This is a genomic window from Sinorhizobium sp. GQ132, assembly GCF_059758575.1.
On record NZ_JCAXDX010000002.1, the window covers coordinates 1 to 113,096 of the forward strand.

The 113,096-nt window shown below is 62.6% G+C and carries 104 protein-coding genes and 5 pseudogenes; 54 read left to right on the plus strand and 55 right to left on the minus strand.

Going from position 1 to position 113,096, the window contains the following annotated elements:
* A pseudogene (locus AC6CIG_RS04095) lies at window positions 1–304 on the minus strand (MBL fold metallo-hydrolase); the annotation flags it as partial.
* Between the two features lie 106 nt (window positions 305–410).
* Here AC6CIG_RS04095 and AC6CIG_RS04100 point away from each other — a divergent pair.
* The 3 genes and pseudogenes from AC6CIG_RS04100 (at window position 411) to AC6CIG_RS04110 (ending at window position 2,049) form a co-directional block, all read left to right on the plus strand.
* Window positions 411–1,391: a LysR family transcriptional regulator gene (locus AC6CIG_RS04100; RefSeq protein ID WP_164867094.1), complete on the plus strand. Its 981-nt coding sequence runs from the start codon at window positions 411–413 to the stop codon at window positions 1,389–1,391.
* Window positions 1,392–1,637: 246 nt separating this feature from the next.
* Window positions 1,638–1,727: pseudogene (locus tag AC6CIG_RS04105) on the plus strand (type II toxin-antitoxin system RelE/ParE family toxin); the annotation flags it as partial.
* A 13-nt stretch (window positions 1,728–1,740) separates the two neighbouring features.
* Window positions 1,741–2,049, plus strand: a complete 309-nt coding sequence (locus tag AC6CIG_RS04110) for a HigA family addiction module antitoxin (RefSeq protein WP_127712466.1) — start codon at window positions 1,741–1,743, stop codon at window positions 2,047–2,049.
* Window positions 2,050–2,221: 172 nt separating this feature from the next.
* On the opposite strand, the pseudogene AC6CIG_RS04115 reads toward AC6CIG_RS04110, so the two are convergent.
* From AC6CIG_RS04115 to AC6CIG_RS04125, 3 genes and pseudogenes are all read right to left on the minus strand, one after another.
* A pseudogene (locus AC6CIG_RS04115) lies at window positions 2,222–2,305 on the minus strand (GIY-YIG nuclease family protein); the annotation flags it as partial.
* A 262-nt stretch (window positions 2,306–2,567) separates the two neighbouring features.
* The gene (locus tag AC6CIG_RS04120; protein ID WP_127712482.1) at window positions 2,568–3,293 is read right to left on the minus strand and encodes an aspartate/glutamate racemase family protein; all 726 of its coding nucleotides are present in this window, start codon (window positions 3,291–3,293) and stop codon (window positions 2,568–2,570) included.
* A 30-nt stretch (window positions 3,294–3,323) separates the two neighbouring features.
* Complete coding sequence (locus tag AC6CIG_RS04125; RefSeq protein ID WP_127712467.1) at window positions 3,324–3,947, minus strand: flavin reductase family protein; 624 nt, start codon at window positions 3,945–3,947, stop codon at window positions 3,324–3,326.
* A gap of 134 nt (window positions 3,948–4,081) precedes the next feature.
* On the opposite strand from AC6CIG_RS04125, the gene AC6CIG_RS04130 reads away from it, so the two are divergent.
* Entirely contained in the window at window positions 4,082–4,759 is a 678-nt protein-coding gene (locus AC6CIG_RS04130; protein WP_018095870.1) for a GntR family transcriptional regulator, read from the plus strand.
* 80 nt (window positions 4,760–4,839) lie between these two features.
* On the opposite strand, the gene AC6CIG_RS04135 is transcribed toward AC6CIG_RS04130, so the two are convergent.
* From AC6CIG_RS04135 to AC6CIG_RS04175, 9 genes are all read right to left on the minus strand, one after another.
* Complete coding sequence (locus tag AC6CIG_RS04135; RefSeq protein ID WP_498322444.1) at window positions 4,840–5,844, minus strand: ABC transporter ATP-binding protein; 1,005 nt, start codon at window positions 5,842–5,844, stop codon at window positions 4,840–4,842.
* Window positions 5,841–6,824, minus strand: coding sequence for an ABC transporter ATP-binding protein (locus AC6CIG_RS04140; RefSeq protein ID WP_127712468.1), 984 nt, complete (start codon window positions 6,822–6,824; stop codon window positions 5,841–5,843). The genes AC6CIG_RS04135 and AC6CIG_RS04140 overlap by 4 nt, the downstream gene beginning before the upstream one ends.
* Entirely contained in the window at window positions 6,817–8,310 is a 1,494-nt protein-coding gene (locus AC6CIG_RS04145) for an amidohydrolase family protein (RefSeq protein WP_018095867.1), read from the minus strand. Before AC6CIG_RS04145 ends, AC6CIG_RS04140 begins: the two co-directional genes overlap by 8 nt.
* Window positions 8,310–9,503: an amidohydrolase family protein gene (locus tag AC6CIG_RS04150; protein ID WP_437411677.1), complete on the minus strand. Its 1,194-nt coding sequence runs from the start codon at window positions 9,501–9,503 to the stop codon at window positions 8,310–8,312. Before AC6CIG_RS04150 ends, AC6CIG_RS04145 begins: the two co-directional genes overlap by 1 nt.
* A 5-nt stretch (window positions 9,504–9,508) precedes the next feature.
* A complete protein-coding gene (locus AC6CIG_RS04155) occupies window positions 9,509–10,459 on the minus strand; it encodes an ABC transporter permease (protein WP_018095865.1) in 951 nt (316 codons plus the stop codon).
* 34 nt (window positions 10,460–10,493) lie between these two features.
* Window positions 10,494–11,462 (minus strand): ABC transporter permease, encoded by a 969-nt coding sequence (locus tag AC6CIG_RS04160; protein WP_018095864.1) that lies wholly within the window; start codon window positions 11,460–11,462, stop codon window positions 10,494–10,496.
* A 57-nt stretch (window positions 11,463–11,519) separates the two neighbouring features.
* Window positions 11,520–13,082: an ABC transporter substrate-binding protein gene (locus AC6CIG_RS04165; RefSeq protein ID WP_437409430.1), complete on the minus strand. Its 1,563-nt coding sequence runs from the start codon at window positions 13,080–13,082 to the stop codon at window positions 11,520–11,522.
* Window positions 13,083–13,360: 278 nt separating this feature from the next.
* The gene (locus AC6CIG_RS04170; protein WP_100671958.1) at window positions 13,361–14,851 is read right to left on the minus strand and encodes an amidohydrolase family protein; all 1,491 of its coding nucleotides are present in this window, start codon (window positions 14,849–14,851) and stop codon (window positions 13,361–13,363) included.
* A gap of 79 nt (window positions 14,852–14,930) precedes the next feature.
* Window positions 14,931–16,511, minus strand: a complete 1,581-nt coding sequence (locus AC6CIG_RS04175) for an ABC transporter substrate-binding protein (RefSeq protein ID WP_100671957.1) — start codon at window positions 16,509–16,511, stop codon at window positions 14,931–14,933.
* Window positions 16,512–16,700: 189 nt separating this feature from the next.
* Between AC6CIG_RS04175 and AC6CIG_RS04180 the strand changes: the two are divergent.
* Window positions 16,701–18,165: pseudogene (locus AC6CIG_RS04180) on the plus strand (amidohydrolase family protein).
* A 63-nt stretch (window positions 18,166–18,228) separates the two neighbouring features.
* Here the strand turns inward: AC6CIG_RS04180 and AC6CIG_RS04185 are convergent.
* The 9 genes from AC6CIG_RS04185 to AC6CIG_RS04225 all read right to left on the minus strand — a co-directional run bounded on the left by AC6CIG_RS04185 (window position 18,229) and on the right by AC6CIG_RS04225 (window position 26,392).
* Entirely contained in the window at window positions 18,229–19,542 is a 1,314-nt protein-coding gene (locus AC6CIG_RS04185) for an aspartate aminotransferase family protein (protein ID WP_498322447.1), read from the minus strand.
* A gap of 14 nt (window positions 19,543–19,556) precedes the next feature.
* A complete protein-coding gene (locus AC6CIG_RS04190; RefSeq protein ID WP_018095858.1) occupies window positions 19,557–20,225 on the minus strand; it encodes a cysteine hydrolase family protein in 669 nt (222 codons plus the stop codon).
* The gene (locus tag AC6CIG_RS04195) at window positions 20,222–21,250 is read right to left on the minus strand and encodes a branched-chain amino acid ABC transporter permease (protein WP_127712472.1); all 1,029 of its coding nucleotides are present in this window, start codon (window positions 21,248–21,250) and stop codon (window positions 20,222–20,224) included. Before AC6CIG_RS04195 ends, AC6CIG_RS04190 begins: the two co-directional genes overlap by 4 nt.
* 13 nt (window positions 21,251–21,263) lie before the next feature.
* On the minus strand, window positions 21,264–22,154 hold the full coding sequence (locus AC6CIG_RS04200) for a branched-chain amino acid ABC transporter permease (protein WP_127712473.1): 891 nt from the start codon (window positions 22,152–22,154) through the stop codon (window positions 21,264–21,266).
* Between the two features lie 3 nt (window positions 22,155–22,157).
* The gene (locus AC6CIG_RS04205; RefSeq protein ID WP_018095855.1) at window positions 22,158–22,865 is read right to left on the minus strand and encodes an ABC transporter ATP-binding protein; all 708 of its coding nucleotides are present in this window, start codon (window positions 22,863–22,865) and stop codon (window positions 22,158–22,160) included.
* Entirely contained in the window at window positions 22,858–23,592 is a 735-nt protein-coding gene (locus AC6CIG_RS04210) for an ABC transporter ATP-binding protein (protein ID WP_100671952.1), read from the minus strand. Before AC6CIG_RS04210 ends, AC6CIG_RS04205 begins: the two co-directional genes overlap by 8 nt.
* 51 nt (window positions 23,593–23,643) lie before the next feature.
* Window positions 23,644–24,816, minus strand: a complete 1,173-nt coding sequence (locus AC6CIG_RS04215; RefSeq protein WP_018095853.1) for an ABC transporter substrate-binding protein — start codon at window positions 24,814–24,816, stop codon at window positions 23,644–23,646.
* Between the two features lie 120 nt (window positions 24,817–24,936).
* Window positions 24,937–25,587, minus strand: coding sequence for a cysteine hydrolase family protein (locus AC6CIG_RS04220; RefSeq protein ID WP_026168684.1), 651 nt, complete (start codon window positions 25,585–25,587; stop codon window positions 24,937–24,939).
* Complete coding sequence (locus tag AC6CIG_RS04225) at window positions 25,577–26,392, minus strand: N-formylglutamate amidohydrolase (RefSeq protein WP_100671950.1); 816 nt, start codon at window positions 26,390–26,392, stop codon at window positions 25,577–25,579. Before AC6CIG_RS04225 ends, AC6CIG_RS04220 begins: the two co-directional genes overlap by 11 nt.
* 148 nt (window positions 26,393–26,540) lie before the next feature.
* Here AC6CIG_RS04225 and AC6CIG_RS04230 point away from each other — a divergent pair, with 148 nt between their 5' ends.
* The 11 genes and pseudogenes from AC6CIG_RS04230 (at window position 26,541) to AC6CIG_RS04280 (ending at window position 39,595) form a co-directional block, all read left to right on the plus strand.
* Window positions 26,541–27,443 (plus strand): MurR/RpiR family transcriptional regulator, encoded by a 903-nt coding sequence (locus AC6CIG_RS04230; protein WP_127712474.1) that lies wholly within the window; start codon window positions 26,541–26,543, stop codon window positions 27,441–27,443.
* Complete coding sequence (locus AC6CIG_RS04235; protein WP_127712475.1) at window positions 27,433–28,746, plus strand: glutamine synthetase family protein; 1,314 nt, start codon at window positions 27,433–27,435, stop codon at window positions 28,744–28,746. The genes AC6CIG_RS04230 and AC6CIG_RS04235 overlap by 11 nt, the downstream gene beginning before the upstream one ends.
* 134 nt (window positions 28,747–28,880) lie before the next feature.
* The gene (locus AC6CIG_RS04240; RefSeq protein ID WP_100671948.1) at window positions 28,881–29,348 is read left to right on the plus strand and encodes a group III truncated hemoglobin; all 468 of its coding nucleotides are present in this window, start codon (window positions 28,881–28,883) and stop codon (window positions 29,346–29,348) included.
* A 424-nt stretch (window positions 29,349–29,772) separates the two neighbouring features.
* Window positions 29,773–30,678, plus strand: a complete 906-nt coding sequence (locus AC6CIG_RS04245; RefSeq protein ID WP_018095809.1) for a LysR family transcriptional regulator — start codon at window positions 29,773–29,775, stop codon at window positions 30,676–30,678.
* A 179-nt stretch (window positions 30,679–30,857) separates the two neighbouring features.
* Window positions 30,858–31,802 (plus strand): ABC transporter permease, encoded by a 945-nt coding sequence (locus AC6CIG_RS04250; RefSeq protein WP_018095808.1) that lies wholly within the window; start codon window positions 30,858–30,860, stop codon window positions 31,800–31,802.
* A complete protein-coding gene (locus AC6CIG_RS04255) occupies window positions 31,799–32,617 on the plus strand; it encodes an ABC transporter permease (RefSeq protein WP_018095807.1) in 819 nt (272 codons plus the stop codon). Before AC6CIG_RS04250 ends, AC6CIG_RS04255 begins: the two co-directional genes overlap by 4 nt.
* Window positions 32,614–34,242, plus strand: a complete 1,629-nt coding sequence (locus AC6CIG_RS04260) for a dipeptide ABC transporter ATP-binding protein (RefSeq protein ID WP_127712476.1) — start codon at window positions 32,614–32,616, stop codon at window positions 34,240–34,242. The genes AC6CIG_RS04255 and AC6CIG_RS04260 overlap by 4 nt, the downstream gene beginning before the upstream one ends.
* A 1-nt stretch (window position 34,243) precedes the next feature.
* Complete coding sequence (locus tag AC6CIG_RS04265) at window positions 34,244–35,107, plus strand: serine hydrolase (protein WP_164867095.1); 864 nt, start codon at window positions 34,244–34,246, stop codon at window positions 35,105–35,107.
* Window positions 35,108–35,130: 23 nt separating this feature from the next.
* Window positions 35,131–36,675 carry an ABC transporter substrate-binding protein gene (locus AC6CIG_RS04270; RefSeq protein WP_127712477.1) on the plus strand — a complete coding sequence of 515 codons (1,545 nt, stop codon included), beginning with the start codon at window positions 35,131–35,133 and terminating at the stop codon, window positions 36,673–36,675.
* 160 nt (window positions 36,676–36,835) lie between these two features.
* Window positions 36,836–38,296 carry a M20 family metallopeptidase gene (locus AC6CIG_RS04275; protein WP_127712478.1) on the plus strand — a complete coding sequence of 487 codons (1,461 nt, stop codon included), beginning with the start codon at window positions 36,836–36,838 and terminating at the stop codon, window positions 38,294–38,296.
* A 259-nt stretch (window positions 38,297–38,555) separates the two neighbouring features.
* Window positions 38,556–39,595 (plus strand): annotated as a pseudogene (locus AC6CIG_RS04280) (NAD(P)-dependent alcohol dehydrogenase).
* Between the two features lie 732 nt (window positions 39,596–40,327).
* Here AC6CIG_RS04280 and AC6CIG_RS04285 read toward each other — a convergent pair.
* From AC6CIG_RS04285 to AC6CIG_RS04350, 14 genes are all read right to left on the minus strand, one after another.
* A complete protein-coding gene (locus tag AC6CIG_RS04285) occupies window positions 40,328–42,889 on the minus strand; it encodes a GcvT family protein (RefSeq protein WP_437411682.1) in 2,562 nt (853 codons plus the stop codon).
* A 261-nt stretch (window positions 42,890–43,150) separates the two neighbouring features.
* Window positions 43,151–43,510 (minus strand): cytochrome C oxidase subunit IV family protein, encoded by a 360-nt coding sequence (locus tag AC6CIG_RS04290; RefSeq protein ID WP_100671939.1) that lies wholly within the window; start codon window positions 43,508–43,510, stop codon window positions 43,151–43,153.
* 11 nt (window positions 43,511–43,521) lie between these two features.
* Window positions 43,522–44,244 carry a heme-copper oxidase subunit III family protein gene (locus AC6CIG_RS04295; protein WP_127709465.1) on the minus strand — a complete coding sequence of 241 codons (723 nt, stop codon included), beginning with the start codon at window positions 44,242–44,244 and terminating at the stop codon, window positions 43,522–43,524.
* 12 nt (window positions 44,245–44,256) lie between these two features.
* Entirely contained in the window at window positions 44,257–44,955 is a 699-nt protein-coding gene (locus tag AC6CIG_RS04300) for a cytochrome c oxidase subunit 3 (protein ID WP_018095798.1), read from the minus strand.
* A complete protein-coding gene (gene ctaD / locus AC6CIG_RS04305; RefSeq protein ID WP_018095797.1) occupies window positions 44,952–46,733 on the minus strand; it encodes a cytochrome c oxidase subunit I in 1,782 nt (593 codons plus the stop codon). Before ctaD ends, AC6CIG_RS04300 begins: the two co-directional genes overlap by 4 nt.
* A gap of 33 nt (window positions 46,734–46,766) precedes the next feature.
* Window positions 46,767–47,711 (minus strand): cytochrome c oxidase subunit II, encoded by a 945-nt coding sequence (locus tag AC6CIG_RS04310; protein ID WP_127712561.1) that lies wholly within the window; start codon window positions 47,709–47,711, stop codon window positions 46,767–46,769.
* A 136-nt stretch (window positions 47,712–47,847) separates the two neighbouring features.
* Window positions 47,848–48,234 (minus strand): c-type cytochrome, encoded by a 387-nt coding sequence (locus tag AC6CIG_RS04315; RefSeq protein WP_018095795.1) that lies wholly within the window; start codon window positions 48,232–48,234, stop codon window positions 47,848–47,850.
* Window positions 48,235–48,433: 199 nt separating this feature from the next.
* Window positions 48,434–49,501 (minus strand): ABC transporter ATP-binding protein, encoded by a 1,068-nt coding sequence (locus AC6CIG_RS04320; protein WP_018095794.1) that lies wholly within the window; start codon window positions 49,499–49,501, stop codon window positions 48,434–48,436.
* Between the two features lie 6 nt (window positions 49,502–49,507).
* Window positions 49,508–50,341, minus strand: a complete 834-nt coding sequence (locus AC6CIG_RS04325; RefSeq protein WP_018095793.1) for a carbohydrate ABC transporter permease — start codon at window positions 50,339–50,341, stop codon at window positions 49,508–49,510.
* Between the two features lie 4 nt (window positions 50,342–50,345).
* Window positions 50,346–51,281 carry a carbohydrate ABC transporter permease gene (locus AC6CIG_RS04330; RefSeq protein WP_018095792.1) on the minus strand — a complete coding sequence of 312 codons (936 nt, stop codon included), beginning with the start codon at window positions 51,279–51,281 and terminating at the stop codon, window positions 50,346–50,348.
* A 97-nt stretch (window positions 51,282–51,378) separates the two neighbouring features.
* Window positions 51,379–52,641, minus strand: a complete 1,263-nt coding sequence (locus AC6CIG_RS04335) for an ABC transporter substrate-binding protein (protein ID WP_127712559.1) — start codon at window positions 52,639–52,641, stop codon at window positions 51,379–51,381.
* 37 nt (window positions 52,642–52,678) lie between these two features.
* Window positions 52,679–53,851 (minus strand): PLP-dependent transferase, encoded by a 1,173-nt coding sequence (locus tag AC6CIG_RS04340; RefSeq protein WP_127712558.1) that lies wholly within the window; start codon window positions 53,849–53,851, stop codon window positions 52,679–52,681.
* Entirely contained in the window at window positions 53,848–54,564 is a 717-nt protein-coding gene (locus tag AC6CIG_RS04345) for a FadR/GntR family transcriptional regulator (RefSeq protein WP_018095789.1), read from the minus strand. Before AC6CIG_RS04345 ends, AC6CIG_RS04340 begins: the two co-directional genes overlap by 4 nt.
* 269 nt (window positions 54,565–54,833) lie before the next feature.
* Complete coding sequence (locus AC6CIG_RS04350) at window positions 54,834–55,526, minus strand: GntR family transcriptional regulator (protein WP_127712557.1); 693 nt, start codon at window positions 55,524–55,526, stop codon at window positions 54,834–54,836.
* A 123-nt stretch (window positions 55,527–55,649) separates the two neighbouring features.
* On the opposite strand from AC6CIG_RS04350, the gene AC6CIG_RS04355 reads away from it, so the two are divergent.
* From AC6CIG_RS04355 to AC6CIG_RS04375, 5 genes are all read left to right on the plus strand, one after another.
* Complete coding sequence (locus AC6CIG_RS04355) at window positions 55,650–57,017, plus strand: glutamine synthetase family protein (RefSeq protein WP_018095787.1); 1,368 nt, start codon at window positions 55,650–55,652, stop codon at window positions 57,015–57,017.
* The gene (locus tag AC6CIG_RS04360) at window positions 57,014–58,327 is read left to right on the plus strand and encodes an NAD(P)/FAD-dependent oxidoreductase (RefSeq protein ID WP_164867106.1); all 1,314 of its coding nucleotides are present in this window, start codon (window positions 57,014–57,016) and stop codon (window positions 58,325–58,327) included. Before AC6CIG_RS04355 ends, AC6CIG_RS04360 begins: the two co-directional genes overlap by 4 nt.
* Before the next feature lie 184 nt (window positions 58,328–58,511).
* Window positions 58,512–58,661 (plus strand): hypothetical protein, encoded by a 150-nt coding sequence (locus AC6CIG_RS04365; protein ID WP_018095785.1) that lies wholly within the window; start codon window positions 58,512–58,514, stop codon window positions 58,659–58,661.
* Between the two features lie 150 nt (window positions 58,662–58,811).
* Entirely contained in the window at window positions 58,812–60,245 is a 1,434-nt protein-coding gene (locus AC6CIG_RS04370) for an aldehyde dehydrogenase family protein (RefSeq protein WP_437408793.1), read from the plus strand.
* A 147-nt stretch (window positions 60,246–60,392) separates the two neighbouring features.
* Window positions 60,393–61,283, plus strand: coding sequence for a DMT family transporter (locus AC6CIG_RS04375; protein WP_033047352.1), 891 nt, complete (start codon window positions 60,393–60,395; stop codon window positions 61,281–61,283).
* A 5-nt stretch (window positions 61,284–61,288) separates the two neighbouring features.
* Here AC6CIG_RS04375 and AC6CIG_RS04380 read toward each other — a convergent pair whose 3' ends face one another.
* Both AC6CIG_RS04380 and AC6CIG_RS04385 read right to left on the minus strand, forming a co-directional pair.
* The gene (locus tag AC6CIG_RS04380) at window positions 61,289–62,467 is read right to left on the minus strand and encodes an aminotransferase (protein WP_018095782.1); all 1,179 of its coding nucleotides are present in this window, start codon (window positions 62,465–62,467) and stop codon (window positions 61,289–61,291) included.
* Window positions 62,468–62,512: 45 nt separating this feature from the next.
* Window positions 62,513–63,580, minus strand: a complete 1,068-nt coding sequence (locus AC6CIG_RS04385; protein ID WP_018095781.1) for a LysR substrate-binding domain-containing protein — start codon at window positions 63,578–63,580, stop codon at window positions 62,513–62,515.
* Window positions 63,581–63,772: 192 nt separating this feature from the next.
* On the opposite strand from AC6CIG_RS04385, the gene speB reads away from it, so the two are divergent.
* The 8 genes from speB (at window position 63,773) to AC6CIG_RS04425 (ending at window position 71,515) form a co-directional block, all read left to right on the plus strand.
* Window positions 63,773–64,831, plus strand: a complete 1,059-nt coding sequence (gene speB / locus AC6CIG_RS04390) for an agmatinase (RefSeq protein ID WP_127712554.1) — start codon at window positions 63,773–63,775, stop codon at window positions 64,829–64,831.
* Between the two features lie 169 nt (window positions 64,832–65,000).
* Window positions 65,001–66,080 carry an ABC transporter substrate-binding protein gene (locus tag AC6CIG_RS04395; protein WP_498322455.1) on the plus strand — a complete coding sequence of 360 codons (1,080 nt, stop codon included), beginning with the start codon at window positions 65,001–65,003 and terminating at the stop codon, window positions 66,078–66,080.
* Between the two features lie 168 nt (window positions 66,081–66,248).
* Window positions 66,249–67,286: an ABC transporter ATP-binding protein gene (locus AC6CIG_RS04400; RefSeq protein WP_100671922.1), complete on the plus strand. Its 1,038-nt coding sequence runs from the start codon at window positions 66,249–66,251 to the stop codon at window positions 67,284–67,286.
* A complete protein-coding gene (locus tag AC6CIG_RS04405; protein ID WP_018095777.1) occupies window positions 67,283–68,137 on the plus strand; it encodes an ABC transporter permease in 855 nt (284 codons plus the stop codon). The genes AC6CIG_RS04400 and AC6CIG_RS04405 overlap by 4 nt, the downstream gene beginning before the upstream one ends.
* Entirely contained in the window at window positions 68,134–68,934 is an 801-nt protein-coding gene (locus tag AC6CIG_RS04410) for an ABC transporter permease (RefSeq protein ID WP_018095776.1), read from the plus strand. Before AC6CIG_RS04405 ends, AC6CIG_RS04410 begins: the two co-directional genes overlap by 4 nt.
* A complete protein-coding gene (locus AC6CIG_RS04415) occupies window positions 68,931–69,710 on the plus strand; it encodes a carbon-nitrogen hydrolase family protein (protein WP_127710233.1) in 780 nt (259 codons plus the stop codon). Before AC6CIG_RS04410 ends, AC6CIG_RS04415 begins: the two co-directional genes overlap by 4 nt.
* 158 nt (window positions 69,711–69,868) lie before the next feature.
* Window positions 69,869–70,822 carry a ring-cleaving dioxygenase gene (locus tag AC6CIG_RS04420; RefSeq protein WP_437411683.1) on the plus strand — a complete coding sequence of 318 codons (954 nt, stop codon included), beginning with the start codon at window positions 69,869–69,871 and terminating at the stop codon, window positions 70,820–70,822.
* Between the two features lie 135 nt (window positions 70,823–70,957).
* Window positions 70,958–71,515 (plus strand): NADPH-dependent FMN reductase, encoded by a 558-nt coding sequence (locus AC6CIG_RS04425; RefSeq protein WP_100671918.1) that lies wholly within the window; start codon window positions 70,958–70,960, stop codon window positions 71,513–71,515.
* Between the two features lie 3 nt (window positions 71,516–71,518).
* Here AC6CIG_RS04425 and AC6CIG_RS04430 read toward each other — a convergent pair whose 3' ends face one another.
* Window positions 71,519–73,075, minus strand: a complete 1,557-nt coding sequence (locus tag AC6CIG_RS04430) for a VOC family protein (protein WP_127710229.1) — start codon at window positions 73,073–73,075, stop codon at window positions 71,519–71,521.
* A complete protein-coding gene (locus AC6CIG_RS04435; protein ID WP_498322458.1) occupies window positions 73,072–73,947 on the minus strand; it encodes an SDR family NAD(P)-dependent oxidoreductase in 876 nt (291 codons plus the stop codon). Before AC6CIG_RS04435 ends, AC6CIG_RS04430 begins: the two co-directional genes overlap by 4 nt.
* A gap of 207 nt (window positions 73,948–74,154) precedes the next feature.
* On the opposite strand from AC6CIG_RS04435, the gene AC6CIG_RS04440 reads away from it, so the two are divergent.
* Window positions 74,155–74,907: a Crp/Fnr family transcriptional regulator gene (locus AC6CIG_RS04440; protein WP_018095770.1), complete on the plus strand. Its 753-nt coding sequence runs from the start codon at window positions 74,155–74,157 to the stop codon at window positions 74,905–74,907.
* 124 nt (window positions 74,908–75,031) lie between these two features.
* Complete coding sequence (locus AC6CIG_RS04445) at window positions 75,032–75,418, plus strand: response regulator (protein ID WP_018095769.1); 387 nt, start codon at window positions 75,032–75,034, stop codon at window positions 75,416–75,418.
* Between the two features lie 13 nt (window positions 75,419–75,431).
* Here AC6CIG_RS04445 and cysQ read toward each other — a convergent pair whose 3' ends face one another.
* A complete protein-coding gene (gene cysQ / locus AC6CIG_RS04450; protein WP_127710225.1) occupies window positions 75,432–76,208 on the minus strand; it encodes a 3'(2'),5'-bisphosphate nucleotidase CysQ in 777 nt (258 codons plus the stop codon).
* A 393-nt stretch (window positions 76,209–76,601) separates the two neighbouring features.
* Between cysQ and AC6CIG_RS04455 the strand changes: the two genes are divergently transcribed.
* The 6 genes from AC6CIG_RS04455 (at window position 76,602) to AC6CIG_RS04480 (ending at window position 82,104) form a co-directional block, all read left to right on the plus strand.
* Window positions 76,602–77,504, plus strand: coding sequence for a branched-chain amino acid ABC transporter permease (locus AC6CIG_RS04455; RefSeq protein WP_003525638.1), 903 nt, complete (start codon window positions 76,602–76,604; stop codon window positions 77,502–77,504).
* 4 nt (window positions 77,505–77,508) lie between these two features.
* A complete protein-coding gene (gene livM / locus AC6CIG_RS04460) occupies window positions 77,509–78,894 on the plus strand; it encodes a high-affinity branched-chain amino acid ABC transporter permease LivM (RefSeq protein WP_018095767.1) in 1,386 nt (461 codons plus the stop codon).
* Window positions 78,894–79,781, plus strand: coding sequence for an ABC transporter ATP-binding protein (locus AC6CIG_RS04465; protein ID WP_018095766.1), 888 nt, complete (start codon window positions 78,894–78,896; stop codon window positions 79,779–79,781). Before livM ends, AC6CIG_RS04465 begins: the two co-directional genes overlap by 1 nt.
* Window positions 79,778–80,503, plus strand: coding sequence for an ABC transporter ATP-binding protein (locus tag AC6CIG_RS04470; protein ID WP_018095765.1), 726 nt, complete (start codon window positions 79,778–79,780; stop codon window positions 80,501–80,503). Before AC6CIG_RS04465 ends, AC6CIG_RS04470 begins: the two co-directional genes overlap by 4 nt.
* Window positions 80,504–80,528: 25 nt before the next feature.
* The gene (locus tag AC6CIG_RS04475; RefSeq protein ID WP_127710223.1) at window positions 80,529–80,873 is read left to right on the plus strand and encodes a DUF6867 family protein; all 345 of its coding nucleotides are present in this window, start codon (window positions 80,529–80,531) and stop codon (window positions 80,871–80,873) included.
* 112 nt (window positions 80,874–80,985) lie between these two features.
* Window positions 80,986–82,104, plus strand: coding sequence for a branched-chain amino acid ABC transporter substrate-binding protein (locus tag AC6CIG_RS04480; protein WP_018095763.1), 1,119 nt, complete (start codon window positions 80,986–80,988; stop codon window positions 82,102–82,104).
* A gap of 219 nt (window positions 82,105–82,323) precedes the next feature.
* On the opposite strand, the gene AC6CIG_RS04485 is transcribed toward AC6CIG_RS04480, so the two are convergent.
* Window positions 82,324–82,776, minus strand: coding sequence for a MarR family winged helix-turn-helix transcriptional regulator (locus tag AC6CIG_RS04485; protein ID WP_018095758.1), 453 nt, complete (start codon window positions 82,774–82,776; stop codon window positions 82,324–82,326).
* A 181-nt stretch (window positions 82,777–82,957) separates the two neighbouring features.
* On the opposite strand from AC6CIG_RS04485, the gene AC6CIG_RS04490 reads away from it, so the two are divergent.
* The 13 genes from AC6CIG_RS04490 to ureG all read left to right on the plus strand — a co-directional run bounded on the left by AC6CIG_RS04490 (window position 82,958) and on the right by ureG (window position 91,755).
* Window positions 82,958–83,953 carry an alpha/beta fold hydrolase gene (locus tag AC6CIG_RS04490; RefSeq protein ID WP_127710221.1) on the plus strand — a complete coding sequence of 332 codons (996 nt, stop codon included), beginning with the start codon at window positions 82,958–82,960 and terminating at the stop codon, window positions 83,951–83,953.
* Window positions 83,954–84,251: 298 nt separating this feature from the next.
* Window positions 84,252–85,085: an urease accessory protein UreD gene (locus AC6CIG_RS04495; RefSeq protein WP_127710219.1), complete on the plus strand. Its 834-nt coding sequence runs from the start codon at window positions 84,252–84,254 to the stop codon at window positions 85,083–85,085.
* A gap of 28 nt (window positions 85,086–85,113) precedes the next feature.
* Window positions 85,114–85,416, plus strand: coding sequence for an urease subunit gamma (locus AC6CIG_RS04500; RefSeq protein WP_003525618.1), 303 nt, complete (start codon window positions 85,114–85,116; stop codon window positions 85,414–85,416).
* Between the two features lie 12 nt (window positions 85,417–85,428).
* Entirely contained in the window at window positions 85,429–85,683 is a 255-nt protein-coding gene (locus tag AC6CIG_RS04505) for a DUF1272 domain-containing protein (protein WP_127710217.1), read from the plus strand.
* Between the two features lie 11 nt (window positions 85,684–85,694).
* Complete coding sequence (locus AC6CIG_RS04510) at window positions 85,695–86,000, plus strand: urease subunit beta (RefSeq protein ID WP_003525615.1); 306 nt, start codon at window positions 85,695–85,697, stop codon at window positions 85,998–86,000.
* Window positions 85,997–86,416: a lysozyme inhibitor LprI family protein gene (locus AC6CIG_RS04515; protein ID WP_437408796.1), complete on the plus strand. Its 420-nt coding sequence runs from the start codon at window positions 85,997–85,999 to the stop codon at window positions 86,414–86,416. Before AC6CIG_RS04510 ends, AC6CIG_RS04515 begins: the two co-directional genes overlap by 4 nt.
* 3 nt (window positions 86,417–86,419) lie before the next feature.
* Window positions 86,420–87,070: a Urease operon accessory protein gene (locus AC6CIG_RS04520; protein ID WP_127710213.1), complete on the plus strand. Its 651-nt coding sequence runs from the start codon at window positions 86,420–86,422 to the stop codon at window positions 87,068–87,070.
* Between the two features lie 3 nt (window positions 87,071–87,073).
* The gene (ureC, locus tag AC6CIG_RS04525; RefSeq protein ID WP_018095752.1) at window positions 87,074–88,786 is read left to right on the plus strand and encodes an urease subunit alpha; all 1,713 of its coding nucleotides are present in this window, start codon (window positions 87,074–87,076) and stop codon (window positions 88,784–88,786) included.
* Between the two features lie 166 nt (window positions 88,787–88,952).
* Window positions 88,953–89,492 carry a peroxiredoxin gene (locus tag AC6CIG_RS04530; RefSeq protein WP_018095751.1) on the plus strand — a complete coding sequence of 180 codons (540 nt, stop codon included), beginning with the start codon at window positions 88,953–88,955 and terminating at the stop codon, window positions 89,490–89,492.
* A gap of 129 nt (window positions 89,493–89,621) precedes the next feature.
* Window positions 89,622–89,978 (plus strand): putative quinol monooxygenase, encoded by a 357-nt coding sequence (locus tag AC6CIG_RS04535; RefSeq protein WP_419183652.1) that lies wholly within the window; start codon window positions 89,622–89,624, stop codon window positions 89,976–89,978.
* Between the two features lies 1 nt (window position 89,979).
* A complete protein-coding gene (gene ureE, locus AC6CIG_RS04540) occupies window positions 89,980–90,444 on the plus strand; it encodes an urease accessory protein UreE (protein WP_018095749.1) in 465 nt (154 codons plus the stop codon).
* Complete coding sequence (locus AC6CIG_RS04545) at window positions 90,437–91,108, plus strand: urease accessory protein UreF (RefSeq protein WP_127710209.1); 672 nt, start codon at window positions 90,437–90,439, stop codon at window positions 91,106–91,108. Before ureE ends, AC6CIG_RS04545 begins: the two co-directional genes overlap by 8 nt.
* 35 nt (window positions 91,109–91,143) lie before the next feature.
* Window positions 91,144–91,755, plus strand: coding sequence for an urease accessory protein UreG (gene ureG / locus AC6CIG_RS04550; protein ID WP_018095747.1), 612 nt, complete (start codon window positions 91,144–91,146; stop codon window positions 91,753–91,755).
* Between the two features lie 27 nt (window positions 91,756–91,782).
* Here the strand turns inward: ureG and AC6CIG_RS04555 are convergent, their stop codons facing one another.
* From AC6CIG_RS04555 to AC6CIG_RS04585, 7 genes are all read right to left on the minus strand, one after another.
* Complete coding sequence (locus AC6CIG_RS04555; RefSeq protein WP_127710207.1) at window positions 91,783–95,094, minus strand: efflux RND transporter permease subunit; 3,312 nt, start codon at window positions 95,092–95,094, stop codon at window positions 91,783–91,785.
* Between the two features lie 15 nt (window positions 95,095–95,109).
* Entirely contained in the window at window positions 95,110–96,297 is a 1,188-nt protein-coding gene (locus AC6CIG_RS04560) for an efflux RND transporter periplasmic adaptor subunit (RefSeq protein ID WP_018095745.1), read from the minus strand.
* A 592-nt stretch (window positions 96,298–96,889) separates the two neighbouring features.
* Complete coding sequence (locus tag AC6CIG_RS04565) at window positions 96,890–97,882, minus strand: ABC transporter substrate-binding protein (protein WP_127710205.1); 993 nt, start codon at window positions 97,880–97,882, stop codon at window positions 96,890–96,892.
* A gap of 195 nt (window positions 97,883–98,077) precedes the next feature.
* A complete protein-coding gene (locus tag AC6CIG_RS04570; protein WP_018095743.1) occupies window positions 98,078–98,947 on the minus strand; it encodes an ABC transporter permease in 870 nt (289 codons plus the stop codon).
* Window positions 98,944–99,828, minus strand: a complete 885-nt coding sequence (locus AC6CIG_RS04575; RefSeq protein WP_127710203.1) for an ABC transporter permease — start codon at window positions 99,826–99,828, stop codon at window positions 98,944–98,946. Before AC6CIG_RS04575 ends, AC6CIG_RS04570 begins: the two co-directional genes overlap by 4 nt.
* Window positions 99,829–99,830: 2 nt before the next feature.
* Complete coding sequence (locus AC6CIG_RS04580; protein ID WP_164866930.1) at window positions 99,831–99,989, minus strand: hypothetical protein; 159 nt, start codon at window positions 99,987–99,989, stop codon at window positions 99,831–99,833.
* 112 nt (window positions 99,990–100,101) lie between these two features.
* Window positions 100,102–100,893 carry an ABC transporter ATP-binding protein gene (locus tag AC6CIG_RS04585; RefSeq protein ID WP_026168675.1) on the minus strand — a complete coding sequence of 264 codons (792 nt, stop codon included), beginning with the start codon at window positions 100,891–100,893 and terminating at the stop codon, window positions 100,102–100,104.
* 121 nt (window positions 100,894–101,014) lie between these two features.
* Between AC6CIG_RS04585 and AC6CIG_RS04590 the strand changes: the two genes are divergently transcribed.
* Window positions 101,015–101,428, plus strand: coding sequence for a cupin domain-containing protein (locus AC6CIG_RS04590; RefSeq protein ID WP_018095740.1), 414 nt, complete (start codon window positions 101,015–101,017; stop codon window positions 101,426–101,428).
* Between the two features lie 66 nt (window positions 101,429–101,494).
* Here AC6CIG_RS04590 and hydA read toward each other — a convergent pair whose 3' ends face one another.
* Window positions 101,495–102,949 carry a dihydropyrimidinase gene (gene hydA, locus AC6CIG_RS04595; RefSeq protein WP_127710201.1) on the minus strand — a complete coding sequence of 485 codons (1,455 nt, stop codon included), beginning with the start codon at window positions 102,947–102,949 and terminating at the stop codon, window positions 101,495–101,497.
* 80 nt (window positions 102,950–103,029) lie between these two features.
* Window positions 103,030–104,280, minus strand: coding sequence for a Zn-dependent hydrolase (locus tag AC6CIG_RS04600; protein ID WP_018095738.1), 1,251 nt, complete (start codon window positions 104,278–104,280; stop codon window positions 103,030–103,032).
* A 276-nt stretch (window positions 104,281–104,556) separates the two neighbouring features.
* On the opposite strand from AC6CIG_RS04600, the gene rutR reads away from it, so the two are divergent.
* Window positions 104,557–105,198 (plus strand): HTH-type transcriptional regulator RutR, encoded by a 642-nt coding sequence (gene rutR, locus AC6CIG_RS04605; RefSeq protein ID WP_003525590.1) that lies wholly within the window; start codon window positions 104,557–104,559, stop codon window positions 105,196–105,198.
* A 1-nt stretch (window position 105,199) separates the two neighbouring features.
* Here the strand turns inward: rutR and cyaC are convergent, their stop codons facing one another.
* Together cyaC and AC6CIG_RS04615 are read right to left on the minus strand one after the other, a co-directional pair.
* Entirely contained in the window at window positions 105,200–106,873 is a 1,674-nt protein-coding gene (gene cyaC / locus AC6CIG_RS04610; RefSeq protein ID WP_127710197.1) for an adenylate cyclase CyaC, read from the minus strand.
* A gap of 149 nt (window positions 106,874–107,022) precedes the next feature.
* Window positions 107,023–107,922 (minus strand): LysR family transcriptional regulator, encoded by a 900-nt coding sequence (locus AC6CIG_RS04615; protein WP_127710195.1) that lies wholly within the window; start codon window positions 107,920–107,922, stop codon window positions 107,023–107,025.
* Between the two features lie 104 nt (window positions 107,923–108,026).
* On the opposite strand from AC6CIG_RS04615, the gene AC6CIG_RS04620 reads away from it, so the two are divergent.
* A complete protein-coding gene (locus AC6CIG_RS04620; protein ID WP_437408798.1) occupies window positions 108,027–109,049 on the plus strand; it encodes a zinc-dependent alcohol dehydrogenase family protein in 1,023 nt (340 codons plus the stop codon).
* 64 nt (window positions 109,050–109,113) lie between these two features.
* Here AC6CIG_RS04620 and preA read toward each other — a convergent pair whose 3' ends face one another.
* A complete protein-coding gene (gene preA, locus AC6CIG_RS04625; protein ID WP_127710191.1) occupies window positions 109,114–110,427 on the minus strand; it encodes an NAD-dependent dihydropyrimidine dehydrogenase subunit PreA in 1,314 nt (437 codons plus the stop codon).
* Between the two features lie 31 nt (window positions 110,428–110,458).
* Window positions 110,459–111,820: an NAD(P)-dependent oxidoreductase gene (locus AC6CIG_RS04630; RefSeq protein ID WP_018095732.1), complete on the minus strand. Its 1,362-nt coding sequence runs from the start codon at window positions 111,818–111,820 to the stop codon at window positions 110,459–110,461.
* Window positions 111,821–112,019: 199 nt separating this feature from the next.
* Between AC6CIG_RS04630 and AC6CIG_RS04635 the strand changes: the two genes are divergently transcribed.
* A complete protein-coding gene (locus tag AC6CIG_RS04635; protein ID WP_127710189.1) occupies window positions 112,020–112,973 on the plus strand; it encodes a sugar-binding transcriptional regulator in 954 nt (317 codons plus the stop codon).
* Window positions 112,974–113,096 lie beyond the last annotated feature (123 nt).

Genomic DNA, 113,096 nt, shown 5'->3' on the forward strand with positions numbered 1-113,096 from the left:
GGATCCGCTTGCCATTCGTTTCGAGAAGAAGGGTGTTGAGATTCAGCGTCAGCCGGTCGGTCGGCAGGAAAGCGCGGCTCAGAACGTCCTGCAGCTCTGCTTCTGGCGCATCGCTGGCGTAGATGCGGGGAGGGCCGCCGATCAGCCCGTCGCTCAGCACGGTCGCCGAGATGTCGCCGACGCGGAAGCGGTAATAGCCGGCATTTCCACCGTGAGCCGGAAGCGACGCGGCGGGAGCTGCCTGCGCAGAGCCCATCCCGGTCGGCAAGATCATTCCCGTGACCGCCGATGCGGCGGTCAGCATGATCTTCCTACGATTCAGAGTAATTTCACTCATGCTTTTGATCCCGTCCGAATAGCTGATCGCAGGTGCTGCATCTGGTGCCGCCGTCTGGCGACTTCTTCTAGGGATGACACAGGTTGGACGTGAGGATAAGCTAATCAAAACCGATCAGCTTATTAAGCAGGGCTTTGCAATGCGGCCATTACGGCTCGACAGCTTGGAAATCTTTGAGGACGTCGTGCGCTGTGGTGGCTTTAGAGCCGCCGCGCTTGGCAGGGGTGTTTCGTCGTCCGCCATCAGTCAATCGATCAGCGTGCTCGAAGAGGCGCTGGGAATCCGGCTTCTGAACCGAACGACACGCAGCGTCGCGCCTACTGAAGCGGGCGAGCGGCTTCTCGAGCGACTAAGGCCCGCTCTTTACGAAATCAGAACAGCGGTCGACGACCTCAATCAGCTTCGCGAGCGCCCATCTGGCACGGTGCGGATCAACGCACCGGGACCGGCCGCCGACCACGTTCTGTGCCCTCTGGCCTTTGAGTTCATGAAAATTTATCCCGACGTCAATGTCGAGATCGTCAGCGATGCTGCGATCATCGATATCGTGGAGCAAGGTTTCGACGCCGGGGTGCGCTTCGGGAATCAGCTCGCCCAGGACATGATCGCTATGCCCCTCGGTCCGGCCTTGCGATACGCGATCGTGGCCTCGCCTGACTATCTTCGCAAACGCGGTCGACCCGGCTCACCAGGCGATCTCTTACAGCACGACTGTATTCGCCGCCGCTTCCCCGGCGGAACCATGGTGACGTGGAAATTTGCGCGTGACGGCGACGAAGTGGAAATCACCCCGAAAGGTCGGTTGACATTGAGCTCAGCGCATCAGGAGCTCCAGGCCGCGCTTGCGGGATCGGGAATCGCTCACCTGTTCGAGGACTATGTCCGTGACGATGTCGAACAAGGCAGACTTATTGAGTTGCTCTGCGACTGGAAGCAGAAGCTGCCGAGTTGGTATCTGTATTATCCGAGCCGGCGACATACGAGCGCGGCCGTGCGGGCTTTCCTCGAATTCATCCGCAATCAGAGATGGTATCCTGATCGCAAGGAAAGATAAAAGCGGCCCCTTGGAACAAAAGACATAAGAGCCGCAAAAGCGGGCCCTTTCGCCGCGGAGTAGGGAGCGGCGAGCTCACCCCGAAAAAAAAATGTCAGCGATAGTCCGTTCTCTAAGGCCTGTTGAGATCGGGCCGCCCGCCGCCGCTTGTTTGATTTCCTCATTCCTGTGACGCGCACAAGTATCTGACAGGATTACCTTTGCGCTATGAGTCATGGTGCGGTACATTAACTCCGCGGTGGAGATGTGAACCAGCAATGGCGGCTGATCTTCCGCTGGGATGGCGAACGCGGCGAGGCGGACGGGATTTACCTGGATGATCACAGCTACCGATGAGAGCGAGGCAGATATGCTGACGACCAAGCGCAAGCCGGCGACTGTCGGCGAGATTTTGACCGAGGAATTCATGAAGCCGATGGGTCTGACGCAGGGCGCATTAGCCGAGGCGATGGGCGTGCAGCGCAAGCACGTCAACGAGTTGTGCGGGAACCGCAGGAACGTGACCGCCGCAACCGCACTCATCCTTGCCCGCGTTTTTGGCAACAGCCCGGACTTCTGGCTCAACGTGCAGCGTCGCAACGATCTTTGGGAGGTAATGAACACGCCCAAGGAACGCGAGCGTGTCGAGCGAGCGCGACCGTTGAAGCACGCGGCATGAGCTGCATTAGGGGAACCGCACTCGTCACGGGGATCCAGCCAGACCAAGTCTTTGGGCGGGAAAGGCTCTTCCGCGCCGCGGACGCGGCGCTGCTGGATCCCTGTGACGAGCACAGGGAGGAGGGTAGAGAGGGTGCGGTCCCTCGGCGCGCTTCATAAACCGTGAAGATAGCGAGGCGGCGCGGAAGGTCGCGGGTCACGCCCGTATACAGCGTCCCGCTTCGCTTCGATGCGAGAATGTAGACGTAACCTTTCATTGCGTCACAGGTTGACCATTCCCTTGCACATCCACAAGTCAAGCTTGTAGTGGCGGCACTTCCCCGGTCCCTCATTCCTGTGCTTGTCACAGGAATCCAGCCAGGCCAAGTCCTTGGGCTGGAAAGGCTCTTCCGCGCCGCAGACGCGGCGCTGCTGGATCCCTGTGACGGAGCACAGGGATGAGGAAAAGGAGAGGGTGCAGTCCTCCGAAAACTTTCCCACAGCGCCGCGCTTCCTATGATACGCGCACTTGGAAGTCCTTTAAGCGCAAACCTTTTGACTGGCCGCGGTTTTAACTCGGGGATAGGCGTAAGTGTTGAGCTTGGAAGTCGTGTATCCTGCGCCAAGCAGCGCTTCGGCCATCTTTACTGCAGCAGTCACTCCATCGATTACCGGCACTCCCGTCGCTCTCTGGAGGCGGGCACACAAGGATGACATTCCCGCACAGCCAAGGACGATCGCTTCGGCACCATCCTCGGCTTTGGCAATCTCGATTTCCTCGAGCAGCAGCCGCTCGGCTTTTTGCGGATCTTCCTCGAGGGCAAGGACCGGAAGATCGATAGCACGGACTTTCCGGCAATGACGCTCGGCGCCGTAATCGCTGACCAGATCCTCGATGATCGGCACCGAGCGCGGAAGCGTCGTTATGACGGAGAAGCGACGGCTGATCGTCATGGCCACCTGTACCGCAGCCTGGCAAATACCGATCACGGGGCCTTTGGCGACTTCGCGCGCGGCATGCAGTCCGGGGTCATCGAAACACGCTATGACATAGGCGTCGACGCCCTGCGCTTCGCCGTGGCGGATCTCCGCCAGCATTCCCGGAACCGACATGGCTTCATCTGCACCACCTTCAATACTGGCCGGGGCATCGGTCGGATTGGAGGCGGAGACGTGCGTGTGGGGATGTTTGACCAGCAAGGCGCTTTCGAGCGCTTGCGCGGTCATGGAAGCTGTAGAATTGGGATTGATGAGATGAATATGCATGATGAAATTCTCGTTGCCTCTCATTGACGCCTATTTCTTTTTGACGAAATCGGCGATCGGCGGGGCCTTCAAAACGAACTGGCGGTCTGACGTGATGTAATTGTCGGCATGAAGCCGGGCGATCGGCTGGTAACGTTCCGGGTCCACATAATGACCTTCGGCGTCGAGGCAGTCGCGGCGCACATGCATGTGCACCACCTCGCCCAGCACGAGGGTGCGGCGGGGATAGTCGATCAGGCGCTCGACGCGGCACTCGAAGATGCAAGGCGCCTCCTCGGCATAGGCAACATCGATCTTGCGGCACCGGGCGGCTTTCAATCCGGCCATTTCCAACTCGTCGACCTCGCTGTCGAAGCCAAGGCCGCAGATCAACATCTGTTGAGACAACGCCATATCGACCATGCTGATGGCAAATTCACCGGAGCGGCGAATATTGACCATCGTGTCCTTCGGCTCACCGGTCAAACGCGGCTGGATGCCCAGGACGACGATGGCCGGATCATGTGAAAACACGTTGAAGAAACTCATCGGCGCAGCGTTGCTATGCCCGCTCTCGGAGCGGGTCGTCACGAGCGCGATCGGACGCGGGCCGATGAAATTCGTCAGCAGCCGATAGCGGCTTTGCGGCTCAATTTCTTCGAAGTCGAATTCCATCGCGGTCCCAAAATGTCGGTCTTATAATCTACAATAAGCTTTCATATTGTAGACAATATTGCAAGCCATTTGAATCCGCGAGTTGACTTTTTCACGCGCTTGACGATTGTCTGTTTCAGCAAGGAGAACAGGGTATGCGCGAACAAGCCGCGATGTCGGTCGAGCAGATTGTCGAAAGGGTATGGCTTTCCATCGCTGAACGGCGATTGCGTCCTGGCGTGCAACTCAAAGAAGAACAGCTGGCCTCGATTTTTCACGTCAGTCGCGCACGTGTTCGTCAGGCGCTGACCGTTCTCGCGCGCGACGGCCTCGTAACGATCATTCCCAATCGCGGTGCTTTTGTTTGCAAGCCGTCGGTGGAAGAGGCGCGCGACGTGTTTTTCGTTCGCCAGGCGGTGGAGAGATGCGTCGTGGAGCGTCTCTGCAGTTCGATGTCGAAGGATAGCGTGAAGCGGCTGCGCGATCATGTCAAAAATGAGCGGATCGCCAATGCCGAAGACAGCACCACGGATATCATCAAGCTTTCCGGCGGCTTCCATCTTTTGCTGGCCGAACTGACCGGGTCGGATTTCCTGTTTACGACAATGCGCGACCTTATCGCCCGCAGTTCGCTGATTACGGCCGTTTACCGGAACACCACACGCTTCAATTGCGGTCCCGACGAACATGCCGACATCGTCAAGGCGATTGCGGCCAAAGAAGCCCAGAGAGCCGTCCATCTCATGTCGCATCATCTGGAACATGTGGAATCCGAGCTCGACTTGAGCGAGATACGCGACTTTTCGCACGATCTGCGCGCAGCACTGGCTTGAAACGGCGGAACGCCGGCATTGTGATCCATTCCAAGAAGTTGAGACGCGGGACGCGGGCGGAAAACCGCACAGACTTTTCCTCATCCCGCTTCAGGTAAACGTTCCGCGATCACGTCCTCTGCCAGATGACAGGCTACCCGGGTGCCGTTTTGCAAGACCCGCACCGTAGGCACTTCCTTGGAGCAGCGCGCCGTGGCGATCGGGCAACGCGGGTGGAAGGCGCAGCCGGAAGGCGATTTCAGCGGGCTCGGCACTTCGCCGCTGGCCGGCTCGCGGTTGCGGTTCGGTGCCTCGATGTTCGGAATCGTCTGCAGCAGGAGCCGCGTGTAAGGATGGCGCGGCTGAGCGAACAACTCTTCCGTATCGCCTTCCTCGACGATGCGGCCCAGATACATCACCGCGATGCGGTCCGACATTTGGCGAACGACGCTCAAGTCATGGCTGATGAAGAGATAGGTAAGCCCCAACTCGTCCTGCAAACGGCGCATCAGGTTCAACACCTGCGCCTGCACGGACACGTCGAGCGCCGAGGTCGGCTCGTCGCAGACCAGAAATTCGGGTTCGCTCGCCAGCGCGCGGGCGATCGAGATACGCTGGCGCTGCCCGCCTGAAAATTCGTGCGGGAACTTCTCGCCATCGGATGGCGAGAGCCCGACAATGCCCAGAAGCTCTTCGACGCGCTCCGTCACCTCGGCCGCGGTCTTGCGCAGCTTCAGTTCGCGCAGCGGTTCGGCAATGATGTTCTTCACCCGCCAGCGCGGATTGAGCGAGGCGTAAGGGTCCTGAAAGATCATCTGCGCCGAAAGCGGCGCGCCGCTCCTGCCGGGCGCAAAGCGCATTTCGCCGCTCGTCGGACGATGCAGGCCGGTGACGAGGCGCGCAACGGTGGATTTTCCGCAACCGCTCTCGCCGACAATGCTGAGACAGCCGCCGGCGGGAACGGTAAAGCTGATATCGTTCACGGCCTGCAGATACTGCCGGGGCTTGCGCTCCACTACCCTGTTGAGCCAGGGAGCGGACACGTCGAATGTCTTGACCAGCCGGTCGACGGTCAGAGCCGGGGTCTTTTGCAACGGTTTGGTCATGCGGTGCCTCCTGCGCTCAGCCAGCAGGCGCTTGCACTCTGGCCGGCAAAAATGAGTTCCGGACGTTCGCGCCGGCACCGCGGCCCCGCCATCTTGCAGCGCGGATTAAAGGCGCAGCCCTCTGGTATCGCGTCCAGCCGCGGCATGGAGCCGTCGATCTGGTTGAGCCTCTCGACACGCGCGCCGAGCGACGGAATCGAAGCCATCAGACCTTGCGTATAGGGATGGCGCGGCTGGTGCAGCACCTGTTCGACAGCCCCGATCTCGATCAGCCTTCCGGCATACATGACCGCGATGCGGTCGGCAGCTTCCGCGATCACGCCCATGTCGTGCGTGACGAGCATGACGGCGGCCTGCTTCTCCTTGCACAATTTGCGCAGGAGCGAGATGATCTGCGCCTGGATCGACACGTCGAGCGCCGTCGTCGGTTCGTCGGCGATGACGAGTTTCGGCGAGGCTGCAAGCGCCAGCGCAATCACGACACGCTGGCGCATGCCGCCCGAGAACTGATGCGGATACTGATTGACCCGCTCCTCCGGCGAGGGAATGCCGACATCGCGCAGCAATTGCACGGCGCGGGCGCGGGCTTCGGCCTTGCCGAGACCGAGGTGCCGGCGAATGGTTTCGACGAGCTGTGCGCCGACCGAGAACAGCGGATTGAGCGAGGTAAGCGGATCCTGGAAAATCGCACCGATCTCGCGGCCGCGGATCTTTTCCATGGCGCGATCGTCGAGCGTATCGATGCGACGCTTGCCGAGCCAGACCTCGCCGCCGGCGATATGGCCCGGCGCTTCGAGCAGGCCCTGAATGGCGAGCCCGGTCATGGACTTGCCTGCGCCGGACTCGCCGACGACGCCGAGAATCTCACCGGGCCGGATCGACAGGCTGACATCCGACAGCGCGGTCACCGTGCCGCGACGGCCCGGAAAATCCACACGCAGATTGCGAACTTCAATGACTGGTTCCTGGATGTCACCCATTTGCGTCCCCCTCTATCGGATAGCTGGGCGGGAAGATTGCGGCGACCGGAGGATTGTTCCAGCTCCGCTCGGGATATTTGGCGATCAGCCCGTCATATTGAGCCTGCGCCTGAATGCGCGCCTCCTGCATGTCGAAGCCGGCGAGCTGGCGATCCAGCATGGAGACGCGGCCATCGACGAAGACCGCATGCGTGATCTTGCCAGACCCGCCGGTGACGATCGTGGTGATCGGATCGATGGACGGAGCCATGACGGTGTCGTCGAGGCGGAAGACCGCGATATCTGCACGGGCCCCCGGTGACAGATGGCCGAGATCGGAACGGCCCAGTGCCTTCGCGCCGCCAATCGTCGCCGCATCGAACAGGTCGGCAGACCGCAGGCGGTCGGGTGCGCCGTCGGCGATGCGGCCCGTGATAAGGCCCGTAAGCAGGTTCATCAGCATGTCGGGCGGTGTCGTATCCGTCCCCATGGCAATATTGATCCCGCGCCTGACGCAGGCGGAGAAGGAGTTGAGGATCGAGCCGCCACGGCCCGAAACCAGCGGACAATGGACGATGGAAACGCCGTTCGCCGCGTAAAGACCGAGATCCTCGTCCGTGGCGTTGGTGGCATGCGGCGCGATGAGGCGGTCGCTCAACAGACCGTGCTTTGCAAGCCAGCTCGGTGCGGTCGAGCCGTGCAGCATCCGCACCGTGTCCACTTCCATCGCGCCCTGTGCCATGTGCAGCCGGAATTTGCAGCCGAGATCGCGGGCGGCGGCATCGGTGCGCTGCAAAAGCTTGATCGTCGAGGTTTCGACACGGTCCGGCGCCAGCATGCCGCGCACCAGATCCCCATGGCTGCCATTCTGGCGTTCAATATAGGAAATGGCGTCGTTCAGGCCCTGAAAGCCGCGCTCCTCATCGAAGACAGGCACCATCTTGCCCGGTGCTTCCAGCACCATGCCGCCCGAACGGTAGGCGGGGCTGAGATAGACACGCAGGCCCAGCTCGCCCGCGGCTTGCGCAGCGGCGTCGAACTCGGCGACCGTTTCACCCCATTCACGGTAAAACAGCGACGCAATGGGAGCGGCAGTGGTGATACCGTTCAACAGCAGCTGGCCGAAAGCGAACCGCTTCTGAAAGGCCAGCGCCTCCTGCGTGTACATTTCATAAGGACCAGCTTCGACATAGGAACGCGGCCAGACGCGGCCCTTTGCCCAACCGGGATGATTGTCGATGCCCAGGATGGTCGTATCGAGATCCGACAGTGCGTCGAGATCGATCAGTCCAGGGCTGATCAAGGCATCGCCGAAGTCGATTCGACGGGCCACTTCGCCGGGGAAACGGTGCCCGACGAATAGAATCTCGCCGTTCTCGAAAACGACCTCGCCATTGCGCAGAAGCCGGTGGCTGCCGTCTTTATGTCCGACCACCCAGCCGGCGGTGATCAGTGTGCGCCCATCCGGACGACGGCCGAGCGGAAGAGTATCGAAAGTCTCGCTCATTACGGCATCTCCACCACAGCGACGCCCTGACGGGCCGTGACGCAACCGCCCTTGACGACCAGCGGACGCGGAGCGACGTCCACCACCGCATGCGCCAGCGTTTCACCGGTCAGCAGGGTGAAATCGGCATTGCGGCCGACCTCGAGGCCGTAATTTTCCAGGCGCATGACATCCGCACCGCCCTGCGAGACGATGTGCAGCACATGTTCCAGATCGTGATCCGAGCGCACGCCGTTCTTCATGCCGATGACCTTGGCGCGATCAAGCATGTCCGGCTGACCCCACGGACCCCAGGTGTCACGGATGCCGTCACAGCCGCCGCCGATGCGCACGCCCGCTTCCTTCAGGCGCTTGATCGACGGCACTGTGGCCGAAGGCGCACCTGTCGTTAGGATGGCGACGTCCAGAATGGCGAGCTGTTCGATCAACTGGCCGACACGCAGATAATCGCTCATGCCGAGCGCAAAGGCGTGGCTGATCGCCACCTTGCCTTCCATGCCGTTGGCGCGGATGCGCTCGAAGATGAGTTCCATGGTGAAGGCGCCGAGATCGCCCGTCTCATGCAGGTGAATGTCGATCGGCACGCCATGCTTGGTGGCGAGCGAGAACAGAATGTCGAGCTGTCCCTTCGGATCGCGGTCGATGCCGCACGGATCGATGCCGCCCAGCACTTCGCAGCCCTGACGCAGCGCCTCGTCGAGCAACTCCTTCGTGCCGGGCATGACCATCAGGCCCGACTGCGGGAACGCCACGATTTCGATATCGATGACGCCCCTGAGTTTTTCGCGCGTTTGCCAGACGCCCTCGACCAGCGACAGGCCGTGGACCGGATCTATGTCGACATGGCTGCGGATATGGGTTGCGCCATGAGCCGCCAGACCGATCGCATGGCGCATCGACTGGCGATGCGGATCGATGCCGATGTCCAGACGGTGCTCGCGCTCGAAATCGATGCGCTCGCGCAGGATCGCGGCGCGGTTGTTGACATGCCACGGCATGCCCCAGGTGGTCTTGTCGAGATGGGTATGCGCATCGATCAGGCCGGGCGCGACGATGGCGTTGCCGCCGTCTTCCACGGCCATTCCCGGTTCAGCCTCAAAACGCCCGAAACCGGCAATCTTTCCGTCCCTGATCAGGACATCGCAGGATTCTCCTGCCATCGGCCGGACATTGCGGAGCAAAAGGTCGTTCATAAGGCTTACCTCAGTTTCGGATTGAGAGCATCGCGGAGCCAGTCGCCGAGCATGTTGACGGCCACGACCAGCAGGCAGAGCTGAATGACTGGGAAGAGCACGATCCACCAGGATCCGGAAAACAGGAACTGATTGCCGATGCGGATCAGCGTTCCCAGAGACGGCTGGCTCGGCGGCATGCCGATGCCGAGGAACGAAAGCGTGGCTTCGGTGAGGATCGCCATGCCGAAGTTGAGCGTGGCCGCCACCATGATCGGCGTCAGCGTGTTGGGCAGGATATGACTGGCCATGATGCGCCGGGCAGGGACGCCGATCAGCCGCGCCGCCGACACGTAGTCCTTTCCGGCTTCGACGATGGTCTGCGCGCGAACCGTGCGGGCATATTGCACCCAGGCGGATAACGCGATGGCGAGGATGAGCACCGCAGACGCCCCGACCTCTCGCAGGCTGACTGGCAGCATCTGACGCACGACCGTCGAGACGAGAATGGCGACGAGGATGGTCGGAATGGACAGCGTGATGTCGCCGAAGCGCATCAGCAGATTGTCGATGAACCCGCCGAAGTAACCGGCGATCAGCCCCGCGCTCATGCCGATCAGCAGGGAGAGCGCCACCGAGGCGATGCCAATGACGATGGAAATGCGCGTCCCGTAGAGAATGGCCGACAGCATGTCGCGGCCCTGCGTATCGGTGCCGAGAAGATAGGGCCATTCTCCGCCTTCCTCCCATACCGGCGGCAGTTCGGCCTTCCACATGTCGAGCGCTGCGCCGTCATAGGGGTTCTGCGGTGCGATCAGCGGTGCGAACAGTGCCGTCAGGATCAGGATCGCCAGCAACGCGGCGCTGAACATCGCCGTCTTGCTATGGGTGAACGACCACCACAAATCGCTTTGGCGGATACGCTGGAAAAGCGATGGACGGGTGACGGGCGGAGTTTGAGAAGTCTGGATACTCATCGGTCTTGGCCCCACAGTCGGTTCGACGGGCGTTTCAGCGGGCTGTACGCAAGCGGGGATCGATTACCGCATAGGCAATGTCCACCAGCGTGTTGAGCACGACGAAGATGAAGGAAATGATGCAGAGATAGGCCGCCATCACCGGAATATCGAGGAAGGTCACGGCCTGGATGAAGAGCATGCCCATGCCTGGCCACTGGAACACGGTTTCGGTGATGAGCGCGAAGGCAATCAGCGAACCGACATTCATCGCGGTCATGGTCACGACCGGCATCAGGCAGTTGCGCAGCGCATGGCGGAAATAGATGCGCCAGCGCGGAATGCCGCGCGCGCGGGCAAATTTCACGTAATCAGATCGCAGCACTTCCAGCATTTCAGCGCGGACCAGACGCATGACCAGCGTGACCTGATAAAGCGACAGAGCGACGGACGGCAGCAGGATCGCCGCGCGGCCCGAAGGCGTCAGGAGCCCCGTCGACCAGAAGCCAAGCTGCACGACATCGCCGCGACCGAAAGCCGGGAGCCAGCCGAACGTAACCGAGAAGACGAGGATCAGCAGGATGCCGACGACGAAGCTCGGCAGCGAGACCCCGACAATGGAGATAAACTGCAGGCCCTCGGTATACCATTTGCCGCGCTTGATCGCCGTCAGCACGCCGAGGGGAAGGCCAAGCAGCAGGGAAATCAGCGTGGCAACCAGCACCAACTCCAGGGTCGCCGGAAAGCGTTCGGCGATCAGGCTCAGCACGTCCTGGCCGTTGCGGTAGGAGATGCCGAAATTGCCCTGCGCGGCGTTGACCACGAACCGGGTATATTGTGTCATCAGGCCATCGTTGAGGCCCAGACGTTCGCGCAGATTGTCGCGGTCGGTCTGAGTCATCTGCTCGTTGGCCATCATCTCGACGGGATCGCCCGCCAGCCGGAAAATCAGAAAGGCCAGCAAAGCGACAGCCAACATCACCATGACGGCGTTTGCCAGGCGCTTTATGATAAAAACCAGCATAGGAATTCCTCGGTCACAGGACGCTCCGGGAGTCCATCCCGGAGCGTCGTGGATGAATTATTCGGCAAACTGCGTCAGCCAGTGGCGCGGCTTGTTGTCCGGCAGCTGCACGATCTTTTCGATCTTGTTCGACATGACCCAGGCCATCGGCTGCTGGTGCAAGGGCAGCATCACGATCTCGTCCTTCACCATTTGCAGCGCTTTGCTTTGCAGCGTCAGGCGCTTGGTGCGGTCCATTTCGGTCGACGCCTGCACGATCAGCTTATCGATCTCCGGATAGCTCCAGCCGCCCCAGTTGAAGACGCCGGCATTGGCCGTCTTCGTCTGAATCATCTGGAGAAGGATCGAATAGCTGTCGAGCATCGGTTCCGTGGCCCAGCCGATCAGATAGACATCGGCCTTGCCGCTCGTACGCTTCGGCGCCTGTGCGGCGGTGGGGGCAATGTCGAGCTGCGGTTTGAAGCCTGCGCGGCTCAGCAGGTTCACCAGCCCCTGGCAAAGCTCTTCCTCGTTCACATAGGCGTCGGTCGTGCAGACCAGCGTGAACGGATAGTCCGAAGCGCCAGCCTCGGCCAGAAGCTTCTTCGAGAGGGCAGGATCGAATGCCAGCGTCGTGTCCAGCTCGGGAGCGTAACCCGGAATTTCCGGCGCGACCACCGCGCCTGCCGTGCGCGACTTGCCGCGCATGACGCGCTGCTGGATCAGGTCCCGGTCGAGCGCATGGGCAAAAGCCTGACGCACGCGCAGGTCGTTGAACTTGTTCTCCGAACCGTTCGCGAGTTCCGGCTTGCGGTTGAAGCCGACCATGACGGTACGCAGATCGGTGCGCTCCATGACTTTCAGGTCGGGCTGCGCCTGCAGCCGCGGCAGATCCTGCGACGGTGCGTTTTCCGTGAAGTTGACTTCGCCGGAAAGGAGCGCGGCGACGCGCGTCGCCGCCGAGGTGATCGGCGTGAACTCGATGCGGTCGATGTTGGACTTGGAGGTCTTGTCCCACCAGTCCGGGTTCTTCACGAGGACCGTCTTGGAATCCGGGACCCGGCTTTCCAGCTTGAACGGACCGGTGCCGTTGGTGTGATAGGTGGCGTAGCCTTCGATCTTCGCGCCGACATCGGTCGGCTTTTCCGAATTGTTGGTCTTCAGCCAGCCGGCGTCGAAGACGTGGATGTTGGTGAGGTCGTTGAGAAGCAGCGGATAGGGCCCGCTCAGCTCGATATCGATCGTATGGTCGTCCACCTTCTTGGAGGACTTGTAGGCCGGCAGATTGCCGCGAAGCGGCGAAACCGGATCGCTGACGCGCTTCAGGGATGCGAGCACGTCGTCGGCAGTGAAATCCGCGCCCTCGTGGAATTTCACGCCTTTGCGCAAGTGAAAGCGCCAGACCGTATCGGAAACGGTTTCCCAGGATTCGGCAAGGGCCGGTTCGATCTTCAGATTGGCGTCGTAGCGCACCAATCCTTCATAGACGTGATTGAGAAAGGACAGCGTATAGCTGTCGCCATAGGAATAGGGATCAAGCGAGTAGATATCGCGCGCCGCTCCCCATTTCAGCGTTTCGGCATGGCCGGACAAGGTCAGGCCCATCAGCATCGTGGCCGCGAGGCCAAGTTTCTTCATCATATGTTTGCTCCGCTTCTGGAAATTTGCGCCTCCTTTTCGGAGGTCTGTTGTCATGCACTGCCGCATCCGTCGCCGGTTGCGGTATTCTCAAATGCTTGCGCCGGATGGGCGCACACCGGGGTTGGGTGTGATTTTCCTCCATACGATATGACCTGCCTCCCAGGTCATATGAGGACAGTATGGCGATCGGCAAAAAGTTGTCAACGTGATTGTAGACAATATTTGTCCTATCGGCCCTGTCGGATATGTCGACAAAATGCTCGGTTCCAGGTGAGTCCCTACTGGACCTTCCATACCGGATAGCTCGGCTGGAAGATTTTCCCGACGGGCGGATGCTGCCAACTGCGATCCGGATATTTGGCAATCAGGCCGTCATATTGTTGCTGCGCCCGCTCGCGCGCCGCAATCATGTCGATGCCGGCGACCTTGCCGTCCAGCATCGATAACCGCCCGTCGACAAACACGGCCTGCGTCACCTTGCCGGAACCCCCGACGACCAGTGTGGTGACCGGATCGACGCTCGGGGTCATATGGACATCGTCGAGACGGAAGACGGCGATATCCGCTTTGGCGCCGGCGGCGAGCCGCCCGAGGTCGCTGCGACCCAGCGCTTTCGCGCCGCCGCGCGTGGCGGCATCGAACAGATCTCTGGAGAATACCGCATCCGCAGCCTTCTCGCCGATACGGCAGGCGATCAGCCCGACCAGCAGGTTCATCAACATGTCGGGCGGCGCGGTGTCGGTAGCCATGCCGATATTGATGCCGAGCCTGCGGCAGGCGGCGAAAGAATTGAGAATGCTGCCCATGCGCGCCGAGACCAGCGGCGAATGCGCGATCGAAACGCCATGTTGCGCGTAAAGCTGCAGATCCTGTGGCGAGGCGTAGGTTCCATGCGGCGCGATCAGCCTTTCGCTCATGAGCCCATGATCCGCCAGCCATTGCGGCGCGGAAACGCCATGCAGTCTGCGCATGGTGTCGAGTTCCAGATTGCCCTGCGCCATATGAATTCTGACGCGGCAATCGAGATCGCGCGCCGCGGCCATGGTGCGCTGCAACAGCGGCAATGTGCAGGTTTCGATACGGTCCGGCGCCAGCATTCCGTTGACCAGGCCGTTATGGCGGCCATGGTTGCGCTCGATGAAATCGATCGCGTCCGCAAGGCCTTGCAGTCCCCGCGCCTCATCGAATACTGGCTCGATACGCCCCGGACCCTCCAGGATCATCCCACCGGAGCGATAGGCGGGGCTTAGAAAGACCCTGAGCCCGAGATCGCCCGCCGCGTCGGCCGCAGCTTCGAATTCCGCGACGGTCTCGGCCCATTGGCGATAGTAGAGCGACGCGATGGGCGCGGCGGTGGTGATGCCGTTCAACAGCAGGAGGCCGAAACCGAACCGCTTCTGGAACGCCAGCTCCTCCGCGGAATACATCTCATAGGGTCCGCTCTCCACATAGGAGCGCGGCCAGATGCGCCCTTTGGCCCAACCGGGCTGGTTGTCATGGACGAGCAGGTAGGTATCGAGATCGGACAGGGCGTCGAGGTCGATCAGGCCGGGGCTGACCAGCGCCGAACCGAAATCGATGCGGCGCGCCACGTCCCCCTCGAAACGCGGCCCGGCATAAAGCACCTCGTTTCGCTCGACGACGATTTCGCCGTCGGGGATCAGGGCGTGGCCGCCATCGCGCCAGGCGAGCACCCATTGTGCGGTTATCAGCGTTCGCCCCTCGGTCCGCTCACCCAGAACGAGTTGGCTGGAAAGATCAGGTTTCATGGGATTTTCGATCCTGCTGCATATCAAAAGAGCGCCTCACCGGGGTGAAACGCTCTGATTGCGGGCCGGAAGGTCAGGCCTATTCGGCCATTTGCGTATGCCAGTGGCGCGGCTTGTTGTCGGCACGGAAATCCACGCTCTTGACCTTGTCCAGCATGCCCCAGGCGATCGGCTGCTGGTGAAGCGGGATCAGGATCGCCCTGTCCTTGGCGATTTTCAGCGCCTGTTCTTCCAGCGCGAGACGCTTGGCGGTGTCAGGTTCCTGTGCCGCCTTCTTCACCAGATCGTCGAGTTCCGGATAGGACCAGCCGCCATAGTTGGACACGCCCGTCGAGCCGCTGCGCGTGGAGAGAACCTGAGAGAGCAGCGAATAGGCATCGAGCGTCGGTTCGTTTGCCCAGCTCAGATTGAACATGTCGGCCTTGCCATTGGTGCGCTTCGGCTGCTGCACGGCGCGCGGGCCCATGTCGATGGTGGGCTGGAAGCCGGCACGCTTGAGCATGTTTGCAATGCCCGAGCAGATGTCTTCCTCGTTGATGCTCTCGTCGTTCATGCACAGATAGGTAAAGGCGAGATCCTTCTGGCCGGCCTCTTCGAGCAGCTTCTGGGCAAGCTTGGAATCGGCAGGCTGATAAGTGTCGAGCGACTTCGCATAGCCGGCGATTTCCGGTGCTATGAGCGAGCCGGAAGGGCGCGCCAGCCCGCGCATGATCTTCTTGTTGATGAGATCGCGGTCGATGCTTGCTTCCACTGCCTGGCGCACGCGAAGGTCCAGGAACGGGTTCGGACGCCCGTCTTCGAGCTTCTCCTTGCCGTTGAAGCCGATGAAAACCGTGCGCAATTCCGTGCGCTTGCTTACGGTGATACCCGGCGAGGATTCCAGACGGGGAAGATCCTGAATGGGGGCGGAATCGAGCAGATCGATTTCGTTGGAAAGAAGCGCTGCTACACGCGTTGCCGCCGACGAGATCGGAATATACTCGATCCGGTCCAGATTGTGCTTCTTCTGATCCCACCACTGATCGTTGACGAGGAGAACGGTCTTGCTGTCCGGGACGCGGCTTTCCAGCTTGAACGGGCCTGTGCCGTTCGTGTTGTGCGTGGCGTAATTCTCGGTGTTGGACGCAATATCGGTCGGCTTTTCTGCGTTGTTGTCCTTCAGCCATTTGGCGCTGAACATGAAGATATTGGTCATGTCGTTCAGGAACAGCGCGGTCGGTGCCGAAACCTCGATATCGACCGTGAAATCATCGACCTTCTTGACGCCGACATAGAGCGGAATGTTGCCGCGCAGGGGCGAAGTCGGGTCCGAAACGCGGTTCATCGAGGCGACCACGTCGTCGGCCGTGAAATCCGCTCCGTCGTGGAATTTCACGCCTTTGCGCAGGGTGAAACGCCAGTGTTTGCTGTCGATCAGCTTCCACTCGGTGGCGAGCGCCGGCTCGATCTCGAAGTTCGGGCCATAACGGATCAGACCTTCATAGATGTGGTTCAGGAACGCCAGATTGGATGTCGAGGGAACGGAATCCGGGTCGAGCGAATAGATATCTGCCCGGCTGCCCCAGCGCAGCGTGGCGGCGCTTGCCGAAGTGGCCAGCACCGGCGCGGCAATAGCCGCTGCGGCCAGCGCCGATATCAGAAACCTGTTTAAACGCGACATGAACTTCCCCTTATGACGGTCGATAGAGTGGTTGGCCCGAATTTTTCGGCAGTATCATAATCGATTGTTTTATTGTCAACGATATTGTTGGCAATTATGAATCAGAACATCGACAGTTCGGAATGACATTACGGGGCGCGGAAACCACGCATCGAATAACGCCAACGGCATTTTCAAGGGGAATAGGAAATGGATGGGCTCCTGCTGCTTCACGGGACGATCGTCACCGTTGACGAGACACGGCGGATCATCGAGGACGGTGCGCTGGCAATCGAGAAGGACAGGATTGTCGACATCGGCGCTGGCTCCTCGTCATGCCGGAAAGAAAGTGATCGACTGCCGGGGCAAGATGATCATCCCCGGGCTGATCGATGCTCATGGGCATGCGGGTCATGCGCTTATCCGCAGCATCGGCGCCGACACCAATTCGCTGTGGATGCGCATCGTGACGCCGACCTACTATCACTATGTCACCCGCGATTACTGGTATGCGGATGGCCTCGTCTCGGGCCTGGAAAGACTTCGTGCGGGCGTGACCACCTCGGCCAGCATCATCACATCGATGCCGCGCAGCGACGATCCGGTATTCGCCATCAATCATGCTCGCGCCTATTCGGAACTCGGGCTTCGCGAGATCATCTGCGTTGGCCCAGCGGGTCTGCCCTGGCCGCAATCGGTCACGCGGTGGGAAAGCGGCAAGCCGGAGCGCCGCAGCGTCTCCTTCGAGGAGATGATCGAGGGCGCCGAAGCCGTCATCGAAAGCCTGAACGGAACCGCCGACGGGCGCATCAAAGTCTTCCTGACGCCATTCACGATCGTGCCTTCGGTCGAACCGTCGAACGCCTCGACGCCGGACTTTGCCGTCAATCTGACCGAAAACGACCGGATGCAGGCGCGGCGCATCCGTGAAACCGCGCGCAAATGGGGCGTGCGCATCCATTCCGATGCCTTCGCCGGACAGATACGCATGGCCTGGCAGGACAAGGAAAATGCGCTGCTGGGCCCCGATGTGCACCTCCAGCATTGCTGGGGAATATCCCACGAAGAGATCGACATCCTGGCCGAAACCGGCACCCATGTCACCCACGCGCCACCCGGACGCTCCACGCCGATCATGGAGATGATGGCCCGGGGCGTGCCGGTCGCGATCACTTCGGACGGCGCGGCTCCGAGCCGTCATTTCGATATGCTCCAGATCGCGCGCAGCGCCCAAGCCACCCAGCACATCCTACACAATCACGACCGCTATATCCTGCCGCCGGGCAAGGTCTTCGAGATGATCACCATCGATGCGGCCGGCGCCATCGGCATGGGTCACGAGATCGGTTCGCTCGAGGCGGGCAAGAAGGCGGATATCGTCATCATCGACATGCGCAAGCCGCATCTGACGCCCAACTGGATGCCGGTTCACCGGCTGATCCACCAGGTTCTCGGCAGCGATGTCGATACGGTGATCGTCGACGGCAGGATCATCATGGAGGAGGGCAGGGTACTGACCGCCGACATGTATGAGGCGCTGGCTTTCGGTGAAGCCGAAGCAAAGGCGCTCGTGGAGCGGGCCGGTCTGCACGCTCACATGCACGATCCCGGCTGGAAGCAATTACATCGCACGTTTCAAAGGCCTGTTCCGCTACCGCCCGTGCCGGAGCATTGAACTCACGCAGCTGATTGGAGACCTGGAAGCCCGCAATGCGTCCATGAAAGGCCAGCGACGCCGTTACCAGCCCGCGAAATCTCCAAGCAAGGCCTCATCGATGCGTCCGGCGGCCACATCGGCGAGCGCCTGGTCGAGCAGAGCGACACCCGCCTCGGCCTCCGCCTGCGTCAATGTCAGCGGAGGCGTGAGTTCGAGCACGTTGGACCGCACGCCGACATAGTAAAGTACGAGGCCGAGTTGGAAGGCGCGGTAGACGGTCAGCGCCGCCTGACGCGAAGCCGGTTCGCGGCTGGCGGGATCGGTCACAAGCTCGACGCCGAGGGCTAGGCCGCGGCCACGCACATCGCCGATCAGCGCATGGCCGGCGGCAAGGCGGTCAAGCGCGGCGCGCAGCGCCTTGCCGCTTCTTTCCGCATTCAGGACGAGGTGGTCGCGCTCGATCGTCTGCAGCACGGCCAGCGCGGCGGCCGCGCAGACGGGATTGCCGTGCACGGTCTGCAGCGCGAAGGCAACGCTGTGATTCATGATGGCTTCCGGACCGACCACCGCAGAAATCGGCAGGCCGCCGCCAAGGCCCTTGCCGAAGACGACGATGTCCGGTTCGATACCGGAATGCTCGAAGGCGTTGAAGCGGCCGCTCCGGCCGAGGCCGACCTTCACTTCGTCCGATACGATCAGAATGCCGTGCCTGCGGCAGAGCGCTTCCACCGCCTTGAAGAATCCGTCCGGCGGCACCAGCATGCCGCCGTCCGACTGGATCGGTTCGATGAAGAACGCTGCGACCTCTTCCGGCGGCACTTCGGTCGCGAAGAGCCGCTCGAGGCGGGCGAGCGCGGCGTCGCTTGCAACCTCGGGGCTGCCGGCGGCATAGCTGTTCGGATAGGGCACGAGCGTCAGGCCCTGTGCCCGACTGCCCTGTTGTGCCGGATGGCCGGAAACGCCCATGGAGCCGATGGTGCCGCCGTGATAGGCCCCGTGGAACGCTAGAAGGCGCGGCCGGCCGGTGGCGGCGACGACCATGCGGGCGACCGTCTCATTGGCGTCGGAGCCGGAATGGCCGAACCAGACGCGGCCGCGGGCGCGCTCAGGCACGAGCGAAAGCAGCTTTTCGGCGAGCAGCACGCAAGCCTCGTTGGCCGATGAAAGATAGCTCGCGCCCGCCTGATCGGAGAGCGCGCGGCCCACCGCTTCACGGATCGCCGGATGAGAGTGGCCGAGGCTCGCCGCGCCCCAGGAGGCGGAGAAATCGAGAAGCTGCCGCCCGTCGTCGGCGGTCAGATAAGCGCCGCTGCCCCCGACGACCGCCTGCGGAAAAAACCGCAGATGCGCCATTTTCGAAACCGAGCGGCTTTCGCGGGCGTAGAGATCGGGCACGCAGGCAATCTCCTCTATTTGAAAAAGGTGAGAACCTCTTCGAGCGAGACGACATGGCAGTAGATCATGTTGATGATCTCCAGTTCCCGCCGGTGCAGATCGTCCGTCGCCGCGGCGCCGCAGTCGTCGACGACGACCACGCCGAAACTTTCATCCGCCAGGCTGCGCACGGTCGAGGAGACGCACTGGTCGGTGAAGATGCCGCAGCAGATGACGTCCTTGATGCCCATATTGTGCAGGACGAGGCGAAGGTTCGTACCGGTCAGCGCGCTGTCTGTCGTCTTCGTGACGACGATCTCGTCGCTGCGCGGCTCCAGTTCCGGAACGATCTGGCCCTCGGGCAGCTCCTTCGGCAGGAGCAGGTAATTGAAGCCGGGCTTCTTCTGGCTCAGCGAGCGGTCGCGCCCGTCCGGCTTCAGGCAGGCGATGCGGGCGAAGATGACCTCCACCTTGCGCTTGCGGCATTCGTCGATCAGCCGCGCCGTGTTCGGTATCACCGTCTTGCGCATACGCTCGTAGAAAGGCTGCCAGCGGGCGGTTTCTTCAGGCGTATCCTTCGGGTCGAGATAGGTGTTCTGGATGTCGATGACCAGCAGCGCCGTCGTCGCCGGATCGAGCACGATGTCGTCCGGCTCCTCGGCACCGGCATAGTAGAAAGATCGGTAGGCGGTCTTCCAGCTCATGCAACTGTCTCCTTCTTGCGGCGGGCGCGGGTGAGGATGTGGCCTATCTCGCGGTTCGGGAAGAGACCGCCCGGCTTGACGATCATTACCGCGATCATGGCGAGCGCGAGGACGATTTCCGTGAGGCCGACGATCTGGCCGGCGCCCAAGGCGGTGGCGTTGAGCGCGCCTTCCGTGCCGCGCAGCCCCTCATAGGCGAAGGTGACGAGAATCGTGCCTGCCACCGCGCCTGTCACCGTGTTGGCGCCGCCGATCACCAGCATTGTGATGATGAGGAACGTCTCCTTCAGATAGAAGGCCTTCGGCGCGAACGAGGTGATGAAATGTCCCCACAGCGCCCCGCCGATGCCGGCGATGAACGCGGCGAGGATGAAGGCGCGCCAGCGCAGATGCGGAATGTCGGCGCCGAGGGCCGCAGCGGCGACCTCGTCCTCCCGCGAGGCGCGCAGCAGCTTGCCTGTCCGCGATTCCTTGAAGGCAAGCGCCACGACCACCACGATCGCCGCGACGATGGCGGCGATCGGCATGTCCGTCGTCTTCGGCAGGCCGAAGAGCGTGCGCGGGCCGTTGGTGAAGGCGCTCCAGTTGTTCATGACCGTGTAGAGCACGACGAGCAGCGCGAAGGAGGTGATCACCGATGCCGCATCCGAAAGCCGCATCAGCGGATAGGCGACGACGGCCGCGACGACGGCGGCCAGCACGCCCGCCGCGAGCATGGCGAGGAGCGGCGAAACTTCCACGACCTTCATGAAATCGTAGAGATCCGGCAGCGCCATGCCCTTCATCTGAGCCGGGATGGTGAGCACGGCGGACGTGTAGGCGCCGAGGCCCATGAAGCCGATATGGGCGAAGGAGAGCAGGCCCGAATTGCCCATGAAGGTCTGCAGGCCGATGACCAGCACGAGCGAGATCAGCAGGTTGGTGGCGATACGGTCATAGAGGCGGATGCCGAGGAGCTGGCTTCCGACGGCGATGATGGCGATGACGCCGATGAGGATGAGGGCGGTGAAATAGGAGTGTTTCATGGTCGCGCCCCCCTCAGGTCCGCTGTCCGCTCGCCGGACCCCTGATGAGGCCGTCGGGGCGCCAGAGCAGGATCAGGATGACGAGGCTGAAGGTGAAGGCGTCGCGGAATTTCAGCAGGTCCTGCGACAGGGTGTAGTTGAGCGTGGTGTCGATGAGCGCGAGCAGGAAACCCCCGACAACGGCGCCGGGCAGGCTCCGCATGCCGCCGATGACCGTGGCGATGAAGGCGACGAGCAGCGGCTCCAGGCCGATGCCCGGAACGACGGTGCCGATGCGGCCGATCCAGAGAATGCCGACGACGCCGGCGAGGAAGCCGGAAAGGGCGAAGGCGGACGAGATGATGAGGTTCGCCGGCACTCCCAGCATGCGCGCCATGGTGAAGTTCGTCGCCGCTGCGCGCATCGCGATGCCGAGCGTCGTCCTGCGCATCAGGAAGGCGACGCAGGCGAGCAGTGCGATGGAGGCGGCGATGGTGATGAGGTTGCGGACCGGGGTGATCGCACCGCCGATCGAGACGGTCTGCGAGAAGATGTCCGGCAGCGGCACGTTGCGTGGGCGCGGCGAGATGAACAGCAGCGCCGCATTCTGCAGCAGGTTGGAGAAGGCGAAGGAGGTAATCAGCACCGCCGTCACCGATTTGGCCCGCACCGGACGGAAGGCGGCGTAGTCGGTGATGATGCCGAAGAGGATCGCCATACCGACGGCGAGCACCGCCATGACGAGCCAGGGCAGGCCCGAGCCGCTGGCGAGAAACATCGTATAGCCGGCCACCATGATGAGTTCGCCATAGGCGAAGTTCACGAGGCGAAGGATGCCGTAGATGATGACGAGGCCGAGTGCCATGAGCGCATAGGCGCCGCCGAGGCTGAGGACGTCGATGACGAACTGGATCGCGAAAGCCATGGATCAGCCTCCCAGATAATGCGCGCTGAGGTCGCTGGTCGAGCGGATTTCCTCGGCCGTGCCGGATGCGACGATGGCGCCGAGGCGCATGACGAAGGCGCGGTCGGCGACGGCGAGCGCCTGGTTCACGTTCTGCTCGACGAGCAGGATGGTGAGGCCGGACTTCTTCAGTGCCTCGATCATCTCGAAGATGCGTTCGACGATGGCCGGCGCAAGGCCGAGCGAGGGTTCGTCCAGAAGAAGCACCCGTGGCCTCGCCATAAGCGCGCGGGCGATGACGAGCATCTGTTGCTCGCCGCCGGAGAGCGTGCCGGCCGCCTGTTTCGAGCGCTCGGCAAGGCGCGGGAAGAGCGTATTCAGCTTCTCGAGGTTGTCGCGGTTGCCAGCTTGGTCGCGGCGATGGATATAGGCGCCGAGCATCAGGTTTTCAGCGACCGTCAGGTCCGGGAAGACGTCGCGGGTTTCCGGCACGGTGGCAAGGCCCGCGCGCACGACCTGTTCGGGGCTCGCCGCGGTGATGTCCTTGCCTTCGAGCGTGATCGTGCCGCCGGAGGCTTTCAGCGCGCCGGCGATGCACTTGATGGTCGAGGATTTGCCGGCACCATTGGCGCCGAGCAGGCTCACCAGCTCACCCTTTCGAAGGGTGAAGCTGATGCTGCGTACAGCGCGGATCGCACCGTAGCTGACGGAAAGGTCGGCGACGTCAAGCATGGGCCGCCCCCTTGCCGAGATAGGCTTCGATAACGGCCGGGTGGCTGCGGACGTGGGCGGCGTCGCCCTCTGCAATCGTGCGGCCGGAGGCGAGCACATGCAGCCTGTGGCAGAGGCGCATGATGAGACCCATGTCGTGGTCGATGATGAGAAGGCCGAGCCCGCGCTTCTCGGGCAATTCGGCGAGCGTGTGCAGTAGGGTTTCCGTCTCGGCATCGTTCATGCCGGCGGCGGGCTCGTCGAGCAGCAGAAAGCGCGGTTCGGCGGCGAGCGCCCGGGCGATTTCGACGCGGCGCTTGTCGCCATAGCTGAGGCTTTCGCCAAGCTCGTCCGCCTTAGCCGTCAGGCCGAGTTCGGCCAGCAGGTCCTTCGCGCGTTCAGCCGACACAGCGCGGGAGGCGCCCTTTGCCAGCGCCGCCGCCTCGACATTCTCCAGGACGGTCATCGAGTTGAAAATGCGCACGATCTGAAAGGAACGGCTTACGCCCGCAAGCGCGATCTCGCGCGGCGAGAGACCCGACAGGGTGATGTCGCCGGCGGCGATCGTGCCGGTCGCCAGCTTCACCTGGCCGGTGATGGCATTGATGAGCGTCGTCTTGCCGGAGCCGTTCGGCCCGATGAGGCCGACGACCTCGCCGGCGGAGACCGAGAGCGAGACATGGTCGAGTGCGCGCAGGCCGGTGAATTCCACCGACACGTCGTTTACCGCGAGACGCGTTTCAGACATGGCTTTTCCGAGGTGATGGGGCCGGCCTTGCGGCCGGCCCGAATTGACCGATCAGGGCTTAGGCAGGGATTCCGGCTTACGCCATCCAACGAAGCTCGGCTTGCCGCCCTTGAGTTCGATCACGGCCGCAGCCTTGTTCGGCACATGGCCTTCCTCGTTCGTGCCGTAGTCGAGATCGCCCGTCAGCAGCTTGAACTGGCCATCTTCAAGTGCCTTGGCGAGCGCTGCGCCTTCGGTCGTTCCGGCCGCCTTTACCGCCTCGGCGAGCAGCATGATCGTATCCCAGCCCGTCGAGACGAAGGACGTGTCGGGCGCCTTGCCGAACATCTCCTTGTAGAGCTCGATGAACTTCGGCATGTCCGGATGCGCCTCCGGGCCCATCCAGGTATGCGTGACGAAATAGACGTCATTGCCGAATTTTTCGCCGAGCGCCTCGTGCATGGCCGGGTCGTCATAGGCGTCGCCACCGAGAACCGGCGCATCGTAGCCGACTTCGCGCAACGCGCGGATGATCACACCGATGTCCGTGCCGTAGGAGGAGACGAAGATCACGTCCGGCTTCTTGCCGAGCGCCTGGAGACGGGCGAGTTGGGCGGAAAAATTATTGTCGCCGTTCGTGTAGGTGTCTTCGAGCAGAATCTCGCCGCCATCGGCCTTGAATTGCTCCACGAAATATTTCGAGAGCGACTTTGTATAGGCGATGAACTGGTCGGTGACGACGTAGGCCGTCTTCCAGCCCTTTTCCTTGACGGCGAAATCGGCGGCCGTCGCACCCATCGTGGTATTCCACATGGAGAGCGTGAACTGCTTGTCGCCGAGCGACCACGAGGAATAGAGCGGGTCGGAGGCGCAGGTCGAGATGCCGACGAGGCCCGCCGACTGCGCTTCACGGCTCGCGGGCGAACCGAAGTCGAAATCGCACGGTGCGACGATGATCTCGGCGCCCTTGTCGATCAGTTCGACCGCGACATTGCCGACCGTCACCGGATCCGACTTGCCGTCGATATTTACGAATTCGACCTGCTTCCCCAGCAAGCCGCCATTGTCGTTGAGATACTTCACGGCGACCTTCGCGCCGTTGTAGCCGGGCGTGTCGAGGGGAGCCTGAATGCCCGTCATCGAGAGTGCGCCGCCGATCAGGATCTTGTCGTCGTCGGCAATGGCTGTGGAAGAGGCAAGCGCGAAGCTTGCCGCTGCCAGAAACAGTCTGGAAGTCTTGATCATGGTCGTTCCCCTTATTGATGCCATTCGGCGGTGGTCGTTGTGCGGCCTGGTCTTTTGACCTTCTTGTGCGGACCGCCCTCGTATGCTCCCTATTTGCCTCCCGTCGGCCGTTCGGGCAGGTTACTGCCCGATTTCCTTCAAAAGATCGTCGGTCGATATCTGGCGGCAATAGCCCTTGATTGCGCTCAGCGAGGTATAGTGGCGTTCCTCCGAATAGGTGCCGCAGGCATCGGGTACGAGCGTCACCAGATAGTTGAGGTCGCAGGCGTCGCGCACTGCCGATTCCACGCATTGGTCGGTCAGGAGGCCGCACAGCACGATCTGCTTCACCCCGAGATTACGCAGCACATAGTCGATATGGGTGGAGACGAAGACACTGGAGGAACTCTTCGGGAAGACGATCTCGTCCTCCAGCGGTTCGAGCTCGTCGATTACCTTACCATCCCAGGAGCCTTTCGGCACGTTGAAGCCGGTGATCTTGTAGTCGAGGCTGCGGTCGCGGCCGTCCTTCGTCAGGCTCTCGATCGTCGTGTGCAGCACCTCGATGCCGGCCTTGCGGAAACCGGCGAGCAGGCGCTGCATGTTCGGTATCGCCACCTCGCGGATACGGTTGAAGTAGTAGCCGTACTTGCCGGCAATATCCGCATCCGAGACATCCTTGAACTCGCCCCCCTCGCGGCTGACGGAAAAGTTCTGCACGTCGATGAACAGGATGGCGGAAGCGGCCGGGTCGAGCGGCACGTCGCGGGTGGTCGGATGGTCAGCGGCCATCATTGGTTCCTTCGATGCTTTCTGCCGCAAGTCGGAGGGGGCCGGCCAGCCGGTCCGCCCATTCCTGTTGTCCGCGGGCGTCGTTGATGAGGTCGTTGCGCACTTCGAGAAGCACATGCGGAATGCCGCGCCGCTCGCCGTGCACGGGGATCGTGTAGTCGGAGAGATCGTCGACGTGGTACGGCTCGTTGAGCCTGACGGTAACGTCCGTATTGGCGGCGCGGAAGACTTCGGCCAGCCGTTCGGCGAAACGGGCGTCGCGATTGTAGAGAAGGCCGAGTTCGAAATCCCGGACGGCGCCGGTCGCGCGCATGACGGGCGTGAAGCTATGTACCGAGACGAGGAAGAGCGGCTTGCCGGCCGCCTGTCGCCGGTCGAGCGCGACGGCGATCGCCTCGTGCAGCGGCTGATGGATTTCCACGTAGCGGCCGCGACGTTCGCGATCGGACAGGTCGGCATTGACCGGAACGACGGTTCCGTCGCTCTGCGCCACGAAGCAGTCCGTCGCTTCCAAGGGGCGATTGCAGTCGATGACGAGCCGGCTGTAGCGCTGCAGGACGAGTGCTGCATCGAGGCGTTCGGAAATGCCGCGTGCAACACCCTCGGCGCCGACGTCGTAGGCGATGTGACGGTCCATTTCCTCGGGTGCAATGCCGAGATCGCCAAGCGCTGCAGGCAGCGCGCGGCCCGCATGTTCGCAGGTCAAGAAGATCGCCGATCGGCCGGTAGGATTGATCCATTCTACGGGATCCGGGTCACCCGCCTGCAGCAATCTGGTCGTGTCGCGATCTGCGAGCCTGAGCATGAGTTGAGATCCGTCGTGCGGTCCGGCGGCGTGGCCTTCGATGGCGAACAGTCAAAGAAATTTTTCAATCATAGTCAATCTGATTTTTCCGTTTGACTAATTTTTTTCAGGACGCGAATATTCGTTCCAACCAAGGGAAGACACACCGATGAGCGATGGGAAATCGTCGACGACGATCCGCACGAGGATCCGCGAGGCCGCCGGGCAGCTGACGGCCAGCGAGCGAAAGATCGCCAATGCCATTCTCGCCGATTACCCCTTCACCGGCCTGGAAAGCATTCAGGAACTGGCGGCCAAGACTGGCGTCAGCGCGCCCTCCATCACCCGTTTCGTCAGTAAGATCGGCTGCGGCGGTTTCCAGGACCTGCAACGGCAATTGATCGCCGAGCTGAAGGAGGGCCGGCGCTCGCCCCTGGACCTCAAATCCAGCCAGAGGCCGGTCGGCCATTCGGAGTTCCTGTCGGAATATGTCGCGCGTGTTTCGGCCGTCATGGGGGAAATGACCGGAATGGTTTCGCAGACACAGTTCGACATTCTGGCCGAGCTTCTCGCCGACCCGTCGCGCAACATCTTCCTGCTCGGGGGGCGCGTCAGCAACAGCATCGCTTCCTTCCTGTCGATCCATCTCAGGCAGATCCGCAGCGGCATCTACCACATGGCCGACAACCCGGAGTTCTGGCCGGAGCATGTGCTGCGCATGCGCCGGAAGGATGTCGTGCTGCTGATCGATTTCCGGCGTTACCAGCTCAGCCTCGCACGCCTTGCCGAGAACATCGCCCAGAAGCGTGGCGCGACCATCGTCGTCGTCACCGACAAGTGGATGTCGCCGGCTGCCCGCAACGCCGATCACATCGTCGCGCTGCCGATCGACGCCGGCACGGCCTGGGACACGGTTTCCGCTGCCATGGCGCTCGTCGAGGCACTCATCGTGCGCGTCTCGGAGACCGATTGGGAGGCGACGCAGAAGCGCATCAAGGATTGGGACGGCATCCGCTTTGCGATGCCGGGCTACGACCAAGACAGGATCAACGGGGACGCAGATGAAACGTGAGGAAATGATGGTCGCCTGCTGCGGCGATCTCTCGGGCAAGGTGCGCGGCAAGGCCTTTCCGCTGGCGCAGATGGAAAAGCGCTTGCAGCGGGGCGTCGGCTGGACGCCGACCAATGTACAGATCACCTGCTTCGACGCGATCGCCGAAAGCCCCTTCGGCTCGCTCGGCGACCTCGTGCTCATTCCCGATCCGTCGACCTGCGTCAGCTTCGAAAGCGAGGAGGGGGCGCCGAAGGAGAACTTTGTTCTCGGTAACATTCGCTATACCGACGGCCGCCCCTGGGAATTCTGCACGCGCTCTATTCTCGAGGCCGCCCTGGAGCGATTGCAGAGCGTGGCGGGTGTCACGCTGTACGGTGCCTTCGAGCATGAATTCCAGCTCAAGCACCGCGTTGGCGAAGTCGGCAAGGCCTTCACGCTCGGAGGGTTCCAGGAGGAACGGCATTTCTGCGAGGCGATCATCGCGGCAATGCGCGAGGCTGGCGTGACGCCCGATACGATCCTGAAGGAGTTCGGCGCCGGTCAGTTCGAGGTGACGATGGGTCCCCAGAGGGGCGTCACCATCGCCGACCATTCGCTGATTACCCGCGAACTTGTCGGCCTCGTCGCGCGCGAGCTTTCTTATGAGCCGACCTTCACGCCGATCCGCGATCCGGCCGGAGTCGGGAACGGCGTGCATGTCCACTTGAGCATGCTGGATTCGGCGGGTGCCCCGGTCACTTACGATCCGAACGGCAAACATGAGCTTTCCGAAGTTGCGGGAAAATTCGTCGCCGGCATTCTGAAATATCTCGACTCCATCATTGCGATCACGGCGCCGAGCGTGGTCTCCTACCTGCGTCTCACACCGCATCGCTGGAGCGCAGCCTTCAACAATCTCGGTTTTCGGGATCGCGAGGCATCGGTGCGCATCTGCCCGGTTTCCGATATCAGCGACATCGCCCGCGCCGCCCAGTTCAACTTCGAGTTTCGTGCGGCCGATGCGACCGCCAATCCACATCTTGCCCTCGCGGCAATCGTCCATGCCGGGGTACAGGGCATCGAGGAGGGTCTTGCGGTGCCGGAGGCGACACAGGAAGATCTTTCGCTCCTGAGCGGGGAGGCCCTTGCCGCCCGCGGCTACGTCCGCCTGCCGCAGACACTCGAAGCGGCCCTCCAGCGCTTCAAGGAAGATGCGACAGTGTGCAGCTGGTTCCCCGAAGGCTTTGCCGACGTCTACGTCAAGCATAAGGAGGGCGAGATCGCCTATCTGGCGGACAAGACGCAGACGGAGATTTGTGCGGCCTACGACAGCGTCTATTGACTGCAACTGCCGCCGCTGCCGTTTACGGCCTGATCCGTGTCGGGCAGATTGCCGCATTCTGCAGTTCGGCTTTGGGCGCGACGTCCGCAATCCCTATATAGTGGCAGCAGATGCGACCGAACCGGGCGGATGGTATGAGCGACGAATTGCAGGGCCACGCTGTGCAAAGCCCCGCTATGCGCGAACGCGCAAGAGCGGAGATGAAAGCACTCGGGATCGATGAAGCGTTCATCGGTAGGCTGGTCGAGACGTTTTATGCGCGTGTGCTCGCGCATCCGGAGCTTGGGCCGGTATTCGACGCAAGGCTTTCGGGACGCTGGCCGGAGCACATGGAGAAGATGAAAAGCTTCTGGTCCGCCGTTGCCTTCCGCAGCGGCGCTTACGGCGGAAAGCCGGTGCAGGCGCATCTCGGCGTCGCCAACATGTCTCCGGAACTCTTCCCGAAATGGCTGGGGCTCTTTGCTGGAACGCTCGACGACATTGCGCCGAATGAGGAAGCGAAGGCTTGGTTCATGGCCACAGCAGAGCGCATCGCGCGTAGCCTGACGCTCTCGCTCTTCTACAATCCGGCGCTCGACGACCCGGCACTCAAGCGCTCCTGAAGTTGGCCTTGGCGAGAGGTGTGCCGCTAGGCGAAATTTGATCAACCGACTTCGATGCGCGCGGCCGATGCTCAAGACCCGTGCCGACCGGCAGGGCGTCGTCATCGTGGTCGTGGTGATCTTCGACCAATGGCGCCGTCGCAGCATGACCCGCGTTTGAGGTCCATGAAGAGCAAGCCTCGGGCCCGGCGCTGCAATAGAGCGGAGGCGGAAAAGTGTGCGCGGTTTTCCGTCAGGAAGTGCGTAGATTCAAAGTGACAGAGCGTTTCAGTCTTTAAATGACACCGTGAAGCGCTCTATCTGGCGCTCACCTATTGCTTTGTCGGCGGCGAAGAGCTTCCTCTGTCGAAGATACCGCCGGCCTTCCAGCAGGGCATTTCCGGCTGGCCGGGACGAACTTGCCGCCATCGAAGGTGTTGACCCCATGAACATCAAGCAACTGGAAGTCCTGCGGACACTCCTTGCAACCGGCTCGACCATCGCGACCGCGAAGGCCATGGGTCTCAGCCAGTCGGGAGTGAGCCGCATGCTGCAGCAGCTTGAAAGCGATCTGGCTATCACGCTTTTCGCCCGCGACAAGGGCCGGTTGATTCCGACTCCGGAGGCGACGGTTCTTGGGCGTGATGCGCAAAACGTCCTGCTGGCCATCGAGCGCATGTCCGGCCATGCGGAGGATCTTCGCAACGGCTCCTCCGGGCCGGAGATCGTCCGCATCGGGCTGCCGAGCAGCATGTGGGAAAATTTCGCACCCGCCATGTTGATCGACTATGTCAGGGATTTTCCAGGCGTTCGCATCGAAACGTTCTTCGAGACGACCACGGCGATCACCAAACTGGTCGAGGAACGCGTGATCGACCTCGGTTTTTTACGTATCGAAGGTGAAACGGGGCCGGGCATTGCGATCGACAAGGTTGCGAGCGGTGAAAGCGTCTGCGTCGTTCCGAAGGATCACTCGCTTGCCGAATTGCCCGAGATCACCATCAAGCATCTGCGAAACGTGCCGCTCATCCTGATTGGTCGGCAGCGGCCGAACCGCATGGCGCTCGACCAGGCCTTTCAGCGGGCGGGGGTAAAGCAGATGGTCAAGATCGAAACCCACACCAACAGTTCGGCGTGCTCCTATGTCGCGCATGGACTGGGCGTGTCGATCATCAGCAGCTTCTATGCGAATCTCTACCGTCACCTGCCCGTCGTATACCGGCCGTTCGTGCCTCGCGCGACACAGGAATTCGGATTGGTGCGTGCCGCCGGAGTTCCGCTCTCCATCGCCGCCCAGGCACTCAGCGACGCCCTGAAGAAGCAGATCCGACTTTCGCAAGAAGATCAATAAAAGCAAAATATTGGCTCTTTTTGAGCCCTCAGTTCCATTGCTCCGCAATCTTCCAAAGCCCGCATAAGGCTATGACGAATATGCATAATATTGCGCGTCATTCCTCATTCCCGCATAGTCTGGGCCGAAGAAACCGATGATGGCTCGATTTCAACTCGACCATCAATCGTGGGGAACCGATGCTACGCTTTATCCTGAGCCGTCTGATGATGGCGATTCCGACGATCGTGCTTGTCGCCGTGGCGGTCTTTGCACTGATCCGCTTCATTCCCGGTGACCCCGCCGCGCTGATGCTGGGGGACATGGCTCAGCCCGATCAGATCGCAGCAATGCGCGTGGAGCTCGGTCTCGACAAGTCCATGCCCCAACAATTCCTGATCTGGGCCGGCGATGTGCTGCGAGGCGATTTCGGCCGCTCGATCGTCAATGACGAGGCCGTGCTGCCGCTGGTCGTTTCGCGCTTTCTGGTGAGTGCGGAGATCGTGGTCGTCGCCGTGCTTCTGGCAAGCCTGATTGCCGTACCGGCCGGCGTAATTGCCGCGTGGCGTCAGAATAGCCTGACGGACCTGGCTCTGGTTGGAACGGCAACGGTTCTTCTGTCCATCCCGACCTTCTGGCTCGGCTTGCTGCTGCTGTTGCTTTTCGGGCTTGAACTCGGCTGGCTGCCTGTTCTGGGCTATGTCTCGATCGGCGACAATCTGACCGCCGGTCTGCTCTATCTCGTCCTGCCCGTCGTGACGCTGGTCATCCATGAAGCGGGAGTGCTGATCCGCATGGCGCGTGCCTCCACGTTGGAAGTGCTGCGTCTCGACTACATTACCCACGCCCGTGCGAAAGGGCTGTCGGAAAGCGCCGTGCTCTGGCGCCATGCGTTCAAGAACGCCTTCGGTCCGACCTGGACGATGATCGGCCTCATCCTGGGCAATCTGCTGGGCGGCATTGCCGTCATCGAGACGGTCTTCACCATTCCGGGGCTCGGCCGACTGATGGTGGACAGCATTTTCGCGCGCGACTACCCGGTCATCCAGGGATGCCTTCTGTTCGTTTCGCTCTCCTATGTGCTGGTCAACCTCGTCGTCGACCTTCTCTACCCTCTCTTCGATCCGCGTGTTGTCGCCGAATGAAAAACTTCACCCTCAACGGACTGATCGGCGGCATCCTGATCGCCACCCTGATCGTCACCGCTGCCGTCGGTCTCTTCTGGACACCCTTCGACCCGATGAAGCTCTCCTTCACCGCGCGGCTTGCAGCTCCCGGCAGCGCGCATCTGCTCGGCACCGACGAATTCGGCCGGGACGTCTTGAGCCGCCTGATGGTCGGCGCCCGAGCCAGCGTCTGGATCGGCGCGCTCACCGTCGGCTTCGCCACTGTCTGGGGGACGCTCATAGGCCTCATCAGCGGTTATGCGCGCGGCTGGGTGGACGGCATCATCATGGCTGTCAACAACGCGCTTCTCGCTTTTCCCGGCATATTGCTGGCGCTCGGGCTGCTCGCCGTTTTCGGCGCCAACCAGTACGGCATCATTTTCGCGCTCGGCATCGCCTATACGCCTTCCATGGCGCGCGTCGTGCGCGGCGCCGTGCTTTCGCTGAGGGAGCGGGAGTTCATCGAGGCTTCGCGGGTGATGGGAAATGGCGAACTTTATACGATGTTGCGCCATATCCTGCCGAATTGCGTGGCGCCGATCACGGTTCTCGCCACCTCCATGTTCGGCTGGGCCATCCTGTCGGAAAGCGCGCTCTCGTTTCTGGGCCTCGGCGTGCCGCCTCCGGCGCCGACCTGGGGCAACATGCTGGCGGCCGGGCGGCCATTCCTCCAGCAGGCCGCATGGCTCGGATTGTTCCCCGGCCTGTGCATCGCGCTGACGCTGCTTGGCATCAATCTTCTGGGCGACGCGCTCCGCGACCGGCTCGACCCGCGCATGAGGGGCCTGAAATGACGATGGACAAGCTTCTCACCGTCTGCGGCCTTGCGCTTGAAGTCGCAAGAACCGGCCATCAAGTCGTCAAGTCGGTCTCCTTCGACCTCGCGCCGGGCGAGATCTTCGGCATCGTCGGCGAAAGCGGCTCCGGCAAGACGCTGGCGACCCGAGCGCTGATCTCGCTGCTGCCGCCGACCGTCAAGGTCGCCGGCGGGTCGGTGTCCTACAGGGGCCGCGACGTGCTGAAGATGAAGGAAAATGAGCTTCGCCATCTGCGCGGTGCAGAGATCGGCGTCGTCTTCCAGGAGCCGATGACCTCGCTCAACCCGTCGATGACGATCGGCCGGCAGCTGGAGGAAGGCCTCATCCTGCACACCAAGGCCTCGGCGCAGGAGCGACGCTCCCTCATCCTCGACATGTTGAAGCGGGTCGGAATCCGCGATCCGGACGGGGCGCTTGCCTCCTATCCGCACGAGTTTTCGGGCGGCATGCGCCAGCGCATCATGCTCGCCTCCGTCATGCTCTTGAAGCCGTCGCTGCTGATTGCCGATGAGCCGACCACTGCACTCGATGCCGTCATCCAGCGCGACGTGATGGAACTGATGGTGGAACTGACGCGGGCGGAAGGTACGGCCGTTTTGCTGATCAGCCACGATCTTCCGATGGTGGCGCGCTACACGAGCCGTATCGTCGTGATGGAAAAAGGCTCGATCGTGGAACAGGGCCGGACCGAGGACCTGCTCAAGGCACCGCAGCACCCCTACACAAAGAAGCTCCTCTCCTCGCTGCCCTTCCGCGGCCGGGCGCGCCAGATCGACATGACGAGGGTGCCCATGATCTCGGCCCGCGATATCATCGTGGACTATGCGGGCCGAAAGTCGCTGTTCAGGAAGAACAGGCCGAAGCGCGCGCTGCATGGCGTCAGCATCGACATTCACGAAGGCGAGGTCGTGGCACTCGTCGGCGGTTCCGGTTCCGGCAAGACGACGCTCGGCCGAACCATTGCCGGTCTCGTCACGGAAAGCGAGGGCCGCATCCAGTTCCAGGGACGGCCGCGCACCGAAAACTGGACCGATTATCGGCTCAACTGCCAGATGGTGTTCCAGGATCCCTATTCATCGCTCGATCCGCGCATGACCATCGACGCGCTAGTCGAGGAGGCCCTGAGGCTGGTCCCGGGCCTCGATGGCAAGGCCAAGCGCAAGCGTACCCTGGAAACGCTGGAGGAAGTCGGCCTCGGGGTCGACTATGCCGGCCGCTATGCGCACGAACTCTCCGGAGGTCAGCGCCAACGCGTCGCCATTGCGCGTGCGATCGCGCGGCGCCCGCGCTTCCTGATCGCGGACGAACCGGTATCCGCGCTCGACGTGACGGTCAGGGCGCAGGTCCTCGATCTCTTCTCGGATCTGCAGAAACGCTACGGCTTTTCCTGCCTGTTCATCAGTCACGACCTCGGCGTCGTCGAACAGGTGGCCGACCGCGTCGTCGTCATGCAGGACGGCCGGATCATCGAGGAGGGAGATCGCGACACGATTTTCGACAGTCCGAAGGAAGCCTATACGCGCCGGCTTCTCTCGGCCATTCCCGCCCTCGACCAGAACGAAAAGGGCGGCGTGACACTCAAATGGCGTCTGGAGAATTGATGTGGATAGGCTAACCGATTCTGGCCGGGTGAAGGAAAGGCTTGCGGAGATCTGCGACGCGCAGCCTTTCGTGACACGCTTCGTTGTGCGCAACCTCAGGACCGGAGAGACGATCGAACGCGGGGCCGACGAGGAAACGCCTTCTGCCAGCACGCGCAAGACCTCGATCATGATGGCGGCGCTGAAGGCGGTGCACGAGGGGCGGCTGGATCTCGACGAGCCCATCACTTACGAAGCCCGCTTTGCCGAGGAAGTCGCCAGCGGCATGTTCCGGTATTTGACGCCCGGGATCGTGATTTCGTTGCGCGACGCGATAACCGGTATGATGGTGCTGAGCGACAATGTCTGCACCAAGATGGTGTTCGAGCGTCTGACGCTGGAGGAAGTGGACAGCTACTGCAAATCGATCGGCATGCACGGTACGCATCATCGCTTCCTCATTCCGCCGCTGGCCCTGCCGCCGGACCATTCGCTGACCTCGGTCACGACCACGACAGCCCGCGACCAGGCCTTCCTGCTGCAGACGATCCTGGACGCGCAGACCTCTCCCGAGGCGATCGCGAAGCTCGGCACATCGCCGCAGTTGTGCGCCTATGCCTTGCAGACTCTGAAGAACCAGATCCTGCGCTATGCCATTCCGTCGCGCCTGCCGTTCGGCACGGTGGTTGCGCACAAGGGCGGCACGGGTAAGCGCGGCCGCATGAATGCCGGCATCGTCTATCGCGACGGCGCCCCCTTCTACATCATCTCCGCCTATACCGACGAAGTGCCGCAGGTCATGCCGGACGGCACACCGGGTTACACGATGGCGCTCGAGACGATCGGCAGGCTTTCGCGTGCCTGCTGGGACGGATTCCACTCATAACGATCAATAAAGAGGGTAGAACAATGAGAAAGCTTCTTCTTGCGGGCGCCGCACTGCTCGCCACGGCCAATATGGCAGCAGCACGCGACATCACGATCGCGCAGAGCTCAGATCTGCGCAGCAACAATCCGGGCGTCAACCGCGACGGCAATACCGACAGCATCATCCTTCACATCGTCGAAGGCCTCGTCGGCTACAACAATGTCGGCGAAGTGAAGCCGCTCCTAGCCAAGAGCTTCGAGATGTCGGCCGATGGGCTGACCTATACGTTCAAGCTGCGCACCGACGTGAAATTCCACAACGGCAAACCGATGACGGCCGACGACGTGGTGTGGAACTGGACGCGCTACCTCAAGCCCGAGACGAAGTGGACCTGCCTGAAAGATTTCGCAGAAGGCGGGGCCGCGCCTGTAGCCGGCGTCAAGGCCACAGATGCGGCAACCGTCGAGATCACGCTCGCAAAGCCGTCGGCCGTTTTCCTTGGCCTGATGTCGCGTCCCGAATGCGGCTTTACCGGCATGATTTCGCCTGAATCCGTCGCTGCCGACGGCAGCTTCGTCCAGCCGATCGGGACCGGCCCCTTCATGTGGGGGGAATGGAAGAAAGGCGAGTACATCCATCTCGAGAAATTCGCGGATTATGTATCGCCGGCAAACGATGGAAAGCCGGATGGCATGGTCGGTTCAAAGCGGCCCCTTGCAGACGGTGTCAAATTCATGGTCATTCCGGATGCCTCGACCGTGAAGGCAGGCCTGGAATCCGGTGTGCTCGACACGGCGGAAATCTCGCCGGATCTCATTCCCGAATTCCAGTCGAGCGAAACGATGCAATTGATCGTCGCGCGCAACAACGGCAAGAACCTCTTCTACATTCAGACCCGCGACAAGGTCCTGAGCAATCCGGGCGTGCGCCGCGCCATGGCGATGGCGCTCGATCTGGATCAGCTCGTTGCTGCCGCCTCCAACGGCACGGGCGAGGCGAACGGCTCGATGGTGTCGCAGGACTCGGTCTATTTCAGCGAAACGCAGAAGAAGCGTCTTCCCTATGACATCGAGGCCGCCAAGAAGGAGCTGGCGGATGCGGGCTACAACGGCGAGCCGATCTCGATCATCGCCAACAAGCGCGGCAACGTGCCGAGCTTCCCGGCCGCCGTCATGGCGCAGGCGATGATGCAGCAGGCCGGCCTCAACGTACAGATCGAGGTTCTGGACTACGCAACCCAGGTCGACCGCCGCCGTTCCGGCAATTACCAGGTCATTTCGCAGTCGGTCGCGCCGCGTCTCGACCCCGCCCTGATGTATTCCTTCTACGTTGGCGACAAGGACGAGAACGCTTCCCTGATGTGGGACGATCCGAAGGCTATCGAACTGATGAACGCAGCCTATGCCGAGGCTGATCAGGGCAAGCGCCAGAAGATCTTCGACGAGTTCCACGAGCTCATGCTGAAGGAAATGCCGGGCATCTTCCTTTACGACATGGTCGATGTCTGGGGCGCGACCAGGAAGCTGAAGGGCCAGCCGGTCTGGCAGTCGAACGCCCGCCTTTGGGAGGTGTCGGTCGCCGACTAGCCCCCTGATCGCCTGCGCCGGGCGGCAGAACACCGACCCGGCCAATCCATCACCCATCGGACCGACCCGGTGAAGCGACCTTTGCGCGTCTGAAAAGACGCGCTGCGCTGCAGGCGCCGGCGATCTCCTGCGCCCGCCCTTCGAAATACGAGGACATGTCATGAACCGAGAGGACGTGATCTCGATCGCCACGGCGATCGAATCGATGAAACCGGAGTTTACCCGCTTGAGCGACAGCATCTGGGATTTCGCCGAGCTGAAATTCGAGGAGCAGCGCTCGTCCGGGCTGCTTGCCAAGGCTCTCGAAGACAATGATTTTTCCGTTCGGCGCAGCGTGGCGGGCATGGACACGGCCTTCATCGGCGAGTCCGGCAGCGGCAAGCCGGTGATAGCCTTTCTGGGGGAATTCGATGCACTCGCCGGCATGAGCCAGACGGCCGGGATCGCCGAGGCGAAGCCGCTTGTCGAAGGTGCCAGTGGCCATGGCTGCGGCCATAACCTGCTCGGCGTCGGTTCGCTGATGGCGGCAATCGCACTCGCCCGGCATCTGAAGGCCCACAATCTGCCCGGGACCGTGCGCTATTACGGCTGCCCCGGCGAGGAGGGCGGCTCCGGGAAGACCTTCATGGTGCGTGCCGGCCTGTTCGACGACGTCGACGCAGCGCTTACCTGGCATCCGGCACCGTTCAACGGAGTGCGCTCCACCAACAATCTTGCCGTTCTCGAATATTTCTACCGCTTCAAGGGCGTGGCCGCGCACGCCGCGAACGCAGCCCATCTCGGCCGTTCGGCACTCGACGCTGTCGAACTCATGAATGTCGGCGTCAACTTTCTGCGCGAGCACATGCCGCAGGATTGCCGGGTGCACTATGCAATCACCGATACCGGGGGCAAGGCGGCGAATGTCGTGCAGGCGAACGCCGAAGTACTCTACCTGATCCGCGCGCCGGAAATGCCACAGGCGCTCGAGCTCGCCAGCCGTGTCGAGAAGGTGGCCCGTGGCGCAGCCATGATGACCGAGACGGAGGTGGAAATCGCCTTCGACACGGCCTCGACCAACCTCCTGCCCAACATCACGATCGAGACCGCCATGCATGAGAACATGGTGGCGCTCGGCCCGGTCGCCTTCGACGAGGCCGACGTCGCATTCGCCAGATCCATTCAGGAGACGTTCTCGCAAGAGGCAATCAAAAGCAGCATCCGCCTCTACCAGATGAAGCGCGACGTCTTCTCCAACGCCAATGTCGATGGATCGTCACCACTGCATCTCGGCCTGCGCGAATTCGAAGGCCATTCACACTTCCGCGCCGGCTCGACCGATGTCGGCGATGTCAGCTGGGTGACGCCGACGGCGCAGTGCTGGGCGCCGGCATGGGCGATCGGCACCAACCCGCATACCTGGCAGGTCGTTGCGCAGGGCAAAAGCCCGATCGCCCACAAGGCGACGGCGCATGCCGCCAAGACGCTCGCCACGACGGGTCTGTCGCTGATGACTTCGCCGGACCTGCTTGCCGCCGCCAGGGCGGAATGGCTGGAGAAGACGGACGGGAAATCCTATGTCTGCCCCATCCCGGCCGATGTCATGCCGGGGTCGCATTTTCATGATCCATCGGTCCGATGATGGTTTCGGTTTCGATCCTTCCGTCAGGGGTCGACCGTCCCCACCACCTCGTGAGATGTTCTGCATCGGCAAATAAGCTTCGCCGGGCGTTCTTCTCTTCATCGAATCGCAAAAACACACTAGCTCTTCTGACTTGATGGAATTGCTGACGGAAATCGCTGCGCGGGTCTTCCGGAATTGCTGCAGAGGCGGCACGGGCCCAAAAACCATCTCGATCCAGGGCAGTAAACGGCAACTTATTGTACGAGGAGAACGGGTAGTGGCAAAAGCGCTTGTACTTGAAAAGAAGGGACAATTGTCGCTGCGCGACATTCCGGTCAGGCGGGATCTGTCGCCCGCCGACGTGCTGATCGGAATCCGCACCGTCGGCGTTTGTGGCTCCGATGTCCACTATTATACCCATGGAAAGATCGGGCCCTTTGTCGTCAACGAACCGATGATACTGGGTCACGAGGCCGCGGGCGTCGTCCTGGAGGTCGGCTCGGAAGTCCGGCATCTGAAGAAGGGCGACCGTGTCTGCATGGAGCCCGGCATTCCGGACCTCTCCTCCCGGTCGTCCAAGCTCGGCATCTACAATGTCGATCCGTCCGTACGGTTCTGGGCCACGCCGCCGGTCCATGGGTGCCTGACGCCCGAGGTCGTTCATCCGGCGGCCTTCACCTATCGCCTCCCCGACCACGTGTCCTTCGCGGAAGGGGCGATGGTCGAGCCGTTCGCCATCGGCGTGCAGGCCGCCCTTCGCGCGGGCATCAAGCCGGGGGATGTCGGCGTCGTCATGGGGGCCGGCCCGATCGGCATGATGACGGCACTGGCCGCGCTCGCGGGGGGATGCTCCAAGGTTTATGTGGCTGACCTCGCGCAGCCGAAACTGGATGTCATCGGGGCCTATGAGGGTATCGAGACAATCAATGTCCGCCAGCAGGCGGCATCCGAGGCTCTCGCGCAGGCGACGGGCGGCTGGGGGGGGATGTGGTCTTCGAGTGCTCCGGGGCCGCACCCGCAATCCTTGCTCTTCCTGGTCTTGCGCGTCCTGGCGGAACCGTCGTGCTCGTCGGCATGCCCGTCGACCCCGTCCCCTTCGACATCGTCGGTATGCAGGCCAAGGAACTGCGGATCGAGACGGTGTTCCGCTATGCCAATGTCTACGACCGCGCCATCGAACTGATCGCCTCCGGCAAGGTCGATTTGAAACCGCTGATCTCTGCTACCATTCCGTTCGACGAGAGCATCGCCGCCTTCGACCGCGCCGTCGAGGCGCGCCCCACGGACGTGAAGATACAGATCGAGATGCCGGCGTAAGAGCCCGTGGCGCGGCTCTTCGAACGCGGGCAGGTGCCGGCCGTAAAGCTGATCGGCGTCACAGGTTGACTCTTCCCCCGCATATTCGCAAGCGAAAGTTGTAGTGGCCGCACATCTCGGTCCCTTATTCCTGTGCTCGTCACGGGAATTCAGCCAGACCAAGTCCTTGGGCTGAAAAGGCTCTTCCGCGCCACAGACGCGGCGCTGCTGGATCCCTGTGACGAGCACAGGGAGGGCGGAGAGGGTGCGGTCCCTCGGGGCGTTTCATAAACCGTGAAGATAGCGAGGCGGCGCGGAAAGTCGCGGGTCACGCCCGTATACAGCGCCCCGCTTCGCTTCGCTTCGATGCGAGGATGTAGACGTAACCTTTCATTGCGTGACAGGCTGATCATTCCTCGCATATTCGCAAGCGAAAGTTGTAGGAGCCGCACATCCCCGGTCCCTCATTCCTGTGCTTGTCACAGGAATCCAGCCAGACCAAGTCCTTGGGCTGAAAGAACGCTTTCCGCGCCGCAGACGCGGCGCTGCTTTCATCCCTGTGACGAGCACACGGATGAGGACGGAGAGATTGCAGTTCTCCGACAACTTTCCTACAGCGCCGCGCGTCTTATGCTGCATGTTTTCGTCCTTTGATCGACTACGAACAAGGAAACATGCCGAAAAGACCGGCCAGAGCTTCCACGTGGTTTCACGCCGGTTGGCCTGAAACCACGGACAGGTTATCCGGCCCGGTTACGTCCGCGGCTTCAGGTTCTCCGGGTCGTAAAGCGGCTTGTAGCCGACGCCGGCGACCTCGACCGGGTAGGTCTCGGCAAAATACTCGACATTGAGCTTGCGGCCGACCTGGCAGTAAGACCAGGGCAGATAGGCGAGCGCGATGTTCTTCCCGATCGTCGGGCCGTAGGCGATGGAAGTGGTGTAGGAGCGGCGGCCGAGTTCGTCGACCAGCACCTCGCCGGTCTCCGGGTCCATGACCGGCAGGTTGCCGACGGGGTAGCGCTTCACCCCGTTCCTGTCGGTGTTCTCCGTCATGAGGAGCGTGCAGAGCATGGCGGGCTGGTGCTCGCGCGCCTTGTACTCCATATGCTTCGCCTTGCCGCGGAAGTCCGCTTCCTTGACCTTCGGACGGGCAAGGTCCGCCTCGATAAGATTGTAGTGGGTGAGAAGATCCGCGTTCTGCAGGCGGAGGCTCTTTTCCATCCGGCGCGAGTTCGCGTAGGTCTCGACGCCGAAGGCCATGACGCCCGTGGCGCGCAGCGCATCCCAGACGGCCAGGCCGTCCTCGTATTTCATGTGCAGTTCCCAGCCCTGCTCGCCGACATAGGAGATGCGGAAGGCGGAGACCGGCCTGCCGGCGATCTCGATCTGCTTGATCGCGGCGAAGGGGAAATTCTCCGGATCGAGGCCGGCCGGTTCCGCCACGACCTTCTTCAGCGTTTCGCGGGCATTCGGGCCCCAGATGCCGATGGTGACGAACTTCTCCGAAACGTCGGTGATGGTGACGTCGAGCCCCCGGTCTTCCGCGACACGGCGCATATAGTGGAAGTCACGCGGGCCGGCATCGGCACCGTTCACGAGGCGGCAGCGTTCGCTCATGCGGAAGACGGTGAAGTCGGCGCGCACCATGCCCTCGTCATCGAGGAAGTGGGTGTAGATGCCCTTGCCGATATTGCCGTCTCCGCCGATCTTGGCGGCGCAAAGCCACTCGAGAAGCTCCACATGGTCCGGCCCTTCGATATCCACCATGTGGAAGTGCGAGAGGTTGACGATGCCGCAATCCTCGCTCATCGCCAGATGCTCGGCGTTGGAAACGCGCCAGAAGTGGCGGTTGTCCCACTCGTTCTCGCGAACCGGAATGCGGTTGCCGTATTTTTCGAGCAGGTGCTCGTTGGCGGCATAGCCGTGCGCGCGCTCCCAGCCGCCGAGTTCCATGAAGTAGCCGCCGAGCTCCTTCTCGCGCTCGTAGAAGGGCGAGCGCTTGACGTTGCGGCCGCTCGCATAGGGCTCGCGCGGATGCACGGCCGGGAAATAGATCTTCTGCGCCGCCTCGAAGCAGCGGCCTTCGATGAACTTCTCTTCGAGCTGGTGCGGGTAGAAGCGCGCGTAGTCGATCGAGGCGTGGTCGGTATGGGTACGCCCGTCCGTCATCCAGTCGGCGATCAGCTTGCCGTAGGCCGGGCCGTCCTTGACCCAGATGGCGACGCAGTACCAGAGGCCGCGTACCTTCTGGCTCTCGCCGCAGGAGGGGCCGCCGGCGGCCGATACCTGCAGCAGGCCGTTGAAGGAGTGGCCCTCGTTATAGCCGAGCTCGCCGAGGATCGGCGTAAGTTCCATGGCGCGCTCGAGCGGCTCGATGATCTGCTCCATATCGAGGTCGCGCTGCGAGGGCGACAGGCGTGCCTCGTGCTTTTCGAGGATGTCGCGCGGATGGCAGAGGCGCGGATTGTCTGTTTCGTAATAGCCCCATTCGATCTGGCCGCCCTCGGTGGTCCTCGGGTCGCCGGTGTCGCGCATATAGGCCGAGTTGCCCTGATCGCGCAGCAGGGGGAAGCCGATTTCCTTGCCGGTGCCTTCGAATTCGTTGTAGGGGCCGAAGAAGGTGAGCGGATGATCGACCGGCATGACGGGCAGGTCCTCGCCGACCATTTCAGCGATCAGGCGACCCCAGATGCCGGCGCAGACCACGACATGGTCGGCCATGATCGTGCCGCGATGTGTGACGACGCCCTTGATACGGCCGTTTTCGACGAGCAGCGCAGTTGCCGGCGTATTGCCGAATATCTGCAGCTTGCCGGACTTTTCCGCCGCATCGACCAGCTTGCCGGCAACCGTCTGCGAGCGCGGGATGACGAGGCCGGCATCCGGATCGAACATGCCGCCCATCACCTGATCTTCCTCGATCAGCGGGAACAGCTTCTTGATTTCGGCCGGCGAGACATAGTGTGCGCGGGTGCCGAAGGCCTTGGCGGAGGAATGCTTGCGCTTGATCTCCTCCATCCAGACGTGGTCGCCGGTGCGTGCGACTTCCAGACCGCCGATGCGGGCGTAGTGACCCATCTTCTCGAAGAAGTCGATCGAATACTGCGTCGTCCAGACCGAGAGATAGTCGTGGCTTGTGGTGTAGCAGAAGTCGGAGGCATGTGCCGTAGAGCCGATATCCGTCGGGATGCCCGACTTGTCGATGCCGACGATATCGTCCCAGCCACGCTCGATGAGGTGGTGGGCGATCGATGCGCCGACGATGCCACCCAGTCCTACGATTACGACCTTCGCCTTTTCCGGAAACTCTGCCATTGATGCGACCCTGGTTTGGTTTTGAAGCCGGATATTAGAGCCTGCCGCGCCGCGAGTTGAGCCTGTCTACGACATAATCGTCGTGCTGCACGACCAGAATGTTGCGGGCGGCGGGCGGGCACGGTCGCGGCCGCGAGGACGCTCATCTAGCTGATATAGCGAGAAAATACACCCTGCGGGGCGGCGAGGAACAGGTTTTTCCTCGAACAGGGAGGCGGCAGGCGGACGCGTCGCCGAAACGCGGCCTTTCGGCAGCCGCCTTTACTCGCCGCCACCGAAGAAGGTGAGGCGCGTGAAGAGGACATAGTTCGATTCCGACACCATCAGCGCCACGAAGACGAGCACCAGCAGCGGGGGCAGAATGATCGCGTAGATCAGCGCCAGGCGTTCCCACGCCATATGCATGAACACGGCCACGATGAGGCCCGCCTTCAGCATCATGAAGATGAGGATCAACGACCAGCGGAGATAGCCCTGCAGGCCGAAGTAATCGACGAGGTATGAAAGAGCGCTGAGGACGAAGAGCAGCCCCCAGACCAGGAGGTAGAGCTTGATCGGGTGCTGCTGGTGCTCCGTATGGGCGGCCGCAGGTTGTGCCGGATGTATTTCCGCGTGAGCCACGATGCCCTCCCTCACCAAAGATAAAAGAATGCGAAGATGAAGACCCAGACCAGGTCGACGAAGTGCCAGTAGAGGCCGGTTATCTCGACGATCTCGTAGCGCCCCTTGCGGCTGGTGAAGAAGCCGCGCCGCTCCGTTTCGAAATCGCCGCGCCAGACCTTGCGGGCGACGATCAGCAGGAAGATCACGCCGAAGGTGACGTGGGTCCCGTGAAAGCCGGTGATCATGAAGAAGGAAGAGCCGAATTGAGCGGCTCCCCAGGGGTTGGCCCAGGGCCGCACGCCCTCGGCGATCAGCTTCGACCATTCGAACGCCTGCATGCCGACGAAGGTGGCGCCGAAAAGCGCCGTCAGAAGCATGAGCGCCGCGGTCTTCCGCCGGTCGCGGCGGTAACCGTAGTTGACGGCCATGGCCATGGTGCCGCTGCTCGAAATGAGAACGAAGGTCATGATGGCAATGAGGATCAGCGGCATGTGCGTTCCGGCGATTTCGAGTGCGAAAACCTCGCTCGGATTGGGCCATGGAACGGCGGTGGACATTCGCGCCGACATGTAGGCAAGCAGGAAGCAGCCGAAGACGAAGGTGTCGCTGAGGAGAAAGATCCACATCATGGCCTTTCCCCAGGAAACATCCTTGAAGGTGCGCTGGTCGGAGGCCCAGTCCGACGCGAGACCCGCCAGACCGGCGGGGCGCGGGAGCGTTTCTGCTGCGGGCTTCTTCATCGGTGCAGACATGTTCAACGGTTCCTATGTCAGCAGTTGGCGGCAGAAATCGATCACGCCGCTGGCCCAGCCGGCAAAAAGAGCGAAGAGAACCAGCCAGACGATCAGCATGAAATGCCAGTAGATGGCGCAAAGCTCGATCGACAGGCGCGTTCTGTTGTCGAGCGGTGTTTGCGAGGCATGTGCGGTTACCCGGCCGAGAGCGAAGAGCCCCCCGATGATGTGCAGGCCGTGCATGCCCGTAAGCAGATAGAAGAAGCTGTTGGCCGGATTCCCGGCGACGAAATATCCGGCGTCCGACAGCGCACGCCAGGCGAAGAGTTGACCCACGAGGAAAGCAAGGCCAAGAGCGAGCGCCGCCAGGAGACCGATCCGAGCCGCCTCGTCGTTCCGCCGCCCTGCCTCGACCCTGGTCCAGTGCAGGGTGATGCTGCCGGCGGCGAGGATGCCCGTATTGAGCCAGAGAAGGCCGGGCAAAGGCAGCGCGCCCCAGTCGGATGACGCCATGCGCATGAAATAGGCGCTGATCGCAAGTGAAAACAGCGCGCCGACGACGGTGAGAAATACGCCGAGACCGATTTTTGCCGGTGGCAAACGTGTTGCGCCCCGCCGGTCGTGGAAGTGACCGACCTCGAGCCAGGGGCGCGATGTCAGGCGCTGCCCTGCGAGCCACCAGACGACGATGGCGGCGATCGCCGCCAGAAAGAAGGCGACGATGCTCATGAGACGGTCTCGTGACTGAGGCGGCCGGGCGTCGGCTGGTTCTGCGGGATGAAATCCTCCGGCGCGCCGGGGACGCTGTAGTCATAGGCCCAGCGGTAGACGACGGGCAGTTCATCGCCCCAGTTACCGTGAGGCGGCGGCGTCTCGGGCGTCTGCCATTCGAGCGTCGTCGCGCGCCAGGGATTGCCCCCGGCCTCCCGCCCGTGGCGCAGGCTCCAGCCCAGATTGAAGAGGAACAGGATCTGCGCAGCGCCGACGAGAAGCGCCATGACGCTGATGAAAGCGTTGAGCTCGGCGATCGAAGTCGTCACGAAAGATGCCTCGCCGAGCTCGTGATAGCGGCGCGGGACTCCGATGAGGCCGAGATAATGCATCGGAAAGAAGATGGCGTAGGCGCCGATGAAGGTGACCCAGAAATGGATCTGGCCCATCGCCTCGTTGAGCATGCGCCCGGTGATCTTCGGATACCAGTGATAGATGGCGCCGAAGATCACCATGATCGGCGCCACGCCCATGACCATGTGGAAATGCGCGACGACGAACATCGTATCGGAGAGCGGCACGTCGACGACGACATTGCCGAGAAAGAGACCCGTCAGCCCGCCATTGACGAAGGTGACGATGAAGGCGAGGGCGAAGAGCATCGGCAGCGTCAGATGGATATTGCCGCGCCAGAGGGTGAGGACCCAGTTATAGACCTTGATCGCCGTCGGCACCGCGATGATCAGCGTGGTCGTGGCGAAGAAGAAGCCGAAATACGGGTTCATGCCGCTGACATACATGTGGTGCGCCCAGACGATGAAGGAGAGGCCGCCGATGATGACGATCGCCCAGACCATCATGCGGTAGCCGAAGATGTTCTTGCGGGCATGGGTGCTGATGAGATCGGAGACGATGCCGAAGGCGGGCAGGGCGACGATGTAGACTTCGGGGTGGCCGAAGAACCAGAACAGGTGCTGGAAGAGAATCGGGCTGCCGCCGCCATATTGCAGCTGCTCGCCCATTTCGACGATGGCCGGCATGAAGAAGCTCGTGCCGAGCAGCCGGTCGAAGAGCATCATGACGCAGGCGACGAAAAGGGCAGGGAAGGCAAGCAGCGCCATCACCGTCGCGGTGAAGATGCCCCAGACGGTCAGCGGCAGCCGCATCAGCGTCATGCCGCGTGCGCGGCCCTGCAGCACGGTCACGACATAGTTGAGGCCACCCATGGTGAAGCCGATGACGAAGATGATCAGCGACGAGAGCATCATGATGATGCCCCAGTCCCTGCCGCCGGGCGTGCCGGAAAGGACGGCCTGCGGCGGATAGAGGGTCCAGCCGGCGCCGGTCGGTCCGCCGGGCGTGAAGAAGCTTGCGGCCAGGACGATCACGGCGAGTAGATAGATCCAGTAGCTGAGCATGTTGGCATAGGGAAACACCATGTCGCGCGCGCCGACCATCAGCGGGATCAGATAGTTGCCGAAGCCGCCGAGGAAGAGGGCGGTGAGCAGGTAGATCACCATGATCATTCCGTGCATGGTGATGAACTGATAGTAGCGCTCGGCATCGATCAGCTCGAATGTGCCGGGAAAACCGAGTTGCAGCCGGATCAGCCAGGACAGCACCAGCGCCACCATGCCGATGGCGATCGCGGTCGTGCCGTATTGAATGGCGATGATTTTCGCATCCTGGCTGAAGACATAACGCGTCCACCAGCTATGCGGATGGTAAAGCTCAACATCCTCGACTTCGGGAGGCGGAAGTGCCTCGCCAATACCGGACCGGACGTCGACCATCATATCTCCTCCCCAGGGGCTACTTCACGGCACCTCCTACTGTGCCGCTGAGGCGGCGACCGTTGTCGCCGCCGGGCCGAAGCATTCTCGCTCTTCTTCAAAAAGCGCGAATGCTCCGGTTCCTTGTTCGATCGCAACTCCGGACGGAGAACCGCTACACGCTTTTCCCGGAATTGCTTTTGTTTCCAATGATGCGGACAGTTGCGAAAAGGTCTGCTGCTCGGCGAGCCAGGCCTGGTAGTCTTCTTCGGTGTCGACCACGACGGTACCGCGCATCTGCGGGTGGCCGACGCCGCAGAGTTCCGCGCAGAGTATCTCGAAGGTTCCGGTCCGCGTCGGCGTCAACCAGAAATAGGTGACCATGCCTGGCACCATGTCCATCTTGGCGCGGAATTCGGGGACGTAGAAATCGTGCAGGACGTCGACCGACCTAAGCAGCATCTTGACCGGCTTGCCGACCGGCAGGTGAAGCTCGCCGCCTTCGATGATGATGTCGTCCTGCCCGGCGGCGTCGTCCCGATTGACCCCGAGCGCGTTTTCGGGGGCGATATCGCGCGTTTCGGTCGTGCCCAGCTTACCGTCCGCGCCGGGCAGCCGGAAGCTCCACAGCCATTGCTGGCCGATCACCTCAACTTCGGACGCATCCTGCGGGACGGTGACGAACTGGTTCCAGACGAAGAGGCCCGGCGCCAGCATCGCCGCGACACCGAAGGTCGTGCCCGTCGCGAGCCAGCCTTCGAGCCGCCTGTTTTCGGGCTCGTAAGCGGCGGTATTGCCGGGTCGGTGGCGGAAGCGCAGGACGCAATAGGCCATGAACAGGACCACGGCGGTGAAGGCGATGCCGGTGATCCAGAAGGTGATGGTGATGGTATTGTCGATGTAACTCCAATTGGAGGCGATCGGGGTCCACCACCAGGGACTAAGCAAATGGAACAACACCGAGCCGACGGCCAGCAGAACCAGAATCACTACCACGGCCATTCCCTGACCCTCCCCCGCCGTGATCGGCCGTGAGACGAATACGCAATCGCAGAGTTCCGATCACAATTATTGCACGAACGGAAAATACTGGCAAATCATCGGGACGAGATCGAATTCTCACTTCCCGCAAGTATTCCTATTTGGGATGCTGCTTCATGTAGGCGATCACATTGGCAATCTCCTCGTCCTTCTTGAGGCCGGGGAATACCATCTTCGTGCCTTTGACCTTGGCCCTGGGGTTACGCAGATATTCGGCGAGCGTCGCGTCGTCCCAGACGAGACCACCCTTGCCCGCATCGATCATGGCTTGCGAATATTTGAAGTCCGCATGGGTGCCGGCCGTCCGGCCGATGACGCCTTGCAGCGAAGGACCGACCTTGTTCTGGTCCTTGTCGATCACGTGACAGGTGGCGCATTTCTTGAAGACGGTGGCGCCGGCCTCGGCATCGCCCTCCTGGGCAAGCCCGGCGAGCGGACAGAGCGAGAGTGCCGAAAAAGACAGGGCAGCAAGTGCAATTCGCATGATACTTCCTCAATTTCGCCCGGCGCGGGGCAAGGAAGGCTATCGTCAAATCTGCTTTGGCGGTGCTTGCTTCTCTTAAGGAATGGTGCGCCGGGGCGGTTGATACGTGCGACAGGAAAGAAGCTAGTCCTTGTCGTAGAGAAGTCAATTGCTCCTTCCGGCTAAGCCTGAACCTGCGGGCCGCCATTCGGCGCGTGCGTCAGACGCGCTTGCCCTCCGCATCGAAGAAATGCAGGTGGTGGGCGGGGAAGTGGACGGGGATCGTGCCGGACGCCGTCAGGAACGACCGGTCGTTGGTGAAGACCTTGAAGGTCGCCCGCCCGAGCGAGAGATGCAGGATGATGCCGAAGCCCGTCGGCTCGACCAGATCGACGCCGGCAAGCAGCGTCTCCGGGCCGTGGCCGGCAAGCACGACATGTTCGGGACGGATGCCGAGCGTCACCTTTGCGTTATTCGAAAGGGGCGCGGCCGCGTCGAGCGGGATGCCGATCTCATCCGACATCTCGAAGCGCGGCGCGTCGCCCGCGTGGCAGGTACCTTCGAAGAAGTTCATGCCCGGCGAGCCGATGAAGCCGGCGACGAAAAGATTGGCCGGACGGTCGTAGAGATCGAGCGGGCTTCCGACCTGCTGGACCACGCCGCCGTTCATGGCGACGATGCGGTCTGCCAGCGTCATCGCCTCGATCTGATCGTGCGTCACATAGATGGAGGTGGCGCCCAGATCCTTGTGCAGTTTCTTGATCTCGGCGCGCATCTGCTCGCGCAGGCGCGCATCGAGATTGGAGAGCGGTTCGTCGAAGAGAAACGCCTTCGGCTCGCGCACGATGGCGCGGCCCATGGCGACGCGCTGGCGTTGGCCGCCGGAGAGCGCCTTGGGGCGGCGATCGAGCAACGGGTCGAGGCCGAGCTTGGCAGCGGCGCCAGCAACGACTGTCGTTATCCTTTCCTTGGCCGTCTTGCGCAGCCTCAGGCTGTAGCTCATGTTTTTCGCGACCGACATATGCGGGTAGAGCGCGTAGGACTGGAACACCATGGCAATGTCGCGGTCCTTCGGAGCGAGTTCGTTGACCCGCCTGCCGGCGATGCGGATCTCGCCGCCGGTCACGCTCTCGAGCCCGGCGATCATGCGCAGAAGGGTCGACTTGCCGCAGCCGGAGGGACCGACGAGCACGACGAACTCGCCGTCGCTGATCTTGAGGTCGACGTCGTGCAGCACCGGATGGGTACCGTAGGACTTCTTGATGTTGGCGATGTCGATGGAAGCCATTGCGTATCAGCCTTTCACCGCGCCGGCCGTGAGGCCCTGGACGAGATAGCGTTGAATGAGGAGGAAGAAGAGGCAGGCCGGTATCAGCGCCAGCACGCCGGCGGCCATCATCTGCCCGAAGTCGACCGAGAATTTCGAAACGAAGGACAGGAGCCCGACCGGGAAGGTCGCCTGTGCGTTGCCGGAGATCAGCATCAGCGAGAAGAGCAGTTCGCTCCAGGCGGCGGTGAAGACGAAGCCTAGGGTCGCGGCGATTCCGGGCAGCGTCAGCGGCAGGATGATTTGGCGGAAGGCGACGAACTGCGTCGCGCCGTCGATCATCGCCGCCTCTTCCAGGTCCTTCGGAATGCCGTCGAAGAAGGACTGCATCAGGAATGTCGCGAAGGGGACGTTGAAGGCGGTGTAGACGACGACGAGCCCGGTGAGGCTGTTGGTCAGCCCCAGCGGCGAGAGGATCTTGAAGATCGGCGCGACCAGCATCACCAGAGGAAACATCTGCGTCAGCAGCATCAGCGTGACCAGCCAGTATTTGCCGCGGAACCGGAAGCGCGAGAGCGCGTAGCCGGAGAGCGAGGCGAGGATGGTGACGATGACGGCGGTCGACCCCGAAACGATCAGGCTGTTGCGGAAGAACACCGGGAAGGCGCTGTGCCGCAGCACGAAGTCGAAGTGTTCGAGGCTCGCCCGCGACGGCCAGAGACGAATGCCCTCCGAATAGAGGAGGTCGTTCGGCGTGACGGCGACCTTGAGCAGCCAGAAGAGCGGGAAGAGCGCGAAGGCGATATAAGCGAGAATCGCCAGGCGATGCGCAATGGTCAGAAATGCTTGTTTGGCGCGCATGGTCTCAATCCTTGCTCAGGAGCCATTGCCGCAGGATCACGATCAGCAATGAATAGGCGAGGAGCAGCGCCAGCAGCACCAGCGCGATCGCCGAGGCATAACCGAAATCCAGCCGCTTGAACGCCTGGGTGAAGATGTAGCTTGCGACGATCTGGGTTCGGTCCGCCGGCCCGCCATTGGTCATGACGATGATGAGATCGGCGAAATTGGAGATCCAGACCGTACGCAGCAGAATGGTGATTGCGATCGTGGGCGCCAGGAAGGGAAGGGTGATCGAAAGGAAACGCTGCACCGGGCCGGCGCCGTCGATGCTCGCTGCCTCGTAAAGGTCGCGCGGGATCGCCTGGAGCGCTGCCAGCAGTGTGATCGCGAAGAAGGGGATGCCCCACCAGATATTGGCAATGATCGGTCCCCACATGGCAAGCTGGGGATCGGACAGAATGTTGGTCGGCTGGCTCATGATGCCGAGAGCGAAGAACCAGTGCGGCAGCGGACCGACGACGGGGTTGAAAAGCCAGGCCCAGTTGAGGCCGGCCAGAAAACTCGGCACCGCCCAGGGCAGGAAGACGAGCGCCTGTGCAACCGCACGCCCATAGAATGGCTTGTCGAGCAGGAGTGCCAGGATGAGCCCGAAGGCGAACTGCAGGAACACGGAGGCGCCGGTCCACCAGAGCGTGTTGCGCAGCGAACGGAAGAATGCCTGGTCCTGGGCGAGCGCGCGGAAATGATCGAGGCCGACGAAACCGCCGGAGAAGGGGTTGAGCAGCTGGATGTCGCGGAAAGCGTAGGAGATGCCGAGCACCAGAGGCACGAGCATGACCGTAACGATCAGGATGAGCGCCGGAGCGGTATAGAGATAGGGCGCAGAGGCGTCGGCGATCCGCTTCATCAGCGGCGGACGGGTTGCGGGCAGGCCGTCATGGCGTGCGGCATAGGCCATCGATCGAAATTTCCCCTTTTTTGACCGCCGTTATCGATCGGCGTGCCTTTTCTTGCGTCGGACGACCGGCGGCGGCTGACCGCCGCCGGTGCCTGCGTTACTTCTTGCTTGCGAGGTACTTCTGCTGCGCCTTGGTCAGGTAGTCGGCCCATTGATTGGCGAGCTCTTCCGGCGTGATGTCGCCGAGCAGGGCCTCCTGGGTCGTCTTGATGGCGAGCGAATCCTTGAAGAAGGCGAATTCTTCGAGATAGGTCGGCATGACCGTCAGCACGACGTCCTTGTCGGCGAGTTCGTCGAACCAGCCCTTGAACTGCGGGCTCGCATAGAAGGGGTCCTTCTCGGCCGACTTATGGACGGGCAGCGCGCCGGTGCGCTTGTTCCACTCGATATTGCCTTCCGGGCCTTCCAGCGTTTCGATCAGCTTCCAGGAGAGATCCTTGTTCTGGCTGGCGGCAAGAATCGACCAGCCGGCAAAGCCGATCGTGGTAAAGGCCTTGCCGCTCGGCCCCTTGGGCATGGTGGTGACGCCGAAATCCTCCGGCTTCATGCGCTGGGCGATCGCGATCAACGCGTCCGGATCCTGGTCGAGGAAGGCGCAGGTGCCGCTGTAGAAGCCGGCGACGATCTCGTTGAAGCCCCAGTTGACGCTGTCCTTGGGGGCGAGGCCGTTCTTGTAGAGGTCGATGACCCAGGTGAGACCCTTGATCCAGCCCTCGCTGTTCATCGTCGAGGTGCCGTCCTCGTTGAAGAACTTGTTGTCGCCGGCCATGGTCGCGCCGAACATCACCCAGCCGTTGAGACCGCCCGGACCCCCGCGCAGGCAATAGCCCGATTTGCCCGGCAGCTTGGAGACCGCCTCGGAAGCCTTGACGAAGTCGTCCATCGTCTTCGGCGGTTCGGCGACGCCCGCTTCGGAGAGCAGCTTCTTGTTGTAGAACATCGCCCGGAGATAGAAGCCATAGGGCAGCATATAGGCGGTGTCGTTGACGTCGCGGCCGAGTTCGAGCGCGCGCTCGGTGAGGCCGGGCGTGTGCTCCCACTTTTCGAGATAGGGCTCGAGGCTTTCGAGCATGCCGTTATTGGCGTAGAGCGACAGCCAGGTGTCCGGCATTTCCATGACGTCGGGGATTTCGCCGGCCGAGACCATGGTCGCGAATTTCTGGAAGGCTTCGCCCCAGGGCAGCGAAATGATCTCCACGGTCGTGCCGGGGTTCGCCTGTTCGAACTTGGCGACGATCGACTTCAGCGTTTCGGTGCGCTCGGGGCTGGTGATGACCTCGACGAGCTTCAGCTTGGTATCGGCAAGGGCGCTGCCGGCCATCAGCGTGGCAAGCAGGGTGGCGGTGATCAGTTTCCTCATTTTATCGTTCCCTTTGTTCTCGCTGGTTGCGTGTTCGTCAGCCTGATGAAGCGGCTGTCATCGCCGTTTCGAGATCGCTCCAGAGGGCCTCCGTTCCCTCCAGGCCGACATGGAGCCGTACCGACCGCGGTGAAATGCCGAAGGCTGCCGCGGAATTGGGCTCGGCTTTCTGCGCCAGGACGACTTCGCCCGGCACGATGAGGCTTTCGTGGCCGCCCCAGGAGACGCCGAGCTTGAAGAGTTTCAGGTGATCGGCGAAGCGGCGCATGTCGACGCCTTCGCGGAAGATGAAGGAGAAAAGTCCGGAGGTGCCGGAGAGACCGGGGGGCAGATGGTTGCCGAGGCCCGGGTGGCAGACGGTTTCGACCAGCGGATGCTCTGCCAGACGACGGGCGACCGCGAGCGCCGAGCGCTCATGTGCCTTCATCCGCACCGGCAGCGTGCGCATGCCCCGGATCAGCAGCCAGGCGTCGAAGGGCGAAAGCTTGCCGCCGAGATAGGGATAGGCTTCCGAACGGATGCGGCCGATCAGGTCGCTCGACCCGGCGACGACGCCGGCGACGACATCGCTATGGCCGCTCAGATATTTCGATGCGGAGTGAATGACGAGGTCGACGCCGAGCGAGACCGGCTGCTGAAACACCGGACTGGCCCAGCTGTTGTCGATGACCGTGACGATCCCCTGCCGGCGTGCGAGAGCCGCAAGCGCTGCGACATCGTGCGCGTCCATCACCCAGCTGGTCGGGCTTTCCATGTAGAAGAGCTTGGCGCCTGGAAGCGCCTTGGCAACCGCCTCTTCGTCGCGCCCGTCCACATAGGTGACCTCGATACGCATGCGCTTCAGATGCGTGCCGAAGAGGCGGAACGCATCGGGATAGACATGTTTCACGGCGACGATGCGGTCGCCCGGCTCGACGAAGGAGAGGACTGTGGAGGAGATCGCCGACATGCCGCTTGCGAAACCGATGGCGTCTTCGGCGGCTTCGAGCTTCGCCAGCATCTCCTCGAAATGCCTGACCGTCGGGTTGAGGCCGCGGGTGTAGATAGGCCGCACGCGCTCGCCCCGATAGGAAGCGACCATCTCGTCATAGTTCTTGAAGGTGAAGAGCGAGGTCTGCACGATCGGCGGTACGACTGCATCGAAAGCGTTGCTCTCGTCATGCGCGACGATAAGGGAGGCTCTCTCGAACGGATCGAGGCCGTTGTTCATTTGGACATTTCCTTGATGTCTTCCTCGACGACCGCGAGGATTTTCAGCGTTTCCGCGCGCGCGGCCTCGGCGTCCTGCGCCGCGATCGCATCGAAGAGCGTTCGGTGAAAGGGAAAGGAGCGCCTTGCGAAGTCCGAGCGGTCGAAAGGCTCGTCCCAGAAGCGTTCGAAGGCCTCGCGCATCTGTTCGAGCAGTTGCTTGAAGAGCGGATTGTGGGTCGCGTCGTAGATCGCAAGATGGAAGGCGAGGTCTTCCGGGCCGGAGGTTCCCTTGGCGAGATGGACCCGCTCCATCTCGTTGAGCTTCGTTTCGATGTTGACGAGGTCGGCCTCCGTGCGGCGCCGCGAAGCGACCATGCCGGCCTCGACCTCGATGCCGCGCCGCACTTCGAGCGTCTGCAGCAGCGCGTCGCGAAGGTGCTCCGTGTCGAGCGCCAGCGGCATGTGGATGGTTGCGGTGGAAATGGCGCGCAGGAGATAGGTGCCGCTGCCCTTGCGCGCCTCGACAACGCCGAGCGCCTGGAAATGGCTCAGCACCTCACGAATGGTGGAGCGGCCGACGGCGAGCGCCGCCATCATTTCCCGCTCGGCAGGCAAGCGATCCCCGGGGTTCAGCCCCGATCTTTGAATGAAATCGGCAAGGGCGGATATTACCTGCTGCGCCCGGTCTGCGGGCGGCAGGGGCAGGAGCATCGCTTTATCCTGCAGGGGCATCCGGTTCTCCCCAGAACCACAATTGGTCTGACATCTGAGCAATATGCAGGGGACAGGAGAGGTGGTCAAGGGCCAGATGAGCGTCGAAGCCTTGAGGTCTGCCCCTCACCCTAGCCTCTCCCCGCTTGCGGGGAGAGGAGACGAGTCCGTATCGACCCATCGAGGCTGAAGCGGAACACAGGGGTGTCCCCTCTCCCCGCGCGCGGGGAGAGGGCTAGGGTGAGGGGCAGATCAGGGTGGTTACCCTACTGGGCAGACCCAAGGCTCATTCACCGCGCAAGCGCGAGCAGCTTGCCGATCGCCTGCTGATCGAAGCCGCCGATGCCCTCGCGGATGTCGGCGGCGATGGCTTGCGCCACGGCGTCCTCGTCACGCCGTCTCAGGGCCTCGATGGCCTCACGGTGACGGTCGATGACGTAGAATTCCGTGACGTGCTCCATGGCAATGCCGAGGATCGGCCCGAGCTGGAGCCAGAGGCTCTCTACGAACGGCATGACGACCTGATCGGGATTGGCCGTATAGATCTGCCGGTGAAATTCCTGATTGGCGATCAGCGCCTGCGCCTTCTGCCCCGCCAGGATCGCGGCCTCGATCGCGTCATCCAATGCGATGATGCGGTCTATCTGCCGGTCGGAGAGATGGGCAACGGCCCTGCGCGCGGCGTGGCTTTCAAGCGCGATACGAAGCGAGATCAGCTCCTCGAAACGCGCCGGCGTGATCCGCGGCACGACGATGCGCCGGTTCTCCAGAAATTGCAGGGCGCCGATCGAGGTCAGCTGACGCAGTGCTTCGCGCACCGGCGTGGGGCTGCTCTCCAGCGCATCTGCGAGCCCGCGTATGGTGACGGAGGTTCCGGGCCGGAAGGCGCCCACCATGATCGCCTGCCTGAGACGCGCAAAGGCATAGTCGTGGGTCGTCATGCCTTCCGGCCGATGAAGGGCGGGCAGAGCAAGGGTCTTCAAGACGGCGATTCCTCCCGCACGCGGGCGTTGGAACGAGTCGATCCTGCCGACCCGGGGCAGCTTGACTTCAAAACTGCAACTATGTCAATTTCCCGATAATGTGATCACAAAAAGAAATACGATATGTCAATCGATGCGGACGACCCGGAAGTGTTCCAGTCCTGGCTTGAACAGAACGGCCCGATAGAAAGTATTCAGGCGGTGATTTGCGACCTGAACGGCATCATGCGCGGCAAGCGGGTGCCGGTGGAACAGGCCAGGAAGGTGCTCGGCGGCGGCATCCGCATGCCGCTCTCGATCGTCGGCGTCGACGTCTGGGGTGAGGACATCATCGGCAGCGCGCAGGTCTTTGCGACCGGCGACCGCGACGGCATCTGCGGCGTCACGGGGCGAGGGGCCCTGCCGGTCAACTGGACGTCGCGGCCGAGCGCGCTGGTTCCGCTCTGGCTGTTCGTCGAGAACGGCAGGCCCTTTCTTGCCGATCCGCGCCAGGCGCTCGCGGCGATCATGCGCGAATATCGCGAACTGGGGCTGCGCCCGGTGGTAGCGACGGAGCTGGAATTCTATCTCATCGATCCCGAGCCGGACAGCGCCGTCCCGCCGATCTCGCCCTATACCGGCAAGCGGCTCGATTCCGACGCGATCCTTTCGATCGACGAGCTCGACGATTTCGGCGAGTTCTTTTCCGACGTCTACAGGGAGTGCGCGCGGCAGAACGTGCCGGCCGATGCGGCGATCGCCGAAAACGGCATCGGCCAGTTCGAGATCAATCTGCTGCACAGCGACGATCCGCTGAAGGCGGCGGATGACGCGATCTTCTTCAAGCGCATCGTCAAGGGGGTCGCCCGCAAGCACGGGCTCGCGGCGACCTTCATGGCCAAACCCTACGGCACCCGTTCCGGCAACGGCATGCACATCCATTTCAGCCTGCTCGACGAGGAAGGCAACAACGTCTTCGACGACGGCAGCGACGAGGGATCGGCCGTGCTCAAGCATGCGGTGGCCGGCCTCCTGCGCGGCATGGCCGAGACGACGCTTATGTTCGCCCCGCACTTCAATTCCTACCGGCGGCTGCGGCCCGACACGCATGCGCCGACCTCGATTTCCTGGGGTTACGAGAACCGCACCTCGGCAATCCGCATCCCGGGCGGCAACCCGGCGGCGCGGCGGATCGAGCACCGCGTCGCGGGTGCCGACGCCAATCCCTATCTCGTCATCGCCGCGATCCTCGGCGCGGCGCTCGTAGGCATCCGCAACAAATGGAAGCCGCCGGCGCCCGTCGAGGGACGAGCCTATGCGACGGAGAAATTGCCCAAAATTCCTGCCGATTGGGGGCAGGCGGTCGACGCCTTCGAGGCCGGACCGATCGCCGCCGAGATCTTCGATCCCGTGCTTCGCTCCATGCTGATCGCCTGCAAGCGCCAGGAGATCGCCGGCTTCGCCGAGCAGGTCACGGATTACGAATTCAGCGCCTATCTGGAAATCGTCTGATGGCACCGAAGCAGAAATCCTATGCCGGGGACGGCAGCTACCCCACGAGCTATTACGCCGCCTCGCGCAACATCATTCGCAATCCGGTCAGGCTGGAAGGCCGGATCGAAACCGACATCTGCATCGTCGGCGCGGGGTATTCGGGCCTGTCCACGGCCATTCATCTTGCCGAAAAGGGCTACAAAATCACCGTGGTCGAGGGTGCGCAGGTGGGCTGGGGCGCCTCCGGACGCAACGGCGGCCAGATCGTCAACGGCCTCAATGCCGGCCTGTCGACGATCGAGCGCCGCTACGGCGAGGATGCCGCCCGCTTCATCGGCGGCCTTGTGCAGGAAGGCGGACGGATCATCCGCCGGCTCGTCAGCGAGTATCGGATCGAGTGCGATCTGAAGCCCGGCAATATCTATGCCGCCTATACCGGAGCCCACATGAAGGAGCTCGAGGCCAAGCAGGCGCTCTGGCGCAAACACGGGATGGACGATCATCAGCTTCTCGACCGCGAGGCGCTGCGCAAGCTCGTCGATTCCGAGGCCTATTGCGGCGGCATGCTCGACACCACCGGCGGCCATATGCATCCGCTCAATCTGGTGCTCGGCGAGGCCCGCGCCCTGGAGAGCCTCGGCGGCGTGATCTACGAGATGTCACCGGTGACCCGTGTCGACCACGAATCGGCCCGGCCGACCGTCCATACCGAGGGGGGCGAGGTTTCCGCCCGGATCGTCGTGCTTTGCGGCAACGCCTATCTTGGCGATGCCGTGCCGAAGCTCGCCACCCGCGTCATGCCCGTTTCGACCCAGATGATCACCACCGCGCCGCTCGGCGAGGAGCTTGCCCATTCGCTGATCCCGAGCGACATGTGCGTGGAGGACGTTCGCTACATTCTCGACTATTTCCGGCTGTCCGCCGACAAGCGGATGATTTTCGGCGGCGGCACCGTCTATGGCGGTACCGACCCGGCGGATGTCGTGGCAAAGCTCAGGCCAAATCTCGAAAAGGTCTTTCCGCGGCTCAAGGGCGTGAAGATCGACTATGCCTGGAGCGGCAACTTCGCACTCTCCTTCACGCGCGTGCCGCAAATGGGGCGGATCGGCAGCAATACCTATTTCGCCCATGGCTATAGCGGTCATGGCGTGACGGGCTCCCACCTTTTCGGCCGCACTCTTGCCGAAGCGATCGACGGGGACGCGGCGCGCTTCGATGTCTTCGCGAAGCTGCCCTGGTATCCATTCCCCGGCGGACGGATGTTCCGCGCGCAGTATTCGACTGTCGGATCGTGGTGGTACATGCTCAAGGACGCCGTCGGCTGGTAGCCGGGGCGATCGCTCCTGGGCATCGGAGACCTCGAAAGAACCGTGTATTCCGCGCTGCCCGGCAGGCCGGTTAAACGAATTTTTCATTTCTCGTTTGATCCGTGGCAAAAAATTATCTAGGAATTCGATCAAGAATATAGGAGAACAACGGCTACAGGCCACGCCCCAACAGCGGAGAGACATAATGAACGCGACCAAGGCGATGACCCAATCCCGCTATACCGTCTACCGGGCTCGACCAGCCCGTCGTCCGACTGCCAGACACTTTACCCAGGCCATCGCGGTGGCTGCAGCCTTCACTTTCATCTGCGCGCTCCTCATCGGCGCGTTCTGATTTCGCAACGGCTGCAGGTGCTCATGCATCTGCAGCCGTTCATCGGCCGGTGCCGTTTCCCGACACGCTCCCTTCCGCTTTTCCGCCCTTGTCCGCGTGCAGCCGCCGTCGTAGCCTTGCCGGCGGAAATCAGACGGGATGGAGGAGCGAATGCTCGACAAACGGAAATTCTACATCGACGGCAAATGGGTTGAGCCGGCCACGCAGAACGATCTTCTGGTGCTCAATCCGGCGACCGAGAAGCCGATAGCGGTTATCTCGCTCGGCACCGCTGCCGACGTCGACCGGGCGGTTGCAGCCGCCAAGAAGGCATTCGCAAGCTATAGCCGGACGAGCGTCGAGGAACGGCTGGCGCTGCTCGAAAAGCTGCTCGCGATCTACAAGCGGCGTTACGATGAAATGGCCGACACCATCACGGCCGAACTCGGTGCGCCGAGAACGATGAGCCGCGAGCAGCAGGCGGATGTGGGCGTCGGTCATCTTCAGGGCTTCATCGATGCCCTGAAGCGCCTGAAACTCAAGGAAAAGCTGCCGAACGGCGACACGCTCCTGCGTGAGCCGATCGGCGTCTGCGGTCTCATCACGCCGTGGAACTGGCCGGTCAACCAGATCGCGCTTAAGGTCGTCCCGGCGCTTGCGACCGGCTGCACCTGCGTCCTGAAACCCAGCGAATTCACGCCGCTGAACGCCATGCTCTACGCCGAGATGATCGAAGAGGCGGGCTTTCCGGCCGGCGTCTTCAACCTCGTCAATGGCGACGGCATCCATGCCGGGGCTGCGCTGTCGAAGCACAAGGACATCGACATGATGTCCTTCACCGGTTCGACGCGGGCGGGTATCGCCGTCAGCAAGGACGCCGCCGATACGGTCAAGCGCGTTACGCTCGAACTCGGCGGAAAGTCGCCGAACATCGTCTTTGCCGATGCCGATATCGAGGAGCGGGTGACCGCCAGCATTCTCGAATGCTTCAACAATTCCGGCCAGTCCTGTGATGCCCCGACACGTATGCTCGTCGAGCGCAGCGCCTATGACGAGGTCGTGGAAATCGCCAGGCGCGTCGGCATGGAGGCGAGGGTCGGCGATCCGACGAAGGATGGCTCCCATATCGGCCCGCTCGTCAGCCATATTCAGTTCGAGCGGGTGCAGGCGCTGATCGAAGCGGGCGTTGCCGAGGGCGCGACGCTCCTGGCCGGCGGCCCCGGCAAGCCGGAAGGCTTCGAGACCGGATATTTCGTCCGGCCGACGATCTTCGCCGATGTCGACAATTCCATGCGGATCGCGCGCGAGGAAGTGTTCGGACCGGTGCTTTCGATCATTCCCTTCGATACGGAAGAGGAGGCGATCGCGATCGCCAACGACACGAATTACGGCCTCGCGGCCTATGTCCAGACGCGCGACCGCGAAAGGGCGGAGCGGCTGGCATCGCGTCTCCGCGCCGGCATGGTGCACATCAACGGCGGTCCGCACCGCTACGGAAGCCCCTTCGGCGGCTACAAGCAGTCCGGCAACGGCCGGGAAGGCGGGATGTTCGGGCTCGAGGACTTCCTGGAGGTGAAAACGGTTCACCTGCCGGACGCAGCCTGACGGGTCGTCTCTCCCACGGCCGCACGTTTGCGCGTGTGGTCGTTTTTCGCCTATCGGGCGAATTCGGCTGTCGCTTGCGGCGGGATTCTGATAGCTGGCTTGCCGCGCGCCGGTTCTGCGCGCGCTTCCCAGCCATCGGACATCGCCGTGACCCAAGCCGCCAGTTCCGCCGCTCCCCGTAACAGACTTGCCATGGCCGCGCTCATCATCGGCGGTGCCGCCATCGGCGGATCGCCGATCTTCGTGCGGCTCTCGGAAGTGGGGCCGATGGCCACTGCCTTCTGGCGTGTCGCGCTGGCGCTGATCCCGCTGCTGGCCTGGTCACGGCTGCGCGGCGGCGCAGTCGCGGACAAGCCCCCGCAGCGCCTGTCCGATTACGCTCAACTTGTCCTGCCGGGCGTATTTCTCGCCATCGATCTCGCAGCCTGGCACCTTGCGCTCACCATGACCTCGGTCGCCAATGCGACGCTGCTTGCCAATCTGGCGCCGGTCTTCGTGACGCTTGCCGGATGGGCTCTGTTCCGCTCGGCGGTCAGCGGCATCTTCCTGGGCGGCCTCGCCACGGCGATCGTCGGCGTGGTCGTCCTGAAAGGCGGTCCGGCGGCACTCGGCGGCGGCGATCTCGCCGGCGATGGGATCGCTATCGTCGCGGCCGCGTTCTATGCCGGCTACATTCTCGCAATCGGGCGTCTGCGAAGCCGCTTCAGCACAAACCGGATCATGATCTGGAGCACCGCATCGGCAGCCGTTTGCATGCTGCCGATGGCCCTGTTGGCCGAGCAGTCGCTTTTCCCGACGAGCGCCTTCGGCTGGGCCATGCTCTTCGGACTTGCCTTCGTGAGCCACGCCGGCGGGCAGGTGGCGATCACCTATGCGCTCGCTTTTCTGCCGCCGGCCTTTTCTTCGCTGACGCTGCTCCTGCAGCCGGTCGTGGCTGCGCTGCTCGCCTGGGTTCTGCTGAGCGAGCCGGTGGGCGCCATGCAGGCGATCGGCGGCGCGATCGTGCTGATCGGCATCCTGATCGCCCGCCGCGGCTGAGCCACTCAGATACCCGGCAGCTCGAATCGCGCGAGGCGCTCTTCGAGCTTGAGGATCGTCGCCACGTCCGCATTGGCGAAGGCGAAGCGCAGGTAGTTCTCCTGACCCTCGCCGAAATAATCGCCGGGCAAGCAGAGGACGCCGGCGAGCTTCGCCAGCTTCTCGGCGACGAATTGCGACTCGATATCGGGGAAGGGGTGGCGGATATAGGCAAAATAGGCGCCCACTGCCTGCAGGTTCCATTGCGGCAGCCGGGTCATGATCGTCCTCAGCGCCTCGGCGCGGGCGGCGATTTCGGCGCGGTTGGCAAGCCGCCAGTCGGCAAGCGCCGGTATCGCCCTCGCGACGGCCGCCTGGGGGGAACGCGGGGCGCAGATCTGGAGATTGTCCATGATCTTGGCGACCTGCTCGACCACCTGCGGTCCGGCGGTGATTGCGCCGAGACGATGGCCCGGAATGCAGAAGGACTTCGAGAAACTGTAAAGACCGATGAAACCGTCCTCCCAGCCCGGGGTTCGAAGCAGGCCGTGCGGCGCGGCGGCCGCATCCGGCAGGAAGTCGCGATAGGTTTCGTCCAGAATGAGCCAGGTTCCGTTCGCGCGGCAGAGCTCGTAGATGCGCTGCAGCAGTTCGGGCGGGTAGACCGCTCCCGTGGGATTGTTGGGCGAAACGAGCGCGAGTGCCCGGATGCCCGGCCGCAAGGCAGAGGCGATGGTCTCGACCTCGGGCAGGAACCCGGCGCCCGCATCGAGCGGCGCAAGCTCGACATCGATCCCCAGCATCGCCAGCGTGGTCTCCTGGTTGAAGTAATAGGGATTGCTCATCAGCACCGTATCGCCGGCCCCGGCAACGGCCATGGCGGCACAGATGAAGGCCTGGTTGCAGCCGGAGGTGATGTGGACGTTGCCGGCGGCGACCGCCGCGCCATAGAGCGATGCCACGTGCTCGGCATAGGCCTGGCGCAGTTCCGCTTCACCCTCGATCGCTCCGTAGCCCGTGTAGGCCGCCGACGCCGCGGCTTCGCCCAGCCATTTCAGCATGTCGGGATGAGCGGGATAGCCGGGCACGGCTTGGGAGAGGTCGATCAGGGGACCTTTTGCCCCGTCATAAGCCTTCGCCCATGCGAGCACCGAGGGTATCGGCGGCGGCGAGAGCTTTTCGACGAGGGGATTGAAATGCGGCATGGCGGATTTCCTGTTGTTGAAGCGGACGGGATTCTCAGCCCCGCATCATGATTTGATTTTGCGCCTCTGCGGACGTTCCGGACGCCGGTTGCGCGGCGGGGAACGGGGCTGAAGGCTCTTCGGTGTTGTCTTGCGGCCGGCATCTTCCGGCTTCGGCATGCGGCTGCGGATGATCGTGCGGGCGGACATCTGCAGCTCCGGCATCGGATCGCTTTCGAGAGCGGCAAACAGCCAGTCGATGAAAACGCGGACGATCGGCGCGGCGCGAACTTCATTACGGCAGGCGACGAAAAAGGCGTCGTTGGCCGGAACCGTCAGGTCGAAAGGGGCGATCAGCTCGCCGCGGGCGATCAGGCTGCCGGCGGTGATCGTATCGCCGAGCGCAACGCCCTGGTTGTGCAGGGCCGCCTCGGTCGAAAGCCGCGCATCGCTCATGAAATGCTGGCGACCGCGCTGGAAATCGATCGCGTCGGCTGCGGCGAGCCAGGTGTTCCACTCGCGGCCGTCGTCGCCATGCAGCATCACGTGGTCGCGGATGTCCCGGATGGATCGCAGCGGCCGCATGTTGAGGAGCGTCGGGCTGACGACCGGGAAAAGCTCGAGCCGGCTCCAGAGCCTCGACCAGCAGTCCTGCCAGTTGCCGTCGCCATAGAGCAGGCAGACGTCGACGTCCGGGGAATCGAGGTTCGCCTCGTCATTGGAGGCGATCAGCCGCAATTGGACATCGGGGAACTGCTCGGTAAAGAGGTGCAGGCGCGGAATCATCCAGAAGGAGAGCAGTGCCGGGACGCAGGTGACGGTGAGTTCCCCGCTCGTCGCGGGCCGCGTCATCGCCGCCGTTGCCGCGGCGATCTCGGCGAAGGCATGCGTCACCGCAGGCAGGAGCAGCGCGCCCTGCGGCGTCAGCTTCAGCCGCTTGCCGCCCCGCTCGAAAAGGGGTGCGTTGAAGGAGAGTTCGAGCGCGCGGATCTGATGGCTTACTGCGCCGTGGGTGACGTTGAGCTCACGCGCCGCAGCGGAAACGGAGCCGCGCCGGGCGGTGGCCTCGAAGGCGCGCAGCGGATTCAGCGGAGGCAGGCGGCTCGACAAGAAGAAGCTCCGGAGAGGCGGCATCTATGTGAATTTTTCTCACATCAAACGGTATAACAATGTCAATTGCTTTTCCAGAAGAATTGTCTCCTAATATGCGCAACAAAGGCAAAAGCCGGGGAACCTGATTGCGCCGCTTCAGATCGGCACACCGCAAGTCGTGAATTGCGGTGCATCATGTCCCAGCCCCGGCCGAACGATACGGAGGTCCGGCGCATGGCTTGGGATGAACAGAAGCTCAACGCATTGAAGGCGAAATATGGCGAGAGCCATGGCGGCGAGCTCTTCGATCCGACCTTCCGCAAGGTCGCGGACAAGATTTTCACGAAGAGCGGCACGCGGCTGGCGCCCTATTCCGGCATTCCGACGTTCCTGACCGCACCTCACATGCCGGTCGATGCCGATGAGCCCGATTTCGGCAATCTTCAGGTGGCGATGATCGGCGTTCCCATGGACCTCGGCGTCACCAATCGTCCGGGATCGCGCTTCGGACCACGGGCCCTGCGCGCGATCGAGCGGATCGGGCCCTATAATCACGTGCTCGGCTGCGCACCGGTGCACGATCTCAGGGTCGCCGATATCGGCGATGTTCCCTTCCGCAGTCGCTATCGCCTCGAAATCAGCCACGAGGACATCGAGAAGCGGATCAACCAGATCGTCGATGCGGGCGTCGTGCCGCTCTCCGTCGGCGGCGACCATTCGATCACCCATCCGATCCTCAAGGCCGTGGGCAAGAAGCAGCCTGTCGGCATGATCCATATCGACGCGCATTGCGACACGGGCGGCGCCTTTGACCTGACCAAGTTCCACCATGGCGGCCCGTTCCGCAACGCCGTCCTCGACGGTGTGCTCGATCCGACCCGCGTCATCCAGATCGGCATCCGCGGCTCGGCGGAGTATCTGTGGGAGTTCTCCTACGAGTCCGGCATGACGGTCGTTCATGCGGAGGAGGTCACCGGAGTGGGTATTCCGGCGATCATCGAAAAGGCGAAGAAGATCGTCGGCGACGGTCCGACCTATCTCTCCTTCGACGTCGACAGCCTCGACCCGAGCTTCGCGCCGGGCACCGGTACGCCGGAAGTCGGAGGCCTGACGACGCGTGAGGTGCTGGAGTTGATACGCGGGCTGAAGGGCGTCAATCTCGTCGGCGGCGACGTCGTCGAGGTGGCGCCGCAATACGACACGACCACCAATACGGCCCATGCCGGCGCCCAGGTGCTCTTCGAGATCCTGAGCCTGATGGTCTTCAGTTCGGCCGTTGCCGGCAAGGGCTGATGCGCGGATGAACGATCCGAAATCGATGCGCATGGCGGGCACGAGCGGATCACGATAATCTATTGCCAGATCATTTTCCTTGCTGAAGCGAAGCGGGGACAAAGGGCGCAGGGAATCAACTAGAACAAGGGAACGCGGCGCAATCCGCCAAAAACAAAGGAGACATGCGATGATCACCAATTCCATCAAGCGCCGCACGCTGCTCGGTGCGGGGCTTGCCGGCGCGTCGATGCTGGCAATTCCGGCGGTGCTGAGGGCGCAGGACAAGTCGCTGAAGGTCGGCGTCTATGGCGGCTACTTCAAGGACTCATTCGACAAGAACATCTTCCCCGAATTCACCAAGGCGACCGGCATCGCGATCGAATCCGTCGCCGAGCCCACCGGCGAGGCATGGCTCGTCCAGCTCGAACAGGCCGCCCGCGCCGGCCAGGCGCCCGCCGACGTTTCCATGATGTCTCAGGTGGCAATGCTCAAAGGGCAGGCGACCGACCTCTGGACGCCGATCGACATGGCCAAGATCAAGAACGGCTCGAACCTGCTCGACCGCTTCGTCAACAAATATCCGGACGGCCGCATCGCCGGCATCGGCGCCGTTTCCTGGTACATCACGCTGGTGACCAACACCGACGTCTACAAGGAGGCACCGACCTCGTGGCAGGCGTTCTGGGATCCGGCGAATGCCGACAAGCTCGGCCTCCTGGCGCTGGTCTCCAACTCCTTCCTGCTCGAAGTGACAGCCAAGACCTTCATGGGCGGCACCAATGCGCTCGACACGGAAGAGGGGATTCTCAAAGCGTTCGAAAAGCTCGCCGAAGTGAAGCCGAACGTCCGTCTCTGGTACCGCGACGAAGCGCAGTTCGAACAGGCGCTGAAGTCGGGCGAAATCCCGATGGGGCAATATTATCACGACGTGACGGGGCTTGCCGCGGCGGATGGTCATCCGGTGCGTTCCACCTTCCCCAAGGAGGGCGGCATCCAGGATTCCGGCTGCTGGGCGCTTTCGCGCGCGTCGCAGAAGGTCGAGGAAGCCCACATCTTCATCGATTACATGTGCCAGCCTGCGGTTCAGGCGACGCTCTCGCGCAAGGTCGGCACCTCGCCGACGGTCAAACGCGAGTCCACCGATCTGACGGATAAGGAATTCGCTGCCGTCTCCTCGGACATCGAGCCGATCGTTCCGCGCTACGATCTCTATCAGACGAAGTCGGATTGGCTGAACCAGAAGTGGACGGAACTGATCGTCGGCTGAGGCCGGCCATAAGCGGCCGCCTCGGTATCCCGGGGCGGCGCAGCGTATTGCGCGACCTTAAACCGGAAGCGGTTTAGGGATAAGCTGATTTGGAATTTTGAAGTGTCACCGCGGCAGCGTCTGACGTGGCCGGTGACATCCGCGCATGAGGCGCGAAACGGGGAACATATGTCGGGACTTGCCCTTCAAAACGTCGTCAAGGAATTCGGGTCGTTCAGGGCCGTCAACGATGTCGACTTGATGGTGCCGCACGGCACATTCGTCTGCATGCTCGGGCCGTCGGGCTGCGGCAAGACCACCCTCTTGCGCATGATCGCAGGTCTGGACCTGCCGACCTCGGGCTCCATAGGGCTCGACGGCGAGGACATCACCCGGGTTCCCACGCATAAACGCAATCTCGGCATGGTGTTCCAGTCGCTGGCGCTGTTTCCCCACCTGACCGTCGGCGAGAATATCGCCTATCCGCTGCGCATCCGCGGCGCGCCCAAGGAAGACCAGAGGAAACGGGTCGACGAGCTGCTTTCGATGATTCACCTGTCGGGCTATGCCGACCGGCCGGTCTCGAAGCTCTCCGGCGGCCAGCGCCAGCGCGTGGCGATAGCCCGGGCGCTGGCGATTTCGCCGAAGCTCTTTCTGCTCGACGAGCCCCTGTCGGCGCTCGACGCCAAGCTGCGCGAGGCGATGCAGGTCGAGCTCAGGCAGTTGCAGCAGAAGCTCGGCATCACCACCATCGTAGTCACCCACGACCAGCGCGAGGCGATGACCATGGCCGATACGGTCGTGGTCATGAACGGCGGCGAGATCCGGCAGGCTGCCTCGCCGATCGAGATCTATCGCCGGCCGGCCGACAGCTTCGTCGCCGATTTTATCGGGCAGACCAATCTGATCGAAGCGGAGGCGGACACTTCGGGCCGCGTGACGGTGCTCGGTCAGCCGGTGCCGGGCCTGCAGTTGCCGCCGGGCGCGGCGAAGGCGATGCTTTCGATCCGCCCGGAAGACGTGCACCTGACCGCGCCGGGTACCGGAGCGCTTTCCGGCACGGTGACCTTCGTGCGCGATCTCGGGGGCACGATCGAGACATTCGTCGATGTCGCCGGCCGGCAGATCGTGGCGGTCTCGACGCCGCGCGCCCGGCCGCAGGTGACGGTCGGCCAAGAGGTCGGCGTCGCTCTCACGCCCGATGTCTGTGTGGTGCTCGCCAGATGAGACGCGAACCGCCCCGAACCTTCGGTGATTACCTGCCGATCCTCTTCCCCGCGGGAATGCTGACGATCTTCTTCGTGGTGCCCTTCGGCACGATGATCGCAGTCAGTTTCTTTCAGCGCCAGCAGGGCGGCTTCTATACGCCGGCCTTCGTCTACGACAATTATGCCCGCTTCCTCTCGGCCTTCTTCGGCGGCGTGCTCGGCTTTTCCCTGATGCTGGCGATCGCGGTCGCCGCGTGCTGCGTGGTCTTGGCGCTGCCCTTCACCTATCTGCTCACGCGTATGGCGCGCCGGGTGCAGGTCGTGTGGCTCGTCGCTCTGCTCTCCGTGCTTTCTCTCTCCGAAGTCATCATCGGTTTTGCATGGTCCACCCTTTTCTCGCGCACGGCCGGCATTACCAACATCCTCGTGGCGCTCGGGCTCATGGGTGAGGCGAAGGCGCTCACGCCGAGTTTTGCCGCTGTGCTGACCGGCATGGTCTATCAGGCCTTTCCCTATACCGTGCTCGTGCTCTTCCCCGCGCTCGTGCGCCTCGACCCGACACTGACGGAAGCCGCCCGCACACTCGGTGCCTCGCCGCTCAGGGCCTTCTTCACCGTCGTCGTTCCGGCGTTGAGAAACACGATCACCGCGACGCTGATCATGGTCTTCATCTTCGCGCTCGGCTCCTATCTCCTGCCGCAACTCCTCGGCCGGCCGCAGCACTGGACGTTGTCGGTGCTCATCACCGATCAGGCGATCTATCAGTCCAACATGCCCTTCGCCGCGGCGATGGCGGTGTTTCTCGTCCTGGTGACGCTTGGGCTGGTGGCTCTAACGGTCATCGCGGGACGGAAGGGAGAGGCGGCATGAGCACCATTTTCCGCAAGGTCTACTTCTCCCTGATCGGGCTCTTTCTCGCTTTGCCGCTGATCGTCGTCGCCGGCGTCTCGGTCAACGCCAAGCAGACGCTCGCCTTTCCCCCCCAGGGTTTCTCCACATCCTGGTACGGGGAAATCTTCCTGAACCCCGAATGGCGCAGCGCGCTTTTTGCCTCGGTGACGCTGGCGCTCCTTTCCGCCGCACTTGCGGTCGCGATCGCGCTGCCGCTTGCCTGGTTCCTCTGGCGGCGCGTCGCGCCATGGGCGAACATCTTCCAGCTTCTGGGGGTCGCGCCCTTCACGCTGCCGCCGGTTATTACGGCGCTCGGCCTGCTCACCTTCTGGGCGACGGCCGGCTTTTACGGCCAGCCCTGGACCGCCGTCGTCAGCCACGCGATCTTCTTCGTGACGCTGCCGCTCGTCACGCTGTCTCTCGGCTTCACCTCGATCGACCGCTCGCTGGTCGAGGCGGCCTCGACGATGGGCGCGGACGACCGCACTGTCTTCCGCACCGTCGTTCTGCCGTTGATCCTGCCCTATATCGTTTCCGGCTATGCCTTCGCCTTCGTGCTGTCGCTCAATGAGTATATCGTCGCCTACATGACCGTCGGCTTCACGATGGAGACGCTGCCGATCAAGATCTTCAACGCGCTTCGCTACGGCTATACGCCCACCATGGCTTCCGTGACGATCCTCTTCGTCACGACGGCCGCGGTCATCTTCAGCCTCGTCGCCCGCTTCGGAGACCTGCCGAAGCTGCTCGGCGCCATGTCGTCGGACGGAAAATGATGAAGTTCGCTGCCCTGCAGATGAAGAGCATTGGCGGCGACGTGGCCGCCAATCTCGCCCGCATCGAGCGGGCGGCGATCGCGGCTTGCGGGAAGGGGGCGAGCCTGCTCGTCGCCCCCGAACTCGCAATCACCGGCTACGGCGCGGGGGAAGCCATCCGCAGGCTCGCGGAGCCGGCGGATGGGCCGATCGTTCGAGAATTAGGGCGCATCTCGCTGCAAACCGGCATCGCCATCGTTGCCGGGTTCGCGGAGCAGGACGCGGGTGCCATCTACAACAGCGCCGTCCACGTCGACGGCGATGCCACCCCGATCGTCTATCGGAAGTCGCATCTCTATGGCGATTACGAGCGTTCGCTCTTCACGCCAGCGGAGCCCTCGACGCGTCTGTTCAACCACCGCGGCGTCACTTGCGGCATGCTGATCTGCTACGACGTCGAATTCCCCGAAAACGTCCGTCGCCTGGCGCTTGCTGGTGCCGATGCGGTGCTGGTGCCGACGGCCCTCCCGGCCGGATGGTCCGGCACTTTCATCACCGACCATATGATCCGGACGCGGGCCTTCGAGAACCAGCTCTTCGTCGCCTATGTCAACCACTGCGGTTCGGACGACATGTTTTCATTTGCGGGACTCTCGCTGATAGCGTCACCGGATGGCCAGGCACTGGCAAAGGCCGGTTCCGCGGATGAAACCCTGATCTTCGCCGAAATCGACCCGCAGGCATTTGCCATTTCCCGGGCGGAGAATACTTATCTCATGGACTTGAAACGCGGCTGATCTGCCAGATCGTTCTTAATCGGAGAACAATCCGTTCGCGTCGTCCCCCTTTTGGAAACGCTCGGTCGGATCGATATTGTGCTCAACCGAAATGCCCGCCCTGCAGCGCCGCGCAACTGACGCAAAAGGCGCTGCAGCATAGCGAATAGGAGGCAATCATGAGCTTGCAACTGACTGGTATTCACCATCTGACCGCGATAACCGCCAATGCGCCGGAGAACCTGCGCTTCTACACGCGGACGCTGGGCCTCCGCCTGGTCAAGAAGACCGTCAACCAGGACGACACGACGGCCTATCATCTCTTCTATGCCGACGGGCAGGCGACCCCCGGCACGGATCTGACCTTCTTCGACTGGCCGGTCGGACCCGAAGGACGCGGCACGCACAGCATTTCGCGGACCGGGCTTCGAGTCGGCAGCGCAGAAACCGTGCGGTGGTGGAAGCGCCGTTTCGATGAGTTGGAGGTCGCTTCCGGCGAGGTCGCCGAAATCGACGGCCGTATCTCCCTCGATTTCGAGGACGGCGAGGGCCAGCGCTTCCGGCTCGTCGACGACGGTGGATTGGCGCCGTCCCACCCTTGGGAAAGGAGCCCGGTTCCGGCCGAGCACCAGATCAAGGGCCTTGGGCCGATCACCATCAGCGTGCCGGACATCAGCAACACCGCGCTCGTGCTGACGCGTGTCATGAACATGGCCGAACTGCGGAGCTATCCGTCACCCGATGGTGTCGGAGAGGTGCATGTCTTCTCGATGGGCGAGGGTGGGCCGGCGGCCGAACTGCATGTAGCGGTCCAGCCCGATCTGCCGGCCGCTCGCCAGGGGGCGGGCGCCGTCCACCACGTCGCTTTCCGGGCGCCGGATGTCGAAACGCTGCATCGGTGGACGGAGCGCCTCGGCGAGTTCCGCCTGCCGTCGAGCGGCGAGGTCGAGCGGTTCTACTTCCGTTCGCTCTACTTCCGCGAGCCGAACGGCATCCTTTTCGAGATCGCCACCGACGGGCCCGGCTTTGCGGTCGACGAACCGATGGAAACCCTTGGCGAAAGCCTATCGCTGCCGCCGTTCCTCGAGCCGATGAGGGCTCAGATCGAGGCGAGACTGAAGCCTCTGGAATAACGGCTGCCGTTCTCGCCGGGCCGCGACATGAAGAGCCGGAAGCGATTCCGGCTTTCCTTTTGCCGCGAGCCCGCTAGTTTTTTGACTGACGCGGGATTTGCGCGGCATCGCGCCAGCGAAAGGAATTTGTCGTTCATGACCAAGCTTCTCGGCATATCGGGCAGTCTGCGGAAGGCCTCCTTCAACACTGCATTGCTCAAGGCCGCACAAGCGGTGGCGCCGGACGGGGTGGAATTCGAGACCGCGACCTTGCATGGCATTCCGCTGTATGACGGAGACGTGGAGGCCGAAAGCGGCGTTCCGGCCGCTGCGGAGGCGTTGAAGCAGAAGATCGTCGCGGCGGACGGCGTCATTTTCTTCACGCCGGAATACAACAATTCGGTCCCGGGTGTTTTCAAGAATGCGATCGACTGGCTGAGTCGCCCGCCAGCCGACATAAAGAAGGTCTTCGGCGGCCGGCCGTTCGCGCTCGCCGGCGCATCTTCGGGAAGCTTCGGGACCATTCTCAGCCAAAACGCCTGGCTGTCGGTGATGCGGACGCTCGGCGCCGAAATGTGGTCGGGCAAGCGGCTGATGGTGCCGAAAGCCGATACATTGTTCGACGGCGACGGACAGCTGAAGGACGATCAGACCCTGGAGAGGCTGCGCGGCTTCGTACAGGCCTTCGCCGATCACGTCGCCGGCAAGGCATGACGCTCAGAGGCCGGATTCCGCGAGCCAGGGCCGGATAACGGCGATGTCTTCGACGCCTATTCCGTGGCCGGTATCGAGGTCGACTTCCTCGAAATCGGCTCCGCTGGCCCTGAGCGCCGTCTTCAGTTCCGGCGCGTGCTTGCCGTAGGGATCGTCCTTGCCGGTGAGCATCAGCACTTTGGTGCCCGCAAGGTCCGGTTCCGGCGCGCTTTCGAGCGCCGCCATCGCGCGCATCAGCACCGCGTTCCTGACAATGCCCGGGTGGAGATGCAGCACCGCGGCGAGCAGGTTGGCCCCGTTCGAGTAGCCGATGAACACGGTCTTCTCCGGGTCGAGGCCGTAGCTCTCGCGCGCGCCCTCGACGAAGGCGGCAAACGCTTCCGCTTCCGAGCGAATGTCCTGCTGGTCGAATTTCGTCATCGAAAAGCGCCGGAACCAGCGCGGGAAGCCTTCCTCGGTGCTGCGGCCGCGCACGCCCAGGAGAGTCGCATGCGGATCGAGCTGACGCCCGAAGGGCAGCATATCGATTTCGTTGCCGCCGCTGCCGTGCAGCAGCACGAAGGTACGATCGTTCGCCTTTTCCGGACGGTGGAACCGATGGATGAAAGGAAGCTCGCGCTGCGGCACCCTGGGTTCGCCGGGCAGCGCGAATTGCGGCAGCCTGACCAGCGTTGCCGTGGGATCGCTCGCCAGATGCGGGGGCAGGAACAGCGTCGTGCCGAGAGCATCCGGAGCTTCGTCGACGGTAAAGCCGGGCCCGTCCGTAGCGAGCTCGCAGAGCGCACCGCCGGGCTCGCGCACATAGAGCGAGAAGAAATATTTCCGGTCATGCGCATTGGTGGCGCCGGCGTGCTCCTGCTCGAGATCGGCTCTCACCGCAAGCACGGTCGCCTCATCGGGGGCGCGGAAGGCGATGTGGTCGATCGTGCCGGTACCAGGGGCGGCACTCCAGAAGCCGCCGGCATCGCGGACATCGATCACGTCCCCGGACGAGGAGGTGAGGCGACGGATGCTCTCCGTCGCTCCGGTCTCGGTGTAGCCGAAGTGGTTTTGAAGGAAGTGCGCCGTGTCTTTCGGTTTTTCCGTGAGCACCGTCGCGCCGCGTAAGCGGCGGATCGAGTCCGTTTCGGGGATGTCGTCTCCCGCCCAGGGCGCAGGCTCCGCAAGCGCGTTCGTTCCCACCAGCTTGACGATCACGCCGTCCGGGTCCTTCAGACGCAGGACCGGTTCGCCGAATTCCTGCGACGGGCCGGTCGCCTGGATGTTGAACTTCAGCGCTCGCGTCATCCAGTAGCCGATGCTGTCAGGCGGAATGGCGAAGGCGATCTCGCTCGGCTGGCCGTGACCGACCCGGCCCGGAGAGCCGTCTTCCCAGACCAGGAAACTCACGAGAGAGCCCGGCGAGCCCGCGGCGTCGCCGTAGAAGAGATGCAACTGATTGGGATCTTCGTAGCCGCCGGTCCGCTTGACGAGGTGCAGCCCCAGGAAGCCGACATAGAAATCGACGTTGGCCTGTACCTTGCGGGCGATCAGGGTGATGTGGTGAATGCCGCTCGTCACGGTTTTGTCCTCCCTGTCGTCGTCCCGGCGAGAAACGACTGGAAGGCTTCGCCGTAATCCGGGTGCCAGCGTGAAAGCGGCGGCCGGTTTTCGACGATGTCTCCCGCTGCCCAAAGGATGCGCTTTTCATCCGTTGAACGCGCGACCTCGTTGTCGGGGCAAAGGATATAGAAGTCGCCGCGGGCAAGGCTCTCCATCATGAAGTCCACCGTCTGTTCCGGTGTCCAGGCGCCCGCCGGCTTTTCCGTGCGCCCTTGCGCGGTGAGAGACGTGTAGACGAAACCGGGGATCAGCAGATGCGCATTGACCTTGCAGTCCTCGGTATTACGCAGTTCGTGCTGCAGGGCCTCGGTGAAGACCTTCACGCCGGCCTTCGACAGATTGTAGGCCGGATCGCCGGGCGGCGCGGTGATGCCCTGCTTGGACCCCGTGTTGATGATCAGCGCGGGCTCTCCATGGGCGATCATTGCCGGCGCGAAAATGCGCGAGCCGTTGATGACGCCCCAGAGGTTGACGTCGATCACGGCCTCCCAGTTTTCCAGTGGGCCGAAAACAGAGCTGCCAGGCTGGATGCCGGCATTGTTCATCAGCACATGCACGTGTCCGAAGCGCTCTTGCGTGGAACGCGCCAGAGCCACGAGCTCGTCGGCCCGCGACACGTCGGTTTCGACCGCGGCGACATCGCCGGAGCCGCCCGGAGCCGCCTTCGCTACCTCGGCCGCCGCCGCGTGCAATCTCTCGCCGCCGAGATCGGCGAGCACAACCTTCATTCCAAGGCTGGCGAAGCGCCGCGCCGAGGCAAGGCCGATGCCGGAGGCGGCGCCGGTCACGACGGCGACGTTGTTCTTGGCTATGGCGGAGTAGGACAGCATGGTTTCGATTCTGCTTGGAACGGATCAGCCAGACATAGGGTCTGCGCGCCGGCAAGTCCATGAGACTGCGTGGAGCGCGACGGGAAAAATGCGTGCTGCGTTGCCACGATCACCAGCTTTCGTCTTCGGTCTTGTCGTTCTTTTGCACCATGCTAGTGTGTCAAGTCTGCCCCATCCGCTCCGGTCCGCCGGGCCTCGAGATACTTCATGATAACCGAAGGCAAATTCAACAAAGGCACGCCCTGCAAAGAGTGTCCCTTGCGCCCGCTTCCGCTGTTCCGCCCCTTCAAGGCGGAAGAACTTGCATTCGTCTCCCACTTCAAGATCGGTGAGCTCGTCTTCGATGCGAGCGCGACGATACTCGCGGAGGGGGAGCAAAGCGAGCATCTGTTCACCGTGCTTTCCGGATGGGGTTTTCGCTACAAGATGCTCGATGACGGCCGGCGGCAGATCCTGAACTATGTGATGCCGGGCGATATCGTCGGGCTGCAAGGCACTCTCATGGGCGAGATGCAGCATTCGATCGAGGCGCTTTCGCCGGTCGTGCTCTGCGTCTTCCAGCGCGACAGGCTCGGCGAACTCTACAGGCAGCATCCCGACCTCGCCTACGATCTGACCTGGATCGCAGCGCGTGAGGAGCGTATGCTGGACGAGAATCTGCTGAGCATCGGCCGCCGTTCCGCTCTGGAGCGTGCAGCCTACCTCATCGCCTTTCTTTACCAGAGGGCCGTCACGCTGGAGCTCTTCCGCGGCGGCTGGACCGTTATTCCCGTCACGCAGCAACACGTTGCCGACACGCTCGGCCTCTCGATCGTCCACACCAACAAGACGCTGAAGAAGCTGGCGGCCAGGGGCCTCCTGCGCTGGGCCGAGAAGGGTTGCGACGTCCACGATATCGACGGCTTGCTTGCGCTTGCCGGCTGGGACGGATTCAGCGAGCCGAAGCGGCCGCTGATTTGATGCGAATCGTCATGCGTCAAATTACGTACAACATGTCTTTTTTAAATGCGCCCGGCCCCCCGGGTGTTCTATTAGCCGCTTCTCTATGGTCTCGGAAAATCGAGAGGCCGAGGGTGCAGATATAATGCCAGTCAGTCAGGTTCCGCCGGCCATCAAGTCAGTCCTCGTCCTCGAGGATAATTTCCTTATCGCTCTGGACATGGAAGAGATGCTCGTCGCTCTCGGGGTGACGAGCGTTCACGTCGCCACCACCAAGGCAAAGGCGATGGAACTCATCGCCGATCATACGTTCGATTTCGCAATTCTCGACATCAATCTGGGGGACGACACGAGCTTTGCCGTTGCCGATGCGCTGATGGCGCGGGGCATCAGCTTCGGCTTCACCAGTGGCTACGGGGAACTGTTGGCGCTGCCGAGCCATCTTCGCGATGTTCCGAGGATCGACAAACCCTTCAGCGAAGGAACGCTCAGCAGCCTAATCGCCACGGCCGCCTCTTCAAGAGACATGTGACTGCCGTTGCGGCTCACGCCCTGCCGCGCGAGATGAACCAGGGATTGGCGAAGTCGACGTCATCCGGTTGGTTGCGTTTGCCGTAGCCGAGCGGATTGCCCGCCATTGTAAGCGTCTGGCCACCGGCCGCCCTCAGGATCGCGTCGCCTGCCGCGGTGTCCCACTCCATCGTCCGGCTGAAGCGCGGATAGATGTCGGCAATGCCTTCCGCCAGCAGGCAGAACTTCAGCGACGAGCCCACGGCCTCATGGTCGCTGATGCCCTGATCGGTGAGGAAGGAGATCGTTTCGGGGCTGTTGTGCCAGCGGCTGGTCAGCGCCATCGGCCGGTCGCCGCAGCGGCGGCAGCCGATGGTGGTCCATTCGCCCGTGACCTGGCCATCCTCGACGGCCGCCTTCTTCGCCATGCCCGCGGCCGCCGAATAGATGAGGCCGAGAGCCGGTGCATAGACGACGCCGGCGACGGGTGCGCCGCTTTCTATGAGGCCGATATTGACGGTGAAATGGCTGTTGCGCTCGACGAATTCCTTCGTGCCGTCCAGCGGGTCGACGAGGAAGAAGCGCGTTCCGGCGATATCGGCAACGTGGCCTGCGGCGACCTCCTCCTCCGCGACGACCGGTATATCCGGGAAGGCGGCCGCCAGATCGGCAAGGATGATCTGCTCGGCGCGGTGGTCCGCATCGGTCACGGGCGAGGCGTCAGCCTTGTAGGTGACGGCCGGCCCGGCCCGGTAAATTTCCAGAATTGCTTGTCCGGCGGCGAGCGCCGATGTCTCCAGTATGTCCAGCATTGCTTCCTGTTCTTGCGGTCGAGGCGATTCGCTTTGGAGCGCTTCGCCTCTTATCAGACGGGCAACGGCCACTGTAGCACTTGAATTGCTGCGCGGGTCATTTGCCGCGGCGGGATGGGGCTTCCGCCCACGGTAATGCGCCCCGCTTCATTGCCGCTTTCTGCCCTTTGCTGCCGAAGGAGGCTATTTCGCAAGCGAATGCTGCTGAAATTTTCATTTTTCTGGCTCGAAAAGTGTCAAATCGATTTTATCGCGGAACAATTTGGTGGTGGCGCATTTTTTAGCTTTCATTTTCAATTGAAAGCGGTATGAAATCGGGCCTAGCACATGCTCGAAAATGAGTATTAAAAAACAAGAGATCGGACCGACAGGATCCGGTCCAGGGGAAGATTGATGGAGTATTTTGTCCAGCAGCTCGTCAACGGGCTGACGCTTGGGTCTATTTATGGTATGATCGCGATCGGTTATACCATGGTCTACGGCATCATCGGCATGATCAACTTCGCCCACGGCGATATCTTCATGCTTGGCGGCTTTGCCGCATTGATCGTCTTCTTGCTTCTCACGACATTCATTGCCGGCGTGCCGGTTGTACTGGCGCTTTTGATCATGATGGTCGTCGGTATGCTGACGGCTGCGCTTTGGAACTGGACCATCGAGCGCGTGGCCTATCGCCCGCTTCGCGGTTCTTTCCGTCTGGCGCCGCTGATCACGGCGATCGGCATGTCGATCGTGCTGTCGAATTTCATCCAGGTGACGCAGGGCCCGCGGAACAAGCCTATCCCGCCTCTGGTCTCCTCGGTCTATGATCTGTTCGGCATCTCGGTTTCTCTGAAGCAGATCATCATCGTCGTCATCACGGCAATCCTGCTCTCGGTCTTCTGGTACATCGTCAACCGAACCCCGCTCGGCCGGGCCCAGCGGGCGACCGAGCAGGACCGCAAGATGGCGGCGTTGCTCGGTGTCGATGTCGACCGCACGATCTCGGTGACCTTCATCATGGGCGCCGCACTCGCCGCTGTCGCCGGGACCATGTATCTGATGTATTACGGCGTGGTCGTGTTCACCGACGGTTTCGCGCCGGGAGTCAAGGCGTTTACCGCTGCCGTTCTCGGTGGGATCGGGTCGCTGCCCGGCGCCGTGCTCGGCGGCTTGCTGATAGGCCTCATCGAGTCGCTGTGGTCCGCCTACTTCACCATCGACTACAAGGATGTCGCGACCTTCTCGATTCTCGCGATCGTCCTGATCTTCAAGCCGTCGGGTATTCTCGGACGACCGGAAGTCGAGAAGGTATAGTTCCATGGCAAATGTCGCATCCACAACCGCAAGCGCCGGCAGCGAGCTGACGGCGCGGGCGCTCCGCGAGGCTGTCTTTGCGGGCCTCATCACGCTCGGAATGTTCGTGCTCTTCGTCGGCCTGAAAACCGACCAGAACATCCGCAACGAGCTCATCCTCACGCAGCGATTTGGCCTGCTCGCGACCTTCGTAGCCATCGCCATGGTCGGCCGTTTCCTCATGGTCGCCTATGTCCAGCCGCGGCTGGCGCAGCGCAAGGCGGCAAAGGCGGCCGCGCCCGATGTGGTGAAGGAGGAGACCTTCTTCAGCCGCAACTGGTCGAAGATCGCGGTCATCCTGCTGCTGTTCTACCCACCGGTGATCGTCGCGCTCGTGGGCGTCCAGGGATCGCTGAAATGGGTCGACAATTTCGGCATTCAGATCCTCATCTACGTGATGCTTGCCTGGGGCCTCAACATCGTCGTCGGTCTCGCCGGGCTGCTCGATCTCGGCTATGTGGCCTTCTATGCCGTCGGTGCCTATTCCTACGCGCTGCTCTCCAGCTATTTCGGCCTGTCCTTCTGGGTGCTGCTGCCGATTGCCGGCCTTCTCGCCGCCTGCTGGGGGGTCGTTCTCGGCTTTCCGGTGCTGCGCCTCAGGGGTGATTACCTCGCGATCGTGACGCTCGCCTTCGGTGAGATCATCCGCCTCGTGCTGATCAATTGGACGGAAGTCACCAAAGGCACGTTCGGCGTTTCCGGCATCGCCAAGGCGACGCTCTTCGGTATCAAGTTCGATGCCACGAAGGACGGCTTCGCGGCAATGATGGGCCTTCCGATGTCTTCGGCCTATTACAAGATCTTCCTGTTCTATCTGATCCTCGGTCTCGCCCTGCTGACGGCGTTCGTCACGATCCGGCTGCGCCGGATGCCGATCGGCCGCGCCTGGGAGGCATTGCGTGAAGACGAGATCGCCTGCCGTTCCCTCGGCATCAACACCGTCACCACCAAGCTGACGGCGTTTGCGACGGGCGCGATGTTCGGCGGCTTTGCCGGTTCGTTCTTCGCGGTGCGTCAGGGCTTCGTCTCGCCGGAATCCTTCGTCTTCCTGGAATCGGCCGTTATCCTCGCCATCGTGGTTCTCGGCGGCATGGGCTCGCTGACGGGTATCGCCATTGCCGCCGTCGTCATGATCGGCGGCACGGAAATCCTGCGTGAACTGACCTTCCTCAAGATGATCTTCGGACCGACCTTCACGCCGGAACTCTATCGCATGCTGATCTTCGGCCTCGCCATGGTCACCGTCATGGTCTGGAAGCCGCGCGGCTTCGTCGGATCACGCGAGCCGACCGCGTTCCTGCGCGAACGCAGGGCAATCTCCGGCAGCTTCACCAAAGAGGGGCACGGCTGATGGCCTTTGGGACCGACACCATGACAAAAGACCCCATCCTCAAGGTTGAACGCCTGTCGATGCGCTTCGGCGGTCTCATGGCCATCAACGACTTCTCCTTCGAGGCGGAGCGCGGCGAGATCACGGCGTTGATCGGTCCGAACGGAGCGGGCAAGACGACAGTGTTCAACTGCATCACCGGCTTCTACAAACCGACAATGGGCATGATCACCATGCGGCAGAAGTCGGGCGCCGAATTCCTTCTGGAACGGCTGCCGGATTTTGAGATCACCAAGAAGGCCAAGGTGGCTCGGACCTTCCAGAACATCCGCATGTTCTCGGGTCTGACGGTGCTCGAAAACCTGCTCGTTGCCCAGCACAACAAACTGATGCGGGCATCCGGCTATACCATTCTCGGCCTGTTCGGCTTCCCGGCCTATCGCGAGGCATCCAGGGAGTCGATCGAGCTCGCCAGGCACTGGCTCGAAAAGGCATCGCTGACCGAGCGAGCCGACGATCCGGCCGGCGACCTGCCCTATGGTGCCCAGCGGCGGCTCGAGATCGCCCGCGCAATGTGTACCGGGCCGGAGCTTCTCTGCCTGGACGAGCCCGCGGCGGGTCTCAATCCGCGCGAATCGCTCGCCCTCAATGAACTGCTCCAAGAGATCCGCCGCGATACCGGCACCTCCATCCTGTTGATCGAGCACGATATGTCCGTTGTGATGGAAATATCGGATCACGTCGTCGTGCTCGAATACGGTCAGAAGATTTCCGACGGCACCCCGGACTTCGTGAAGAACGATCCAAAGGTCATTGCGGCCTATCTGGGTGTCGAGGACGAAGAGGTTGAAGAGGTGATCGGAGAAATCGAGGAAATCGAAGGCGAGCGTGGGGGGCCCGGACAATGACTGCGCCCCTGCTGCATGTGAGAGGCGTCGAGACCTATTACGGCAATATCCGCGCGCTGAGCGGCGTGGACATGGAGGTCCATCGCGGCGAGATCGTCGCGCTGATCGGCGCCAACGGCGCCGGGAAATCGACGCTCATGATGACGATCTGCGGCAGCCCGCAGGCGCGCACCGGCTCGGTCCACTTCGACGGCCAGGACATCACGCGTCTGCCCACGCATGAGATCGCGCGTCTGAGGATTGCCCAGTCGCCGGAAGGGCGCCGGATTTTCCCACGCATGACGGTGCTCGAAAACCTCCAGATGGGTGCGAGCCTCGACAATCTGAAGCACTTCAAGGAAGACGTAGAGAAGGTCTTCGCGCTTTTCCCGCGGCTCAAGGAGCGGCAGGCACAGCGTGGGGGGACGCTTTCGGGAGGCGAGCAGCAGATGTTGTCGATCGGCCGTGCGCTGATGGCGCGTCCGAAGCTCCTGCTGCTCGACGAGCCGTCGCTCGGGCTTGCGCCCTTGATCGTCAAAGGTATCTTCGAAGCGATCAAGGTGCTCAACAAGAACGAGGGCCTCACTGTGTTCCTCGTCGAACAGAACGCCTTCGGAGCGCTCAAGCTTTCCGATCGAGGCTATGTAATGGTCAACGGCCGTGTGACGATGAGCGGGTCAGGCAAGGACCTCCTCGCCAATCCGGAGGTTCGCGCGGCCTATCTCGAAGGCGGCCGCCATTGATCCGCCGGGTGTGGAGTTGAGTGAGATGCACGGAATTCTCTACGAAGAAGCCTCGATCTGGCAGTTTTTTTTCATCACCTGCGTTCTCGGAGGCTGGACCGCGTGGCGGACCGGCAAGAGCGTTGCGGAAAGCTGGGGTGACGTTCCGCGGCTCGTGATTTATGTCGCACTGTTGGGCTGGGGCATCCGGTTCATCCACCATGCGCTTTTCAACGGAACGATGTTCACGCTGCAATACTATGTAGTGGACACGGTCGTCCTTTTATTGTTTGCTGCCGCTGGTTTCCGTTACTATCGGACCAAGCAAATGGCCAGCATGTACTATTGGCTTTATGAAAAAACTTCGCCTTTCTCCTGGAAGGCAAAATAAGGGAACGGCGCGTGCCGGTCTGCGGCCGGTGCGAAAGAACACCGGCGCAATGATGGTGGGCATTGCGCAGGCTTATGAAACGAGACCCGCTCGAATATTTGGGAGTAACAAGATGAAAAAGTCTCTTCTGTCGGCCGTTGCGCTGACAGCAATGGTCGCCTTCAGCGGCACCGCGTGGGCTGACATCCTGGTCGGTGTCGGTGCTCCGTTGACTGGTCCGAACGCCGCCTTCGGCGCGCAGATCCAGAAAGGTGCAGAGCAGGCGGCCGAGGACATCAATGCTGCAGGCGGCATCAATGGGGAACAGATCAAGGTCGTACTCGGCGACGACGTTTCGGATCCCAAGCAGGGTGTTTCCGTCGCCCAGAAATTCGTGGCCGATGGCGTGAAATTCGTCGTTGGCCACTTCAACTCGGGCGTCTCGATTCCCGCATCGGAAATCTATGCGGAAAACGGCATCCTGCAGGTGACGCCGGCCTCGACCAACCCGCAATATACCGAACGGGGCCTGTGGAACACCTTCCGCACCTGTGGCCGTGACGATCAGCAGGGCGCCGTCGCGGGCGCTTATATAGCGGCCAATTTCAAGGACGCAAAAGTCGCCGTCATTCACGACAAGACCCCCTATGGTCAGGGCCTTGCCGACGAAACCAAGAAGTCGATGAACGAAGCCGGCGTCACCGAGGCGCTCTATGAAGGCATCAACACCGGCGACAAGGACTTCTCCGCACTTATCGCCAAGATGAAACAGGCTGGTGTCTCGATCGTCTATTACGGCGGTCTGCACACGGAAGCCGGCCTGATCATGCGCCAGATGAAGGACCAGGGCCTGAACGCGACGATGATGTCGGGCGACGGCATCGTCTCGAACGAACTGGCCTCGATTGCCGGCGATGCGGTCGACGGCACGCTGATGACCTTCGCACCGGACCCGCGCAAGAGCCCGGCTGCCAAGGACCTCGTCGAGAAGTTCCGCGCCGCCGGCTTCGAGCCTGAAGCCTACACGCTCTATGCCTATGCGGCCCTTCAGGTGATCGCAGAAGGCGCCAAGGCCGCCGGCAACACCGATCCGCAGGCGGTCGCCGAAGCCATCAAGGCCAAGGGCCCGTTCAAGACGGCAATCGGCGAGCTCGGCTTCGACGAAAAGGGCGACATCACCCGCCCGGACTACGTCATGTACACCTGGAAGAAGGGTGACGACGGAAAGTTCAGCTACTTCCAGAACGAATAGTTCTTCTTACAGGCAATCTGGAAGGCCCGGCGGCAAACGCCGGGCCTTCTGCCGTTTGAAGCCAGCGAGATTGCCTGGAAAGAGCAAATCAACGATCAGAACAATCTCGGCCATCTCTGATGCGCGTGCATGACGGTGATGATTTCGATGTCCCGCCCGACGCGGTAGGGAATAATGTGTTCTGTTCGAGCGCCGACGCTTCCTGTTCAATGATGCACTTTATCGCAGCAGCGATGCCCGGAGAGCCGCGATCTCTTGTTTCAGTCGGGCGACCTCTGCCGGCTCCATTCCCGTCGCATCGGCAATGCCGATCGGGACCCGACTTGCTTTCTCCCGGAGCGCGCGGCCGGTCTCGGTCAGGCGCACGCGCACTTGCCGCTCATCGGCCTTGTCGCGGGTGCGCAAAATGTAGCCCATGGCTTCCAGCCGCTTCAGCATGGGAGTGAGCGTGCTCGACTCCAGGAACAGCTTCTCGCCCAGACTGCCGACGGTCTGGTCGTCCTTTTCCCAAAGAGCCACCATCACGAGGTATTGCGGGTAGGTCAGGTCGAGCTCGTCGAGGAGCGGCTTGTAGACACGCGTGAAGGCGTGATTTGCGGAGTAGATCGCAAAGCACAGGAAGTTGTCGAGCTTCATGAGTTCCTCCGAAGGAGGGAGGTTTGCCTTTGCCATCGCTTCGGTCCCCATTATCTTTCCGACTATAATAAATCGTTCGCGATATAATCGCAAGGTATTGACGTTTGCCGCAGCTCGCGATAAATATCGTGCACGATTTAATTGTTGCCGATATAAATCGCGCGGCGATGATCGGATCGTGAATTTTGATCGGATTTCAGGGAAAGGAGCATTTCCAATGACCAAGGCTCAGGCGAAGACAACCACGAACGACGTCTCCCGCAGAGAAATTCTGGCAGGCGCAATCGGCGCCGCCACCGCCGCGGCCGCACTCTCGGCCGCCAGCCCGGCCGTCGCCGGTGGCGCCGAGCCGCAAGCCGGTGCGGCGGCCACAAGAGTAACCGGCAGCAGGATCAACACGCGTGATGGCGTCGAGATCTACTACAAGGACTGGGGTCCGAAGGACGGACCGGTGGTCGTCCTCAGTCATGGCTGGCCGCTTTCGTCGGATAGCTGGGAGGCACAGGCCTTCTATCTCGCCAGTAACGGCTTTCGGGTCGTCACCCATGACCGCCGCGGCCACGGCCGCTCGAGCCAGCCATGGGACGGCAACGACATGGACCATTATGCCGACGATCTCGCCGATCTGATCGAAACGCTGGACCTCAAGGACATCTTCCTTGCCGGCTTCTCGACCGGCGGCGGCGAAGTCGCCCGATATATCGGACGCCACGGGACGGCCCGGGTCGCCAAGGCAGGACTAATCTCGGCAGTGCCGCCCTTGATGGTCAAGACCGACGACAACCCCGGCGGTCTGCCGAAGGAGGTCTTCGATGGCCTGCAAGCCGCCAGCCTCGCCGATCGCTCGCAGCTTTACCGGGACATCGCCTCGGGCCCGTTCTTCGGCTTCAACCGGCCCGGCGCGAAACCTTCACAGGGCATGATCGACAGCTTCTGGCTGCAGGGCATGACGGCCGGTCACAAGAACGCCTATGACTCCATCGTCGCCTTTTCGCAGACGGATTTCACGGAAGACTTGAAGAAATTCGACGTGCCGACGCTCATCATCCACGGCGACGACGACCAGGTCGTACCGATCGATGCTGCCGCCCGTGCCTCCAAGAAGCTGGTGCCTCAAGCCGAGTTGAAGGTCTATCCGGGTGCGCCGCACGGCATCACGGATACCCACAAGGACCAGCTCAACAAGGACCTGCTCGACTTCGCAAGGTCCTGAGCCAGCGGGATTGCAAAGCAGCTGAAAAAGGGCACCCTCGGGTGCCCTTTTTTGTATCCGACCGGCTACCCATCGGCTCGATTTCATGCACTATCCGGAAGCATTCCGGGAGACATATGATGACCGCCAAGCCGCGCATTCTTATCACTCGCCGCTGGCCGCAGGCCGTGGAGCGGGGTTGAGACGCGTCGGTCTCTCGCTTTTGCGAGGCTTCGGCTCTTCCTGTGTAACAATGGTTTGACTTCTGCAACGCGGTTCGGGCGAAAACCCGTCCCAAGGGGAGCTTCGGCGAACGTCCATGGAAACGGCAGCGATCATCGCACCGCAGCGGGCGAGAGGAGAGGGGCGGCTCGTCGCCAAGGCCGAAGGCGGACGCACGCGCATCGCCGAGCTCTACCAGGAAGGCTGTGCGAAGATCCGTCTGCCCAGAACCTTCGATGCCTCGATGGAGGCCGTGCTCATCAATTCATCGGGCGGCGTGACCGGCGGTGACCGGCTTTCCTGGGAATTCAGGGCGGGAGAAGGCACGAAACTCACGCTGACGACGCAGGCCTGCGAGAAGATCTACAAGGCAAGCACCGGCACGGCCGAGATTGCGACGCGCATAGCGGTCGCCGCCGGCGCTCACGTCGACTGGCTGCCGCAGGAGACGATTCTGTTCGATCGGTCGGCCCTGTCGCGGAGCCTGGAGGTCGACCTCGCCGCCGACGCATCCTTTCTCGCGGTGGAGGCAGTTCTGATCGGCCGCAAGGCCATGGGCGAGGAGGTGCGCGCCGGCCTCTTCCGCGACAATTGGCGAATTCGAAGCGGCGGCAGGCTGATTCACGCGGAGAACCTCGCCTTGGCCGGCGACGTCGCGGCGCTTGCATCGCGGCGAGCGGTCCTCGACGGCGCTTCCGCCTTCGCGACCCTCGTCTATGCCGCGCCGGATTGCGAGTCGCAGCTTTCCAGAATGCGTTTGGCGCTCGCGGGACATGCCCTGTCCGGCGTCAGCCATTACCAAATCGGCGGTCGGGACAAGATCGTCGCCCGCCTTGCTGCGGCCGATGGGTTCGCGCTCAGAAAAATCCTGATCCCGCTCATTTCGCACTTGCGTAAAGACGCGTCAGTGCCGAAAGTCTGGACTCTCTGATCCCTGCAATCGATCTGGACGGCGACGCATGAATCTCACTCCGCGCGAAAAAGACAAGCTGTTGATTTCCATGGCGGCGATGGTCGCGCGGCGGCGGCTCGAGCGGGGCGTGAAGCTCAATCATCCCGAGGCGATCGCCCTCATCACCGACTTCGTCGTGGAAGGCGCGAGAGACGGGCGTTCCGTCGCCGAGCTGATGGAGGCGGGCGCCCATGTTCTTACCCGCGATCAGGTGATGGAGGGCATTGCGGAGATGATCCACGACATCCAGGTCGAGGCGACTTTTCCCGACGGGACGAAGCTCGTCACCGTCCACGAGCCTATCCGCTAGCGAGGAGGCACCATGCTCAGCCTGCGTCCAACCTGCGAATGCTGCAATCGAGACCTGCCACCCGATAGCGGCCATGCGATGATCTGCACCTTCGAGTGTACTTTTTGCGCCGGCTGTGCGGAAACGAAGCTTGCCGGGACTTGCCCGAATTGCGGAGGCGAACTGGTCCGGCGCCCGGTGCGGCCTGTGGCAATGCTGAAGAAATATCCGGCATCGACGGAGCGCGTCCTGAAGCCCGAAGGCTGTGCGCCCGAACGAGCCGTCTGAGGGGAAGGATCATGATTCCAGGTGAGATTATCGCCGCCGCCGGTGAGATCGAGTTGAATGCGGGCCTCGAAACCGTCAGCATCGAGGTTGCCAACTCCGGGGACCGACCGGTGCAGGTCGGCAGCCATTATCACTTCGCCGAGACCAATCCGGGCCTGATCTTCGACCGTGACGCCGCGCGCGGCAAGCGGCTCGACATCCCTGCGGGTACGGCCGTCCGCTTCGAGCCTGGACAGACACGGCAGGTGACGCTCATCCCCCTTTCGGGAAAGCGCGAGGTTTTCGGCTTCCGCCAGCAGGTCATGGGGAAGCTATGAGAGCGGCCGGCGCTGCTTTGAGCCTGTTGTTGTGCTGCACGGCTTCCGCCTATGCGCAACAGCCCGAGCCGGATTGCGGGAAGGCCGTGACCCAGATGGATCTCAACATATGCGCCGATCAGGACTACCGGGCGGCGGATGCGGAGCTGAACAAGACCTACCGCCTTGCGGTCGCGGCCATGCAGGCGACCGACAAGGAGCTTGGCGGCATCGACGCGGCTTACGTCGGAGCGCTCGAGGCACTGAAAAAAGCCCAGCGCGCCTGGATCGGCTATCGCGACGGCCAATGTGAACTCGCCGGGTTCGAGGCGAGGGGCGGCTCGATGGAGCCCATGCTGGTCTCCGGTTGCCTCGCAGAGCTGACACGCAAGCGCACGGCCGAGCTCAAGAAACTCATGGAATCTTCGGAGAATTGATCATTGCAAAGCGGCCGCGTCATCATGATCGTTGGCAATGGTGACGTGCCCGAGGGCGCTGCCGCGACGATCGATGCAGCCGATCTGGTGATCCGTTTCAACGATTGCCGCTCGGTCGGGAAGGGCGGCAGCAGGACCGATATCATCGCCGTCTGCAACACCGGCCGCCCGGCACTGTCAATGCTTGCCGGCGGGCGCTGGAAGACGAGCGAGCCGGTCCGGCAGGCACGCGAGCTATGGAGCGTCCGCGCCGCAGCCAGGTTCGCCGCGATGCGGGCAGCACTCGCCGAGACACATCCGGATCTCGACGATTTCTGCGACGACTATACGGCCGGCTTCGAGAGCTTCGCGCGGGCTACGGCACGCAAGCACCGGGTCATCGCGGGCGAGACGCATGACCGGCTTGAGCGCGATCTCGCCCGCTTCGCGCCGTCGCCTTATGTCGCGCCGTCGAGCGGCTTGGTGGTCATTTCCGACATCGTGTCGAGCTTTGCCGCAGCCGGCGACGATGTGGTGCTTGCCGGCTTCGGCCATATCGGCTGGCAGTGGCACCCGTTTGCCGCCGAGCGCCGCTATGTCGATGCGCTCGCAGCGCAAGGGCGGCTTCGCAGGCTTCATCCATTTGTCTCTTCAGATTTGCCCCAGGGAGCCTGAACCATGTCCTACAGAATGTCGCGCGCGGCCTATGCCAACATGTTCGGTCCGACCGTAGGCGACAAGGTGCGCCTCGCCGACACCGAGCTCTTCATCGAGGTCGAAAAGGACTTCACCACGCATGGCGAGGAGGTGAAGTTCGGGGGCGGCAAGGTCATCCGCGACGGCATGGGCCAGAGCCAGGTGACGCGCGAAGGCGGCGCGGTCGACACGGTGATCACCAATGCGCTGATCCTCGATCATTGGGGAATCGTGAAGGCGGATATCGGGCTGAAGGACGGGCGGATCGCGGCAATCGGCAAGGCCGGCAATCCGGACACGCAGCCGGGCGTCACCATTATCGTCGGTCCGGGCACGGAGGTTATCGCCGGCGAGGGCAAGATCGTCACGGCCGGGGGCATGGATAGCCATATACACTTCATCTGCCCGCAGCAGATCGAAGAGGCGCTGATGAGCGGCCTGACATGCATGCTCGGCGGCGGGACGGGACCGGCGCACGGTACGCTCGCCACGACCTGCACGCCCGGACCCTGGCACATCGCCCGCATGATCGAAGCGGCCGATGCGTTTCCGATGAATCTCGCCTTTGCGGGCAAGGGCAACGCGTCGCTGCCTGGAGCGCTCGTTGAAATGGTACTCGGCGGCGCGACTTCGCTGAAACTGCACGAGGATTGGGGCACGACGCCGGCCGCCATCGACTGCTGCCTCTCCGTGGCCGATGAATACGACGTGCAGGTTATGATCCATACCGACACCCTCAACGAAAGCGGATTCGTCGAGGATACGATCGCGGCGATCAAGGGCCGGACGATCCATGCCTATCACACGGAAGGCGCCGGTGGCGGGCATGCGCCCGATATCATCAGGATCTGCGGCCAGCCGAACGTCATCCCGTCCTCCACCAATCCGACGCGGCCCTATACGGTGAACACGCTTGCGGAACATCTCGACATGCTGATGGTCTGCCATCACCTGTCGCCCAGCATTCCGGAAGACATCGCCTTCGCCGAAAGCCGCATCCGCAGGGAGACGATCGCGGCGGAGGATATCCTCCACGATATCGGCGCCTTCTCGATCATTTCCTCCGACAGCCAGGCGATGGGGCGTGTCGGCGAGGTGGCGATCCGCACCTGGCAGACCGCCGACAAGATGAAGCGCCAGCGCGGACGGCTCCAGGAGGAGACCGGCGACAATGACAATTTCCGCGTCAAGCGCTATATCGCCAAATACACGATTAACCCGGCGATCGCGCACGGCCTCAGCCATGAGATCGGCTCGCTCGAGGTCGGCAAGCGCGCCGATCTGGTCCTCTGGAATCCGGCCTTCTTCGGCGTGAAACCCGACATGGTGCTCCTCGGCGGCACGATCGCAGCAGCACCCATGGGCGACCCGAACGCCTCCATCCCCACGCCGCAGCCGGTCCACTACCGGCCGATGTTCGGCGCCTATGGAAAGAGCCGGACCAACTCCTCGGTCACCTTCGTCTCGCAGGCGTCGCTCGATGCCGGGCTTGCCGGCAGGCTCGGCGTCGCCAAGGAGCTCGTCGCCGTCCAGAACACCCGCGGCGGCATCGGCAAGGCGTCGATGATCCACAACAGCCTGACGCCGCATATCGAGGTAGACCCGGAAACCTACGAGGTCCGCGCCGACGGCGAGCTCCTGACCTGCGAGCCGGCGACGGTGCTGCCGATGGCGCAGCGCTATTTCCTCTTCTGAGCCGAACAGCCATGCATCGGCCGCATGGCTGCCATGCGGGAGGCCTCGAACCGTCGCTTTGATGCTGCACTGCAGCGGAAATTTCGTTAGGAAGGGCACTCGATTTCGCCGGTGCGCCTGTCCTCCCAAGACAGCGCCGCCGGCAGCCAGTTCTTAGGAGATGATGATGCTCGGCAGAAAAGTTCCCGCTGTAACCTTCCGCACCCGCGTCCGCGACGAGTCCGTCGGCGGTTCCAATCCGTTCCGCTGGCAGGACGTTACCTCGGACGACTATTTCGCCGGCAAGCGCGTCGTGCTGTTTTCGCTCCCGGGTGCTTTCACCCCGACCTGCTCGACCTACCAGCTGCCGGACTTCGAAAAGCTCACCTCCGAATTCCGGGGTCTCGGGATCGACGAGATCTACTGCGTCTCCGTCAACGACGCCTTCGTGATGAACGCCTGGGGCAAGTCGCAGGGCCTCGAGAACGTCAAGCTCATTCCGGACGGTTCGGGCGAGTTCACCCGCAAGATGGGCATGCTCGTCGCCAAGGACAATCTCGGCTTCGGAATGCGCTCCTGGCGCTATGCCGCCGTCATCAACAACGGCGTTGTCGAGCAGTGGTTCGAAGAGGAAGGCTACTCCGACAATTGCGACAGCGATCCCTACGGTGTCTCCTCGCCGCAGAACATTCTCGCGGCGCTGAAATCCAAGAAGCTCGCCGCCTGATCCCGATTCTACCGAATCGATAAAACCCCGGCTGCCGCAAGCAGGTTCCTGAAAATCCACGGGATTTTCGCCTTCTTGCTGGTGCCGGGGCTTTTTCTTGCTACAGTGAAGACTTCCAAGAGGAAGCGGATGTGGGCGCGCGAACCGCGCACGTTTCCTCTTTCACCGGCAAGGGGAATGCAGAAATTCATGGTTTACATTATCGCATATCTGACGGCGCATGCGGGCAAGGGCGACGAGATCGTGGCGCTGACGAAGCCGCTGATCCAGGCGACGCTGAAAGAGGCCGGTTGCGTCAGCTATGAGCTCTATCGCAAGCCCACGGATCCCGATGCGCTGGTGTTCGTGGAAACATGGAAGGACAGGGCAGCTATCGATGCCCATTTCGCCGAACCGCATCTGAAGGCCTTTCAGACGGCGGCGGCAAGCCTGCTGGCGAGCGCCCGCGTCGAGATCGTGCATCCGGAAAAGATCGAGGTGGTCTGACGTGCCCTATCGCTCGACCGAAGTTCGTTCGCCCGGTCCGGGCGAGAGGGCGCCGCTCCATCGCCTGACCCTGACGCATGAGCAGCGCCATCTGCGCCGCAAGCTCCTGCACCTCGACAACGACGATGTGGTGATGCTGGATCTCAAGGAGCCCGTGATGCTCGCCGATGGCGATCTCCTGGTGCTCGAGGGAGGCGGCCATATAGAGGTGAAGGCGGCAGCGGAGGCGCTTTACGACATCCGCGCGCGAAACGCGCTGCATCTGATAGAGCTTGCCTGGCATCTCGGCAACCGGCACCTGCCGGCGGCGGTAGAAGAGGGACGGATTCTGATAGCCCGCGACCCGGTCATTCGCGCCATGCTGGAGGGCCTGGGCGCCACCGTCGATGACGTGATCGAGCCCTTTCATCCCCTGCACGGCGCCTATCACCAGCACGGTCACGGCGATCACCACCGTCATGGCTGAGAATGCCGATACGCAGTCGCTCCTGCGTCTCGTTACCTGGCTCTCGCCCGCCTTTCCCGTCGGCTCCTTCTCCTATTCCGGCGGTCTGGAGCAAGCCATTCATGACGGGCTTGTCACCGGTGCCGACGATTTGCGGCTCTGGTGCGAAACGCTCCTGGATCACGGCACGACGTGGAACGACGCGCTGCTTCTGGCGGAAGGTTACCGTGCATATGACGATGCCGCGCGGTTGATTGCGGCATCGGAACTGGCCGAGGCGCTTGCCGGATCGCGCGAGCGGCACATGGAAACCATGCTCCTCGGCGAGGCGTTCCTGGCCGCCGCCGGCCACTGGCCGCACGCGGCGCTTAAATTCCCCGGCGGGAGAGCCGCCTATCCGGTGGCGGTCGGCGCGGTCGCCGGAGCGCACTGTACCGGCCTCGAAGCGGCGCTCGCCGCCTTTCTCAACGCCACCATATCGAACGCGGTGTCGGTGGCCATCCGCTGCGGCGTTACCGGCCAGCGCGACGGGGTCGGCATGCTTGCGCGTATGGAGGAGACGATAGGGGCGGCGGCAGCGCGCGCCGCGCTCGCCTCGCTCGATGATCTTGGCGCCGCGGCGATCATTGCCGACATTGCCTCGCTGCGACACGAGATCTTGCATTCACGGTTGTTCCGCACTTAACGGAACGATGGACAGACTTCGAAAGGATAGAAGAGATGCCATCGAAAAACGGTCCTCTGCGCATCGGTATCGGCGGCCCGGTCGGGTCCGGAAAGACGGCACTTACCGACAAGCTCTGCAAGGCCATGCGGGAGAAATACTCCGTCGCGGTGGTCACCAACGACATCTATACCAAGGAAGATGCCGAAGCGCTGGTGCGTATGCAGGCCTTGCCTTCGGAGCGGATCGTCGGGGTCGAGACGGGCGGATGCCCCCATACGGCGATCCGCGAGGATGCGTCGATCAATCTTCAGGCGATTGCCGATCTCAACCGCCGCATTCCCGATCTCGATGTCGTCTTCATCGAGTCGGGAGGGGACAATCTGGCAGCGACCTTCTCGCCCGATCTCGCTGATCTTACGATCTATGTGATCTCGGTCTGCCAGGGCGAGGAAATTCCGCGCAAGGGCGGGCCGGGGATCACCAGGTCCGATCTGCTGGTGATCAACAAGAAGGATCTCGCCCCTTACGTCGGTGCCGACCTCGGGGTCATGAAACGCGATGCGGCACGGATGCGAGCCGAAAAGCCGTTCGTGTTTTCGGATATGAAACGCGGCGACGGGGTGGAGCGGATCGTCGAGTTCCTGACGGTGCACGGGGGACTCTGAGCAGAGCACCCCCGCGCAGCTCTCGTCCTATTCCGCGGCAAGCGCCGGATGGCTGATGACCTTGCCGTCGGACTTGCGGCGCTTCTCGTCTTCGAGCGCCTTGATGCGCGCTTCGAGGCTCTCGATCGTGCTGCCCTGTTCGGCGGCAAGCTTGCTCAGCGCCTCCTGGTCGAGCGGCGGTTCTTCCTCGTCCTTCTGGCCGATGAAGCGGCCGAAAGCCCAGGCGAGGAGACGCGACAGGTCGTCCATGATCAGGAAGAAGGACGGAACCACGACGAGGCTCAGGACGGTCGAGACGATGATGCCTCCGATGACGGCGATCGCCATCGGTGCACGGAAGGAACCGCCTTCGCCGACGCCCAGGGCCGAGGGCAGCATGCCCGCAGACATGGCGATCGAGGTCATGACGATCGGACGGGCCCGCTTCCGTCCCGCCTCGATCATGGCAAGCGTCCGGTCCATGCCGTGATGCATCATCTCGATACCGAAGTCGACGAGCAGGATGGCGTTCTTGGTGACGATGCCCATCAGCATCAGGATACCGATCAGCACCGGCATGGACAGCGCGTTCTGAGTGAGGATCAAGGCGGCTGCCACGCCGCCGATCGCGAGCGGCAGCGAGAGCAGGATGGTGAAAGGCTGTATCACATCCTTGAACAGGAGGATGAGTACGACCAGAACCATCATCAGACCCAGCAGCATGGCGTTGCCGAAGCTCTCCTGCATCTCGGCCTGCACCTCGGCATCGCCGCTTTCGAGGAACTGGACCGTCGCAGGCAGATCGGCGTCGGCGGCGATTTCCCTGAAGCGGGCCGATGCCGTGTCGAGCGCCACGCCGGCGGGCAGATCGGCGCCGAGCTTGACGACGCGGTAGCGGTCGTAGCGCTTGATGGAACTCGGCCCTTCCGCATAATTGATGTCCGCGACGCTCGACAGCGGCACGGTCGCTCCGGATGCCGTCCGGACCTTCAGGTTGCGGATCGCCGCCAGGTCGGTGCGAAAATCACGGTCGAGCTGCACCCGGATCGGGATCAGGCGCCCATCGAGCGCGATCTTCGCCAACTGCGCGTCGATATCGCCGATCGTGGCGATGCGGATCACCTCGGAGATCTGCGCCGTCGTAATGCCAAGGCGCGACATCTGGTCGTCGCGGGGCCGGATCTGCAGTTCCGGTCGGGGCAGCGCGCCCTCGGGGCTGACATTGGCAAGCAGCGGGTCTCGGCGCAGATCCGCTTCCAGGGTGGCGACCGCCTTGTCGAGATCCTCCTCGTTGTTGGAAAGCAGGTTGAACGACAGGTCACGTTCGCCGCGATCGTTGAGCTTGGTGACGCGGACATCGGGAATCGATCGCAATCGGGCGAAGATTTCCCTCTCGATCTCGGATTGCGGCTTGATCCGCCCGGCCGGGGGCAGCTTCGGCAGGTATTCGCCGATCAGCGGCGTGCGGCCGATCACGTCGTTGACGACCTTGTTGATCAGCGAATGATCGAGCTTCTCGAGCAGCACCGTGACGGCAGCGCGTCGCAGCTCGAGGTCGCCCTTGGGCGAGGCGCCGCCGAGCACGAAGACGTTTTCCACGCCGTCGATATCCTTGACGCGATTGTAGATCTCGGTGGTGGTCCGGTCCGTGTCCGCGAGCATTGCGTCCGGCGGCAGTTCGATCGACAGGCTTACGCGCGAGCTGTCTTCCGGCGGCAGGAAGCTGCCCGGGACGAAGACGAGCAGCGCGACCACCGAACCGACCGAGAGCAGGATGGCGACGAGCAGCGTGGAGTAGCGCGTGTACCAGCGTTTCGTGGTGAAGCGTACGAGGCGCGTGTACTGGCGCATCATGAAGCCTTCATCATCATGATGCCCGCCGGCATCCGAAGGCTTCATCAGATAGGCCGCCATGACCGGCGTGATCAGGCGGGCGACCAGGAGCGAGAAGAACACCGAGACGGCGACCGTCAGGCCGAACTGGATGAAGTACTGTCCCGGAATGCCCGGCATGAAGGACACGGGCACGAAGACGGCGATGATCGTGAAGGTGGTGGCGATCACCGCAAGGCCGATCTCGTCCGCAGCCTCGATCGCTGCGCGGTAAGGCGACTTGCCCATCCGGATATGACGCTCGATGTTCTCGATCTCCACGATCGCATCGTCGACGAGAATACCCGTCGCGAGCGTCATCGCCAGGAAGCTGACGAGGTTCAGCGAGAAACCGAGCAGTTCCATCACCCAGAAGGTGGGGATCGCCGAGAGCGGCAGTGCGACCGCCGAAATCAAGGTCGCGCGCCAATTGCGCAGGAACAGCATCACGACGATGACGGCGAGCAGCGCGCCCTCGATCAGCGTATGAATCGCCGCCTCGTAATTGCCGTAGGTGAAGTAGACCGAATCGTCCACCATCTCGATGGAAACGTCCGGGTGCTTTGCCCGGATTTCATCGAGCGTCTTGCCGACGGTTTCCGCGACCGACACTTCGCTCGCCCCCTTGGCGCGGAACACGGCGAAGGTGACGCCGGGCTGCCCGTTGAAGCGGGAGAACGACTTCGGCTCCTCATAGGTGTCGATAACGTTGCCGAGTTCCGACAGACGGACGAAGCGGCCGTTCGGCAGCGAGATCATCGTATTCGCCAGCGCCGTTACGTCGCGCGTGTCGCCCAATGTGCGGATCGCCTGTTCGCTGCCGCCGACCTGGCCCCGGCCGGAACCGAGGTCCATGTTCATCCGGCGAAGCTGGGCGTTGACGTCGGCGGCGCTGATGCCAAAGGAATTCAGGCGGTCCTCATCGAGCTCGACCCGGACTTCGCGGTCGGAGCCGCCGTAGCGGTCGACACGGCCGATGCCGGTCTGGCCCTGGATGGCGCGCTTGATCGTGTCGTCGACGAACCAGGAGAGCTCTTCCAGCGTCATGCCCGGCGACGAGACGGAAAATGTCTGGATCGCCTGGCCTTCCACGTCGACCTTGGAAACGATCGGCTCTTCGATCGAGGTCGGAAGATCGCTGCGGATGCGATCGATGGCATCCTTGACATCCTGCACGGCCTGCGTTGTCGGGACTTCCATGCGGAAGATGACGGCGGTCGTCGAAATGCCGTCGGTGATCGTCGACTCGATATGGTCGACGCCGGAGACGCCGGCGACCGCGTCCTCGATCTCCTTGGTGACCTGGGTTTCCAGTTCGGCGGGCGCCGCACCGCTCTGCGTGACGGCGATCGAAACGATCGGCACGTCGATGTTCGGGAAGCGGGTGATGGGCAGCGAATTGAACGACTGCCACCCGAGCACCACGAGCACGAAAAACGCCAGGATGGGCGCGACCGGATTGCGGATAGACCAGGCGGAGAAATTCATGGTCTCATGTTCCCGTCAGTTGGTTGCCGGCTCGGCGGATTCGACCGGATTGATGCGGTCGCCATCGCGCACATAGGCACCGGCCTTCGCCACCGCCTGTTCACCCGGTTCGATGCCGGAGAGTATCTCGATGAATTGTCCGTCCTGGATGCCCGTTTCGACAGGTACCAGGCGCACGACGCCGTCTTCTACCTTGCGGACGATGGATTTGCCGTCTTCCGATGTAACGGCCGTTTGCGGCAAAACCACCGTTTCCTTCTGCTCCGCCACGATCACGGCGCTGGCATACATGCCCGCGCGCGCCTTGGATGCGTCGGTCAGGCTGATACGCACCGTGCCGAGGCGCGTCTGCGGGTCGACCGTAGGGGCGATCAGGCGGATCTTCCCCTCGATCGTGGTGGTGCTGCCGGCAAGCTTGACTGTTGCGGTCTGCCCCACGGCAAGCTTGATCACATCAGACTCGGCGACATCGGCCCACATCTCGATTTCGCCGTCGCGAATGATCGCGAACAGCGGCTCGCCGCTGCCGCTGGCGATCGCACCGACCTTGGCGTTCTTTCGCGAGACGACGCCGCTGACCGGCGCCTTCACGGCGGTCCGCGCGAGACGCAGGTCGACGTCGTCAATCTGGGCCTGCACCACCTTGATATCTGCCGTTGCGACGCTCACCGACTGCTCCGCCGAGCGGACGCGTGCGCGGCCCGCTGCGGCAAGCGCTTTCAAGCGGTCGGCCTCGGCAGTCGAGACGGTACCGTTTTCCGACAGCTGCACAGCACGGTTCGCGACACGCGTCGCCTCTTCCGAATTGGCCGTCACTTCGGCAAGCTGGGCGTGCAACTGGGCGAGCGATGCCTCGGCCTTGGCGAGGTTGGCTTCGAGCTGACTTCTTTGCAGAAGCAGGGCGTCCTGGTTGAGGGTGGCCAGCGTGCTGCCTTTTTCCACCCGGTCACCGACGTCGACATTGAGCGACCGTATGGCGAGGCCATCCACCAGGGGAGAGACATAGATCTCCTCCACCGCCTCGATGGAACCGGTGGCGATGACGCGGTCGGTGATCGCACGCTTCGTCGCTTCGGTCACGACGATGGAGGGCGGCGCCTGTTTTTGCGGCGGCTTGGCGGCCTCTTCGGCCGAAGCGCTCACAAGCGCGGACAGGAGCATCGCTGCACAAGCGCCGATGAGAGGCAGGAGTTTCTGAGCCATAGGCCTGTTTTCCCGAAGCTGAAGCACACGTGCCCGATCACGCCCGCGCAGGGGCGAATATCCGGCCGCAATCACGCTATTTCACCTACAGCGCCGCGCGTCTTTCGGACGCGCAAGGACCGCTGCAGCATTTTGAATCGCTGCCCGGGCAGCGGTTTCAAGCCACAGGCACCGGATGGGAAGAAAATTCCCTGATGGGCAATCCTAAAGAAATAAAGATTCCTCCATTCGCTTGCCCTCCAGTCAAACGTTCCGGCCTATGTAGTCGCCGGAGCAAATGCTTACAAGAGCGGCGAAGCAATGGTGCCTCACTATTTCTACTGTCATGCGTCTTCGGATGCAATACGGGTGCAACCTGAAGGTAGTCTTAACAACCACAGCGTGGTGCGAGATTTTCGCCGTTCGACAGCGAACCCTCCATGCTAAGCCATTGGAATCGGGCCTTTGTGCGCGGGCGGGCGCTGATCGGTGCGCTTCTCCGGGAGTAACGCTGCGACCTTTGACCACGGGGTGCGAGTTCGCGGCAAGCGGCACGCCTCCGCATAAGGAGCGCGCGGCGAGTGCCACGCGCTCCTGATCGTCATGCGGCGCCTTATTTAAGCGCCGCGTCCGTGATCTCGTGGGTCCAGGCGCCTTCCGGCTCCTTGGAAATGACCGGGTCGGAGCCGCCGGCCAGCAGCGACTGGACGGTGCGCTGGTAATCCGCCTCGTCGAGCGCGCCGTCGGATCCTGCAGTCAGCTTGGCGACTTCGCCCATCATGCGCTTCTGGTGCTTTTCCGTCTGCGCCCCGGTGGAGTCGTTCTCGAGCACGATATCGGCCGCCTCGTCCGGATTCTCCTCGGCATATTTCCAGCCCTTCATCGAGGCGCGGACGAACTTCACCATCTTGTCCTTGAAGGCCTCGTCCTTGAGCTTGTCCTCGAGCACGTAGAGGCCGTCTTCGAGCGTGGCGACGCCCTGGTCCTCGTATTTGAAGGTGACCAGATCCTCCGGCTTGATGCCGGCATCGATGACCTGCCAGTACTCGTTGTAGGTCATGGTGGAGATGCAGGCGGCCTGCTTCTGAATCAGCGGATCGACGTTGAACCCCTGCTTCAGCACGGTCACGCCGTCCGGCCCGCCATCCGTCGGGATCTTCAGATGCGACATCCAGGAGAGGAACGGATATTCGTTGCCGAAGAACCAAACGCCGAGGGTCTTGCCCTTGAAGTCTTCGGGACCCTTCACTCCGGATTCCTTCAGACAGGTGAGCATCATGCCCGATGTCTTGAAGGGCTGGGCGATATTGACGAGCGGCACGCCCTTTTCGCGCGTGGCGAGGGCGGATGGCATCCAGTCGACGATGACGTCGGCGCCGCCGCCGGCGATCACCTGCGCCGGAGCGATATCCGGTCCGCCGGGCTTGATTTCGACGTCGAGGCCCTCTTCCTCGTAAAAGCCCTTGTCCTTCGCCACGTAGTAGCCGGCGAACTGCGCCTGGGTCACCCACTTCAGCTGCAGCGTGACCTTTTCGGCGGCATTGGCGTGGAAAGCGGCAAGCGAAAAGACGCTCGCTGCCAGCAGAATTCCAAGTTTCTTGTTCATTTCAGTTCCCTCTTATCGTTGCCTTGTCGTTCTAACACTTTGAAACTACGCATTTCGGCCGGGAAGGCCATTACCCATTTTCCCGGAAGTGCCCTGGAGCATTTCAATGTTTCATGGAAACACTGAATTGCTCCAACCCTTTGGTCCAACGCACTTCCGGACGGAAAACCGTTACACACTTTTCCTGGAAGTGCTCTAGGCTCGCCCACTGCGGATGGACGGATGCCAGAACGTGACCGCGCGCTCGATGAGCGCGACCACCCCGTAGAAGACGGAGCCAGCCACCGCCGCTACGGCGATTTCGGCCCAGACCATGTCGACGTTCATGCGGCCCACTTCCGTGGAGATCCGGAAACCCATGCCGACAATGGGCGTTCCGAAGAATTCGGCCACGATCGCACCGATCAGCGCCAGCGTGGAGTTAATCTTGAGAGCGTTGAAAATAAAAGGCCAGGCGGCCGGCAAGCGGAGCTTGACGAGTGTCTGCCACCAGGATGCGGCATAGGTGCGCATCAGATCGCGCTCCATGTGGCTGGCGGCTGCAAGGCCCGAAACCGTGTTCACCAGCATCGGGAAGAAGGTCATGATGACGACGACCGCCACTTTCGACTGCCAGTCGAAGCCGAACCACATGACCATGATCGGGGCGACACCGATGACGGGGAGGGCGGAGACGAAATTGCCGAGCGGCAGCAGCCCTTTCTGCAGGAAGGGCGAACGGTCGATGAGGATTGCGACGACGAAGCCGAGGCCGCAGCCGAGCGCGTAGCCGGTCAGCACGGACTTCAGGAAGGTCTGCCGGAAATCGGCCGCGAGTGTCGGCAGCGAGTTGATCAGCCGCTGCCAGATCATCGACGGGGCGGGCAACAGCACCGAGGGGACGGCGAAACCGCGGACGATGCCTTCCCAGAGGACGAGTATGGTGATGCCGAAGAGGAGAGGCACGGCAAGACGTGCCGCATTGTTTGCTGCGTCGCTTGCGAACTGCTGCCGGACCAGCCATTCGTTGAAGGCCCAGGCAGCGAGCCAGAAGAGGATGGCGCCGGCGAGAGCGGCAATACTCATGGTTTTGCCCCCATGCGCTTCAGGACGGCCGTATGCGCCAGGCCGACGATCATGACGAGGACCGCGGCGAGTGCCGCAGCCATGAACAGCGCCGCCCAGATCTGTACGGTCTGTCCGTAATAGGACCCGGCGAGCAGGCGTGCGCCGAGCCCGGCGACTGCGCCGGTCGGCAGCTCGCCGACGATGGCGCCGACGAGCGAGATCGCGACGGCAACCTTCAGCGAGGTGAAGAGATAGGGCATGGACGAAGGCCAGCGCAGCTTCCAGAAGGTCTGGGCGGGCGAGGCGTTATAGGTGTGCATCAGGTCGAGCTGGATCGTTTCGGGGCTGCGCAGTCCCTTGACCATGCCGACGACCACCGGGAAGAACGAAAGATAGGTGGAAATCAGCGCCTTCGGAAGCAGGCCGGAAATCCCGATGGCGTTGAGCACGACGATGATCATCGGCGCGATCGCCAGGATCGGGATCGTCTGACTGGCGATCACCCAGGGCATGAGCGATCGGTCCATTGCGCGGTTGTGGACGATGCCGACAGCCAGCAGCACGCCGAGCACCGTGCCGATGCCGAAGCCGAGCAAAGTGGCCGAAAGCGTGATCCAGGCATGATAGACGAGGCTGCGTTTCGAGGTGATGGCCTTATTGGCAGTCGTATCCCAGATTTCGGCGACCACCTGATGCGGAGCGGGCAGCACCGGGCGTTCCTGGGCCATGGTATTGCGGAGGATTTCGGAGAAGCCGATCTCGGTGCCGGCACGCGCGGCGGTATCTCTTTCGAAAGGTGCGTTCAGGAAAACCGCTGCGACGTACCAGCCGGCGATCAACAGGAAAACGACCGTGGAGACGGGAAGCAGTTTGTCCTTAAGGAAGCTCTCCTCGCGCATGGTCACGCTCTCCCGCCAGTCGTCGTCCGCAGGTCGCGCAGCATGTTCCACATCGCCGCTTCGGCTTTGGTCATTTCCGTGCGCAGCTTCTTCGCGCGTTGTCCGGTCTTCGGGTCGATGTTCGAGTGTGCCAAAAACCCCTCCCGGTTCGCTTCGCTCACCACCGTCCCCACAAGGGGGAGCGACGACCCTGCCGCACCGGTTGCGGCAGGCGCCGCTAAGCCCCTCCCCCTTGTGGGGAGGGCTTGGGAAGGGGTCATTTCCGTCCGGCGGCTACTCGTCATAGCTGTGCCCCGCTCTCAAGCCCTCGCGCACGCGATGCGCGATCTCGAGGAATTCCGGCGTTTCCCGAATGCCGAGCGGCCGTTCCCTCGGCAGCGTCGATTCGATGACGTCCGTAACGCGGCCCGGGCGGGGACTCATGACGATGATCTTGGTCGAGAGGTAGACCGCCTCCGGAATGGAGTGCGTGACGAAACAGATTGTCTTGTTGGTGCGCGCCCAGAGTTTGAGGAGTTGTTCGTTCAAATGGTCGCGGACGATCTCGTCGAGCGCCCCGAAGGGCTCGTCCATCAGCAGGAGATCGGCATCGAAGGCCAGCGCCCGGGCAATCGACGCGCGCTGCTGCATGCCGCCGGAAAGCTGCCAGGGATATTTCTTTCCGAAGCCCGAGAGGTTGACGAGTTCCAGCGTCCGCTCGATCCGCGCCTTCCGGTCCTCGCTGGAGTAGCCCATGATCTCCAGCGGCAGCGCGATGTTCTTTTCGATCGTGCGCCAGGGATAAAGGGCGGCCGCCTGGAAGACATAGCCATAGGCGCGCTGCCGGCGGGCCTCCTCCGGCGTCATGCCGTTGACGGAAATGGTGCCGGCCGTGGCCTTTTCGAGATCGGCGATGACGCGCAGAAACGTCGTCTTGCCGCAGCCGGATGGGCCGATGAAGGAGACGAAGTCGCCCTTGACCACGTCGAGATTCACGCCGGTGAGTGCATTGACCGGACCGTCGCTGGTCTCGAACGTCAGGCCGAGGTTCCGGGCCGAGACCACGGAGGCGGGATTGGATGTCATGGACGGATTCTCATTATCGACTGCCTGTGTCAGACTGCTATCCGGACCCGCAACATGCAATGGCGGATTTGCCGGCGAGGTCGCCTGCTGCTGGTTTTTCAGCGTATTCTGGAGGACGGTCATGTCTCGATCACCCAATCCTGGCTGTCGCGTGGTTCGCCCGGGCGGTGCCTTTGCCGGCAAGCAGGGGCTCGATTATTTCGAGGGTATCGCCGCGGAAACGGTCGGCTCCACCGGCATCTGCATGCATCTCGTGACCATGCCGCCCGGTGCGCGCGCCAAGGCGCATCTTCACGAGACCCATGAAACGGCGATCTACGTGCTCTCCGGCGAAGCGCATACCTGGTTCGGCGAGCGGCTCGAAGAACACGTGATCACCAGGGCCGGAGATATGCTCTACATTCCCGCCGGCGTGCCGCATCTGCCGGCGAACCTCTCGCACGCCCCTTGCACAGCGGTCATCGCCCGGACGGATCCGAAAGGAAACGAGAGCGTCGTGCTGCTGCCCGAGCTCGACGGGCTCGTGCCCGCCTAGAGCAATTCCGGGAAAAGTCATCAGCGCGATCGCCGTTTCTCGCATGCGATAAGGTTGCGGCATCTCTCAGACGCCGCTTGCGGGAATGCCGCTGCGCTGCACCGCCCGTGGCGCCGTCACTTCCTTCCAGGTGGAAAGCGCCGTGCTGACCGCCGGGAAGGGATCACGCCGGACGAATTCGCCGTGGCCCTCCCGGGTCTTCACGGTTCCGTCCTCGATCGAAACCACGCCGCGCGTCAGCGTGAAACGCGGAAGACCGGTGACCGTCTTGCCCTCGAAGACGTTGTAATCGATCGCCGATTGCTGCGTCTTCGCCGAGATCGTCTTGGAGCGCTTGGGGTCCCAGACGACGAGGTCCGCATCGGCGCCGACGAGGATCGCGCCCTTCCTGGGATAGATATTCAGGATCTTGGCGATGTTGGTGGAGGTTACCGCCACGAATTCGTTCATGGTGATGCGGCCGGTCGCAACACCATAGGTCCAGAGCATCGGCATGCGGTCTTCCAGTCCGCCGGTGCCGTTCGGGATTCTGGTGAAATCGCCGACGCCGAAGCGCTTCTGCTCGGTCGTGAAGGCGCAATGGTCGGTCGCGACCACCTGGAGCGAACCGGAGGCAAGCCCCGCCCAGAGGCTGTCCTGGTGAAGCTTGTTGCGGAAAGGCGGCGACATAACCCGGCGGGCGGCGTGGTCCCAGTCCTTGTCGAAATATTCGCTCTCATCGAGCGTCAGGTGCTGGATCAAGGGCTCGCCGAAGACACGCATGCCCTTGGCGCGGGCGCGCCGGATCGCTTCATGCGCCTGTTCGCACGAAGTATGAACGATGTAGACGGGACAGCCGGCCATGTCGGCGATCATGATCGCGCGGTTGGTGGCCTCTCCCTCGACCTCCGCCGGCCGCGAATAGGCATGTGCTTCCGGGCCGCTATTGCCTTCCGCCAGCAGCTTCGCCTGCAGTTGCGCCACCACGTCGCCGTTTTCGGCGTGGACCAGCGGCAGCGCGCCGAGCGCCGCACAGCGCTGGAAGGAGGAAAACATCTCGTCGTCGTCCACCATCAGCGCGCCCTTGTAGGCCATGAAGTGCTTGAAGGTGTTGATGCCCTTTTCCTTTACGATCGTCTCCATCTCGTCGAAGACCTGCTCGTCCCACCAGGTGATCGCCATGTGGAAGGAATAGTCGCAGTTGGCGCGCGTCGACTTGTTGTCCCACATGGTCAGCGCCTCAAGCAGCGACTGGCCGGGCGAGGGGAGTGCGAAATCGACGACCATCGTGGTGCCGCCGGCGAGTGCCGCCCGGGTCCCGCTTTCGAAATCGTCGGAGGAATAGGTACCCATGAAAGGCATTTCGAGATGCGTATGCGGGTCGATGCCGCCCGGCATCACGTAGCAGCCGGTGGCGTCGAGCGTCTCGGCGCCGGAGAGATTCGGTCCGATTTCGACGATCTTGCCGCCTTCCACCTTTAAATCGGCCTTGTAGGTCAGGTCGGCCGTGACGATGGTTCCACCCTTGATGACAGTGCTCATTGGTTCGTTTCCCTGGAAGGTGCCTTCGGCGGCTCAGGCCACCACGAAAAAGGGCGGAACCACCGTCCCGCCCGCAAAACTCATTCCACGATCTCCGCCGTCTCGAGCACGGCGTGGAACAGGACGTCCGCGCCGGCCGCCGCCCATTCCCTGGAGATGTCCTCCGCCTCGTTGTGGCTGAGTCCGCCGACGCAGGGGCACATGATCATCGTGGTCGGCGCGACCTTTGCGGCCCAGCAGGCATCGTGTCCGGCGCCGGATACGAGATTCATGTGGCTGTAGCCGAGCTTCTCGGCGGCCCCGCGTACCGTCTCGACCAGCTTAGGGTCGAAGGTGACGGGATCGAAATGCCCGACCGCCTCGATGGAACAGCCGACGCCGAGCCGCTCGCAGATTTTTGGCGCTTCGGCTTCGATCCGGGCGCGCATGCCGTCCAGTTTGGCCTGGTCGGGTGAGCGGATGTCGACGGTGAACACCACTTGGCCCGGCAGGACGTTGCGCGAATTGGGCGAAAAGAACATCTGGCCGACGCCGCCGACGGCGCCCGGCTGGTTTTCCATGGCGACGGTCTGGACCATTTCGAGGATCCGCGCCATTGCGAGGCCCGCATTGACGCGCATGTCCATCGGCGTCGAGCCGGTATGTGCTTCCCTGCCGGTCAGCGTGAACTCCAGCCACCAAAGACCCTGACAGTGCGTGACGACGCCGATCTGCTTGTTCTCGGCCTCGAGGATAGGTCCCTGCTCGATGTGGTATTCGAAATAGGCGTGCATCTTGCGCGCGCCGACCTCTTCATCGCCAAGCCAGCCGATGCGCTTCAGTTCATCGCCGAAGCTCTTTCCTTCGGGATCCTTGCGGGCATAGGCGTATTCGAGGGTATGGACCCCGGCAAAGACGCCGGATGCGAGCATGGCAGGCGCAAAGCGCGCGCCTTCCTCATTGGTCCAGTTGGTCACGACGATCGGGTGCTTCGTCTTGATGCCGAGATCGTTCATCGTACGTACGGCCTCGAGGCCGCTCAGGACGCCGAGGACCCCGTCGAACTTGCCGCCGGTCGGCTGTGTGTCGAGATGCGAGCCGATATGGACGGGCAGCGCATCCGGATCCGTACCGGGTCGGGTGAGGAACATGGTGCCCATCTTGTCGACACCCATGGAGAGCCCCGCCTCTTCGCACCAGGACTGGAAAAGCCGGCGACCTTCGCCGTCCGCATCCGTCAAGGTCTGGCGGTTGTTGCCGCCGGCAACGCCGGGGCCGATCTTCGCCATTTCCATCAACGAATCCCATAGACGGTCGGCATTGACGCGCCTATTCTCGCCAGGTGCTGCCATGGCGTTCTCCTCTATTGTCGGCCAGTCCCTCCCCGGGATAGCCCTCATGTTCCCGTCGGCCGAATCGGGGCCTTGTTGTGATGCCCTTCGATCAGGCGTTGCCTTTGTCGGCAATCTGACTGATAATTTGACCGGTTGGTAAACATTACAACTTCCGTGGCGGCACTCAAGCCGGAAAAAGAAAAAAACAGGAGTTACTGCTCAAGAAATCGGCGCGTCCGAATATTGGGCAAATTGTGCCGACGTCTTTCGCTGGGGGCTTAGACAGGGGACGAGATGGTACTTCCGAGAGCGGCTAGAACCCAGAGGCGCACGCGCATCCAGGAGGAGAAGGAGGAGCAGATCCTCGAGGCGGCGCTGGAGGTGTTTTCCGCAAACGGCTTTCGCGGGTCGACGATCGATCAGATCGCTGACGTGGCGGGCATGTCGAAGCCGAACCTGCTTTATTATTTCCGCACCAAGGAGGCGATGCATCGCGCGCTGATAGACCGCGTTCTCGACACCTGGCTCGATCCTCTGCGCGCGTTCGATGCCGAGGGCAACCCGGTCGCCGAGATCCGCAGCTATATCCGGCGCAAGCTCGAAATGGCGCGCGACTTCCCGCGCGAAAGCCGGCTGTTCGCCAACGAGGTCCTGCAGGGCGCCCCGCGTATCGTGGACGAGCTCAAGGGTCCTCTGAAGCAATTGGTGGACGAGAAGGCCGAGGTTATCCGCAGCTGGGCAAAGGCTGGCAAGATCGCAAAATGCGACCCTTATCACCTCATCTTCGCCATCTGGTCGACGACGCAGCATTATGCCGACTTCGACGTTCAGGTGCGCGCCGTGCTCGGCCAGGAGAATGCCGGCGAAGGGCGCTTCGAGGACGCCGCGCGCTTTCTCGAGCGGCTGTTCGTCGACGGGCTGCAGGTGCGGGAGTAGCCTATCCGGCTGTGGGCAGGGATCGGGAGAGCTGCGCGGCGTCACCGACGATCCAGGTTTCCAGCGTTGCCTTGCGGCCCCGCAGGCTGATTTCGAGCCGTCTGTGGCCCTCGAAGCTTAAACCCGCGCGCTCGACCAGTTCGGCCGAAACGGCAAGCTCGACGTCGTGCTCCTTCGCGAGGCCTTCCAGTCGGCTCGCGGTGTTGATCGTGTCGCCGACGACCGTGAGCGAGGTTGCCTGGCCGTAGCCCATTTCGCCGATGATCGCCGGCCCCGCGTGGAGGCCGATGGCGAGCCTCAGCGGCTGCTCGAGCTCCCCTTCGAAAGTCTGGTTGAGCGCCCGGATTCCTTGCGACAACCGGGCGGCGGCCGACAGTGCCTGGCGGCAGGCTTCCGGCAGAGGGGCCTTCAGTCCGAAGATCGCGAGCGCCCCGTCGCCGATGAACTTGTCGACGACGCCACCGGAACTTTCGACGGCTTCGCCGACGACCTCGAAGTAGCGGTTGAGCAGAAAGACCGTGTCGTAGGGCAGCCGGTGTTCGGCGATGCGGGTGAAATCACGCAGGTCGCAGAAGAGCACTGCGACGCGGCGCTCGCGTCCGCCGGCGTTCTGGCGGGCAAGCTGCGTCTTGATCCCGATGCTGTCGGTGTCGAGGATGGGCACGACGCTCACATTGTGCACGGGTCGGAACTGGCAGGCGAGGCGTACGTTCTCGGGAGCGCCGATGCGGGTCAGCGTCGCGAGTTCTGCGGCTTCCGGCGTCGGTTGGCCTTCGAGCCCCTGCGTTATCCGCACGCGACAGGTCGAGCAGCGGCCGCGTCCGCCGCAGACGGACACATGCGGGATTCCAGCCGCCCGACTCGCCTCCAGAACGCTGAAGCCGAGGCTGACGGCAGCGACCCGGCCGTCCGGATAACGAATGCGAATACGCCCGCGCGCCGGCAGGGCGCGCAGAACGAGGGTGCCGCCGATCAGGCTTGCGAAGCCGCCATAAAATGCCAGCCTGATCCTATCGAGGAGGGCAGGGTCGACGCGAGGTGCCTGGCTGGCATAGGCCCTGTCGCCATAACCGCCATGTTCGGCGTAGTCGCGCTCCAGCGATCGGGCGCCGTTGACGAAGCCGAGCAGTGCGAAGATCGGCACCAGCAGGGCGACGGTATAGAGCAGCGTTTCGTACTTCGGAAACCAGGCGCGGCCGCGCATCCAGAACCAGGCGCCAAGGCAGGCGTGACCCCAGACGACGATGAGTGCAAGCGACTGGCGAGAGGTGTTGAACGAGCTTGACCAGAGCGTGCGCAGGATTGCGGGGTAGTCGGGGTAAACACCTGAAAGAAGCGGCTCCACGCGGGCGGCGACAACGTGAGGAATGAGCAGAAAGGGCAGGCTCAGGCCGAAGATGATCTTCAGGGCTTCGCCGACAGGCATCCTGAAGGTTTGCCGCCGGTAGAGACTGTCAAGCGCCATCAGGAAATGCAGCAACAACGCGCCGTAGAGGAGGGCCGTTCCGGGGATGCTCTGCCAGACCGAGGTGAAGATCCGCCGGCCCGTTTCCATGGCTCCGATCGACACCAGGCCGAGCGCATGGTTCGAGAAATGGAGGAGCACAAAGACGCCGAGCACAGCCCCTGAAATCAGGTGCATCTTCTTGCGCGTGCTGGCGGATAGGATCGTCAAACAATCTTGCCTGGGTCTGGCGGCCTCGAAACAGGCTCGCGTCAATGTCCTCCTTATTAACCAGATCACCGATGCCGGCAACTTACGTTTTCTAAACGAATTGTTTCGCTTTTCGGGTCTTGCGCGGAGTGCGCATGTCCCATGCCGTGCTACTCCATGATGCGCGGCAATCCTGCGGCGAGCTTGTCGATCACCACCCGCAGTTTCGGCAGCATGTGCTGCGTTCGCGGCCAGACCGCATGCGCCTTGAAGATCAGCCCGGGGCGGTCGGTGAGGACGCGGACAAGCTCGCCTTTCTGCACGCGCTCGCGCACCAGCCAGCAAGGCAGCCAGGCAAGGCCGTGGCCGGCGGAAGCCGCATCGGCGATCGCGGCGAGATCATCGAGCCTCAGCCGCGTTTGCGGGAGCACGATTTCGGCCGCTTTGCCGTCGGATGGAAAGGACCAGGATAGCGGCTCGCCTCCACGGGCGTAGACGATGCCTTCATGTGCTGCGAGTTCGGCCACCGTTCTCGGCGTGCCGTGCGTTTCAAGATAGGCAGGGGAGGCGCAGACGGTCATCCGCTGTTCCGCCACCGTGCGCATCATCAGGCCCGAGCCGTTGCCGAGCGGGCTGTTGCGGATGGCGAGATCGAAGCCTTCGTCGAGAAGGTCCACGACCCGGTCGTTGAAGGAGAGATCGAATTCCAGACGGGGATGCGCCCGCAACAGGTCGCGAAGCAGCGGCGCCACGCATTGGCGGCCGAAGAGGACCGGCATCGAGATGCGCAGGCGGCCGCGAATTTCCCGCTTCCCGGATTCGAGGAGGTCTTCGGCTGTTCTGATTTCGCCCAGCGCTTTTTGGCAGCTCTCGTAGAAGAGCTGCCCTTCTTCGGTAAGACTCTGCGTCCTTGTGGTGCGGTGAAAGAGGCGCACGCCGAGCCGTCGTTCGAGCCGGGATACCGTCTTGCCCACGGCCGAGCGCGAAAGGTTGAGCCGCGCGGCGGCGGCGGAAAAGCCGCCGGCATCGGCAACTTCCACGAAAACCGAAATGCCGTTGAAGCGCTCCACGAATTGCGTCCTCCAAGGAACCAATGATGGGAAATCATATCGCAACCGAAGACGAATGTTCAACAGTATGGTCGCTTTACCGCAACGGATGAAAAGGAACGGGCATGTCCAAATGGATGCAGGAATGGAGCACGCAGACGGTGGCCCCCCACAATCTCAAGCGTGCCGAACGGCCGGTGCCGGAGGTCGGCGAGCAAGATATACTCGTGCGAACGCTTGCCGTATCGCTCAACTATCGCGACAAGCTGGTATTGGAGACCGGCATGGGGCTCGATCTCGCTTTCCCCTTCGTGCCGGCCTCGGATATGAGCGGAGTGGTCGAGGCCGTCGGCAAGAGCGTGACGCGTTTCCAGCCGGGCGATCGCGTGATCTCCACCTTCGCCCCCGATTGGCTTGACGGCTTACGACCCGGCACCGGCAGGACGCCTGCCTATCAGACGCTCGGAGGGGCGCATCCGGGCGTCCTGTCCGAATATGTGGTTTTCCCTGAAGGCTGGTTCGTCCCAGCTCCGAAGAGCCTCGACGCGGCGGAGGCGAGTACCTTGCCCTGTGCGGGCCTGACCGCCTGGTTCGCTCTTGTCGAGAAGGGGCATCTGCGGGCGGGCGACCGTGTCGTCGTGCAGGGCACCGGCGGCGTTGCGCTGTTCGGGCTGCAAATCGCCAAGGCGACCGGAGCCGAGGTCATCGTGACCTCGAGCAGCCGCGAAAAGCTCGATCGGGCTTTTGCGCTCGGTGCCGATCACGGCATAAATCGCCTGGAGGAGGACTGGGTGGAGCGCGTCTATGCGCTGACCGCGGATCACGGAGCCGACCACATTCTGGAGATCGCCGGCGGCGCCGGGCTCGGCCAGTCCCTGAAGGCAGTCGCGCCGGACGGGCGCATCTCGGTGATCGGCGTGCTCGAGGGCTTCGAGGTCTCAGGTCCGGTCGGGCCGCTTCTCCTGAAGTCTCCCGTCGTGCAGGGTATCAGCGTCGGTCACCGCAGAGCACTCGAAGATCTGGTCGGGGCCGTCGATCGCCTTGGACTGAAGCCCGTCATCGACAGCCGTTACAAGTTCACCGAGGTCCCCGAGGCCCTCGCGCATCTCGACCGCGGCCCATTCGGCAAGGTGGTGATAGAGTTTTGACGCGATAGAAACGTGGGAGGGCCGCCGGTGATGCCGGCGGCCCTCCGGTCTGACTTGGATGTCTTCACTCGGCGGCCTGGCGGGCCATCGGGTTATTCGGATGGGTCGTCCAGTTGGCGTAGTTCGGGTCGACCGATTTCCCGGTGCGCCGGTCGAGCGTGCCGGCCGCGAGCGGCTCCATGGTGATGCAGTTCTCCACCGGGCAGACATTGACGCAGAGGTTGCAGCCGACGCATTCCTCCTCGATCACCTCGAAATGACGCACGCCGTTGACGAATTGGGTGATCGCCTGATGCGAAGTGTCCTCGCAGGCGATATGACAGCGGCCGCATTTGATGCAGGCGTCCTGATCGATCTTCGCCTTGGCGATATAGTTGAGGTTGAGATATTGCCAGTCGGTGACGTTCGGGACGGCACGGCCGCTGATGTCGTCGAGCGACCGATGGCCCTTAGCGTCCATCCAGTCGGAGAGGCCCGTAATCATCTCCTGGACGATCTTGAAGCCATAGGTCATCGCCGCCGTGCAGACCTGCACGTTGCCGGCCCCGAGCACCATGAATTCCGCAGCATCCCGCCAGGTGGTCACGCCACCGATGCCGGAAATCGGCAGGCCGTGGGTCTCCGGATCACGGGCGATCTCGGCCACCATGTTGAGCGCGATCGGCTTCACCGCCGGGCCGCAATAACCGCCATGGCTGCCGCGGCCGTCGATCGAGGGCTCCGGCGAGAAAGTGTCGAGGTTGACCCCGGTAATCGAGTTGATCGTGTTGATCAGCGATACCGCGTCGGTGCCGCCGGCCTTGGCAGCGCGGGCGGGCTTGCGGATGTCCGTGATGTTCGGCGTCAGCTTGGTGATGACCGGCATGCGCGTATATTGCTTGCACCAGCGCACCACCATCTCGATATATTCCGGCACCTGGCCGACCGCCGAGCCCATGCCGCGCTCGGACATGCCGTGCGGACAGCCGAAATTGAGCTCGATGCCGTCGGCGCCGGTCTCCTCGACCAGCGGGAGGATCGCCTTCCATGCGTTCTCCTCGCAAGGCACCATGATCGAGGCGATCAGGGCACGGTCCGGCCAGTTCATCTTCACCTGCTTCATTTCGCGCAGGTTCACATAGAGATCGCGGTCGGTAATGAGTTCGATATTGTTGAAACCCAGCAGCCGCCGGTCGGCGCCCCAGATCGCGCCGTAGCGCGGGCCGTTGACATTGACAACGGGCGGTCCTTCCTCACCCAGGGTCTTCCAGACGACGCCGCCCCAGCCTGCCTTGAAGGCGCGCTCGACGTTGTAGGCCTTGTCCGTCGGCGGCGCCGAGGCGAGCCAGAACGGGTTCGGGGATTTGATGCCGACAAAATTGTTGCGAAGATCAGCCATTGTTCTCGTCCTCTCGATCCTGTTCTGCTTTTCAAGCAACGGCGCTCGCCAGCGGCTGAGCCGCGGCGAAAGCCCGGTCGATCGATCCGGCGGCATCGCGTCCCATCGCGACGGCGGAAACGGTGAGGTCCTCGCCCCCGAGCACGCAGTCACCGCCGGCCCAAACCTTGTCGAGCGAGGTGCGCCCTTCCGCATCGACGACGATGCGCCCGCTTTCCATGCGTAGCGCACCGAGGCCGGAGGCCTCGAAGGTCTGGCCGATGGCCTTGAAGATCTGGTCGGCGGCAATGATTCCGGTTTCGCCGGTCGTCGTCAGCCTACCGTTCTCAAGCGTGGTGTAGTCGAGTTCGATGCCGGCGACCCTGCCGTCCTTGACGGCGATGCGTTTCGGCTGCAGCCAGTGGCGGATGGTGACGCCCTTGGAGGCCGCGAGATCCTGCTCGAATTCCGAGGCGTTCATGTGCTCCTTGCCGCGGCGATAGCAGATCGTCACTTCCTCAGCGCCGAGCAGCTTCGCCTGGACGGCCGCGTCGATCGCAGTCATGCCGCCGCCGAGAACCACGACGCGCCGGCCGACCGGAATGTCGGCCTTTGTCTTCGACTGGCGAAGTGCGGCAATGAAGTCGACGGCATCCTCGACGCCTTCGGCATTCTCGCCTTCGATCCGCAGTGCATTGACACCGGCAAGACCGAGGCCGAGAAAGACGGCATCGAATTCTTCCGCCAGATCGGCAAGGGAGAAGTCGCGGCCGAGCGCCTTGCCGTGGCTGACCTCGATGCCGCCGACCGAAAGCACGTATTCGACCTCTTTCTGGGCGAAGTCGTCGACCGCCTTATAGGCGGCGATGCCGTATTCGTTGAGGCCGCCGGATTTTTCGCGCGCGTCGTAGATCACCACGTCGTGGCCTTTTACGGCCAGCCGATGCGCGCAGGCGAGCCCCGCCGGCCCGGCGCCGACGACGGCGACCCTGCGGCCGGAACGCGCGGCGCGCGAATAGAATTGCTTGTTCTCCCGCATTGCGATGTCGGTCGCGTAGCGCTGCAGGCGGCCGATTTCGACCGGCCGCTCCTCGGCTGTGTTGCGTACGCAGGCCTCTTCGCAGAGCGTTTCGGTGGGACAGACGCGGGCGCACATGCCACCAAGTATGTTCTGATCGAAGATCGTCTTCGCCGAGCCGATCGGATTGCCCGTCGCGATCTGGCGAATGAAGAGCGGGATGTCGATGGAGGTGGGACAGGCAGTCATGCAGGGCGCGTCATGACAGAAATAACAGCGGTCCGCGGCGACCAGCGCCTCGTGCCTGTCGAGTGGCGCATGAAGGTCGGAGAAATTGGCTTCGTACTCGGCAAGCGGCAGCCGCCCGCCGAGAATCCCAGATTGCGTCGTTCCCATTTTTGGCTCCCAATGTTTTCTCAGGATGACGGAACGGTAACACGCTTTATTTTTTTATCAAACGGTAAAATTTCCTTCCAAACGGCTGCAAAAGCCTGGAAAAGCGGACCTTGCCGGTGCCAAGGCGCGCCGCATATCGCCCCCGTTTGACAGCGCATGGAAAATAGTGGCAGCAAATCAAGGGGAAGGGAGGCAATCGATGGCACGCAAGGCGGAAAGCAGCAACAGGCTGGACGATGCAGCCCGCGCAGGCTGGCTCTATTATGTCGCCGGCCGGACGCAGGACGAGATTGCGTCGGTCATGGGAATTTCGCGGCAATCGGCGCAACGTCTCGTGTCGCTTGCCATGGCCGAGCGGCTGATCAAGGTGCGCCTGGACCATCCGATCGCCGCCTGCCTCGAAATGGCGGCGCGTCTCAAGGAGAAATACGACCTCAAGCATGTCGACGTCGTTCCGAGCGACCCCGGCTCCCAATCCACGACCGTCGGACTCGCCGAGGCCGGAGCGGCGGAAATCGAGCGCTGGCTGAAGTCGGCCGAGCCTGTGGTGCTCGCGATCGGCACGGGCCGGACGCTGAAGGCGACCATCGACCAGCTGCCATCGATGGAATGCCCGCAGCACCGTATCGTTTCGCTCACGGGCAATATCCGGCTCGACGGGTCGGCTGCCTATTACAACGTCATCTTCAGCATGGCGGACACGATCAAGGCGCGGCATTTTCCCATGCCCTTGCCGGTTCTCGTCTCCTCGCCGGAAGAGCGCGAAGTCCTGCACAAGCAGAGCCTGGTGCAGATCGCCCTGGAACTCGGCGCCGAGGCCGACGCCGCCTTCGTGGGCGTCGGAGAACTGGGGCCCGACGCGCCGCTTTGCGAAGACGGGTTCCTGGCACGCGATGAAATGGCACGGCTGATGGCCGCGGGCGCTGCCGGCGAGATCTGCGGGTGGATGTTCGACCACGAAGGCGTGCTCCTGCCCGACAGCATCAATGAGCGCGTCGCCTCGGTTCCGCTGCCGCCGCGCGACCGCGCGTCGGTCATCGGGATCGCCAAGGGCAGGCGCAAATACGAGGCGCTGCGCGCCGCACTCAAGGGCAGGATCATCAACGGTCTCGTCACCGATGAGGCTACGGCCGACTATCTGCTCCGCGTCTAGATCGCGCAGCCGGCCGCGGGGCCGCGGCATCGGCGTCGTTCTCGTGAAATCCCTGTAAAAAATCCAAAGCTAAAACATCTTCTTAGCTGCTCTGCCGCACCGGAACGACAAATGCGGATTGAC

Excerpts from the sequence above, each read along its gene's own strand:
- AC6CIG_RS04570 (WP_018095743.1), bottom strand. The coding sequence starts at position 98,947 with ATGAGTATTGCCGCTCTCGCCGGCGCCATCCTCTTCTGGCTCGCTGCC.
- AC6CIG_RS04135 (WP_498322444.1), bottom strand. The coding sequence starts at position 5,844 with ATGACCAAACCGTTGCAAAAGACCCCGGCTCTGACCGTCGACCGGCTG.
- AC6CIG_RS04100 (WP_164867094.1), top strand. The coding sequence starts at position 411 with ATGACACAGGTTGGACGTGAGGATAAGCTAATCAAAACCGATCAGCTT.
- AC6CIG_RS04475 (WP_127710223.1), top strand. The coding sequence starts at position 80,529 with ATGCACGGAATTCTCTACGAAGAAGCCTCGATCTGGCAGTTTTTTTTC.
- AC6CIG_RS04125 (WP_127712467.1), bottom strand. The coding sequence starts at position 3,947 with ATGGAATTCGACTTCGAAGAAATTGAGCCGCAAAGCCGCTATCGGCTG.
- AC6CIG_RS04140 (WP_127712468.1), bottom strand. The coding sequence starts at position 6,824 with ATGGGTGACATCCAGGAACCAGTCATTGAAGTTCGCAATCTGCGTGTG.
- AC6CIG_RS04530 (WP_018095751.1), top strand. The coding sequence starts at position 88,953 with ATGCTCGGCAGAAAAGTTCCCGCTGTAACCTTCCGCACCCGCGTCCGC.
- AC6CIG_RS04260 (WP_127712476.1), top strand. The coding sequence starts at position 32,614 with ATGACGATGGACAAGCTTCTCACCGTCTGCGGCCTTGCGCTTGAAGTC.
- AC6CIG_RS04590 (WP_018095740.1), top strand. The coding sequence starts at position 101,015 with ATGTCTCGATCACCCAATCCTGGCTGTCGCGTGGTTCGCCCGGGCGGT.
- AC6CIG_RS04120 (WP_127712482.1), bottom strand. The coding sequence starts at position 3,293 with ATGCATATTCATCTCATCAATCCCAATTCTACAGCTTCCATGACCGCG.
- AC6CIG_RS04165 (WP_437409430.1), bottom strand. The coding sequence starts at position 13,082 with ATGATGAAGAAACTTGGCCTCGCGGCCACGATGCTGATGGGCCTGACC.
- AC6CIG_RS04395 (WP_498322455.1), top strand. The coding sequence starts at position 65,001 with ATGATCACCAATTCCATCAAGCGCCGCACGCTGCTCGGTGCGGGGCTT.
- ureC (WP_018095752.1), top strand. The coding sequence starts at position 87,074 with ATGTCCTACAGAATGTCGCGCGCGGCCTATGCCAACATGTTCGGTCCG.
- AC6CIG_RS04225 (WP_100671950.1), bottom strand. The coding sequence starts at position 26,392 with ATGCTCAGGCTCGCAGATCGCGACACGACCAGATTGCTGCAGGCGGGT.
- AC6CIG_RS04245 (WP_018095809.1), top strand. The coding sequence starts at position 29,773 with ATGAACATCAAGCAACTGGAAGTCCTGCGGACACTCCTTGCAACCGGC.
- AC6CIG_RS04420 (WP_437411683.1), top strand. The coding sequence starts at position 69,869 with ATGAGCTTGCAACTGACTGGTATTCACCATCTGACCGCGATAACCGCC.
- AC6CIG_RS04220 (WP_026168684.1), bottom strand. The coding sequence starts at position 25,587 with ATGGCCGCTGACCATCCGACCACCCGCGACGTGCCGCTCGACCCGGCC.
- AC6CIG_RS04565 (WP_127710205.1), bottom strand. The coding sequence starts at position 97,882 with ATGAACAAGAAACTTGGAATTCTGCTGGCAGCGAGCGTCTTTTCGCTT.
- AC6CIG_RS04205 (WP_018095855.1), bottom strand. The coding sequence starts at position 22,865 with ATGCTTGACGTCGCCGACCTTTCCGTCAGCTACGGTGCGATCCGCGCT.
- AC6CIG_RS04465 (WP_018095766.1), top strand. The coding sequence starts at position 78,894 with ATGGCCTTTGGGACCGACACCATGACAAAAGACCCCATCCTCAAGGTT.
- AC6CIG_RS04545 (WP_127710209.1), top strand. The coding sequence starts at position 90,437 with ATGGCTGAGAATGCCGATACGCAGTCGCTCCTGCGTCTCGTTACCTGG.
- AC6CIG_RS04195 (WP_127712472.1), bottom strand. The coding sequence starts at position 21,250 with ATGAAACACTCCTATTTCACCGCCCTCATCCTCATCGGCGTCATCGCC.
- AC6CIG_RS04210 (WP_100671952.1), bottom strand. The coding sequence starts at position 23,592 with ATGTCTGAAACGCGTCTCGCGGTAAACGACGTGTCGGTGGAATTCACC.
- AC6CIG_RS04340 (WP_127712558.1), bottom strand. The coding sequence starts at position 53,851 with ATGAACAACGGCCTCGATCCGTTCGAGAGAGCCTCCCTTATCGTCGCG.
- ctaD (WP_018095797.1), bottom strand. The coding sequence starts at position 46,733 with ATGATGGTCGACGTCCGGTCCGGTATTGGCGAGGCACTTCCGCCTCCC.
- AC6CIG_RS04410 (WP_018095776.1), top strand. The coding sequence starts at position 68,134 with ATGAGCACCATTTTCCGCAAGGTCTACTTCTCCCTGATCGGGCTCTTT.
- rutR (WP_003525590.1), top strand. The coding sequence starts at position 104,557 with ATGGTACTTCCGAGAGCGGCTAGAACCCAGAGGCGCACGCGCATCCAG.
- AC6CIG_RS04230 (WP_127712474.1), top strand. The coding sequence starts at position 26,541 with ATGAGCGATGGGAAATCGTCGACGACGATCCGCACGAGGATCCGCGAG.
- hydA (WP_127710201.1), bottom strand. The coding sequence starts at position 102,949 with ATGAGCACTGTCATCAAGGGTGGAACCATCGTCACGGCCGACCTGACC.
- AC6CIG_RS04585 (WP_026168675.1), bottom strand. The coding sequence starts at position 100,893 with ATGACATCCAATCCCGCCTCCGTGGTCTCGGCCCGGAACCTCGGCCTG.
- AC6CIG_RS04215 (WP_018095853.1), bottom strand. The coding sequence starts at position 24,816 with ATGATCAAGACTTCCAGACTGTTTCTGGCAGCGGCAAGCTTCGCGCTT.
- cysQ (WP_127710225.1), bottom strand. The coding sequence starts at position 76,208 with ATGCTGGACATACTGGAGACATCGGCGCTCGCCGCCGGACAAGCAATT.
- AC6CIG_RS04385 (WP_018095781.1), bottom strand. The coding sequence starts at position 63,580 with ATGCCGCCTCTCCGGAGCTTCTTCTTGTCGAGCCGCCTGCCTCCGCTG.
- AC6CIG_RS04155 (WP_018095865.1), bottom strand. The coding sequence starts at position 10,459 with ATGAGTATCCAGACTTCTCAAACTCCGCCCGTCACCCGTCCATCGCTT.
- AC6CIG_RS04320 (WP_018095794.1), bottom strand. The coding sequence starts at position 49,501 with ATGGCTTCCATCGACATCGCCAACATCAAGAAGTCCTACGGTACCCAT.
- AC6CIG_RS04275 (WP_127712478.1), top strand. The coding sequence starts at position 36,836 with ATGAACCGAGAGGACGTGATCTCGATCGCCACGGCGATCGAATCGATG.
- AC6CIG_RS04190 (WP_018095858.1), bottom strand. The coding sequence starts at position 20,225 with ATGAGCTGGAAGACCGCCTACCGATCTTTCTACTATGCCGGTGCCGAG.
- AC6CIG_RS04380 (WP_018095782.1), bottom strand. The coding sequence starts at position 62,467 with ATGCCGCATTTCAATCCCCTCGTCGAAAAGCTCTCGCCGCCGCCGATA.
- AC6CIG_RS04480 (WP_018095763.1), top strand. The coding sequence starts at position 80,986 with ATGAAAAAGTCTCTTCTGTCGGCCGTTGCGCTGACAGCAATGGTCGCC.
- AC6CIG_RS04505 (WP_127710217.1), top strand. The coding sequence starts at position 85,429 with ATGCTCAGCCTGCGTCCAACCTGCGAATGCTGCAATCGAGACCTGCCA.
- AC6CIG_RS04255 (WP_018095807.1), top strand. The coding sequence starts at position 31,799 with ATGAAAAACTTCACCCTCAACGGACTGATCGGCGGCATCCTGATCGCC.
- AC6CIG_RS04370 (WP_437408793.1), top strand. The coding sequence starts at position 58,812 with ATGCTCGACAAACGGAAATTCTACATCGACGGCAAATGGGTTGAGCCG.
- AC6CIG_RS04110 (WP_127712466.1), top strand. The coding sequence starts at position 1,741 with ATGCTGACGACCAAGCGCAAGCCGGCGACTGTCGGCGAGATTTTGACC.
- AC6CIG_RS04470 (WP_018095765.1), top strand. The coding sequence starts at position 79,778 with ATGACTGCGCCCCTGCTGCATGTGAGAGGCGTCGAGACCTATTACGGC.
- AC6CIG_RS04440 (WP_018095770.1), top strand. The coding sequence starts at position 74,155 with ATGATAACCGAAGGCAAATTCAACAAAGGCACGCCCTGCAAAGAGTGT.
- AC6CIG_RS04335 (WP_127712559.1), bottom strand. The coding sequence starts at position 52,641 with ATGAGGAAACTGATCACCGCCACCCTGCTTGCCACGCTGATGGCCGGC.
- AC6CIG_RS04630 (WP_018095732.1), bottom strand. The coding sequence starts at position 111,820 with ATGGGAACGACGCAATCTGGGATTCTCGGCGGGCGGCTGCCGCTTGCC.
- AC6CIG_RS04535 (WP_419183652.1), top strand. The coding sequence starts at position 89,622 with ATGTGGGCGCGCGAACCGCGCACGTTTCCTCTTTCACCGGCAAGGGGA.
- AC6CIG_RS04560 (WP_018095745.1), bottom strand. The coding sequence starts at position 96,297 with ATGGCTCAGAAACTCCTGCCTCTCATCGGCGCTTGTGCAGCGATGCTC.
- AC6CIG_RS04295 (WP_127709465.1), bottom strand. The coding sequence starts at position 44,244 with ATGTCTGCACCGATGAAGAAGCCCGCAGCAGAAACGCTCCCGCGCCCC.
- AC6CIG_RS04555 (WP_127710207.1), bottom strand. The coding sequence starts at position 95,094 with ATGAATTTCTCCGCCTGGTCTATCCGCAATCCGGTCGCGCCCATCCTG.
- AC6CIG_RS04485 (WP_018095758.1), bottom strand. The coding sequence starts at position 82,776 with ATGGCAAAGGCAAACCTCCCTCCTTCGGAGGAACTCATGAAGCTCGAC.
- AC6CIG_RS04325 (WP_018095793.1), bottom strand. The coding sequence starts at position 50,341 with ATGCGCGCCAAACAAGCATTTCTGACCATTGCGCATCGCCTGGCGATT.
- AC6CIG_RS04300 (WP_018095798.1), bottom strand. The coding sequence starts at position 44,955 with ATGAGCATCGTCGCCTTCTTTCTGGCGGCGATCGCCGCCATCGTCGTC.
- AC6CIG_RS04435 (WP_498322458.1), bottom strand. The coding sequence starts at position 73,947 with ATGCTGTCCTACTCCGCCATAGCCAAGAACAACGTCGCCGTCGTGACC.
- AC6CIG_RS04355 (WP_018095787.1), top strand. The coding sequence starts at position 55,650 with ATGTCAATCGATGCGGACGACCCGGAAGTGTTCCAGTCCTGGCTTGAA.
- AC6CIG_RS04175 (WP_100671957.1), bottom strand. The coding sequence starts at position 16,511 with ATGTCGCGTTTAAACAGGTTTCTGATATCGGCGCTGGCCGCAGCGGCT.
- AC6CIG_RS04250 (WP_018095808.1), top strand. The coding sequence starts at position 30,858 with ATGCTACGCTTTATCCTGAGCCGTCTGATGATGGCGATTCCGACGATC.
- AC6CIG_RS04490 (WP_127710221.1), top strand. The coding sequence starts at position 82,958 with ATGACCAAGGCTCAGGCGAAGACAACCACGAACGACGTCTCCCGCAGA.
- AC6CIG_RS04170 (WP_100671958.1), bottom strand. The coding sequence starts at position 14,851 with ATGAAACCTGATCTTTCCAGCCAACTCGTTCTGGGTGAGCGGACCGAG.
- AC6CIG_RS04145 (WP_018095867.1), bottom strand. The coding sequence starts at position 8,310 with ATGAGCGAGACTTTCGATACTCTTCCGCTCGGCCGTCGTCCGGATGGG.
- AC6CIG_RS04310 (WP_127712561.1), bottom strand. The coding sequence starts at position 47,711 with ATGGCCGTGGTAGTGATTCTGGTTCTGCTGGCCGTCGGCTCGGTGTTG.
- AC6CIG_RS04425 (WP_100671918.1), top strand. The coding sequence starts at position 70,958 with ATGACCAAGCTTCTCGGCATATCGGGCAGTCTGCGGAAGGCCTCCTTC.
- AC6CIG_RS04330 (WP_018095792.1), bottom strand. The coding sequence starts at position 51,281 with ATGGCCTATGCCGCACGCCATGACGGCCTGCCCGCAACCCGTCCGCCG.
- AC6CIG_RS04315 (WP_018095795.1), bottom strand. The coding sequence starts at position 48,234 with ATGCGAATTGCACTTGCTGCCCTGTCTTTTTCGGCACTCTCGCTCTGT.
- livM (WP_018095767.1), top strand. The coding sequence starts at position 77,509 with ATGGCAAATGTCGCATCCACAACCGCAAGCGCCGGCAGCGAGCTGACG.
- AC6CIG_RS04495 (WP_127710219.1), top strand. The coding sequence starts at position 84,252 with ATGGAAACGGCAGCGATCATCGCACCGCAGCGGGCGAGAGGAGAGGGG.
- AC6CIG_RS04270 (WP_127712477.1), top strand. The coding sequence starts at position 35,131 with ATGAGAAAGCTTCTTCTTGCGGGCGCCGCACTGCTCGCCACGGCCAAT.
- AC6CIG_RS04575 (WP_127710203.1), bottom strand. The coding sequence starts at position 99,828 with ATGCGCGAGGAGAGCTTCCTTAAGGACAAACTGCTTCCCGTCTCCACG.
- AC6CIG_RS04510 (WP_003525615.1), top strand. The coding sequence starts at position 85,695 with ATGATTCCAGGTGAGATTATCGCCGCCGCCGGTGAGATCGAGTTGAAT.
- AC6CIG_RS04455 (WP_003525638.1), top strand. The coding sequence starts at position 76,602 with ATGGAGTATTTTGTCCAGCAGCTCGTCAACGGGCTGACGCTTGGGTCT.
- AC6CIG_RS04345 (WP_018095789.1), bottom strand. The coding sequence starts at position 54,564 with ATGCCCCTGCAGGATAAAGCGATGCTCCTGCCCCTGCCGCCCGCAGAC.
- AC6CIG_RS04285 (WP_437411682.1), bottom strand. The coding sequence starts at position 42,889 with ATGGCAGAGTTTCCGGAAAAGGCGAAGGTCGTAATCGTAGGACTGGGT.
- AC6CIG_RS04515 (WP_437408796.1), top strand. The coding sequence starts at position 85,997 with ATGAGAGCGGCCGGCGCTGCTTTGAGCCTGTTGTTGTGCTGCACGGCT.
- AC6CIG_RS04365 (WP_018095785.1), top strand. The coding sequence starts at position 58,512 with ATGAACGCGACCAAGGCGATGACCCAATCCCGCTATACCGTCTACCGG.
- speB (WP_127712554.1), top strand. The coding sequence starts at position 63,773 with ATGGCTTGGGATGAACAGAAGCTCAACGCATTGAAGGCGAAATATGGC.
- AC6CIG_RS04150 (WP_437411677.1), bottom strand. The coding sequence starts at position 9,503 with ATGAACGACCTTTTGCTCCGCAATGTCCGGCCGATGGCAGGAGAATCC.
- AC6CIG_RS04635 (WP_127710189.1), top strand. The coding sequence starts at position 112,020 with ATGGCACGCAAGGCGGAAAGCAGCAACAGGCTGGACGATGCAGCCCGC.
- AC6CIG_RS04445 (WP_018095769.1), top strand. The coding sequence starts at position 75,032 with ATGCCAGTCAGTCAGGTTCCGCCGGCCATCAAGTCAGTCCTCGTCCTC.
- AC6CIG_RS04400 (WP_100671922.1), top strand. The coding sequence starts at position 66,249 with ATGTCGGGACTTGCCCTTCAAAACGTCGTCAAGGAATTCGGGTCGTTC.
- AC6CIG_RS04600 (WP_018095738.1), bottom strand. The coding sequence starts at position 104,280 with ATGGCAGCACCTGGCGAGAATAGGCGCGTCAATGCCGACCGTCTATGG.
- AC6CIG_RS04240 (WP_100671948.1), top strand. The coding sequence starts at position 28,881 with ATGAGCGACGAATTGCAGGGCCACGCTGTGCAAAGCCCCGCTATGCGC.
- preA (WP_127710191.1), bottom strand. The coding sequence starts at position 110,427 with ATGGCTGATCTTCGCAACAATTTTGTCGGCATCAAATCCCCGAACCCG.
- ureG (WP_018095747.1), top strand. The coding sequence starts at position 91,144 with ATGCCATCGAAAAACGGTCCTCTGCGCATCGGTATCGGCGGCCCGGTC.
- AC6CIG_RS04130 (WP_018095870.1), top strand. The coding sequence starts at position 4,082 with ATGCGCGAACAAGCCGCGATGTCGGTCGAGCAGATTGTCGAAAGGGTA.
- AC6CIG_RS04405 (WP_018095777.1), top strand. The coding sequence starts at position 67,283 with ATGAGACGCGAACCGCCCCGAACCTTCGGTGATTACCTGCCGATCCTC.
- AC6CIG_RS04620 (WP_437408798.1), top strand. The coding sequence starts at position 108,027 with ATGTCCAAATGGATGCAGGAATGGAGCACGCAGACGGTGGCCCCCCAC.
- AC6CIG_RS04235 (WP_127712475.1), top strand. The coding sequence starts at position 27,433 with ATGAAACGTGAGGAAATGATGGTCGCCTGCTGCGGCGATCTCTCGGGC.
- AC6CIG_RS04200 (WP_127712473.1), bottom strand. The coding sequence starts at position 22,154 with ATGGCTTTCGCGATCCAGTTCGTCATCGACGTCCTCAGCCTCGGCGGC.
- AC6CIG_RS04415 (WP_127710233.1), top strand. The coding sequence starts at position 68,931 with ATGATGAAGTTCGCTGCCCTGCAGATGAAGAGCATTGGCGGCGACGTG.
- AC6CIG_RS04160 (WP_018095864.1), bottom strand. The coding sequence starts at position 11,462 with ATGCTGGTTTTTATCATAAAGCGCCTGGCAAACGCCGTCATGGTGATG.
- AC6CIG_RS04500 (WP_003525618.1), top strand. The coding sequence starts at position 85,114 with ATGAATCTCACTCCGCGCGAAAAAGACAAGCTGTTGATTTCCATGGCG.